This is a genomic window from Vibrio sp. ABG19 (assembly GCF_029962385.1).
In the GTDB taxonomy this organism is placed as follows: Bacteria; Pseudomonadota; Gammaproteobacteria; order Enterobacterales; family Vibrionaceae; genus Vibrio; species Vibrio ostreae.
Genome location: NZ_CP071708.1, coordinates 632,745 through 748,087, shown reverse-complemented (window position 1 = coordinate 748,087; position 115,343 = coordinate 632,745). Strand labels below are relative to the sequence as shown.

General features: G+C 51.3%; 99 protein-coding genes and 2 tRNA genes (2 of these 101 cut by a window edge). 65 read left to right on the top strand and 36 right to left on the bottom strand.

Features of this window, described 5'->3' with window-relative positions:
- The 4 genes from cpdA to parC all read left to right on the top strand — a co-directional run.
- Window positions 1-296, top strand: partial view of a 3',5'-cyclic-AMP phosphodiesterase gene (gene cpdA, locus J0X00_RS09585; RefSeq protein WP_282477976.1) — the 3' end only. It extends 526 nt beyond the left edge of the window; the window shows 296 of its 822 coding nt (coding positions 527-822); its start codon lies beyond the left edge, outside the window; the stop codon is at window positions 294-296.
- A 1-nt stretch (window position 297) separates the two neighbouring features.
- Window positions 298-885, top strand: coding sequence for an esterase YqiA (gene yqiA, locus J0X00_RS09580; protein ID WP_218562702.1), 588 nt, complete (start codon window positions 298-300; stop codon window positions 883-885).
- A gap of 212 nt (window positions 886-1,097) precedes the next feature.
- Complete coding sequence (gene parE, locus J0X00_RS09575) at window positions 1,098-2,984, top strand: DNA topoisomerase IV subunit B (RefSeq protein ID WP_136486077.1); 1,887 nt, start codon at window positions 1,098-1,100, stop codon at window positions 2,982-2,984.
- Window positions 2,985-2,986: 2 nt separating this feature from the next.
- Window positions 2,987-5,260, top strand: a complete 2,274-nt coding sequence (gene parC / locus J0X00_RS09570) for a DNA topoisomerase IV subunit A (protein ID WP_136486079.1) — start codon at window positions 2,987-2,989, stop codon at window positions 5,258-5,260.
- Window positions 5,261-5,388: 128 nt separating this feature from the next.
- Here parC and yacG read toward each other — a convergent pair whose 3' ends face one another.
- The 8 genes from yacG to nadC all read right to left on the bottom strand — a co-directional run bounded on the left by yacG (window position 5,389) and on the right by nadC (window position 12,433).
- A complete protein-coding gene (gene yacG / locus J0X00_RS09565) occupies window positions 5,389-5,586 on the bottom strand; it encodes a DNA gyrase inhibitor YacG (protein WP_136486081.1) in 198 nt (65 codons plus the stop codon).
- A gap of 36 nt (window positions 5,587-5,622) precedes the next feature.
- Window positions 5,623-6,363 carry a cell division protein ZapD gene (zapD, locus tag J0X00_RS09560; RefSeq protein WP_136486084.1) on the bottom strand — a complete coding sequence of 247 codons (741 nt, stop codon included), beginning with the start codon at window positions 6,361-6,363 and terminating at the stop codon, window positions 5,623-5,625.
- 31 nt (window positions 6,364-6,394) lie between these two features.
- Entirely contained in the window at window positions 6,395-7,003 is a 609-nt protein-coding gene (coaE, locus tag J0X00_RS09555) for a dephospho-CoA kinase (protein ID WP_218562704.1), read from the bottom strand.
- Window positions 7,004-7,005: 2 nt separating this feature from the next.
- Window positions 7,006-7,875, bottom strand: a complete 870-nt coding sequence (locus J0X00_RS09550) for an A24 family peptidase (RefSeq protein WP_218562705.1) — start codon at window positions 7,873-7,875, stop codon at window positions 7,006-7,008.
- Window positions 7,876-7,925: 50 nt separating this feature from the next.
- A complete protein-coding gene (locus tag J0X00_RS09545) occupies window positions 7,926-9,143 on the bottom strand; it encodes a type II secretion system F family protein (RefSeq protein ID WP_282477975.1) in 1,218 nt (405 codons plus the stop codon).
- A 10-nt stretch (window positions 9,144-9,153) separates the two neighbouring features.
- Window positions 9,154-10,962, bottom strand: a complete 1,809-nt coding sequence (locus J0X00_RS09540; protein ID WP_282477974.1) for an ATPase, T2SS/T4P/T4SS family — start codon at window positions 10,960-10,962, stop codon at window positions 9,154-9,156.
- On the bottom strand, window positions 10,962-11,372 hold the full coding sequence (locus tag J0X00_RS09535; RefSeq protein ID WP_218562707.1) for a prepilin-type N-terminal cleavage/methylation domain-containing protein: 411 nt from the start codon (window positions 11,370-11,372) through the stop codon (window positions 10,962-10,964). The genes J0X00_RS09540 and J0X00_RS09535 overlap by 1 nt, the downstream gene beginning before the upstream one ends.
- A 173-nt stretch (window positions 11,373-11,545) precedes the next feature.
- A complete protein-coding gene (gene nadC, locus J0X00_RS09530; RefSeq protein WP_282477973.1) occupies window positions 11,546-12,433 on the bottom strand; it encodes a carboxylating nicotinate-nucleotide diphosphorylase in 888 nt (295 codons plus the stop codon).
- Window positions 12,434-12,575: 142 nt separating this feature from the next.
- Between nadC and ampD the strand changes: the two genes are divergently transcribed.
- Window positions 12,576-13,124, top strand: coding sequence for a 1,6-anhydro-N-acetylmuramyl-L-alanine amidase AmpD (gene ampD / locus J0X00_RS09525; RefSeq protein ID WP_282477972.1), 549 nt, complete (start codon window positions 12,576-12,578; stop codon window positions 13,122-13,124).
- A gap of 29 nt (window positions 13,125-13,153) precedes the next feature.
- Here the strand turns inward: ampD and fldB are convergent, their stop codons facing one another.
- A complete protein-coding gene (gene fldB, locus J0X00_RS09520; protein ID WP_282477971.1) occupies window positions 13,154-13,675 on the bottom strand; it encodes a flavodoxin FldB in 522 nt (173 codons plus the stop codon).
- A 137-nt stretch (window positions 13,676-13,812) separates the two neighbouring features.
- Between fldB and xerD the strand changes: the two genes are divergently transcribed.
- From xerD to lpdA, 7 genes are all read left to right on the top strand, one after another.
- Window positions 13,813-14,721 carry a site-specific tyrosine recombinase XerD gene (gene xerD, locus J0X00_RS09515; RefSeq protein ID WP_136486103.1) on the top strand — a complete coding sequence of 303 codons (909 nt, stop codon included), beginning with the start codon at window positions 13,813-13,815 and terminating at the stop codon, window positions 14,719-14,721.
- 15 nt (window positions 14,722-14,736) lie between these two features.
- Window positions 14,737-15,498 carry a bifunctional protein-disulfide isomerase/oxidoreductase DsbC gene (gene dsbC, locus J0X00_RS09510; protein WP_136486105.1) on the top strand — a complete coding sequence of 254 codons (762 nt, stop codon included), beginning with the start codon at window positions 14,737-14,739 and terminating at the stop codon, window positions 15,496-15,498.
- Between the two features lie 47 nt (window positions 15,499-15,545).
- A complete protein-coding gene (recJ, locus tag J0X00_RS09505; protein ID WP_282477970.1) occupies window positions 15,546-17,285 on the top strand; it encodes a single-stranded-DNA-specific exonuclease RecJ in 1,740 nt (579 codons plus the stop codon).
- Between the two features lie 370 nt (window positions 17,286-17,655).
- A complete protein-coding gene (pdhR, locus tag J0X00_RS09500) occupies window positions 17,656-18,426 on the top strand; it encodes a pyruvate dehydrogenase complex transcriptional repressor PdhR (protein ID WP_136486111.1) in 771 nt (256 codons plus the stop codon).
- A 56-nt stretch (window positions 18,427-18,482) separates the two neighbouring features.
- Window positions 18,483-21,143, top strand: a complete 2,661-nt coding sequence (aceE, locus tag J0X00_RS09495) for a pyruvate dehydrogenase (acetyl-transferring), homodimeric type (RefSeq protein WP_136486112.1) — start codon at window positions 18,483-18,485, stop codon at window positions 21,141-21,143.
- Window positions 21,144-21,160: 17 nt separating this feature from the next.
- Window positions 21,161-23,056 carry a pyruvate dehydrogenase complex dihydrolipoyllysine-residue acetyltransferase gene (aceF, locus tag J0X00_RS09490; protein ID WP_282477969.1) on the top strand — a complete coding sequence of 632 codons (1,896 nt, stop codon included), beginning with the start codon at window positions 21,161-21,163 and terminating at the stop codon, window positions 23,054-23,056.
- A 257-nt stretch (window positions 23,057-23,313) separates the two neighbouring features.
- A complete protein-coding gene (gene lpdA / locus J0X00_RS09485; protein WP_136486114.1) occupies window positions 23,314-24,741 on the top strand; it encodes a dihydrolipoyl dehydrogenase in 1,428 nt (475 codons plus the stop codon).
- 173 nt (window positions 24,742-24,914) lie between these two features.
- On the opposite strand, the gene J0X00_RS09480 is transcribed toward lpdA, so the two are convergent.
- Window positions 24,915-25,529 carry a LuxR/HapR/OpaR family quorum-sensing transcriptional regulator gene (locus J0X00_RS09480; protein WP_136486116.1) on the bottom strand — a complete coding sequence of 205 codons (615 nt, stop codon included), beginning with the start codon at window positions 25,527-25,529 and terminating at the stop codon, window positions 24,915-24,917.
- 434 nt (window positions 25,530-25,963) lie between these two features.
- Between J0X00_RS09480 and hpt the strand changes: the two genes are divergently transcribed.
- Window positions 25,964-26,497 (top strand): hypoxanthine phosphoribosyltransferase, encoded by a 534-nt coding sequence (gene hpt, locus J0X00_RS09475; RefSeq protein ID WP_136486118.1) that lies wholly within the window; start codon window positions 25,964-25,966, stop codon window positions 26,495-26,497.
- A gap of 61 nt (window positions 26,498-26,558) precedes the next feature.
- Here the strand turns inward: hpt and can are convergent, their stop codons facing one another.
- On the bottom strand, window positions 26,559-27,227 hold the full coding sequence (gene can / locus J0X00_RS09470) for a carbonate dehydratase (protein WP_136486120.1): 669 nt from the start codon (window positions 27,225-27,227) through the stop codon (window positions 26,559-26,561).
- A gap of 329 nt (window positions 27,228-27,556) precedes the next feature.
- Here can and J0X00_RS09465 point away from each other — a divergent pair, with 329 nt between their 5' ends.
- Complete coding sequence (locus tag J0X00_RS09465) at window positions 27,557-28,474, top strand: ABC transporter ATP-binding protein (RefSeq protein WP_136486122.1); 918 nt, start codon at window positions 27,557-27,559, stop codon at window positions 28,472-28,474.
- Between the two features lie 7 nt (window positions 28,475-28,481).
- On the top strand, window positions 28,482-29,252 hold the full coding sequence (locus J0X00_RS09460; RefSeq protein ID WP_136486124.1) for an ABC transporter permease: 771 nt from the start codon (window positions 28,482-28,484) through the stop codon (window positions 29,250-29,252).
- A gap of 68 nt (window positions 29,253-29,320) precedes the next feature.
- Here J0X00_RS09460 and panC read toward each other — a convergent pair whose 3' ends face one another.
- The 7 genes from panC to sfsA form a co-directional block, all read right to left on the bottom strand.
- Complete coding sequence (panC, locus tag J0X00_RS09455; protein ID WP_136486126.1) at window positions 29,321-30,199, bottom strand: pantoate--beta-alanine ligase; 879 nt, start codon at window positions 30,197-30,199, stop codon at window positions 29,321-29,323.
- Between the two features lie 11 nt (window positions 30,200-30,210).
- Window positions 30,211-31,005 carry a 3-methyl-2-oxobutanoate hydroxymethyltransferase gene (panB, locus tag J0X00_RS09450; protein WP_136486128.1) on the bottom strand — a complete coding sequence of 265 codons (795 nt, stop codon included), beginning with the start codon at window positions 31,003-31,005 and terminating at the stop codon, window positions 30,211-30,213.
- Window positions 31,002-31,511, bottom strand: coding sequence for a 2-amino-4-hydroxy-6-hydroxymethyldihydropteridine diphosphokinase (gene folK / locus J0X00_RS09445; RefSeq protein WP_136486130.1), 510 nt, complete (start codon window positions 31,509-31,511; stop codon window positions 31,002-31,004). The genes panB and folK overlap by 4 nt, the downstream gene beginning before the upstream one ends.
- Window positions 31,508-32,872: a polynucleotide adenylyltransferase PcnB gene (gene pcnB, locus J0X00_RS09440; protein ID WP_136486132.1), complete on the bottom strand. Its 1,365-nt coding sequence runs from the start codon at window positions 32,870-32,872 to the stop codon at window positions 31,508-31,510. Before pcnB ends, folK begins: the two co-directional genes overlap by 4 nt.
- 89 nt (window positions 32,873-32,961) lie before the next feature.
- Window positions 32,962-33,852 carry a tRNA glutamyl-Q(34) synthetase GluQRS gene (gluQRS, locus tag J0X00_RS09435; RefSeq protein WP_136486134.1) on the bottom strand — a complete coding sequence of 297 codons (891 nt, stop codon included), beginning with the start codon at window positions 33,850-33,852 and terminating at the stop codon, window positions 32,962-32,964.
- A gap of 134 nt (window positions 33,853-33,986) precedes the next feature.
- Window positions 33,987-34,433, bottom strand: a complete 447-nt coding sequence (gene dksA / locus J0X00_RS09430) for an RNA polymerase-binding protein DksA (protein ID WP_136486136.1) — start codon at window positions 34,431-34,433, stop codon at window positions 33,987-33,989.
- 125 nt (window positions 34,434-34,558) lie between these two features.
- Window positions 34,559-35,314 carry a DNA/RNA nuclease SfsA gene (sfsA, locus tag J0X00_RS09425; protein WP_136486138.1) on the bottom strand — a complete coding sequence of 252 codons (756 nt, stop codon included), beginning with the start codon at window positions 35,312-35,314 and terminating at the stop codon, window positions 34,559-34,561.
- Window positions 35,315-35,386: 72 nt separating this feature from the next.
- Between sfsA and hrpB the strand changes: the two genes are divergently transcribed.
- From hrpB to J0X00_RS09375, 10 genes are all read left to right on the top strand, one after another.
- On the top strand, window positions 35,387-37,849 hold the full coding sequence (hrpB, locus tag J0X00_RS09420; RefSeq protein ID WP_282477968.1) for an ATP-dependent helicase HrpB: 2,463 nt from the start codon (window positions 35,387-35,389) through the stop codon (window positions 37,847-37,849).
- Entirely contained in the window at window positions 37,846-40,269 is a 2,424-nt protein-coding gene (gene mrcB / locus J0X00_RS09415; protein WP_282477967.1) for a penicillin-binding protein 1B, read from the top strand. The genes hrpB and mrcB overlap by 4 nt, the downstream gene beginning before the upstream one ends.
- A gap of 114 nt (window positions 40,270-40,383) precedes the next feature.
- The gene (locus J0X00_RS09410; RefSeq protein ID WP_282478282.1) at window positions 40,384-42,630 is read left to right on the top strand and encodes a patatin-like phospholipase family protein; all 2,247 of its coding nucleotides are present in this window, start codon (window positions 40,384-40,386) and stop codon (window positions 42,628-42,630) included.
- Window positions 42,631-42,938: 308 nt separating this feature from the next.
- Complete coding sequence (acnB, locus tag J0X00_RS09405) at window positions 42,939-45,536, top strand: bifunctional aconitate hydratase 2/2-methylisocitrate dehydratase (RefSeq protein ID WP_136486146.1); 2,598 nt, start codon at window positions 42,939-42,941, stop codon at window positions 45,534-45,536.
- A gap of 230 nt (window positions 45,537-45,766) precedes the next feature.
- Window positions 45,767-46,138 (top strand): YacL family protein, encoded by a 372-nt coding sequence (locus J0X00_RS09400; protein WP_136486148.1) that lies wholly within the window; start codon window positions 45,767-45,769, stop codon window positions 46,136-46,138.
- A gap of 206 nt (window positions 46,139-46,344) precedes the next feature.
- Entirely contained in the window at window positions 46,345-46,683 is a 339-nt protein-coding gene (gene glnK / locus J0X00_RS09395) for a P-II family nitrogen regulator (protein WP_136486150.1), read from the top strand.
- A gap of 26 nt (window positions 46,684-46,709) precedes the next feature.
- Window positions 46,710-47,939, top strand: coding sequence for an ammonium transporter (locus J0X00_RS09390; RefSeq protein WP_282477966.1), 1,230 nt, complete (start codon window positions 46,710-46,712; stop codon window positions 47,937-47,939).
- A 140-nt stretch (window positions 47,940-48,079) separates the two neighbouring features.
- The gene (locus J0X00_RS09385) at window positions 48,080-49,093 is read left to right on the top strand and encodes a Fe(3+) ABC transporter substrate-binding protein (RefSeq protein ID WP_218562715.1); all 1,014 of its coding nucleotides are present in this window, start codon (window positions 48,080-48,082) and stop codon (window positions 49,091-49,093) included.
- Window positions 49,094-49,193: 100 nt separating this feature from the next.
- Window positions 49,194-50,819, top strand: a complete 1,626-nt coding sequence (locus J0X00_RS09380; protein WP_282477965.1) for an iron ABC transporter permease — start codon at window positions 49,194-49,196, stop codon at window positions 50,817-50,819.
- Complete coding sequence (locus J0X00_RS09375; RefSeq protein WP_136486158.1) at window positions 50,819-51,847, top strand: ABC transporter ATP-binding protein; 1,029 nt, start codon at window positions 50,819-50,821, stop codon at window positions 51,845-51,847. The genes J0X00_RS09380 and J0X00_RS09375 overlap by 1 nt, the downstream gene beginning before the upstream one ends.
- Before the next feature lie 101 nt (window positions 51,848-51,948).
- Here J0X00_RS09375 and rsmC read toward each other — a convergent pair whose 3' ends face one another.
- The 3 genes from rsmC to hemL form a co-directional block, all read right to left on the bottom strand.
- Window positions 51,949-52,980, bottom strand: a complete 1,032-nt coding sequence (rsmC, locus tag J0X00_RS09370) for a 16S rRNA (guanine(1207)-N(2))-methyltransferase RsmC (protein WP_136486160.1) — start codon at window positions 52,978-52,980, stop codon at window positions 51,949-51,951.
- A gap of 82 nt (window positions 52,981-53,062) precedes the next feature.
- On the bottom strand, window positions 53,063-54,148 hold the full coding sequence (locus J0X00_RS09365; protein ID WP_136486162.1) for an AI-2E family transporter: 1,086 nt from the start codon (window positions 54,146-54,148) through the stop codon (window positions 53,063-53,065).
- 309 nt (window positions 54,149-54,457) lie between these two features.
- The gene (hemL, locus tag J0X00_RS09360) at window positions 54,458-55,750 is read right to left on the bottom strand and encodes a glutamate-1-semialdehyde 2,1-aminomutase (RefSeq protein WP_136486164.1); all 1,293 of its coding nucleotides are present in this window, start codon (window positions 55,748-55,750) and stop codon (window positions 54,458-54,460) included.
- 269 nt (window positions 55,751-56,019) lie between these two features.
- On the opposite strand from hemL, the gene erpA reads away from it, so the two are divergent.
- On the top strand, window positions 56,020-56,361 hold the full coding sequence (erpA, locus tag J0X00_RS09355) for an iron-sulfur cluster insertion protein ErpA (protein WP_136486166.1): 342 nt from the start codon (window positions 56,020-56,022) through the stop codon (window positions 56,359-56,361).
- 168 nt (window positions 56,362-56,529) lie between these two features.
- On the opposite strand, the gene J0X00_RS09350 is transcribed toward erpA, so the two are convergent.
- Complete coding sequence (locus tag J0X00_RS09350; protein WP_136486168.1) at window positions 56,530-57,828, bottom strand: peptidoglycan DD-metalloendopeptidase family protein; 1,299 nt, start codon at window positions 57,826-57,828, stop codon at window positions 56,530-56,532.
- A 130-nt stretch (window positions 57,829-57,958) separates the two neighbouring features.
- Between J0X00_RS09350 and tyrS the strand changes: the two genes are divergently transcribed.
- A complete protein-coding gene (gene tyrS, locus J0X00_RS09345) occupies window positions 57,959-59,146 on the top strand; it encodes a tyrosine--tRNA ligase (protein WP_136486170.1) in 1,188 nt (395 codons plus the stop codon).
- 184 nt (window positions 59,147-59,330) lie between these two features.
- On the opposite strand, the gene J0X00_RS09340 is transcribed toward tyrS, so the two are convergent.
- The 3 genes from J0X00_RS09340 to J0X00_RS09330 form a co-directional block, all read right to left on the bottom strand.
- Entirely contained in the window at window positions 59,331-59,762 is a 432-nt protein-coding gene (locus tag J0X00_RS09340; RefSeq protein ID WP_282477964.1) for a YbaN family protein, read from the bottom strand.
- A gap of 174 nt (window positions 59,763-59,936) precedes the next feature.
- Window positions 59,937-61,379, bottom strand: a complete 1,443-nt coding sequence (gene dacB / locus J0X00_RS09335; protein ID WP_282477963.1) for a serine-type D-Ala-D-Ala carboxypeptidase — start codon at window positions 61,377-61,379, stop codon at window positions 59,937-59,939.
- A 99-nt stretch (window positions 61,380-61,478) separates the two neighbouring features.
- Complete coding sequence (locus tag J0X00_RS09330; protein WP_282477962.1) at window positions 61,479-62,501, bottom strand: porin; 1,023 nt, start codon at window positions 62,499-62,501, stop codon at window positions 61,479-61,481.
- A gap of 667 nt (window positions 62,502-63,168) precedes the next feature.
- On the opposite strand from J0X00_RS09330, the gene greA reads away from it, so the two are divergent.
- Window positions 63,169-63,642 carry a transcription elongation factor GreA gene (gene greA, locus J0X00_RS09325; RefSeq protein WP_136486178.1) on the top strand — a complete coding sequence of 158 codons (474 nt, stop codon included), beginning with the start codon at window positions 63,169-63,171 and terminating at the stop codon, window positions 63,640-63,642.
- A gap of 74 nt (window positions 63,643-63,716) precedes the next feature.
- Here greA and yhbY read toward each other — a convergent pair whose 3' ends face one another.
- Window positions 63,717-64,013, bottom strand: coding sequence for a ribosome assembly RNA-binding protein YhbY (gene yhbY / locus J0X00_RS09320; RefSeq protein WP_004728967.1), 297 nt, complete (start codon window positions 64,011-64,013; stop codon window positions 63,717-63,719).
- Window positions 64,014-64,132: 119 nt separating this feature from the next.
- Between yhbY and rlmE the strand changes: the two genes are divergently transcribed.
- From rlmE to J0X00_RS09235, 17 genes are all read left to right on the top strand, one after another.
- Complete coding sequence (gene rlmE, locus J0X00_RS09315) at window positions 64,133-64,762, top strand: 23S rRNA (uridine(2552)-2'-O)-methyltransferase RlmE (protein WP_136486180.1); 630 nt, start codon at window positions 64,133-64,135, stop codon at window positions 64,760-64,762.
- A gap of 99 nt (window positions 64,763-64,861) precedes the next feature.
- A complete protein-coding gene (gene ftsH, locus J0X00_RS09310) occupies window positions 64,862-66,814 on the top strand; it encodes an ATP-dependent zinc metalloprotease FtsH (RefSeq protein ID WP_218562721.1) in 1,953 nt (650 codons plus the stop codon).
- Window positions 66,815-67,020: 206 nt separating this feature from the next.
- Window positions 67,021-67,854: a dihydropteroate synthase gene (folP, locus tag J0X00_RS09305; RefSeq protein WP_282477961.1), complete on the top strand. Its 834-nt coding sequence runs from the start codon at window positions 67,021-67,023 to the stop codon at window positions 67,852-67,854.
- 22 nt (window positions 67,855-67,876) lie between these two features.
- On the top strand, window positions 67,877-69,217 hold the full coding sequence (gene glmM, locus J0X00_RS09300) for a phosphoglucosamine mutase (protein ID WP_282477960.1): 1,341 nt from the start codon (window positions 67,877-67,879) through the stop codon (window positions 69,215-69,217).
- Window positions 69,218-69,464: 247 nt separating this feature from the next.
- The gene (gene secG, locus J0X00_RS09295) at window positions 69,465-69,806 is read left to right on the top strand and encodes a preprotein translocase subunit SecG (protein ID WP_136486189.1); all 342 of its coding nucleotides are present in this window, start codon (window positions 69,465-69,467) and stop codon (window positions 69,804-69,806) included.
- A 30-nt stretch (window positions 69,807-69,836) separates the two neighbouring features.
- Window positions 69,837-69,920 (top strand) — tRNA-Leu (locus J0X00_RS09290).
- Between the two features lie 53 nt (window positions 69,921-69,973).
- Window positions 69,974-70,050, top strand: a tRNA-Met gene (locus J0X00_RS09285).
- 224 nt (window positions 70,051-70,274) lie between these two features.
- A complete protein-coding gene (gene rimP / locus J0X00_RS09280; RefSeq protein ID WP_136486191.1) occupies window positions 70,275-70,730 on the top strand; it encodes a ribosome maturation factor RimP in 456 nt (151 codons plus the stop codon).
- A gap of 35 nt (window positions 70,731-70,765) precedes the next feature.
- A complete protein-coding gene (gene nusA / locus J0X00_RS09275) occupies window positions 70,766-72,253 on the top strand; it encodes a transcription termination factor NusA (RefSeq protein ID WP_136486193.1) in 1,488 nt (495 codons plus the stop codon).
- 24 nt (window positions 72,254-72,277) lie between these two features.
- Window positions 72,278-74,977, top strand: a complete 2,700-nt coding sequence (gene infB, locus J0X00_RS09270; RefSeq protein ID WP_136486195.1) for a translation initiation factor IF-2 — start codon at window positions 72,278-72,280, stop codon at window positions 74,975-74,977.
- Window positions 74,978-75,074: 97 nt separating this feature from the next.
- On the top strand, window positions 75,075-75,470 hold the full coding sequence (gene rbfA / locus J0X00_RS09265; RefSeq protein ID WP_136486198.1) for a 30S ribosome-binding factor RbfA: 396 nt from the start codon (window positions 75,075-75,077) through the stop codon (window positions 75,468-75,470).
- A complete protein-coding gene (gene truB / locus J0X00_RS09260; protein ID WP_218562723.1) occupies window positions 75,470-76,420 on the top strand; it encodes a tRNA pseudouridine(55) synthase TruB in 951 nt (316 codons plus the stop codon). Before rbfA ends, truB begins: the two co-directional genes overlap by 1 nt.
- 114 nt (window positions 76,421-76,534) lie before the next feature.
- On the top strand, window positions 76,535-76,804 hold the full coding sequence (rpsO, locus tag J0X00_RS09255) for a 30S ribosomal protein S15 (protein ID WP_068714911.1): 270 nt from the start codon (window positions 76,535-76,537) through the stop codon (window positions 76,802-76,804).
- 284 nt (window positions 76,805-77,088) lie between these two features.
- Window positions 77,089-79,215: a polyribonucleotide nucleotidyltransferase gene (gene pnp, locus J0X00_RS09250; RefSeq protein ID WP_282477959.1), complete on the top strand. Its 2,127-nt coding sequence runs from the start codon at window positions 77,089-77,091 to the stop codon at window positions 79,213-79,215.
- 137 nt (window positions 79,216-79,352) lie between these two features.
- Entirely contained in the window at window positions 79,353-80,258 is a 906-nt protein-coding gene (nlpI, locus tag J0X00_RS09245; protein WP_256612483.1) for a lipoprotein NlpI, read from the top strand.
- Between the two features lie 117 nt (window positions 80,259-80,375).
- Window positions 80,376-80,786, top strand: coding sequence for a MarR family transcriptional regulator (locus J0X00_RS09240; protein WP_282477958.1), 411 nt, complete (start codon window positions 80,376-80,378; stop codon window positions 80,784-80,786).
- A 52-nt stretch (window positions 80,787-80,838) separates the two neighbouring features.
- Window positions 80,839-82,155, top strand: coding sequence for an MATE family efflux transporter (locus tag J0X00_RS09235; RefSeq protein WP_282477957.1), 1,317 nt, complete (start codon window positions 80,839-80,841; stop codon window positions 82,153-82,155).
- 37 nt (window positions 82,156-82,192) lie between these two features.
- Here the strand turns inward: J0X00_RS09235 and J0X00_RS09230 are convergent, their stop codons facing one another.
- The 3 genes from J0X00_RS09230 to J0X00_RS09220 all read right to left on the bottom strand — a co-directional run bounded on the left by J0X00_RS09230 (window position 82,193) and on the right by J0X00_RS09220 (window position 86,378).
- Complete coding sequence (locus tag J0X00_RS09230; protein WP_136486212.1) at window positions 82,193-83,071, bottom strand: U32 family peptidase; 879 nt, start codon at window positions 83,069-83,071, stop codon at window positions 82,193-82,195.
- A gap of 15 nt (window positions 83,072-83,086) precedes the next feature.
- A complete protein-coding gene (locus J0X00_RS09225) occupies window positions 83,087-84,100 on the bottom strand; it encodes a peptidase U32 family protein (RefSeq protein WP_282477956.1) in 1,014 nt (337 codons plus the stop codon).
- 229 nt (window positions 84,101-84,329) lie between these two features.
- A complete protein-coding gene (locus J0X00_RS09220) occupies window positions 84,330-86,378 on the bottom strand; it encodes a bifunctional diguanylate cyclase/phosphodiesterase (RefSeq protein WP_282477955.1) in 2,049 nt (682 codons plus the stop codon).
- A gap of 209 nt (window positions 86,379-86,587) precedes the next feature.
- On the opposite strand from J0X00_RS09220, the gene J0X00_RS09215 reads away from it, so the two are divergent.
- The 4 genes from J0X00_RS09215 to rimI all read left to right on the top strand — a co-directional run bounded on the left by J0X00_RS09215 (window position 86,588) and on the right by rimI (window position 88,597).
- The gene (locus J0X00_RS09215; protein ID WP_282477954.1) at window positions 86,588-87,115 is read left to right on the top strand and encodes an SCP2 domain-containing protein; all 528 of its coding nucleotides are present in this window, start codon (window positions 86,588-86,590) and stop codon (window positions 87,113-87,115) included.
- Window positions 87,099-87,605: an N-acetyltransferase gene (locus J0X00_RS09210; RefSeq protein ID WP_218562727.1), complete on the top strand. Its 507-nt coding sequence runs from the start codon at window positions 87,099-87,101 to the stop codon at window positions 87,603-87,605. Before J0X00_RS09215 ends, J0X00_RS09210 begins: the two co-directional genes overlap by 17 nt.
- Window positions 87,606-87,746: 141 nt before the next feature.
- On the top strand, window positions 87,747-88,154 hold the full coding sequence (locus tag J0X00_RS09205) for a DNA polymerase III subunit psi (RefSeq protein ID WP_282477953.1): 408 nt from the start codon (window positions 87,747-87,749) through the stop codon (window positions 88,152-88,154).
- Window positions 88,151-88,597 carry a ribosomal protein S18-alanine N-acetyltransferase gene (rimI, locus tag J0X00_RS09200; protein WP_136486224.1) on the top strand — a complete coding sequence of 149 codons (447 nt, stop codon included), beginning with the start codon at window positions 88,151-88,153 and terminating at the stop codon, window positions 88,595-88,597. Before J0X00_RS09205 ends, rimI begins: the two co-directional genes overlap by 4 nt.
- Here rimI and J0X00_RS09195 read toward each other — a convergent pair.
- A complete protein-coding gene (locus J0X00_RS09195; protein WP_282477952.1) occupies window positions 88,575-90,656 on the bottom strand; it encodes an EAL domain-containing protein in 2,082 nt (693 codons plus the stop codon). The two genes, rimI and J0X00_RS09195, sit on opposite strands and share 23 nt — an antisense overlap.
- A gap of 262 nt (window positions 90,657-90,918) precedes the next feature.
- On the opposite strand from J0X00_RS09195, the gene prfC reads away from it, so the two are divergent.
- Entirely contained in the window at window positions 90,919-92,508 is a 1,590-nt protein-coding gene (prfC, locus tag J0X00_RS09190) for a peptide chain release factor 3 (protein WP_136486228.1), read from the top strand.
- Between the two features lie 130 nt (window positions 92,509-92,638).
- Here prfC and srmB read toward each other — a convergent pair whose 3' ends face one another.
- On the bottom strand, window positions 92,639-93,886 hold the full coding sequence (srmB, locus tag J0X00_RS09185; RefSeq protein WP_282477951.1) for an ATP-dependent RNA helicase SrmB: 1,248 nt from the start codon (window positions 93,884-93,886) through the stop codon (window positions 92,639-92,641).
- Window positions 93,887-93,976: 90 nt separating this feature from the next.
- The gene (locus J0X00_RS09180) at window positions 93,977-94,696 is read right to left on the bottom strand and encodes a methyltransferase (RefSeq protein WP_282477950.1); all 720 of its coding nucleotides are present in this window, start codon (window positions 94,694-94,696) and stop codon (window positions 93,977-93,979) included.
- A gap of 306 nt (window positions 94,697-95,002) precedes the next feature.
- Here J0X00_RS09180 and brnQ point away from each other — a divergent pair, with 306 nt between their 5' ends.
- The 6 genes from brnQ to J0X00_RS09150 all read left to right on the top strand — a co-directional run bounded on the left by brnQ (window position 95,003) and on the right by J0X00_RS09150 (window position 102,794).
- Complete coding sequence (gene brnQ / locus J0X00_RS09175) at window positions 95,003-96,316, top strand: branched-chain amino acid transport system II carrier protein (RefSeq protein WP_136486234.1); 1,314 nt, start codon at window positions 95,003-95,005, stop codon at window positions 96,314-96,316.
- Window positions 96,317-96,487: 171 nt separating this feature from the next.
- Window positions 96,488-97,586, top strand: a protein-coding gene (prfB, locus tag J0X00_RS09170) for a peptide chain release factor 2 (RefSeq protein ID WP_136486236.1) whose coding sequence is annotated in 2 segments (ribosomal slippage) — window positions 96,488-96,562 and window positions 96,564-97,586 — 1,098 coding nt in all. Because the reading frame shifts where the segments join, the coding sequence is not laid out codon by codon here.
- Window positions 97,587-97,618: 32 nt separating this feature from the next.
- On the top strand, window positions 97,619-99,151 hold the full coding sequence (gene lysS / locus J0X00_RS09165; protein WP_136486238.1) for a lysine--tRNA ligase: 1,533 nt from the start codon (window positions 97,619-97,621) through the stop codon (window positions 99,149-99,151).
- Between the two features lie 264 nt (window positions 99,152-99,415).
- The gene (vpsR, locus tag J0X00_RS09160) at window positions 99,416-100,750 is read left to right on the top strand and encodes a cyclic-di-GMP-binding transcriptional regulator VpsR (RefSeq protein WP_136486240.1); all 1,335 of its coding nucleotides are present in this window, start codon (window positions 99,416-99,418) and stop codon (window positions 100,748-100,750) included.
- A 129-nt stretch (window positions 100,751-100,879) separates the two neighbouring features.
- Window positions 100,880-102,073, top strand: coding sequence for an ISL3 family transposase (locus J0X00_RS09155; protein ID WP_282476786.1), 1,194 nt, complete (start codon window positions 100,880-100,882; stop codon window positions 102,071-102,073).
- 469 nt (window positions 102,074-102,542) lie between these two features.
- On the top strand, window positions 102,543-102,794 hold the full coding sequence (locus J0X00_RS09150) for a DUF1127 domain-containing protein (protein WP_136486242.1): 252 nt from the start codon (window positions 102,543-102,545) through the stop codon (window positions 102,792-102,794).
- A gap of 50 nt (window positions 102,795-102,844) precedes the next feature.
- On the opposite strand, the gene J0X00_RS09145 is transcribed toward J0X00_RS09150, so the two are convergent.
- A complete protein-coding gene (locus J0X00_RS09145) occupies window positions 102,845-103,879 on the bottom strand; it encodes an NADP(H)-dependent aldo-keto reductase (protein ID WP_282477949.1) in 1,035 nt (344 codons plus the stop codon).
- A gap of 260 nt (window positions 103,880-104,139) precedes the next feature.
- Here J0X00_RS09145 and J0X00_RS09140 point away from each other — a divergent pair, with 260 nt between their 5' ends.
- Complete coding sequence (locus J0X00_RS09140) at window positions 104,140-104,451, top strand: DUF6482 family protein (RefSeq protein WP_282477948.1); 312 nt, start codon at window positions 104,140-104,142, stop codon at window positions 104,449-104,451.
- A gap of 86 nt (window positions 104,452-104,537) precedes the next feature.
- Here the strand turns inward: J0X00_RS09140 and mutH are convergent, their stop codons facing one another.
- Entirely contained in the window at window positions 104,538-105,203 is a 666-nt protein-coding gene (mutH, locus tag J0X00_RS09135; protein WP_136486248.1) for a DNA mismatch repair endonuclease MutH, read from the bottom strand.
- A 620-nt stretch (window positions 105,204-105,823) separates the two neighbouring features.
- On the opposite strand from mutH, the gene rppH reads away from it, so the two are divergent.
- The 5 genes from rppH to J0X00_RS09110 are packed head-to-tail and all read left to right on the top strand — an operon-like array spanning window position 105,824 to window position 111,106.
- Entirely contained in the window at window positions 105,824-106,342 is a 519-nt protein-coding gene (gene rppH, locus J0X00_RS09130; RefSeq protein WP_168797031.1) for an RNA pyrophosphohydrolase, read from the top strand.
- A 2-nt stretch (window positions 106,343-106,344) separates the two neighbouring features.
- Complete coding sequence (gene ptsP / locus J0X00_RS09125; protein ID WP_136486252.1) at window positions 106,345-108,591, top strand: phosphoenolpyruvate--protein phosphotransferase; 2,247 nt, start codon at window positions 106,345-106,347, stop codon at window positions 108,589-108,591.
- A gap of 9 nt (window positions 108,592-108,600) precedes the next feature.
- Window positions 108,601-109,395, top strand: a complete 795-nt coding sequence (locus tag J0X00_RS09120) for a sulfite exporter TauE/SafE family protein (RefSeq protein WP_282477947.1) — start codon at window positions 108,601-108,603, stop codon at window positions 109,393-109,395.
- 34 nt (window positions 109,396-109,429) lie between these two features.
- Complete coding sequence (lgt, locus tag J0X00_RS09115; protein WP_282477946.1) at window positions 109,430-110,230, top strand: prolipoprotein diacylglyceryl transferase; 801 nt, start codon at window positions 109,430-109,432, stop codon at window positions 110,228-110,230.
- Between the two features lie 24 nt (window positions 110,231-110,254).
- Entirely contained in the window at window positions 110,255-111,106 is an 852-nt protein-coding gene (locus J0X00_RS09110; RefSeq protein WP_218562732.1) for a thymidylate synthase, read from the top strand.
- Window positions 111,107-111,292: 186 nt separating this feature from the next.
- Here J0X00_RS09110 and J0X00_RS09105 read toward each other — a convergent pair whose 3' ends face one another.
- Complete coding sequence (locus J0X00_RS09105; protein WP_282477945.1) at window positions 111,293-112,441, bottom strand: Na/Pi symporter; 1,149 nt, start codon at window positions 112,439-112,441, stop codon at window positions 111,293-111,295.
- 415 nt (window positions 112,442-112,856) lie between these two features.
- On the opposite strand from J0X00_RS09105, the gene nhaR reads away from it, so the two are divergent.
- Both nhaR and J0X00_RS09095 read left to right on the top strand, forming a co-directional pair.
- A complete protein-coding gene (nhaR, locus tag J0X00_RS09100) occupies window positions 112,857-113,747 on the top strand; it encodes a transcriptional activator NhaR (RefSeq protein WP_282477944.1) in 891 nt (296 codons plus the stop codon).
- 252 nt (window positions 113,748-113,999) lie between these two features.
- Window positions 114,000-114,296 carry a metalloregulator ArsR/SmtB family transcription factor gene (locus J0X00_RS09095; protein ID WP_136486264.1) on the top strand — a complete coding sequence of 99 codons (297 nt, stop codon included), beginning with the start codon at window positions 114,000-114,002 and terminating at the stop codon, window positions 114,294-114,296.
- Between the two features lie 196 nt (window positions 114,297-114,492).
- Here J0X00_RS09095 and rpsT read toward each other — a convergent pair whose 3' ends face one another.
- Window positions 114,493-114,753 carry a 30S ribosomal protein S20 gene (rpsT, locus tag J0X00_RS09090; protein ID WP_136486266.1) on the bottom strand — a complete coding sequence of 87 codons (261 nt, stop codon included), beginning with the start codon at window positions 114,751-114,753 and terminating at the stop codon, window positions 114,493-114,495.
- Window positions 114,754-115,011: 258 nt separating this feature from the next.
- Between rpsT and murJ the strand changes: the two genes are divergently transcribed.
- Window positions 115,012-115,343: the 5' portion of a murein biosynthesis integral membrane protein MurJ gene (gene murJ / locus J0X00_RS09085; RefSeq protein ID WP_348984823.1), read on the top strand. 1,231 nt of this gene lie beyond the right edge of the window; only the first 332 of its 1,563 coding nucleotides appear in the window; the start codon lies at window positions 115,012-115,014; the stop codon falls past the right edge of the window.

Here is a 115,343-nt window from a genome sequence, read left to right as displayed (position 1 = left end):
ATACCCTGAAAGACAGCCACCTGTTCTGGCAGGTGGTTGAGCGCCACCGCAATGTGAAAGCGGTGTTGTGCGGACATGTCCATCAGGATATGGATCGCCAGCATCTGGGCGTGCGGGTGATGGCGACACCGTCTACTTGTGTGCAGTTCAAACCGAACTCGGATGATTTTGCCGTTGATCAGCGCCCGCCGGGCTGGCGTGAGCTGGAGCTGCATGGCAACGGTGAAGTGACGACTCAGGTGAAACGACTGGCGCAGGGCGTATTTTTGCCGGACTTCACTTCAGGTGGTTACTGATATGAGCCAACGTCCATCATTGCTGATGTACATCCACGGTTTTAACAGCTCACCGCTGTCGCATAAAGCGCAGGTAATGGTACAGTATTGTGCGACGCAGCGGCCTGACATCAAAGTGGTGGTGCCTGAGCTGCCATGCTTTCCGCATCAGGCGGCGCAGCATCTGCTGCAAGTGGTGGAGCAGTATCGTCACGACTATCAGATTGGCCTGGTCGGCAGCTCTCTGGGCGGCTATTTTTCTACCTGGCTCAATCAGCAGTTCGGGTTTCGTGCCGTGCTGGTTAATCCGGCGGTACGGCCGTATGAGCTGCTGGTGGATTTTCTTGGTGAGCAGGAGAATATGTACACCAAGCAGCGCTACGTGCTGACCGAAGCCCACATTGATGAACTGAAAGCTCTGGACGTAGCGACACTGGGTCAGCCGCAGGATTTCTGGCTGCTGCAGCAAACCGAAGATGAAGTGCTGGATTATCGCCAGGCCGTGGAAAAATTCCAGGCCGCCAAACAGACCGTGGAGCCGGGCGGCAACCACAGTTTTGTTGATTTTGAGCGTTATCCGGCGCAAATCCTCCAATTCTTAAATCTCTGATCTTTTCATTGAGGGAAGAGTCATAATTTTACTTGATACTTACTGATGTCGCTTGACATCAGTGAGCCTCTTCCAGACTATGTTTCCTTTGGACTTTTCTTATTTATAACGCTGGAAAATGCGGCAAATAGCCGGTCATTTCATCAAAAATCCAGCGTTCACAAATGAGTTGTAAAGTTACGAATCATTTATCGATAAAAGCATTCCGTATTATGACTGAACAATATAATGCTGGAGCCATTGAGGTTCTTAATGGCTTAGAACCAGTACGTCGCAGACCTGGGATGTATACGGAGACCACGCGCCCGAACCACCTTGGGCAGGAAGTCATTGACAACAGTGTTGATGAAGCGTTGGCCGGATATGCCTCTAAGGTACAAGTGATCCTGCATGCCGATCAATCGCTGGAAGTGATTGATGACGGTCGTGGTATGCCGGTGGATATTCACCCGGAAGAGAAAGTGTCCGGGGTTGAGCTCATCATGAGCAAACTTCACGCCGGTGGTAAGTTTTCCAACAAAAGCTATCAGTTCTCCGGTGGTCTACACGGGGTGGGGATCTCGGTCGTAAACGCCCTGTCCAAACGGGTGGAAGTCACCGTGCGCCGTGACGGCCAGGTGTATGAAATTGCCTTTGAACATGGTGATAAAGTCTCTGATCTGACGGTCACCGGCACCTGTGGCCGCCGCAACCGTGGTACCAGTGTCCACTTCTGGCCGGATGCCAAGTATTTTGACTCGGCCAATTTTTCCGTCACCCGCCTGATTAATAATTTGCGCGCTAAAGCGGTACTGTGTCCCGGGCTGGAGATTACCTTCAGCGATAAGGTTAACAACAATGAACACCGCTGGTTTTATGAAGATGGCCTGAAGGATTATCTGGCGGATGCGGTGAAAGGTTATCCGCTGATGCCGGAGCAGCCGTTTACCGGCGAATTCAAAGCGGAAACCGAAGCGGCGACCTGGGCGGTGATCTGGCTGCCGGAAGGTGGCGAACTGACCACGGAAAGTTACGTTAACCTGATCCCGACCGCACAGGGTGGTACGCATGTGAACGGCCTGCGTCAGGGCCTGCTGGATGCGATGCGCGAATTCTGTGAATTCCGCAATCTGCTGCCGCGCGGTGTTAAGCTGACTGGTGAGGATGTGTTTGATCGCTGTGCTTATGTATTGTCGATCAAAATGCAGGATCCGCAGTTTGCCGGCCAGACCAAAGAGCGTCTTTCATCGCGCCAAAGTGCTTCGTTTGTCTCCGGGGTCGTGAAAGATGCGTTCAGCCTGTGGCTGAACGAGAAGCCGCAACTGGCAGAGCAGTTGGCGGAAGTGTGTATTGCTAATGCTCACCGCCGCATGCGTGCCAGCAAGAAAGTGGTGCGTAAGAAAGTCGCCTCAGGCCCGGCCTTGCCAGGTAAACTGACCGACTGCTCACAGCAGGATCTCAGCCGTACCGAACTGTTCCTGGTGGAAGGTGACTCGGCAGGCGGCAGTGCCAAACAGGCACGTGACCGTGAGTTCCAGGCCATCATGCCATTGCGCGGTAAGATCCTTAATACTTGGGAAGTGTCTGCCGATCAGGTGCTGGCCTCGCAGGAAGTACACGATATTTCAGTGGCGCTGGGGATTGATCCGGACAACGACAATCTGGAAGCGCTGCGTTACGGTAAAGTGTGTATCCTGGCCGATGCGGACTCGGACGGTCTGCATATCGCGACCCTGCTGTGCGCGCTGTTTACCCGTCATTTCCCTGCGCTGGTGCGTGCCGGCCATGTCTATGTGGCGATGCCGCCGCTGTACCGGATTGACTGTGGTAAAGAGGTGTTTTACGCCCTGGATGATGATGAGAAAAACGCCATTCTCGAGCGGCTTAAAAACAAAAAAGCCAAGATCAACGTGCAGCGCTTTAAAGGTCTGGGTGAGATGAACCCGCTGCAGCTGCGTGAAACCACCATGGATCCGAACACACGCCGTCTGGTGCAACTGACCATAGACGATGACAAAGCGACAGAAGAGATGATGGACATGTTACTGGGCAAGAAGCGCGCGGATGACCGCCGTAACTGGCTGCAGAACTATGGCGATCAGGCTGAGGTCGAGGTTTAACCATGTCGAACGAAATTACTTACGATGGCGTTGAGCAGCTGCCGCTGCGCAAATTTACTGAAGACGCATATCTGAACTACTCCATGTACGTAATCATGGACCGGGCGTTGCCGTACATCGGTGACGGCCTCAAGCCGGTGCAGCGCCGTATTATTTATGCGATGTCTGAGCTGGGCTTATCCGCTGCGGCGAAATACAAGAAATCGGCGCGTACCGTCGGTGACGTGCTGGGTAAATATCACCCGCACGGTGACTCAGCCTGTTATGAAGCCATGGTACTGATGGCGCAGCCGTTCTCTTACCGTTACCCGCTGGTTGACGGTCAGGGCAACTGGGGTGCGCCGGATGATCCTAAGTCGTTCGCGGCGATGCGTTATACCGAAGCGAAGTTATCAAAGTTTGCCGAAGTTCTGCTCAGTGAACTGGGGCAGGGCACGGTCGAGTGGCAGCCGAACTTTGACGGCACCATGAAAGAACCGAAAATGCTGCCGGCGCGCCTGCCGCATATTCTGCTCAATGGCGTGACTGGTATCGCGGTCGGTATGGCAACCGATATCCCGCCGCACAACGTACGTGAGGTGGCGGATGCCACCATTCATCTGATTGATAATCCGAAAGCCTCGCTGCCGGATCTGATGCAGTATGTCAAAGGGCCGGATTATCCGACCGAAGCGGAGATCATCTCGCCGCAGGCGGATCTGGAAAAAGTGTACCGCACTGGTCGTGGCAGTATCAAAATGCGTGCGGTGTGGCACAAAGAGAGCTCGGATATTGTGATTACCGCGCTGCCGCACCAGGTTTCCGGCGCTAAGCTGCTTGAGCAGATTGCCAACCAGATGCGCGCTAAGAAACTGCCGATGGTGGAAGATCTGCGTGACGAGTCGGATCATGAAAACCCGACCCGGATCGTGATCGTGCCGCGCTCTAACCGGGTCGACTGCGATACGCTGATGAACCACCTGTTTGCGTCGACCGATCTGGAAAGAAGCTACCGGGTTAACCTGAACATGATTGGCCTCGACAGCCGTCCACAGGTCAAGGGGCTGGTGACAATTCTGAATGAATGGATTCAGTTTCGTCGCGAAACGGTGCGTGCCCGTCTGCAACACCGTCTTGATAAAGTACTGGCCCGTCTGCACATCCTGGAAGGTTTGCTGGTGGCTTACCTCAATCTGGATGAAGTGATTGAAATCATTCGCAATGAGGATGATCCGAAAGCCGTGCTAATGGCGCGTTTTGGCATTACCGAGATTCAGGCTGATGCGATTCTTGATACCAAACTGCGTCATCTGGCCAAGCTGGAAGAGATGAAAATCCGCGGCGAACAGGATGAGCTGGAAAAAGAGCGTAACAAGCTCGAAGAGCTGCTCGGTTCCGAGCGTCGTCTCAACACTTTGCTCAAGAAAGAACTCAAAGCCGATGCGGAGAAATACGGTGATGACCGTCGCTCGCCGCTGGTGGAACGTGAAGAAGCCAAAGCGCTGACTGAACGTGACCTGATGCCAAGTGAAGCCATCACGGTCATCTTGTCAGAAAAAGGCTGGATTCGCCACGCCAAAGGGCATGATGTTGCTGGCGAAAGCCTCAACTATAAAGCGGGCGACAACTACCTGGCGCAAGCCAGTGGTAAGAGTAACCAGCCGGCGGTCTTCCTTGGCAGTGACGGGCGCAGCTATTCGCTTGAGTCGCATACCTTGCCATCAGCACGCGGCCAGGGCGAACCGATCACCGGCCGCCTGAATGTGGCACCAGGCACCACGATCCGACAGGTGATCATGAGTGAAGAAGATCAGCTGTGGCTGGTCGGTTCCGATGCCGGTTACGGTTTCGTGTGTAAAGGGACCGATCTGTTGTCAAAGAACCGCAGTGGTAAAGCACTGGTTAATCTACCGGAGAACTCGGAGATCATGGCACCGCAGGTGGTCAACGATCTCGATAATGATGAGATCCTGGCGATCACCAATCAGGGCCGGATGTTGCTGTTCCCGATTAAAGATCTGCCGCAACTGAGCAAAGGTAAGGGCAACAAGATCATCAATATTCCGGCCGCGAAAGCTAAGGCTCGGGAAGAGGTGGTCTCACATCTGATGGCCTTGCCGAAAGATGTCACTATTACCCTGTATGCCGGTAAGCGTAAGCTGGGACTCAAGCCTGCTGATCTGGAAAATTACCGCGGTGAACGTGGTCGTCGTGGTGGTCTGTTGCCACGCGGTTTGCAGCGCGTGACCCGGATCGACCTGGACTCCGGCACGGCAGACAGCTCGGAAGAAGAGTAATCTTAACCCGGCCGTTCGTTCAGCCCTTGTGGCTGAAGGCCGGGTGAGTTTGACAAAGAGTTGCTGATAAAAAACAAGCCCCGCATCGCGGGGCTTGTTTTTTATACTGTATTAACCATGGCTCTGGTTTAGTACTGGTCTTCGGACCAGCCGTCACTGTCGGACATGTCCGGTGCGCCGGGAATGGATTTTTCCTCATCTGCCCATTCACCAAAATCAATCATCTGGCATTTCTTGCTGCAGAACGGACGGTGCGGGCTTTGCTCTCCCCACTCAACACTTTCGCCACATTGCGGGCACTTTACCACGGTGGGTTTCTTTGACATCTTGTATCCTGTTTACTGCTTGGGTCGCAGGGCAGATTAACTGCACACCGCGAGATCAAATTCGATATTCTGGGTACTGGCCTGTCCGGAGCTGAATTCAATAAACTTGATCGCAAAGCGATTTTTATGTCCCGAAATCATCGGGTACACGCCGTATTCAAGCGGAATAGACAGACGCAGAATATTGGCTTCTTCCGCATCACTTTGGTAGAAACCGGCTTTGGCTTCACGATTGCGGAAGCTACCGGTTTCGCGGGTCAGTTTTAACCACAGTTTCAGCGCATCGGCCAGGGGTTGTAACGGTTTGATCCATTGTCTGGCATCCTGGATTTTCTGCTCGAGTGGCAGATGCAGCCAATAATGCAGCGCCGGAAGATCAAAACAGCATGAGCCGCCAGGCAGGTTAAAACGCTGACGAATCGCACTCAGGAAGCGGTCTTCCTTAAGTGACTGGCCGAAACGTTCTGCGCCCATCAGGCTGCGATGCGCATGGTCGACTTCACTGAGCAGACTCTGCAGCATCTCCTGATCGACCCCTTCGACATTAAGCCAGTTGCGGTAGACCTGACGCTGTTTTTCAACGTCTTTGGCCAGTTCACTTTTGAGCTGAATCTGCTCAAAAATTTCCAGTAGATCAAACAAAGAGCGGAAGAATAGCTGATGTTGAATATCGTCACCGAATTGCGACGCCTGCTCCATCTGACTCAGCAGGGCCTCGACACGCAGATAAATGCGCGTTTTTTCGTTGAGTGGATGTTCAAACTTATGTGTGGTCATCAAACTAGCCTTGGATTATTTGGACTTATTCTCACAGATTTGTACGGCTTATGGCTAGATACTTTTGGTGCAATTCTGTGATTTGAGGCAAAAGTTTCTGGTTTTTTGCGTCATTTTTAATCACATCATCGGCGCAGGCTAAACGTTGTTCACGGCTGGCCTGTGACGCCAGGATAGCGCGCACCTGCTGCTCGGAAACCTCGTCGCGTGCCATGGTGCGCTGGATTTGTGTCGCTTGGTCGACATCCACCACCAATATTCGGTCTGCCATAGACTGTAGCTGGTTTTCCACTAACAGTGGAACCACAAGTAAGGCATAAGGAGAGTGCACTTGTCGTAAATCCTGTGTCATTTTTTCACGGATCAGCGGGTGGAGCAGGTTATTTAGCCACATCTTCTCATTTTCGTTACTGAAAATGCGCTCGCGCAGGGCGGCACGGTTGAGGGTTGCGTCCGGATTTAGCACTGCCGCGCCGAAATGGTCGCGAATCGCAGCCAGGCCAGGGGTGCCTTTTTCCACCACCTGACGCGCCACGATATCGGCATCAACGATATCAATACCAAACTGCTCGGCAAACAGATTGGCAACGGTGCTTTTTCCACTGGCGATACCACCAGTTAAACCGATGACTAACGGCATAGTTACCATCCTAATACTGAGTGTAAATACCAAGCGATAATCGACTGGCCATAGATCATGCATAACCAGCCGGAGAGGGCCAGATAAGGGCCAAACGGAAATGCCTTATCGATACCGCGTTTTTGCAGGCGCAGTTGAATCAGGCCAAAAATCAGGCCGATGACGGATGAGAGCAGAATGATGACCGGCAGCTGTTGCCAACCGAGCCAGGCACCGAGCGCCGCCAGCAGCTTAAAATCGCCGTAGCCCATGCCTTCTTTACCGGTCAATAGTTTAAACAGCCAGTACACCGACCACAGACACAGATAGCCGGCGATGGCGCCGATTACCGCACTTTGCAAGCTGACAGGGCTAACGCCAAACAGCGCCAGGCTAATCCCGGCCCACATCAGTGGCAGGGTCAGCTGATCCGGCAGCAGCATGGTATCGGAATCGATAAAGGTGGCAGCAATCAGGACGTAGGTAAAGCCAAGCAGAGCTATGCTATAGACGCTGAAACCAAGCTGCAGGGCTATAAAGCCACTGCTCAGGGCGGTGAGCAGCTCAATCAGCGGATAACGGGCACTGATCGACTGGCGACAGTGAGCACATTTGCCGCGCAGCAACAGCCAGCTCAGCAGCGGGACATTATCACGGATCCGAATCGGGGTCTGGCAATGCGGGCAGGTCGAGCGCGGGGTACTGAGCGTCAGGGTTCCCTGTGGGGGATCAATCCCATATTCCGGAAAAGACTCTGCGCACTCCTGGCGCCATTCACGTTCCATGATTTGCGGCAGTCGATAGATCACGACATTGAGAAAGCTGCCGATGATCAGCCCCAACAGTGTGGCCAGGGCCGGAAACAGCCAGGGGTAATAGTTAAAAATATCCATTGGGGATGCGGTAAGCCTTTGTGACGGTGAGTCAATAATGTAGAACCATACTACCCTAATACACTCATCAAGTTAAAGATTGGCAGATACATTGCGACCACCAGGCTGCCAATCACCCCACCGAGCAGTAAAATCAGCAGCGGTTCGAGGATTTTCCCCAGATTATCAACGCTGTTGTCGACCTCATTTTCATAACTCAACGCAATTCTGGCCAGCATCTCATCCAGAGTGCCGGACTCTTCACCGATCATCACCAGTTGTAGCATCAGCGCAGGAAAAATGCGGCAGTGACGCATCGTCAGATGCAAGGCCATCCCCGAGGCCGTATCACGTGCGATCTGGTCAAGAGCATGGGACAGGTGGGCATTCCCACAGGTTTTAGCTGCAGAGTGCAGGCTGGTCAGTAGCGGCAGCCCCGAACTGAGGCTGGTCGACAGAGTACGGCTGAAACGGGCCAGAGCGGCTTTATACAGCAGTGGCCCGAGCACCGGCAGACGAGTACTATGGCGGCTGAGCCAGAGCCGCAGCCCGGGGTAAGCCTGGCGCGCTTTACAGACGCCAGCGGCGCCCAGTGCCGCGGCGGTGACCATCCAGGGCCCCAATGTCTGCAGTGAGTGAGAGGCCGCGACGACCTGGCGGGTAAACCAGGGCAACTCGCTGCCCAAATTGGCGAACAGGCGTTCAAACTCCGGAATCACTAAGGTCAGCATCAGATAAGTGACCGCGAAGGCGACGTTGATCACTATGGTTGGGTAGAGCAGCGCCTTGATAACCCTGGCGCGCAGTTGTTCGCTGGTTTCACGATATTGTGCCAGGCGTTCCAGAATTTGTGCCAGGTTTCCGGATAATTCGCCGCTGCGCAGCAGATCGATATACAGGCGATCAAAGTTGTGACCGCTGGCCTGCATCGCAGCTGAGAGCGGCATGCCGCTCTCCAGACTGCGTAGCATAGAGCGCAGCAAGGCTGATACCGCTGCTTTGTTATGGTTGGTCGCAATCAGCTGCAGCGCCGGTAAGAGCGCCACGCCACTGGCGAGCATAGTGGCCAACTGGCGGGTTAATAACGTGATATCACGTGAGTTCAGACGTTGGCGATAGCGGCTGAGCAGTGAAACGGGACGCGGGGTAATCGAGCGAATTCGGATCGACTGACGTTGCAAGCTGTCACGGACTTCGTGTTCGCTTAGAGCCAGCATGCTGCCGCGCCGTATCCGACCCTGATTGTCTCTGCCGTGCCAACGATAGTGTTGTAATCTGCTGTTCGACATCGGCTGCCGCTCACCAGGTCGCCAGACCCAGTACCCGCTGCAGCTCCGCCAGGCTGGTCTGCCCGGCGAGCAGTTTTTCACAGCCGGCTTGCTGCAAAGTCTGCATGCCCTGCTGACAAGCCAGCGACTCCAGCTGCTTCAGAGGTGCGCGCTGTAGCAGTGCATCGGCAATGACAGGTTCAACATTCAGCATTTCATAGATACCGGTGCGTCCGGCGTAACCACGATTACAGTGGGGACAGCCGTTCGGGTTGGCGGTAAAGATCACCGTGTCTGTTACCGACTTGCGCTGCTCAGTTGTCTGTTGCTGCTGCTCTTGTGCTGAATGAGCCGGCGCGCTTGCGGCAGGAGAGTGGGTTAGAGGACGGCTTTCTATATGAAGGCTTTCTATATGAAGTAAGTCGGCCTGCGCCCGGGTCAGTTGGGTGGCGATTTTACACTGCGGGCATAAGCGGCGTACCAGACGCTGAGCCACGATAAGATTCAGCGACGATGCCAGATTAAAAGGTTCAATGCCCATATTCAGTAACCGAATCAAAGTCTCTGCGGCTGAATTGGTATGCAGAGTGGATAGGACCAGATGCCCGGTCTGAGCGGCTTTGAGTGCAACGTCTGCGGTCTCGCGATCGCGGATCTCACCCACCATGAGTACATCCGGATCCTGACGCAGAAATGTACGCAGAGCCTGGGCAAAGCCAAATCCGATCGCCGGCTGGACTTGGACCTGGTTAATCCCGTTGAGGTTGATCTCGACCGGATCTTCTGCGGTAGCGATATTGAGGTGTTCACGATTGAGCTGCTGCAGCCCGCAGTATAACGAAATGGTCTTACCGCTGCCGGTTGGTCCGGTGATCAGGATCATGCCCTGTGGTTTGTGTAGAGCCTGCAGGTAGCACTGTTTTTGCTGCTTGCTGTAACCAAGCTGGTCCAGTTCAAGCGGCAGAGCCTGATTATCGAGCAGGCGCAGGACGATCTTTTCGCCCCATAAGGTCGGCAGAGTGGATACACGCAGGTCAATCGCGCTGTCATTATTGAGGCGCAGTTTGATCCGACCATCTTGCGGCAGACGGCGCTGGGCGATATCCAGCCGGGCAAGAATTTTCAGACGCGCTGCCAGGCGGCGACTGAGGTGCGGAGCCGGTTGCTGGGTCTGAATCAAGATGCCGTCACAGCGAATGCGGATGCGATAACTCGACTCGTAAGGTTCAAAATGGATATCCGAGGCCCGTTTGCGTACCGCGTCGAGTAACACCTGATGAATGAATCGGCTGACCGGTGCTTCGTCCTGGCTGACATCCAACTGATAATTGGCTTCATCTTCGGCAACCTGTACCGCATCGGCGAGCTGTTCCTGGCTGATCTCTTCGCGGCGCTCGGCATGATAGCTGGGGAGTGTCTCGCCATACAGACGTCGTATCGCCGCTTGCAGGCTGGGCTGATCAGTCAGCACCGGTTTAACCATCAGACCGGTGGCAAAACAGAACTCTTCTTCCGCTTGGGGCCAGCCAGGATCCGATACGGCCAGGGTTAACTCCCGACTGTCACGCTGCAGGGGCAGCGCCTGATAACGAATGATCAGCTCGCTCAGGCCCAGTTGCTGACACAAAGCCGGGTAGTCAAAGTCGTCGAGTTCAATCAGCGGCAGGCTGAACAGACGACTCAGTTGCTGGCTGAGTTCGGCCGGAGTCAGCACGCCTTGTTCAAGGATCGCTTGTGGTGCACTGATATGGCGGCTCAGCGTCTGGCGCTGCAGCGCTGTTTCCTGCTCGCCATCAAGGACGCCGGCCTGACGCAACTGGCGGAGTAATTGGGTGCTCATTATTGGTTGTCCGCACAGCTTTGCGGAGTCTCAAAATTCAGGTCTGAGGCAAGGTTGACGGTGCATCGCCAGCCACTATCCTGGCGGGTATACAAGATAGAAGAGCCGTTGAGTGAACCTTGCTCAAAGGTAAACTGCAGGGTATTGGTTTGTGGGGCAGTCACTTTTCCGAGCGGGGAGTTGTCCTGGTATTGAGTGAAGTCGGCCAGCGAGCCATTTTCCTGCCAGTAAAGCTCGGCCGGAGTGAGCAGAGATTTAAGGGTCGCCAGACCGGTGGCCAGTTCACTTTTGGCGACATAATTCTGATAGGCCGGAACACCGATGGCAGAAAGGACGCCGATAATAGCCACCACGATCATCAGTTCGATCAGGGTAAAGCCGGAAGGTTTAACGCTCAATTTACGCTGCATAACACTCTCTGGGTATGAATGGATGAGTGCTGAGTGTAGATGGGGCGAAGTGGCTAGCCGAGCAGGATAGAGACAGGTTACGAGCCGGACGGCAAAGGGACATACCCGCTCAACAAACGGTGTGCATCCGGTTTGCGAGCGGGGTTAAGTTTTACAACCTGGATTCTTGATGTCTAGTTAAAACGCATTGAAAGATCCATCGCACGCACATGCTTGGTCAGGGCGCCGACCGAAATGTAATCCACACCAGTTTCGGCGTATTCGCGCAGGGTTTGCATGGTCACATTGCCTGAGTTTTCCAGCGCCGCACGGCCTGCATTAATCGCCACAGCTTCACGCATCATCGGCACGGTGAAGTTGTCGAGCATGATGATGTCAGCACCGGCCTCAATGGCCAGGCGCAGTTCATCGAGGTTTTCTGTTTCCACTTCGACCGGTTTGCCCGGGTTAAGCTGCTTGGCGGTGGTGATGGCCTGAGTGATACCGCCACAGGCGATAATGTGGTTCTCTTTAATCAGGTAAGCGTCAAACACGCCGATACGATGGTTGAAACCACCGCCGCAGGCGACGGCATATTTCAGTGCGCTGCGCAGACCCGGTACCGTTTTACGGGTGTCGAGCAGACGGCAGTCGGTACCCTGCAGAGCCTTAACATACTCGGCAGTAATGGTGGCACAACCGGACAAGGTTTGGATAAAGTTCATCGCACTGCGCTCACCGGTCAGCAGAATGCGCGCCGGGCCGCTCAGTGAGCAGAGTTTCTGGTTCGGTTCAACTTTATCACCATCCTGGACGTGCCAGTCGATCTTGACTTCACCACCAAGCTGGCGAAAGACTTCATCAGCCCAGGCCTGGCCACAAAAGACACCATGCTCGCGGGTAATAATGGTGGCGCTGCCCTGAGCGTCGGCCGGAATCAGGCTGGCAGTAATGTCGGCATTCGGATCCAGTGTGCCACCCAGATCTTCTTTCAGGGTATCGCTAACCGAACGGGTAACTTCCAGTGGCAGGTGCTGTTTGAGGTAATCAAGGCGTTGTTGGCTGTTATGAGTATCTTTCATCGCAAATCATTCGGGTGAGTTGAACCGGGATGGGGATGATACGATGTGTGCGGCTGAAATTCAGCCCTTAATCTCGCATTTTGTCGTGACAGGGTTAAGATAGATGGCAGCAACCCGGCTTTTTCAGACAAAAGGTAGAATCATGATTGATGACCAGGGCTGGTACGCCGATGCGCGTCATGTCCCGTCGCCGTTTTTTGATCAGCGTAGTGATGCGCAGGATATTTCGCTGCTGGTGGTGCATAACATCAGTTTGCCGCCCGGCCAGTTTGGCGGACCTTATATTGAGCAGTTTTTTACCGGCTGCCTCGATCCGCAGGCGCATCCGTTCTTTGCCGTGATCCATAACATGGGGGTGTCCGCACACTGCCTGATCCGACGTGACGGTGAAGTGGTGCAGTTTGTGCCATTCAGCGCGCGTGCTTGGCATGCCGGGCAATCGAGCTTTGCCGGACGGACGCGTTGCAATGATTATTCGATCGGGATTGAACTGGAAGGGTGCGACTATGTCGCATACAGTGAGGCGCAGTATCAGGCACTGACCCGTATAACTCAGGCGCTGATGCAGACTTATCCGGCCATCACGCTGCCACGCATTACCGGCCATCAGTATATTGCCCCGGCACGCAAAACCGATCCGGGGCTGGTGTTTGACTGGCAAAAGTTTCGCCGTCTGCTGAACGGCCAATAACCGACGTTAAAGCGGCAGGTGCCCAGTGATTACAGTGCCTGCTGATACTCAACCAGGATTTGCTCGATCCAGGTTGCGATGCGTTCGTCACTCAGTTCATATTGTGAATCTTCGTCCAGCGCCAGGCCGACAAACTGACTGCCGTCTGCCGTGAGTGCTTTTGAGGCGTCAAACTGATAGCTGTCATCATTCGGCCAGTAGCCGATCAGGTTCGCCCCGGTCTTCTTGATCTCGTCGTGCAGCATGCCCATCGCATCGAGATACCATTCGCCATAGCCTTCTTGATCGCCTAAGCCGAACAAGGCGACGTACTTGCCGGTTAGCGAAACGCCAGCGATGTGATCCCATATTTCACTCCAGTCTTCCTGGATTTCGCCGAAATCCCATGTGGAGATGCCCAGTATTAACACATCATAGTCGCTCATGAAGCTGAGCGGGGTCTCTTTCACATTGTGAATGTCGAGCAGATCTTCACCTAAAATAGCGCGCATTTTTTCCGCCGCCATTTCGGTGTAACAGGTGGTGGAGCCGTAGAACAGACCGATCTTCATAATTACACGTTCATTTTTACTCTGGAATAGGGAATTCTAACCATAAAATAACCAAGAGTGCAGCGAATATCCTGCTATCGCCGGACATTTATGGTATTAAGCTTAGGTTTAGACAAAGAAAAAAGATGAGAAGGACAATGTCAGAGCCTTTTTCTCCCGATCAGGGGCTGGTGGAACAATTCCTTGATGCAATGTGGATGGAGCGCGGTTTATCTGAGAATACTCTCGCCTCATACCGCAATGATTTAACCAAACTGCTGCAGTGGATGGAAGCGCACAATTATCGCCTCGATTTCATCAGTATATCCGGGCTGCAGGAGTATCAGGGCTGGCTGGCGGATAAAGATTATAAACAGACCTCGCGCGCGCGCATGCTGTCGGCGATCCGGCGCCTGTTCCAGTATCTGCATCGTGAAAAAATCCGCAGCGATGATCCCAGCGCTTTGCTGGTCAGTCCTAAGTTGCCCAAACGGCTGCCCAAAGATCTGAGCGAAGAGCAGGTGGAGGCGCTGCTCAGTGCGCCTAATCCGGAGGATCCGATTGAGCTGCGTGACAAAGCAATGCTCGAGCTGCTGTATGCCACCGGGCTGCGTGTGACTGAACTGGTGTCGCTGACGATGGAAAACATCAGCTTACGTCAGGGCGTCGTGCGGGTGATTGGTAAAGGCGGCAAAGAGCGTCTGGTGCCGATGGGTGAGAATGCCATTGAGTGGATCGAAACTTTTATCTCACAGGGGCGGTCTTATCTGTTGGGCGAGCAGACTTCAGATGTGGTGTTTCCCAGTAAGCGTGCGCAGCAGATGACGCGGCAGACGTTCTGGCACCGGATTAAACATTACGCCATCATTGCCGGTATCGACGTAGAACTGTTATCTCCGCACGTATTGCGTCACGCTTTTGCGACCCATTTGCTCAACTACGGTGCCGACTTGCGTGTGGTACAGATGTTACTCGGTCATAGTGACTTATCGACCACGCAAATTTATACTCATGTGGCGACCGAACGATTGAAACAACTACATAGCGAGCACCACCCAAGGGCTTGATAGAAAGGATTTTTTATGAATTTACTACACCGGTTTTCACTGCTGCTGATGTCCCTGCTGGCAGTGTTTAGTCTGACAGGTCAGGCGTTGGCGGCGGACAGCCAGAGCTCAATTGATAAAAGCTTGTTTGAACAGCGTTTTGCTAAGCTGGGGCTGCAAGTGATGGACGTAGTGCCGTCCGATGTCGCTGGTCTGGTTGAAGTGCAGACCGGCAACGGTGTGCTGTTTGCCTCGCCGGATGCGAAACATTTTATTGCCGGCACCTTATATGCGCTGGATGATAACGGCGGTTACCGCGATGTACTGGCCGAGCGTCAGGCGCCAATCAATGCCAAGAAGATCGCCCGGTTTGAAGACAGCATGATTGAGTTTAAGGCTGATAATGAAAAGTATGTGGTGACCGTATTTACCGACATCACCTGTGGCTACTGTGTGCGTCTGCACAGCCAGTTGAAAGAGTATAATGATGCTGGCATTACCATTCGTTATCTGGCGTTTCCGCGTCAGGGGGCTGATGGTCAGGTGGCTGAGCAGATGGCTGCGATCTGGTGCAGCGACGATCCGAAACAGGCGATCCACAACGCGAAACTCAAACGTGAAATGCTGGATGTGTCCGGCAAGGATCTCGCTCAGTGTAAGCAGACCATCAAGCAACATTACAATCTGGGCCGCGAGCTCGGTATCAGCGGGACACCGGCTATTTTCCTGCCGAACGGTGAAATGGTGGGTGGCTATCTGCCGGCTGACCAGCTGCTGCAACGTCTGCAACAAATCTAATCAGAACAACCAAGGATACAGGCCTGATTTATCAGGCCTGACTGCATATGATCGAAATTCAACCAAGACCAGAACCGGACCTGTCGCTGCTGCCTGACACGATTCCGGCACTGCTGCGCCGTATCTATCTTAACCGCGGCATCAGCGATGTCGCTCAGCTGGAAAAAGCGGCAAAGGCGTTGCACTCTTATCAGCACTTGCACGGAATTGATAAAGCCGTTGAGCTGCTGTTTAACGCCATCCGTGAGCAGAAGCGTATCATTATCGTCGGTGATTTCGATGCCGATGGCGCAACCAGCTCGGCACTGTCTGTGCTGGCACTGCGTATGCTGGGCAGCCACAATGTCGATTATCTGGTGCCGAACCGGTTTGAGGATGGGTACGGACTCAGCCCGGAAGTGGTCGAGCAGGCGCTGGCCATGAACGCCGAAATGATCATGACGGTGGATAATGGTGTCTCCTCGATTGAAGGGGTGCGTTTTGCCAAGCAGCATGGCCTGCAGGTGTTGGTAACAGATCACCATTTACCGGGCCAGACCTTGCCAGAGGCCGATGCCATGGTGAACCCGAACCTGCAAAGCTGCGCCTTTCCGTCCAAGGCATTAGCCGGGGTGGGCGTGGCGTTTTATCTGATGATGGCGCTGTGTGTGCAGATGCGTAAAAGCGGCTGGTTTGCCCAGCAGGGGATGGCAGAGCCTAAACTGATGGAGCTGATTGACCTGGTGGCACTTGGCACTGTGGCTGACGTGGTGCCGCTTGATGACAATAACCGCATTCTGGTCCATCAGGGACTGCAGCGCATCCGTGCCGGAAAAGCCCGGCCCGGTATTCAGGCTCTGATTGAAGTCGCCAAGCGCGATGCCCGTAAACTGGTTGCTGCAGACTTCGGCTTTGCCCTTGGGCCGCGCATAAACGCCGCCGGTCGTCTGGATGATATGTCGTTCGGGGTTGAACTGCTGCTGAGTAACAACATTCATGCCGCGCGCCGCATGGCGAGTGAGCTGGACGGGCTCAATCAGACCCGTAAAGAGATCGAAGAGGGCATGAAGCAGGAGGCGATGGCGTTCTGTGAGCGGCTCCAGTTCAGTAAAGACAGTGAACTGCCGCATGGTCTGGTCATGTTTCAGCGTGACTGGCACCAGGGCGTGATAGGCATTCTGGCATCGCGGATTAAAGAGCAGTTCCATCGTCCGGTGATCGCGTTTGCCGATGGCGGCGATGGGTTGATCAAAGGTTCGTGTCGTTCGATTCCCGGCCTGCATATGCGCGACGCGCTGGATAAAATTGATACCCAGAATCCGGGCGTTATTCTTAAATTTGGTGGCCATGCGATGGCGGCGGGCCTGACCATTGAAGAGAAGAATTTTGAGCGTTTCAGTCGCCTGTTTGACCAGGTCGTGCGTCAGGATCTCGATGAAGCATTGCTGAAAGGGGTGATCCTGACTGACGGCGAACTGACGCCGGAAGAGTTCTCGATGCACACGGCTGAGATGTTGCGAGCTGGCGGGCCATGGGGTCAGGCATTTCCGGAGCCGGTATTTGAAGGTGAGTTTAAAGTCCTGCACCAGAAACTGGTGGGTGACAAGCACCTTAAGCTGATGCTAGAGCCGCTCTATAAAGGCCATCCGACCAACATCATGATCGATGGTATTGCGTTTAACGTCGATCTGCGCCGCTGGCCGGATGCCTCAGTCAAGACAGTACGCCTGGCCTACAAGCTGGATATCAATGAATTTCGCGGTAACCAGTCGTTACAACTGATGGTGGACCACCTCGAAGCCAGATAGAGCGAAAAGGGTGATTTACCGGGTAATAACTGGTTAAGAAACAAACAAAAGAGCGGCCAAATTGTGTGTCGCTCTTTTTTTATCCATTTTTTGTGAACTAAACCGGATTTTTGCTGAAAATATCGACTTTGTGAATGGTTGTAACTTACGGTTAATTTCTGCGCTGTATGTTTTTTGTAATTGGTATGACCAATGTTATTGCGGTTATAGCGCGCCCTTGTTAGCAAAGTGTTGGCGGGCGATGGCTTCTATGACTTAGGTCAATTTTTGACTGGACAGTCACGTTTTAATTATGTTAATTTCTGCCCCAACTTGAAATTGGTATTACCAATTGCCAGCAAGAATATAAAGAGTAGAAGAACAATAAATTATGGCTTATCAAAGGATTCGTCAGCCGAAGCTATCTGATGTGATAGAGCAAGAGTTAGAACGGCTGATCGTGGAAGGAACATTGGCCCCCGGGCAACAACTGCCTCCGGAGCGTGAACTGGCTAAACAGTTTGATGTTTCCCGCCCCTCAGTCAGAGAAGCCATTCAGCGCCTGGAAGCAAAACGTCTGCTTACCCGTCGTCAGGGTGGCGGCACTTTTGTCAGCGAAAACATCTGGAAGAGCTTTTCTGATCCTCTGCTAAATTTATTGTCTGTCCATTCGGAAACCCAACTGGACCTGCTGGAAGCGCGTCACGCGCTGGAAGGCATTTCTGCCTATTTTGCGGCATTGCGTGGTACGGAAGAAGATTTTGCCCGAATTCAGGCCTGTGTGGCACGAATCGGTGAACTTCAGGACGCCAAGGACGTTGAACAGGAATCGGCCACGGTGATGGAGTTTCTGATAGCAATTACAGAAGCTGCCCATAACGTGGTGTTGCTCCATATCGTTCGCAGCCTGGCTCCCCTGCTCGAGCAAAATATTCTGCAGAATTTTAAATTATTACGCCGCCGCCCCGAGGCGGTGGAAAAAGTAAGTAAACACCGAGCTAATATCGTGGATGCGATCGTGTGCGGTCAGCCGGAAAAGGCGCGTGAAATGTCTCATTCCCATTTAGCTTATATTGAAGAAACATTGTTGGATCTGACCCGGGAAGAGTCTCGTCGTGAGCGTTCCCTGCGCCGTATCCAGCAGGGTAATGATTCGCAGTAAAGCTGCGGTTCATTGCGATTCAAAATAAAATCCAACCAACAGAAGGATAGATCGCCATGTCTGACATGAAGCATGACGTAGATGCACTGGAAACTCAGGAGTGGTTAGCCGCGCTTGAGTCAGTTGTACGTGAAGAAGGCGTAGAACGTGCCCAGTTCCTACTTGAAGAAGTTCTGGAAAAAGCACGTTTAGATGGCGTTGATATGCCAACTGGTATCACTACCAACTACATCAACACCATCCCTGCAGCACAAGAGCCTGCTTACCCGGGTGACACAACACTGGAGCGTCGTATCCGCTCTATCATCCGCTGGAACGCGATCATGATCGTGCTTCGTGCATCGAAGAAAGACCTTGAACTGGGTGGCCACATGGCATCATTCCAGTCATCAGCTGCTTTCTACGAAACATGTTTTAACCACTTCTTCCGCGCGCCGAACGAAACTGACGGTGGCGACCTGGTTTACTACCAAGGTCACATCTCACCGGGTATCTATGCACGTGCATTCGTTGAAGGTCGTCTGACTGCAGAACAGCTGGACAACTTCCGTCAGGAAGTGGATGGCAAAGGTATTCCTTCATACCCACACCCTAAACTCATGCCTGAATTCTGGCAGTTCCCGACCGTATCTATGGGTCTGGGTCCAATCGCTTCTATCTACCAAGCTCGCTTCCTGAAATACCTGGAAGGCCGTGGCATGAAAGATACTTCAGCTCAGCGCGTGTACGCATTCCTGGGCGACGGTGAGATGGATGAGCCGGAATCACGTGGTGCAATTTCTTTCGCTGCGCGTGAGAAACTGGACAACCTGTGCTTCCTGATCAACTGTAACCTGCAGCGTCTGGACGGCCCGGTAATGGGTAACGGCAAGATCATCCAGGAACTGGAAGGTCTGTTCAAAGGTGCTGGCTGGAACGTAGTTAAAGTTATCTGGGGCAACAACTGGGATTCACTGCTGGCGAAAGATACCACAGGTAAACTGCTGCAGCTGATGAACGAAACCATCGATGGCGACTACCAGACATTCAAGTCTAAAGACGGCGCTTACGTACGTGAGCACTTCTTCGGTAAATACCCAGAAACAGCCGCTCTGGTTGCAGACATGACTGACGACGAGATCTTCGCGCTGAAACGCGGTGGTCACGAGTCTTCTAAACTGTACGCAGCGTTCAAGAACGCGCAAGACACCAAAGGCAAACCAACCGTAATCCTGGCTAAGACTGTTAAAGGTTACGGCATGGGTGATGCGGCGGAAGGTAAGAACATTGCGCACCAGGTTAAGAAGATGGATATGACGCACGTTGTTGCGATGCGTAACCGTCTGGGTCTGCAAGATCTGATTTCTGATGAAGAAGTGAACAACCTGCCTTACCTGCAACTGGAAGAAGGTTCGAAAGAATTCGAATACCTGCACGCTCGTCGTAAAGCGCTGCACGGTTACACACCTCAGCGTCTGCCTAACTTCACTCAAGAGTTCATCGCTCCTGAGCTGGAAGAGTTCAAACCACTGCTGGAAGAGCAGAAGCGTGAAATCTCTTCAACTATGGCTTACGTTCGTGCACTGAACATCCTGCTGAAGAACAAGAACATTGGTAAGAACATCGTTCCTATCATTGCTGACGAAGCGCGTACTTTCGGTATGGAAGGTCTGTTCCGTCAAATCGGTATCTACAACCCACACGGTCAGACTTACACCCCTGAAGACCGCGGCGTTGTGTCTTACTACAAAGAAGACACGGCGGGTCAGGTACTGCAGGAAGGTATCAACGAACTGGGTGCAATGTCATCTTGGGTTGCGGCTGCGACGTCTTACAGCACCAACAACCTGCCAATGATCCCGTTCTACATCTACTACTCTATGTTCGGTTTCCAACGTGTTGGCGACATGGCGTGGATGGCGGGCGACCAACAAGCACGTGGTTTCCTACTGGGTGCAACGGCAGGTCGTACAACTCTGAACGGTGAAGGTCTGCAGCACGAAGATGGCCACTCACACATTCAGGCTAACACGATTCCAAACTGTATCTCTTACGACCCGACTTTCGCATACGAAGTTGCGGTAATCATGCAAGACGGTATCCGTCGCATGTACGGTGAACAGCAGAACGTGTTCTACTACCTGACTCTGATGAACGAAAACTACGCGCATCCGGCAATGCCTGAAGGCGCGGAAGAAGGTATCCGTAAGGGTATCTACAAGCTGGAAACTCTGGCTGGTTCGAAAGGTAAAGTTCAGCTGCTAAGCTCTGGTACTATCATGAACGAAGTACGTAAAGCGGCAGTCATCCTGAGCGAAGAGTACGGCATCGCTTCTGATGTTTACTCAGTCACCTCTTTCAACGAACTGACTCGTGATGGTCAGGACGCAGAGCGTTACAACATGCTGCACCCTGAAGCAGAAGCGAAAGTACCATACATTGCAAGCGTAATGGGTACTGAGCCTGCTATCGCAGCCACAGACTACATGAAGAACTACGCAGATCAGGTTCGTGCCTTCGTACCTGCTGAATCTTACAAAGTTCTGGGTACTGACGGCTTTGGCCGTTCAGACAGCCGCGAAAACCTACGTCGTCACTTCGAAGTGAACGCAGGTTACGTAGTTGTTGCAGCGCTGAGCGAACTGGCTAAACGTGGCGATGTTGAGAAATCTGTCGTAGCGGAAGCTATCAAGAAGTTCGACATCGACACTGAAAAAACAAACCCACTATACGCTTAATTAAGGTAGGAAAAGCAATGGCAATCGAAATTAATGTACCAGACATCGGTGCGGATGAGGTTGAAGTTACCGAGATTCTGGTAAGCGTTGGTGACAAGGTAGAAGAAGAACAGTCTTTGATCACGGTAGAAGGCGATAAGGCTTCTATGGAAGTACCTGCGTCTCAAGCGGGTATCGTAAAAGAGATCAAAGTAGTGGCTGGCGACAAAGTTTCTACTGGCTCTCTAATCATGCTTTTCGAAGCAGAAGGTGCAGCAGCTGCTGCTCCTGCGGCAGAGGCAGCTCCGGCAGCAGCGGCCCCTTCTGCTGCAAGTGAGTTGAAAGAAGTTCACGTACCTGATATCGGTGGTGACGAAGTTGAAGTCACTGAAATCATGGTTGCAGTTGGCGACAGCATCACTGAAGAACAGTCTCTGATCACTGTTGAAGGCGACAAAGCTTCAATGGAAGTACCAGCACCATTTGCCGGTACTCTGAAAGAGCTGAAAGTGGCTGCTGGCGATAAAGTATCGACTGGCTCACTGATCATGGTATTCGAAGTCGCGGGTTCTGGCGCTCCGGCAGCGGCTCCGGCTGCAGCGGCGGCACCAGTTGCAGCAGCACCAGCCGCTTCAGCAGCAAAAGAAGTGAATGTTCCGGATATCGGCGGTGACGAAGTTGAAGTGACCGAAATCATGGTTGCAGTTGGCGACACAGTGACAGAAGAGCAATCTCTGATCACCGTAGAAGGCGACAAAGCTTCAATGGAAGTACCAGCACCATTCGCAGGTACCGTTAAAGAAATCAAGATCGCAGCGGGTGACAAAGTGTCAACCGGCTCACTGATCATGGTGTTTGAAGTGGCCGGCACTCCGGTGGCAGGTACAGCTCCGGCGGCAGCGCCAGCACAGGCCGCGGCTCCGGCAGCAGCGGCACCAAAAGCTGAAGCGCCAAAAGCAGCAGCTCCGGCAGCAACTGGCGATTTCCAGGAAAACAACGAGTACTCACACGCGTCTCCTGTTGTGCGTCGCCTGGCTCGTGAGTTCGGCGTTAACCTGGCGAAGGTTAAAGGTACTGGTCGTAAGAGCCGTATCCTGAAAGAAGACGTACAGAGCTACGTGAAAGAAGCGCTGAAACGTCTGGAATCTGGCGCAGGTGCAGCAGCATCTGGCAAAGGTGACGGTGCAGCTCTTGGCCTGCTTCCTTGGCCAAAAGTGGACTTCAGCAAGTTCGGCGAAACAGAACTGCAACCACTGTCTCGTATTAAGAAGATTTCTGGTGCTAACCTACACCGTAACTGGGTAATGATCCCGCACGTTACTCAGTGGGATAACGCAGATATCACTGAACTGGAAGCTTTCCGTAAAGAGCAGAACGCAATCGAAGCGAAGAAAGACACTGGCATGAAGATCACGCCACTGGTGTTCATCATGAAAGCGGCTGCTAAAGCACTGGAAGCGTTCCCGGCGTTCAACTCTTCTCTGTCTGAAGACGGTGAGAGCCTGATCCTGAAGAAATACGTGAACATCGGTATCGCGGTAGATACACCAAACGGTCTGGTTGTTCCTGTATTCAAAGACGTGAACAAGAAAGGCATCTACGAGCTGTCTGAAGAGCTGGCTCAAGTGTCTAAGAAAGCACGTTCAGGTAAACTGACTGCGGCAGATATGCAAGGCGGCTGTTTCACCATCTCAAGTCTGGGTGGTATCGGCGGTACTGCGTTTACGCCAATCGTAAACGCGCCAGAAGTGGGTATTCTGGGTGTGTCTAAGTCAGAAATGAAGCCAGTATGGAACGGCAAAGAGTTCGCGCCACGTCTGCAACTGCCACTGTCTCTGTCTTACGATCACCGCGTGATCGATGGTGCAGAAGGTGCACGCTTCATCACTTACTTGAACGGTTGCCTGAGCGACATTCGTCGTCTGGTTCTGTAATCGCGTTCAAATAAAATAAGGCGGCTGTTATAGCCGCCTTGGTTTAAGCATTGTCTTGCAATTTAATGATGGAAAAATTTTTTCCCGTTGAATTGTCGTCTAGCTCACAGGCTACATGGATTTACTTTTCACACCTTTAACATCTCTGTAAACTGTTGCGGTCTGAAAAATAGTCGTTTAAGTCATTCGTTTAACAAACAAAACAAATAGATAAAACACCCATAGCCTGTTAGGGATATTGACTACAAGAGGTCGAAATGAGCAAAGAAATTAAAGCCCAGGTTGTAGTGCTAGGTGCCGGTCCTGCTGGTTACTCCGCTGCATTCCGTTGTGCAGACTTAGGTCTGGATACTGTACTTATCGAACGTTACAACACTCTGGGTGGTGTCTGTCTAAACGTGGGTTGTATCCCGTCGAAAGCGTTGCTGCACGTAGCGAAAGTTATCGAAGAAGCGAAAGCGCTGGCTGAGCACGGTATCGTGTTTGGTGAACCACAAACGGACATCGACAAGATCCGTCTGTGGAAAGAAAAAGTAATCAACCAGCTGACTGGCGGTCTTGGCGGTATGGCTAAGATGCGTAAAGTTAACGTAGTGAACGGCCTGGGTAAATTTACTGGTCCTAACTCTATCGAAGTGACCGGCGAAGACGGTACTACCGTTGTTAACTTCGACAACGCTATCGTAGCTGCAGGTTCTCGTCCTATCGAACTGCCTTTCATTCCACATGAAGACCCACGTATCTGGGACTCAACTGACGCACTGGAACTGAAAGAAGTACCACAAAAACTGCTGATCATGGGTGGCGGTATCATCGGCCTGGAAATGGGTACGGTTTACCACGCACTGGGTTCTCAAATCGACGTGGTTGAAATGTTCGACCAGGTTATCCCGGCGGCAGATAAAGACATCGTTAAAGTCTTCACTAAGCGTATCGCGAAGAAATTTAACCTGATGCTGGAAACTAAAGTTACTGCAGTTGAAGCGAAAGAAGACGGTATCTACGTTTCAATGGAAGGCAAGAAAGCGCCGGCTGAAGCTGAGCGTTACGACGCAGTACTTGTGGCAATCGGTCGTGTGCCAAACGGCAAACTACTGGAAGCTGAGAAAGCAGGTCTGGAAGTGGATGAGCGTGGTTTCATCAACGTTGATAAGCAAATGCGCACCAACGTACCACACATCTTCGCTATCGGTGATATCGTAGGTCAGCCAATGCTGGCGCACAAAGGTGTGCACGAAGGTCACGTAGCAGCAGAAGTGATTGCTGGTAAGAAACACTACTTCGATCCTAAAGTTATTCCTTCAATTGCTTACACTGAGCCAGAAGTGGCTTGGGTTGGTAAGACTGAGAAAGAAGCGAAAGCAGAAGGTCTGAACTACGAAGTAGCGACTTTCCCATGGGCTGCATCTGGCCGTGCTATCGCATCTGACTGCTCAGACGGTATGACCAAACTGATCTTCGATAAAGAGACTCACCGCGTTATCGGTGGTGCTATCGTAGGTACTAACGGTGGTGAACTGCTGGGTGAAATCGGTCTGGCGATCGAGATGGGTTGTGATGCTGAAGACATCGCTCTGACTATCCACGCTCACCCGACTCTGCATGAGTCTGTGGGTCTGGCATCAGAAGTGTTTGAAGGTACCATCACTGACCTGCCAAACGCAAAAGCGAAAAAGAAAAAGTAATTCTTTTGGCTTCGGCTGACGATATCTCGTCACGCAGATAGACAAAGCCGCTGATTCTGTCAGCGGCTTTTTTGTGTCTGTCGCACTGCCTGGAGGTGAGCGGGTCAGCCGGAAAAACAGACAAAAAAATAGCGCCTGCAGGCGCTATTTTTTATCCGCTTATCGGCACAAGGTTACTGCTCTTTGTAGATACACAGCATGTCGAGATAGCTTTGCACCAGCTTAAGCACCTGACCTTCATCACGCACACGATTTGCCTGTACGAACAGTGAGTAGCAAACACCATGAAACAGGGTGGCCAGATCTTCAGAGTCATGCTGGTCACACACTTCACCACGCTCAATCGCCTTGGCAAACATGTTTTTCAGCAGCAGCTGGTTGGTGCGGTTGCTGGAGACAAACAGCGGCCACACTTCATCACGGGTCGAAGCACTCCACTCAAACCACACTTTCAGCCAGTGGCAATCATCGATTGCCAGTTTGACCATCTGCTCGGTGATGTTGCCAAGATTTTCTTTAGCGTGAGCATCGAGATCGATGTTGTCAGTGAGGAAGTTGGAAAACTGGCGTACTACATAAGTGAGCACGTCATCGACCAAATCTTCGCGAGTCGGGAAGTAGTTAAACACAGTAGCGACAGAAACCTGAGCGATTTCTGCGATATCGGCGTGACCGCCTCGACCAATCCCACGATTAGCAAAAACCTCCAGCGCAATTTCCATTAATTGCAGTTTACGTTTTTGCGGGGAAAGCCTGGTTCTGGGGCGTTTCTCGATAGATGCGTCCATAATTTTATTTCCTTGCCAATGGTTGTTAGCTGCGTTTTTTAGTAAACGCTAATGATTATATTGTTAATTGCTTGGTTAGCTCTATGAGTGTAATGGTGCATATGATTTAGGTCAACGTTTTGTGACTAAAAAATGTTCAGATCTATGAAATCTTTTTAAATTCAAGACGTTTAAATGGATTAAATTCTCACTAAAATGCAACTAATTGTATATTTGTGAGTCAGGTTGTGCGCTTTATACACGCTAAGTGAGCGGGCTGTGAGTGGCTACGACCACGAACGGCTATCGCGCATAGGGTGGGGAAGTCGATACGGGTTGGCGCTGAGCAGAGGTTAACACCCACTGTCTGCGGTGTTACTATACGCAGCGAATGATTCAGCGACGCGGCAAATTGCCTTTCCAGATTGGGGTCGCATCAACAAAACGAGATTGGTATGAAACACACAGTTGAAGTAATGATTTCTGAACAAGAAGTTCAGGAACGTGTTCGCACGCTTGGTCAGCAGATCACTGAGCACTATCAGGGCAGCGAAGACCTGGTTCTGGTCGGCCTGCTACGTGGTTCTTTCGTATTTATGGCGGATCTGGCCCGTGCGATCAACTTGACCCATCAGGTCGACTTTATGACAGCGTCGAGCTATGGCAATACCATGGAAAGTTCACGCGATGTGCGTATCCTGAAAGATCTGGATGACGACATCAAAGGCAAGGATGTCCTGCTGGTCGAAGACATTATCGACACCGGTAATACGTTAAATAAAGTGAAAGAGATTCTGTCACTGCGCGCGCCGAAATCAATTCAGATCTGTACGCTGCTCGATAAGCCGTCACGCCGTGAGGTGAATGTTGATGTGAAGTGGATTGGTTTTGAGATCCCGGACGAGTTCGTGGTTGGTGTTGGTATCGACTACGCGCAGAAATATCGTCATCTGCCATTTATTGGCAAGGTCATTCCGCAGGAAGGCTGAATAAAGCGAACAATGCCCACTTTCAGTGGGCATTGTTGTCTCTGTGGTAGAAAGAACCCGTTCAGCGACACAGCAGCTTGTGCTGCGGATTCAAAATTTTCGCCATCGACTGATTGTAGCTGTCATCAATGCCTTCGCGACTGTGACAGCGCACGCCTAAGTATTCCAGCCGGCCATCGCCGATCCCGTATACCACGCCGTGCAGCTCGACATCCTGGCCACGTTGCCAGGCATTCTGTAAGATGGTCGAGTTACCCAGGTTATACACCTGTTCCGCGACGTTAATTTCAGCCAGTTTGTCTGAACGGTCTTCGGCAGGCATCTGGTCGAGGTAAGTGCGGTGCTTGAAATACAGATCGCGAATATGCAGTAGCCAGTTGTTGATAAGCCCCAGTTGCGGGTTGTCAATCGAAGCCGTTACGCCACCACAGCCGTAATGGCCACAGATGATGATGTGTTTGACTTTAAGTACGTCAACCGCATACTGAACCACTGACAGGCAGTTGAGGTCGGTATGAATGACCTGGTTGGCCACATTGCGGTGGACAAACAGTTCGCCGGAATACAGGCCGGTGAGTCGTTCAGCAGGGACGCGGCTGTCAGAGCAACCAATCCATAGAAAGTCGGGGTTTTGTCCTTCGGCTAACTGTCTGAAGTATTCAGGTCTTTCGGCTTTGATCGACTCTGACCACTTAGAGTTGTTGTCGAATAGTTGTTTAATCTCTGGCATTTTACTTCCCTTTATGAATTGCCCTGTTATCTCAGCACACCTGTTTTATTATAGGCACAACAACGCGTTCTGATATCAGATTGCAGGCTGGCCAACTATACACAAAGTCGCACAGGCAAGCTCTGACAAATTTCCCTCCAGAGTACTCATCTGAGCAGTGAAAGGAAGCGCAAATTTTGCAACGAATGATTGGTAAAACAGAAGATTACGTGGGATGTACTGCCAGTTTGCAGTGTAATGCCCGTAATCTATTTCCCGGGCAGGGTTGAAAATCATCCTGCTCAACAGCACATCTAGGATGTTCAAACACAAAGAGTTTTTAGTCTGCTATGTACGCATTAGAGATAGAAGAGCTGCGCAAAACCTATGCCGGTGGTTTTGAAGCACTCAAGGGCGTCAGTCTGAAAGTCAGTAAAGGTGACTTTTACGCCCTGCTCGGCCCAAACGGGGCGGGTAAATCGACCACTATCGGTATCATTTCCTCTCTGGTTAACAAGACCTCCGGTGGTGTGAAGGTGTTTGGTCACAATATTGATACCCATCTGGAGCAGGCCAAGCAGCATCTTGGTCTGGTACCGCAAGAATTTAACTTTAATCCGTTTGAAACGGTGGAGCAGATCGTGATGCAACAAGCCGGTTATTACGGCGTGTCACGCACTCTGGCCAAAGAGCGGGCGGAAAAGTACCTGACTCAGCTCGACCTGTGGGAAAAACGTAAAGAGCGGGCGCGTAATCTGTCGGGCGGGATGAAACGCCGTCTGATGATTGCCCGTGCGCTGATGCATGAGCCGCAACTGCTGATCCTTGATGAACCGACTGCCGGGGTGGATATTGAACTGCGCCGCTCAATGTGGGAGTTTCTCAAGAAAATCAACCAGCAGGGCATTACCATTATTCTGACCACTCACTACCTCGAAGAAGCGGAAATGCTGTGTCGCCACATCGGTATCATTAACCGCGGTGAACTGATTGAAAATACCACTATGAAAGCGTTACTGGGTAAGTTACAGGTTGAAACCTTCATTCTTGATATCGACGATGAAAGCAAACTGCAAACTCTGCAGGATGTGGTGTCGCAACGTGTGGTTGAAGGTTCACTGGAGATTGAGTTGGCGAAAACCCAGGGCATGAATCACGTGTTTGCCCAGTTGTCGCAGATGGGCATCAATGTGATGTCGATGCGTAACAAGGCCAACCGTCTTGAAGAGCTGTTTGTCAGCATCGTACGCCAGCAGAGTGAGGGGTAAGCATAGTATGTATCAGATTTACTGGACGGCGTTTCGCAGCCTGCTGCGCAAAGAGATCAAGCGTTTTACCCGTATCTGGGTGCAGACCCTGGTACCGCCGGCGATTACCATGAGCCTGTATTTCATCATTTTTGGCAATCTGATCGGCTCACGTATCGGTGAGATGAACGGCTTCACTTACATGGAATACATCGTGCCCGGTCTGATTATGATGTCGGTGATCACCAACTCGTATTCCAATGTTGCCTCGTCGTTTTTCAGCGCTAAGTTCCAGAAGAACATTGAAGAGTTGCTGGTTGCGCCGGTGCCTAACTACGTCATCATTGGTGGCTATGTGATGGGTGGAGTGGCGCGTGGCCTGCTGGTCGGTGCTATGGTGACCTTTGTATCGCTGTTTTTCGTTGATCTTAGTGTCGATCACTGGGGCATCATCACAGCGACCGTGTTCCTGACCTCTGTGGTGTTTGCTTTGGGCGGTCTGATCAATGCTGTGTTTGCCCGCTCGTTTGATGATATCTCCATCATTCCGACCTTTGTACTGACACCGCTGACCTATCTCGGTGGGGTGTTTTACTCCATCAGTCTGTTGCCTGATGTGTGGCAGGTGGTGTCGAAGATCAACCCGATTGTCTATATGGTCAACGCGTTCCGTTACGGCTTTTTGGGCGTCTCCGATGTGGATATTACCACCTCGTTCAGTGTGTTGGGCGTGTTTGTGGTACTGCTGTATGCGGTGGCCCATTACCTGGTCAGCAAAGGGCGCGGGTTACGCAGTTAAAGCGCACGTGTTTTGAGCAATAAAAAAGGTCAACCGAGGTTGACCTTTTTTATATCCGGCGCAGCGTGTTACTCTTCTTCAGAGGAGGCTTTGGCTTCACTGAGATCCACCATCTGATTATCGATCAGACGTACTTTACCGAGGAAAGCCGACATCAGGATCACCGCCTGTTTGCTGTCGGCTGAGATTGGCAGCAGGGTACGGGCGTCGCGGATGAAAATTTCATCCGGCTCCAGATCCGCTGCGCGCAGCTGATCGATCGCATCTTCCACAATCGAGCTGTAATCAACCCGGCCGCCGCGAATCGCGCTGCTGATCCAGCGCATGGTGCGCGCCAGAACCGGTGCGCGCTGGCGCTCATCCAGAGTCAGCAGGTTATTGCGCGAACTCATTGCCAGGCCATCCATCTCACGTACGGTGGGTACACCAACGATCTCGAGATTGAGGCACAGATCGTCCACCATCTGGCGAATCACCGCCAACTGCTGATAATCTTTTTCGCCGAAGCAGGCCACATTCGGCTGCACGATGTTGAACAGCTTAGTGACGATCGTCGCCACGCCACGGAAGTGACCCGGACGCGAAGCGCCTTCCAGCATGTGCGATAAACCAGGTACTTCAACAAACGTCTGTTTATCCAGGCCGTACGGATACATGATGTCCGGCGTCGGGGTAAACACCAGATCGACTCCGGCAGCATTGAGTTTGCTCAGGTCGTCGTCCAGGGTACGAGGATAGTTGTTGAGATCATCGGCCCGTTCAAACTGCATCGGGTTGACAAAAATACTCACCACAACCACATCGGCCAGTTCACGTGCTTTGCGCACCAGCGTCAGGTGGCCTTCGTGCAAATTGCCCATCGTCGGAACAAATGCGATCCGGCGATCATCACGCTTATACTGTTTGATCTGCTCGCGCAGAGCGGAAATGTCAGCAAAAGTCTGCATGATTAACTCCTTTAGGCGATAGTATGTGCATCGTCAGGGAAAGCACCGCGCGTCACATCATCCATGTATTTCGCTACAGCCTTTCGCATATCCCCTGTTTCTGCGAGAAAGTTTTTCGAGAATTTCGGCATGTAGTTAGCCGAGATACCAAACATATCGTGCATGACCAGAATCTGGCCATCGGTAACATTACCTGCACCAATACCGATCACCGGCACATCAAGTAACTGGGTAATGCGTTGTGCCAGCGACGCCGGAACACATTCCAGCAGAATGATCTGGGCACCGGCTTCTTGCAGCGCCAGCGCATCTTTGACCATGCGATCGGCTTTATCCTGTTCACGGCCCTGAACCTTGTAGCCGCCAAAAATGTTCACCGATTGCGGAGTCAGGCCCAGATGGGCACAGACTGGAATCGCGCGCTCGGTCAACATTTTCACCGTGTCGACCAGCCAGTCACCACCTTCAATCTTCACCATGTTGGCCCCGGCACGAACGATTTTCGCCGCGTTTTCACACGCCTGCTCCGGCGTGGCGTAGCTCATAAAGGGCATGTCGGCCATCAGCAGGCAGTTCGGGCTGCCGGCTCGCACACAGCGGGTGTGATACACGATATCTTCTACTGTGACCGGCAAGGTGTCGCTTTGGCCTTGTAACACCATACCCAGAGAGTCACCGACCAACAGAACCGGCATCTCCTGGCTTTCAAACAGCTGGGCGAAACTGGCGTCGTAAGCGGTCGAGGTCGGGAATTTACGCCCTTCCTGTTTCCATTGCATCAGGTCATTAATGGTAATTTTTTTCATTTGTTGTCCTTACCAGGAGTTGGCGCATGCCAAATACTGAGCCCGTTACGCGGCACTGTGATTAACAGTTCGCTCAGCCCAGTCCCATCAGGGAGTTGTAAATTGGGTGCGATTTCTGCGAGCGGGTAAAGTACAAATTCACGCACTTTCATACCGTAATGAGGCACGATAAGTCGCTCGGACTCAATCACCTCATTGCCGTACAGCACGATATCCAGGTCGAGGGTACGTGGCCCCCAACGTTCGGCTTTACGAACTCGCCCGTGTTCCTGTTCGATTGCCTGGGTGCAATCTAACAGCTCCAGCGGGGTTAAGTCAGTTTCGATGGCGACGACCGCATTAATGTAATCCGGTTGGTCCTGTGGCCCCATCGGGGTGCTGCTATACAGCGACGAAGTCGCGATAAAACGCGACTTCGGGACAGATTTCAGTGCTTCAATGGCTTGTTTGGCCTGGGCCACCGGGTCACTTAGGTTACTGCCTACGGCGATATACGCTGTGATCATGACGAGGTTTTACTCTTTTTCTTACGTGGAGAGCGACGACGACGCGAACTCGGTTTGCCTGTGGCTGTTGTGCCATCGAGATCCGTCACCATCGCCTGGCGCATATTGCGCCCTGCTGTCTGGAAGGTTTCCCACCAGTCAGCCAGTTGTTTGGTTTCACCGCCTTCCACTTCGCCGCGCATCTCAAGAAAATCGAAGCCGGCGCGGAATTTATTCAGCTCCATCAGACGGAACGCGCGCTTACCGGTGCGGCGTGGCAGACGCAGTTGCAATTGCCAGATTTCACGGATTGTTGCCGTGTGGCGACGCGGAATCGCGATGCGTTTTACCACTTCATCTAGGATGCGGTTGCTGGCTTCCATCACCGCATCGTAATCGTTGAAGTTGTGGCTGTGCATCAGCTCTTTGGCCTGCTCCATCATCGGATACCACAGCATGGCGGCAAACATGAAGGCCGGATTGATCCGTTTGCCTTCTTCAATGCGCTGATCAGTGGAATCCAGCGCCAGATCCAGCATCAGCTCGGTCTGGGAGTCGTACTCTTCGCTAAAATACTGCGCTATGGTCGGAAACAGCTGCTGGAACAGGTCATATTCACGCATCAGGTGATACGTTTCCAGGCCGTATCCGGATTGCAGCATTTTCAGTGACTCTTCATACAGACGCGCAGCCGGAATATCGCGCAGCAGCGGAGCCAGATGTTCAATTGGCGCCGCGGTCTCTTCTTCGATGTCGAAATCGAGTTTGACGGCAAAGCGGATGGCACGCAGCATCCGCACCGGATCCTCGCGATAGCGGGTCTCCGGATCGCCAATCAGGCGCACCAGCTTGTCTTCCATGTCTTCCCGGCCACCCGCATAATCGTGAATGCTGTAATCGGCGATGTTGTAGTACATGGCATTGATGGTGAAATCTCGGCGCTCGGCATCTTCATCGATGGTGCCGTAGACGTTGTCACGCAGCAACATGCCGGCTTCAGACTGCGAAGCGAGCTGCTTGTTGTTTTCCTGGTGATGGCCACGGAAGGTCGCCACTTCAATGATGTCACGCCCGAACATAATGTGGGCGAGACGGAAGCGACGGCCAATCAGCCGGCAGTTGCGAAACAGCTGACGAATTTGCTCCGGCGTCGCATTGGTGGCGACATCGAAATCTTTGGGCTTACCGCCCAGCAGTAAGTCACGTACGCCGCCACCGACCAGATACGCCTCAAAGCCTGCACCATGAAGACGGTACAACACTTTTAGCGCATTCTCGCTGATCTGCTCACGCGAGACATTGTGATCCTGGCGCGTAATAATATTCAGAGCGAGCTCTGGGTATACGCGTTGTTTGCTTGGTTCTAAATCGTTGTTATTCATGTGCATCTGACATTGATTGGTGTTGCCTATTCAAGCGTTTTCTGCACCTGCGCTGGCTTAAACGGGCCGAATTTGCGGCTAATAATAGCTTACACAGCGCCATTTGAGAATCGCGCTGTGATCTGGGTCGCTGTGGGCAGTTGTGCAACCTGCCAGTGCTGACATCCCCAAAGGATGATCGCCTCGACACTGCTATCCATGAAATCTTCTGGAATATCAAAGCCTAAAAAACGCATTGCCGCCAAAAGTGCCGGTTTGGGTGCGGCCGGATCTATGGCGGGTGCGTGATTCTGCTTGGAGAGTTTATTCCCGTTGTCATCGAGTGCCAAAGGCAAATGTAAGTAACTGACCGGGTTTTGTTTTAAAGTGTGATACAAGCTGATTTGCCGTCCGGTCGGTTCAATCAGATCGGCACCGCGTACCACTTCGGTCACGCCTTGATCGATATCATCCAGTACCACGGCCAGATTGTAGGCGAACAGGCCGTCACGACGTTTGATGATGAAATCTTCCTGCGCCAATTCGGCTTGAATCGCAATCTCGCCGTGTTTGATATCATGAAATGCGAACACCGGACTATCCATACGTAGCCGGATGGCACACTCCGCGTTGATTGACAACGCTTTGTTACGACAGGTCCCGGGATAAAAACCGCCCGCCGCTTTGATTTGCTTACGGGTACACTGACAGGCATAGGCCTGGCCGCTAGTCAGCCAAGCGTCGATTTGCGCCTGATATAAGTCATGGCGCTGGCTTTGATAGACCACTTCGCCGTCCCAGTGCAGACCGTAGGCATCAAGTGCGTGCAGGATCCAGTCAGCGGCTCCCGGCATCTCACGTGGCGGGTCCAAATCCTCTATCCGTACCAGCCACTGTCCGTTGCGGGATTTGGCCTGGAAATAGCTCCCCAGCGCGGCAATCAGTGAGCCGAAGTGCAGGGGGCCTGAGGGGGAAGGGGCAAAGCGACCGATATAACTCATAGTGTTGAATATCTTGGTAATAAAACCGGGTTAGTGTAACCCAAAGTGCAAGCGTAGCACCATTATGCGCACCGGGTGGGGTGCGTACAAATAAAAAGGGAGCAATCTGCTCCCTTTTTATCATTCGATGGGGATTAACCCAGCATCTGCTTTTCTTTGATTTCTGCAAGTGTCTTACAGTCAATACACAGGTCAGCGGTCGGGCGAGCTTCCAGGCGACGTACGCCGATTTCTACCCCACAAGATTCACAAAAGCCAAAATCTTCTTCTTTGATCTTGTCTAAGGTCTTCTCGATTTTCTTAATCAAACGACGCTCACGGTCACGGTTGCGCAGTTCAAGGCTGAATTCTTCTTCCTGAGAAGCGCGGTCAACCGGATCCGGGAAGTTGGCTGCTTCATCCTGCATATGGTGTACAGTACGATCAACTTCTGCCCGCAGCTGGTTACGCCAGGCTTCTAAAATTTTTGTAAAATGAGCGATCTGCTCAGGTGACATGTACTCTTCACCTGGTTTTTCCTGATACGGCTCAACACCTGCAATGGCTAGGATGCCTAGCGTTTTCTTTTTGGACTCTTGCATACAGCATCTCCTACTAACACCTAGTCAACTGCGAGAGCAGTCAATTTAAGGCGGGTATCTATAGCAAAAAGAAGTGAGCGAGGCAAACACTCAATTATAAACTTATCTTCAATATCTAGCCCGCATCAATATTTTGTTGAATCCTGGGCAAAATCTATCGAAGAAACCAGTTGAATGTGGTGCTGGCAAAGTTCCGCTTTGTAGCACAGTACTTCGACACCCGCTTCTTGCGCCATTTGTAACAATCGTGAATAGTTCGCGTCTATATGGTGAGCGGGAGCGACTTTTTCAATACCTGAATGTAAAACAGTGAACAAAAGTACCGCTCTGCTCCCATTTCTGGCCATTTCTGTTAGCTCTCGCAGATGTTTCTGGCCTCGTGTGGTAACAGCATCCGGGAAGTAGCCCTGACCCGCGACAGGGGACTCTCCGTCCGGGTTTAAGTCGCCTTGCTGCAGCAGCGTGACACTTTTCACCTCTATATAACAGTGTGGACCGGATTCTGAGTTGAGCAAGATATCGATGCGGCTATTTTCATTGCCATATTTGACTTCGGTGCGTAACTGATCATAACCCTGCAGCTCTTTGATCGTACCATTTTGAATGGCTTCCACGGCCAGTTGGTTGGCGCGTGCGGTGTTGACGCAGATGCGGTGTCCGGCTGGCGTGTCGACCAGCTCCCAGCTGTGCGGATATTTGCGTTTCGGATTATCCGATGTCGAATACCATACCGTACTGCCGGGAATGGCGCAGCCGGTCATGGCACCGGTATTGGCGCAATGTATGGTCATGGTGTGATCATCGCCGGTGGTGACATCGGCCAGAAATCGTTTGTAGCGCTGGATCAAAGTCGCAGGCTGAAGAGGCGGGGAAAACTGCATAACTGACTCGTTTCGCTTCCATTACTGTTTTTATGTACAATATCGGCGCCATTAAAACACAAGGATATCCTCTTGTCACAATTGCCCATCGAAGCTGTGATTCCCGAATTACTCGCCGGAGTTCAGCGCTCACCGCAGGTGATCCTCAAAGCGGCCCCCGGAGCCGGTAAGTCGACCCATTTCCCGCTCGCACTGCTTAAAGCAGGTATAGTGGCCGGCAAGATAGTCATGCTGGAGCCACGCCGTCTGGCGGCGCGTAATATTGCCCGCTATCTGGCGCAGCAACTGGGTGAAAATGTCGGAGAGACCGTGGGTTACCGGGTACGCGGTGACAGCAAAGTCGGACGTCATACCCGGCTGGAAATTGTCACTGAAGGCATTATGACCCGGATGATTCAACATGATCCCGAACTCGATGGTATCGATGCGCTGATTTTTGACGAGTTTCATGAGCGCAGTCTGCATGCCGATACTGCGCTGGCATTCAGCCTGGAAGTGCAGGCGGCGCTGCGTGACGATCTGAAAATCATCGTCATGTCGGCCACGCTGGATCAGCACGCATTGCAAAATCTGTTGCCGCAAGCCAGTTATGTGGAATCGCAAGGGCGCAGTTATCCGGTGCAGATACGTTATCAGCCGGGCACAGTTAATCAACCCTTAGTGGCGGCAATGGAGAAGCAGATCCGCACGTTAATGGCACAGGAAACGGGCTCACTGCTGGCGTTCTTGCCGGGCGCGGGCGCGATTGTACAACTGGCAAATAACCTGCGCGATCTGGCCGCCGATATTGATGTCTGTCCGCTGTATGGTCAGCTCAATTTTAGTGAGCAGCAGCAGGCAATAGCACCGGCAGTTGCCGGACGACGTAAAGTCGTGCTGGCCACCAATATTGCCGAAACCTCGCTCACCATCGAAGGCATTCGTCTGGTGCTCGACAGTGGCCTGGAGCGGCGCGCGCGTTTTGATCTCAAAACCGGTATTACCCGTCTGGAGCAGGTGCGTATCGCCCAGTCTTCAGCCGAGCAGCGCGCTGGTCGTGCCGGTCGTCTCGAAGAGGGGATCTGCGTGCGCCTCTACAGTGAAGCGCAACTGAAGCAACAGCCGCAGGTACCGGTTGCGGAAATTATGCAAAGCGATCTGGCCCCTTTGGCGCTGGAGCTGGCTCAGTGGGGCGCGCAGGATGTCAGCGAATTGCAGTGGCTGGATATTCCGCCCGCCGTGGCGCTGAGCCAGGCACGCAGCCTGCTGGCGGCACTCGATCTGATGGACAGCCGCCAGCAACTGACCGCATCGGGGAAAGAGGCGCATGCCTTGGGTGTGGAGCCTCGAATCGCGGCCATGTTGCTGGCTGCCCGCCAGCATGGTGAAGCCTGTCTGTACAGCGCATTAGCACTGGCGGCGCTGCTCGAAGAACCTGAGCGTCAGGTGTTCGATGTCAGTCACAGTCTGCAGCGCTGGCAGCAGGGGCGCCATCCGCACAGCAAAGTGCTGCATCAGCGCGCGACAGCCCTGGCGCACAAACTCGATAGCGGCTTTGCACTGCGTGCGGTTAAGCCGTCTCAGCTGGCGCAAGTGGCGTGCCTGGCGTTTCCGGATCGAATCGCCCAGCAACGTGGTCAGCACGGTCAGTTCCTGCTCGCCAACGGCCACGGCGCGGTAATTGCAGACGATCAGCCTCTGGCGGGCAGTGACTATGTCATCGCTCTGGATGTGATGCGCAGCCAGCAGCAGTCAAGCCAGGTTTTCAGTGCCCTGGAGCTCGATATGACTGCGCTGCAGCAAACATTTGGCCTGCTGTTCAGCACTCAGGAGCGGGTCGACTGGGATGACAAAGCCGGACGTCTGGTGGCAGAGAAACAGCTCCGCATCGGGCAACTGGTGATTGAACGCGAGGCTTTGCCTGCCCCGGCACCGGAAAAAATGACACAAGCTTTGCTTAATTATGTCGAACGTAAAGGGCTGGCAGTATTACAGTGGGGCGAAACGACGACCGAATGGCTGACCCGGGTTCGTTGTGGCTGTGAATGGTTACCGGAAGAGGCGTGGCCGGATATGAGCGAGCAGGCGTTACTGCGTGACCTTAATCAGTGGTTAGAGCCTTATCTGAGCGGGATTCGCTCGGTTAAAGAGCTAAATAAAGTGCCAGTGCTGGACGCCTTAAAAGCTCGTTTAGGCTGGCCCTTGCACCAGCAGCTGGATGAATGGCTGCCGGTCGAGCACCGCTTGCCCACCGGTTCGAGCAAAAAGATCCGCTATCAGGTCGGGATGGACCCGGTCTTGTCGGTGCGCATGCAGGAAGTGTTTGGCGAGCAGAGTACGCCACTGGTCGCCAAAGGCCGCAAGGCCATCGTGATGGAACTGCTGTCTCCGGCTCAGCGCCCGCTGCAGGTCACCCGTGATTTGGCAGGCTTCTGGCGTGGGGCATATAAAGAAGTGCAGAAAGAGATGAAAGGGCGTTATCCCAAACATGTGTGGCCTGATGACCCGGCTAATCACACCGCGACGACCAAAACCAAGCGACAACTGAATTCATGAGTAGAAAAAGCGATACCTCAAAAGGCGAAAGCCGCACAAATCAGGCGGCGAAAAGTGATGCTTCTAAAAGCAATGCATCTAAAAGTCGTGCGCCGAAAAAGCGTGCGGCGCGTAAACCCAGCGCAGGCAAAGCGTCTAATGGTGGCAAAAAACCGGGCAAGCCTTCGTGGAAGCGGCGTTTGTGGAGTCTGAGCTGGAAAGCGGGACTGGCTCTGGCCGCCGTTTTGCTGTTCACCGGGATCTATCTCGACAGCATGATCAAACAGCGTTTTGAAGGCCAGTTGTTCGAACTGCCGACCGTGGTGTACGCGCGCATTCTGACCCTGGAGCCGGGCAGTGAAATCAGCATTGCCGAAATGCGCAATGAACTGGACGTGCTGAATTATCGCAAAGTGAGTCAGCCGCGTTATCCGGGCGAGTATTCTGCGTCATCGACCCGGATCGAAATGATCCGCCGTCCGTTTGAATTTGCTGACGGTCCTGAGCCGGACCGGCATGTAATGCTGTTTTTTGACGGTAACCAACTGACCCGGATTCAGTCGCTGGAGAAAAGAGGCGATCTGGGTTACCTGCGGATTGAACCGAAAATGCTCGGCATGCTGGAAAAGAACACCGCAGAGCAGCGCTTGTTCCTGCGTCGCGAGCAGTTTCCTGAGGTAATGATTGATGCTCTGCTGACCACAGAAGATCGCAACTTTTATCAGCATGATGGGGTGTCGCCGATGGCGATTGCCCGCGCTATGCTGGCTAACCTTAAAGCTGGCCGCACTGTCCAGGGCGGCAGTACCCTGACCCAGCAGCTGGCCAAAAACATCTTCCTGTCGAGCGATCGTACGCTGTGGCGCAAGCTGCGCGAAGCCTATATGGCGCTGATCATTGATTATCGTTACAGCAAAGACCGAATCCTCGAAGCTTACCTCAATGAAGTGTATCTCGGCCAGAACGGCAACGAAGCGGTGCATGGCTTTGGTCTGGCATCGCGCCTGTACTTTGGTCAGCCGCTGCAAGAGCTGCGGCTTGACCAACTGGCGCTGCTGGTGGGCATGGTGAAAGGCCCGTCGTACTACAATCCGATGCGTTACCCTGAGCGGGCCAAAGAGCGCCGCGATCTGGTGCTTAAGCTCTTAATGGATCAGGACTTGCTCAACGCCAAGCAGTACGAGCAGGCAGTGAGTCGGCCGCTGGATGTGCAAAAGCATGCCCGTATTGCCAGCCGTCAGCCGGCTTATTTCCAACAGTTGTCGATTGAGCTGAAAGACAAACTGGGTGATGTGTTTAAGTCGGATACCGGTTTACGGGTATTTACCTCACTGGATCCTGTGTCGCAGGATAAGCTCGAAGCGGCGGTGGAAAATCAGGTGCCGATTCTCGCCAAGCGCGCAGGGAAAGAGCTGGAAGCCGCCGCAATTGCTGTTGATCGTCACAGTGGTGAAATCCGCGCCATGGTTGGCGGAAGACGCACCGGTTATGACGGTTTTAATCGCGCGCTGAACGCCAGCCGCCCGATTGGTTCGCTGGTTAAGCCGGCGGTGTACATGACGGCCCTCGAACAACCGGAAAAATATTCTCTTGCGACCACTTTGCTCGATAAACCGATTACTTTGCAGGGCAGTGAAGGTACCACCTGGTCGCCGCGCAATTTCGATCGTCAGTATCGCGGTGAAGTGCCGCTCTATCTGGCGCTGGCCAAGTCACTCAATGTGCCGACAGTCAGGCTGGGTATGCAACTGGGTATCGACAACGTGTCGCAGACCCTGACCAAGCTGGGCGTGAACCGCGATGAAATTCGTCCGGTGCCATCGATGTTGCTCGGATCATTTTCCCTGACACCGTTCCAGGTCGCGCAGATGTACCAGACCGTGACCAACTCAGGTAAAAAAGCCAGGCTGTCGGCACTGCGTTCCGTGCTCGATCTACAGGGTAATGTGCTGTACCAGTCGATTCCGTCGGTGTCACAAGCGGTGGATCAGCAGGCGGCGTGGCTGACAACCTATGCGATGAAGCGCGGTGTGCTGGAAGGGACCGGACGTTATCTCAACAGCCAGTTTGGCTGGGCGGCACTGGCCGGTAAAACTGGCACCAGCAGTGACAGCCGCGATAGCTGGTTTGTCGGCGTAGACGGGCGTGAAGTGACCACTATCTGGCTGGGACGTGATGACAACAAACCAACCCAGCTGACCGGCGCGAGCGGGGCGCTGCGGGTGTATGCCGATTACCTGCGTTACCGTATTCCGCAGCAGTTGATACTGCCTTGGCCACAACAGATTGAGACCGTTGGTTTTGCCGCCAACGGTGACGGCGGTTTGCAGCTTGATTGTGATAACGACAATAAGCTGCCGGTTTGGGATGTGGCAGGGGAATGGAAGAAGCAGTGTGAAAACCGCCCGACCCAATGGCTGAAAAAACTCTTTCAGTGGTGATGTCACGCCGCTATAGTGTTTCGATTATCGGCACTTAGGACTTAAGGACACTGCGTGATTCGTTGCCTGCTCAGTATTGTTGTTATTACTCATCTGCTCTGGCCCGGCACGAGTCTGGCACAAGCGCAAGACTCAAAAGCCATCGTTGAGCTGGGACATCCCCGGCCCAAGGTCGCTCTGGTGCTGGCCGGAGGCGGTGCCAAAGGTGCTGCTCATATGGGGGTGCTGAAAGCGCTGGAGGAGCTGAAGGTTCCGGTAGATATTGTGCTTGGCACCAGCATGGGGGCTTATGTCGCTGGCCTTTATTCGACCGGTATGAGTGCCGATGAAGTCGAAAGTGTGATTTACAATGTCGACTGGAGCCAGGGCTACCGTGATCGGGTTAGCCGTAGTCAGCGCCGGGTGCGTGATAAAGAGTATGAAGACCGTTATCAGTTGACCACAGATCTCGGGGTCGGCGCCGATGGGGTGCGAGCGCCGCGTGGCGTGGTGCAGGGCCAGAATATGCTGCGCATTCTACGTGAAACTTCAGGTAACCTGCCGCCGTTTGACTCATTTGACGATCTGCCAGTACCGTTTCGGGCTGTCGCCACCGATATCATTAAACTGGATCAGGTAGTGCTGGATAAAGGTTATCTGGTCGATGCCATGATGGCCAGTATGTCGGTACCGGGCGCATTGCCGCCATACCAGATTGACGGCCGTCTGCTGGTCGATGGTGGCGTGACCAACAATATGCCGGTCGATGTGGCGCGTGCCATGGGGGCGGATGTGGTGATCGCGGTCGATATCAGCACCGATTACAAAAATGAAGAAGCTTTTACTACTTTCCTGACTGTGGCCGATCAGCTGTCTAACTATCTGGTCCGCCGCAGTACCGAACTTCAGGCGGAGACGCTCAGTGGTGACGATGTGCTGCTGCGCCCCCAGGTTGGTCTGATGGAAACGACCGACTTTGATAAAATGCCGCAGGCGTTTGCTAAAGGTTATCAGGCTGCAATGGAAAGCCGCGCACTGCTGGAAAAACTCGCGCTGTCGAGTGCCGATTACCAGCATTATATCGACCATAAAGAAGAGCGGCGTCGCGGTCTGACGTATGGTGATGAAATTAAAGTCGATAACATCATTATTAATAACTTCTCCCATTACTCGGACCAGATGCTGAAAAAACGGCTTGATTTGCCTCCTGGTGAGGTGCTGTCGAGCGAGCAGATTGAAGCCGGGGTACAAAACCTCTACGCACTGGATCGCTTTAAACTGATCCGTTACCAGTACGAAGAGCAGAACGGGGCTAATAATCTGGTCATTGATGTCAATGAGAAGCCCTGGGGGCCGAATTATCTTAATTTCCGTTTCTTTCTCGAAGATGATTTTAATACCGAGAGCCAGTACTCCGTTGGTGCTTCACTCAACTTCACCGATATCAGTGCCAACGGCGCTGAACTGGCGCTGAACTTTGATATCGGTACCGATAAGCTGGTCGAGGCTGAACTTTACTCGCCGTTATGGTCTGATCAGAAAGTGTTTGCGACCGCCAAAGTCCGTCTCACCGATGAACGGCGCAGTATGCCGGTGACCGGCTTTGACGACACCACACTGTCGGCAAGTCGTAACTTTCTGCCGGTCGATTATGAAGCCGTGATGGGTGAGCTGGGTATCGGCTATCAGGATACCTTGTGGCGCGGATTTAAAATCGGCGGGCGCTATACCGAAGGGTCAGCGAACTATTCTACCTTGCCGGATTATGCCGATATGGATTTTACCCGTCAGGGGGTGTTTTTTAACTATCGAGTTGATTCACTGGATGATTTCAGTCTGCCACGCGACGGTTTTTACATTAATCTGGAATATCTGATTTCCCATGATGATCTGAGTGCCAACGACATCGGCGTGGTTACCGATTCCTCGGATACCGTGTATGAGCTGAGCGCCAAAATGATCGCGGCGCACAGTTTTGATCGTCATACTTTGGTCGGCAACATAGATTATGGCGAAGTGCGCAGTAAAAAATCCTCAACTCCGATTGAACCGAAAAGCATTGGTGGCTTTCTCAATTTGTCCGGGATCGGGCGTAATAGTCTGATTGGTCAGAATAAAGCTTATGCCAATCTGGTTTATCGCTATCGTTGGTTCGACAACGATTTTGGCCTGTTTACCTCGCCGGTTTATCTTGGCGCTTCAATTGAATACGGTGGTGTCTGGTCGGATCCGGACATCGACATCGGAAATGCCCCTTTATATGCGGCAAGTTCACTATTTGCTGGAGTTGATTCTCCTATCGGCCCGATAATGTTCGGTTATGGGCGAACAGAGCAGAATTTTGATTCACTGTACCTGATTCTGGGTACTACATTTAAGTAACAATCGGTGGTGCGGGTGTGTGACTTCTACCCGCTGTGCTGTATTATTGCTAACCGGGCGCAGGGATTGCGGCAATGAACGTCAGCGTTTTGGCTAGGACTTTAGTCGTAAGTTGCTATGTTGGTCAAAATGATGAGATTTTAATTTATCGTTAATTTTGCTATCCTATCGCCCACAGTTTGGCCTCCTAGGGCGCTGTTTCTCAGTCAAATTTGAATGAAAACATGGGCAACGGAGAGCCAAGTTTCCAAGGATGTTCACTCACCTTTCAATAATAATTGGGTGAACCGCAATGAGAGGAAAAAGTCGTGCTTGAAGCCTACCGTAAACACGTCGAAGAGCGTGCTGCTGAAGGAGTTGTACCTAAACCCCTAGACGCTGAGCAAGTCGCTGGACTTGTTGAACTGCTAAAAAATCCGCCGCAGGGAGAAGAAGAGTTCATTCTTGATCTGCTGGAAAACCGAATTCCTCCAGGCGTTGATGAAGCAGCTTATGTCAAAGCGGGTTTCCTGACAGCAATCACTAAAGGCGAAGTATCATCTCCACTGGTTAGTCGTGAAAAAGCCGCTACCCTGCTGGGCACTATGCAAGGTGGTTACAACATCGAACCTCTGGTGTCTCTGCTTGATGACGCCGAGTTGGCACCTATCTCTGCAAAAGCGCTGTCTCAAACTCTGCTGATGTTCGACGCATTCTACGATGTCGAAGAAAAAGCCAAAGCAGGTAATGCTTATGCCAAACAGGTGATGGAATCCTGGGCGGAAGCCGAATGGTTCCTGAAAAAACCTAAGCTGGCAGAAAAAATCACTCTGACTGTATTCAAAGTCACCGGTGAAACCAACACTGATGACCTGTCTCCGGCACCGGATGCCTGGTCTCGTCCTGATATCCCGGTCCACGCTCTGGCGATGCTGAAAAACGAACGCGATGGCATCCAGCCTGATGAGCCGGGCAAAGTGGGTCCGATTAAACAGATTGAAGCGCTGAAAGAGAAAGGCCATCAACTGGTTTATGTGGGCGACGTTGTCGGTACCGGTTCTTCCCGTAAGTCCGCTACTAACTCTGTGCTGTGGTTCATGGGGGATGATATCCCGAATGTACCAAACAAACGCGCGGGTGGTTTTGTGCTGGGCGGTAAGATCGCGCCAATCTTCTACAACACGATGGAAGATGCCGGTGCGCTGCCGATTGAACTGGACGTCGCAAAACTGAACATGGGCGATGTCATCGATGTTTACCCATATGAAGGTAAAGTGTGTGCACACGGCAGCGATGAAGTCCTGTCGACCTTCAAACTGAAAACTGACGTGCTGCTGGACGAAGTTCGTGCCGGCGGTCGTATTCCGCTGATCATCGGCCGTGGCCTGACTGACAAAGCTCGTCAGTCGCTGGGTCTTGAATCAAGCGATGTATTCTCGAAACCAGTACCGGTTGCCGATTCAGGTAAAGGCTTTACGCTGGCACAGAAAATGGTCGGTAAAGCGTGTGGCGTGGAAGGCATCCGCCCTGGCACTTACTGTGAACCTAAGATGACTACTGTCGGTTCTCAGGATACCACCGGTCCGATGACGCGTGACGAACTGAAAGATCTGGCGTGTCTGGGCTTCTCCGCAGATTTGGTGATGCAGTCTTTCTGCCACACCTCTGCGTATCCGAAACCGGTTGACGTTCAGACGCACCACACTCTGCCAGATTTCATCATGAACCGTGGCGGTGTATCACTGCGCCCTGGCGACGGTATCATCCACTCATGGCTGAACCGCATGCTGCTGCCTGATACTGTGGGTACCGGTGGTGACTCGCACACCCGTTTCCCTCTGGGTATCTCTTTCCCGGCAGGTTCTGGCCTGGTCGCTTTCGCGGCGGCAACCGGTGTGATGCCACTGGACATGCCAGAGTCAGTCCTGGTGCGTTTTAAAGGTAAGATGAAACCAGGTATCACACTGCGTGATCTGGTTCATGCTATCCCTTACTACGGTATCAAACAGGGTCTGCTGACAGTAGAAAAAGCCGGTAAGATCAACGAATTCTCTGGTCGTGTTCTGGAGATCGAAGGTCTTGAGCACCTGACGGTTGAACAGGCATTCGAACTGTCGGATGCATCGGCAGAACGTTCTGCTGCGGGTTGTACTGTGAAGCTGTCGCCAGAGTCTATCTCTGAGTACCTGCAATCCAACATCACCATGCTGAAATGGATGATATCGGAAGGCTATGGCAATCGCCGTACCATCGAGCGCCGCATTAAGTCGATGCAAGAGTGGCTGGAGAAGCCTGAACTAATGGAAGCAGATAAAGATGCTGACTACGCACACGTGATCGAAATCGACTTGGCGGAAATCGATCAGCCGATCCTTTGTGCGCCAAACGATCCGGATGATGCACGCCTGCTGTCTGATGTTCAGGGTACGGCAATCGATGAAGTGTTCATCGGTTCTTGTATGACCAACATCGGTCACTTCCGTGCTGCAGGTAAACTGCTGGATAAATACAACGGTCAGCTTGAAACCCGTCTGTGGGTGGCTCCGCCAACCAAGATGGATAAAGATCAACTGATTGAAGAAGGTTACTATGGTATCTTCGGCCGCGCTGGGGTACGCATCGAAACTCCGGGATGTTCACTGTGTATGGGTAACCAGGCTCGCGTGGCAGATAAATCGACCGTCATGTCAACGTCTACCCGTAACTTCCCGAACCGTCTTGGTAACGGCGCGAATGTATTCCTGGCCTCGGCTGAACTGTCAGCGGTCGGTGCAATTCTGGGCCGCATTCCGACGAAGGAAGAGTACCTGCAGTATGCTGAGCAGATTGATGCGACGGCTGCCGATACTTACCGTTACCTGAACTTCCACCTGATGAGTGATTACACCCAGAAGGCGGATACGGTGATTTTCCAGGAACCGGCATAATGCTTCAGGCGTGACCTGATGGCATGACGAAAGCCGCTGCTCTGCAGCGGCTTTTTGTTATTTGCTTAAAAACATAAGCGGCTTCAAACACAAGCTGTTCGCGCTACCGGCTGAGAGGAAAGCTATATGCCCCCGATCACTTACCAGGCGATTTTGGTGCGATATTGTGACTCGTCACTGCCGGGAACAGACGTTATACTGCCGCCATTGATTGCCAGGCATGAATCACGATGGAATTCGAATTTACTAAAAACACTATGTTAGGTGAGTATTACGTCACCTGCAGTATGGAGCATCAAATTGTGGCCCGTTGGCTGCAGGAAGAGATTAGTCAGGATCGCACAAAAATCGAGCAAGTGTTGCATTTGGTGAAGCAGGCGCACCAATTTCCAGCACAGGAGTGGCAATGGGCGGGTAAAGAGATCTCACTGAGCCTGCTTGGTGCTGAAGTGACGGTACAGGATAATGCCTTGTCCTATGGGCATGATATTGAGTTAGAAAGTGAATTCGAATTGTATGAAAGCGAGAGTGTCGCTCAGTGTGGTCTGGAAGATTTTGAGTCTCTGCTGATGCAATGGCAGGCATTTTTAGGCGGATATTAAGTTTACCGCCTTAACAGAGTGCACTTTGTTGGTGAATGGCGAACATTTCGCCTTATTTTTGGGAAAGGGTTGCACCTAAATAGTGCGACCCTTTGTTGTTTTTGAAGCGAAATCTCACTATGTCATTGTAATTAAAGGTATTAAAAAGTTGGCACGTACCTTGGATTGTAGATATGTAAATGGACAACAGCTTCAGAGAGGACGCGATGAAACTCATTAACGCAATCATCAAACCATTTAAACTTGACGATGTACGTGAAGCCCTGGCTGATGTGGGCATCGAAGGGATGACCGTATCAGAAGTCAAAGGTTTTGGTCGCCAGAAAGGCCATACCGAGCTTTACCGTGGTGCGGAATACCAGGTAGATTTCCTGCCTAAGGTAAAAATCGAAATTGCTACACAAGCGGATAACGTTGATCGTGTTCTGGAAGCGATTATCAAAGCGGCACATACCGGTAAAATCGGTGACGGCAAAATTTTTGTTTATGACTTAAGCCACGCAGTTCGTATTCGTACCGGCGAAGCGGACGCGGAAGCACTTTAAGATTCAAAGGACTGGAGACGACTACTATGGAACTGTCGCTTACTGTAACGGAATTACGTTACGCACTGGATACATTCTTTTTCTTAATCTCGGGCGCACTGGTTATGTGGATGGCAGCGGGCTTTGCCATGCTGGAAGCTGGCCTGGTACGTTCGAAAAATACCACTGAAATTCTGACTAAAAACTTTGTTCTGTACGCAATTGCGTGCACCATGTACCTGATTGTCGGCTACAACATTATGTACGTTGATAATGCTGAAGCCGGTTGGCTGCCATCGTTCGGCGCTCTGATCGGCACTCAGGGTGAAGGTGCAGACCACTCTCTAGAGTCAGACTTCTTCTTTCAGGTAGTATTCGTTGCAACAGCGATGTCTGTCGTGTCGGGTGCGGTGGCTGAGCGTATGAAACTGTGGTCATTCCTGATTTTCTCTGTCATTCTGACGGCGTTCATCTACCCGATGGAAGGTTACTGGACTTGGGGCGGTGGCTTCCTGTCTGCAGCAGGTTTCAGCGACTTCGCAGGCTCTGGTATCGTACACATGGCCGGTGCATCAGCCGCTTTGGCCGGTGTTATTCTGCTGGGTGCCCGTAAAGGTAAATACGGTAAAAACGGTGAAATTTACCCGATTCCGGGTTCAAACATGCCGCTGGCAACCCTGGGCACCTTCATCTTGTGGTTCGGCTGGTTTGGTTTCAACGGCGGTTCTCAGCTGATGGTGTCTGATTTTGAAAACGCAACCGCGGTAGGTCAAATCTTCCTGAACACCAATGCAGCCGCCGCTGCAGGTGCAATTGCCGCACTGCTGGTATGTAAAACCACCTGGGGTAAAGCTGACCTGACTATGGTTCTGAACGGTGCGCTGGCTGGTCTGGTGGCTATCACGGCTGACCCGCTGTCACCATCTCCGCTGTACGCAGTGGCTATCGGTGTGGTTGCCGGTGCGCTGGTTGTGTTCAGCATCATTGCTCTGGATAAGCTGAAGATCGATGATCCAGTGGGTGCGATTTCGGTACACGGCGTATGTGGCTTCTTTGGTCTGATGGTTGTGCCACTGAGCAACGGTGATGCTACATTCGGCGCACAGCTGATGGGTGCAGCAGTTATCTTTGCCTGGGTATTTGCAGCTAGCCTGATTGTCTGGGGTATCCTGAAAGCGACCATTGGTATCCGTGTCTCTGAAGAAGAAGAGATGGAAGGTATGGACATGCACGACTGTGGCGTAGAATCTTACCCAGAATTCGTGACGGTTAAGTAATCACTCGTTACAAAAGCCTTTTATAAAACCTGCCACATGTGGCAGGTTTTTTATTTTTCATGATTGTTTTATTAATAGTCGTCAATATAATGATTGCAATTGATAAGTCTTATCATTAGCACTCTTAAAGGATTTAACACATGAAAAAACTGCTAACGCTTTCAGCGCTTGCAAGCAGCATGCTGGCACCAGCGGCCATAGCTGCAGAGGAAGTGAATGTTTACTCTTACCGTCAGCCTTTTCTGATTGACCCGATGTTTAAAGAGTTCACTGATGAGACTGGCATCAAGGTGAACGTCAAATTTGCCAAAGAAGGCATTGCCGAGAAACTGGCGCAGGAAGGCGAATACAGCCCGGCCGATTTGGTGCTCACCTCTGAGTTTAGCCGCCTGTTTGAACTGGCAGATAAAGGTCTGACCCAGCCGGTAGACAGTGCCGTGATTGACAGCAATATTCCGGCTCAGTACCGCGATAGTAAGGATGAATGGTTTGCGCTGACTATCCGTACACGCAGTGTTTACTCTTCGCGTGATCGTGTGGGTAAACTGAGTGATGATTTCGATTACCTTGATCTGGCTAAGCCAGAGTACAAAGGTAAAATCTGTACCCGTAGCGGTAAGCACCCCTACAACATTGCTCTGGTTGCCGCCATGATTGCCAACCACGGCGAAGCTGAAACCAAAACCTGGCTGCAGGGCGTAAAAGCTAACCTGGCACGTAAGCCGCAAGGTAACGACCGTGATCAGGTTCGTGCTATCAAAGAAGGTTTATGTGATCTGTCGCTGGGTAACAGCTACTATCTGGGAAAAATGCTGACGGATAAAGAGCAGAAGAGCTGGGCGGAATCAGTTTACATTAACTTCCCGGGTCAGAAGGTGCAGGGCACCCATGTGAACGTCAGTGGTATGGCGATGGCGAAATACGCGCCAAATCGTGATAATGCTTTGAAGTTGATGGAGTTTCTCACCGGCGACAAAGCACAGCACATGTATGCCGATGTAAACTTCGAATATCCGGTTAAACCTGGGGTTGCACGCTCTGAACTGGTGGCATCCTGGGGTGAGTTTAAGTCAGATTCGCTACCATTGGAAAAAATTGCCGACAATCATGAAGCGGCCATCAAGCTGATTGACGAAGTCAAATTTGACCTTTAATCAAATCCAAGGGTATAACTATACCCTTGATTTATGAAAGGGATATGAGATGTATTTGCCATCGCATCTATGCCTCAGCCTGCCTTATAGCTGTTAGGCAATGAAAGAAAAACACCTCATATGGAAAACCAGCAGCGTGGTTCTGGCCACGCTGCTGGTTTTGCCGATCTTAGCGATTTTTTATACCGCCGTTGGTGATACCGACGATGTGTTCCGTCATCTGCTCACCACAGTGATGCCAACCTATGTGTACAACACGGTTGTGCTGGCTGTGAGCGTGATGGCACTGACTCTGGTGTTTGGTGTGCCCAGCGCCTGGCTGATGGCGATGTGCCGGCTGCCGGGAGAAAAAGTTCTGCAGTGGGCCTTGGTTCTGCCACTGGCGATTCCTGGTTATATCGTCGGTTATATCTTTACCGGCTGGTTTGACTACGCCGGCCCGATTCAGGTCTGGCTGCGAGCGCAGACCGGCTGGCTGCCCGGCGAATACTGGTTTCCGGATATTCGCAGTCTGACCGGGGCCAGTCTGGTACTGGCGCTGGTGCTCTACCCTTATGTTTACCTGCTGTGCCGCACCGCATTTATGGAGCAGAATGTCTCCTTGTTGCAGTCGGCACGCTTGCTGAAATGCTCGGCATGGGAGAGTTTTTGCCGTATTTCACTGCCCTTGGTACGTCCCTCGGTGGCGGTCGCCTTATCGCTGGTGGCGATGGAAACCGTCGGCGATTTTGGTACCGTCAGTTACTTTGCCGTTAATACCCTGACTACCGCGGTGTACGATACCTGGCTCAACTATTCCAGCCTGACCGCGGCAGCTAAGATTTCAGCCATTATGCTGATGATCGTAGTGCTGTTACTCAGCGCTGAGCGCTACAGCCGGCGCAAACAAAAGCTGTTCCAGAATCAGTTCAACAGTCATGAAGATTTTCGCTATCCGCTCAGCGGCTGGAAAAAATGGGCGGCGCTGCTGTGGTGCTGGGGGCTGGTGTGTGTGGCGTTTATTTTCCCGCTGCTGCAACTGCTCAGCTACGCTTACACCTATTTTGCCGTCAGCTGGAGTGAGCAGTTCCGAGAATATGCCCTTAATAGCCTCCAGGTTTCACTCAGTGCTGCCGTGCTCGGTGTCCTGGTAGCGATGACGGTCTGCTTTTATATGCGTCTCAAACAGAATCGTTTCAGCGTGGCGCTAATGCGTCTCTCGTCTCTGGGCTATGCCGTCCCCGGTACGGTGCTGGCAATAGGCATTATGGTACCGGTGCTGACCATGGATCACGTCGTCAATGATGTAGCGAAAGCACTGCAGTGGGGCAGGCCGGGGCTGGTTTTCTCCGGCACCATGTTTGCGATTATTTTTGCTCTGGTGGTACGCTTTTCTGCCGTCGCTATCGGCAGTATCGAAAGTAGCCTGAATAAGATTTCCCCGTCCCTGGATATGGCCGCGCGTACCATGGGGTGTCAGCCCAACTGTATGCTGTGGCGCATCCATGTCCCGCTGGTGCGGCGTGGCGCGCTGATTGCCGCTTTGCTGGTGTTTATCGAATCAATGAAAGAACTCAACGCTGCTTTACTGCTGCGTCCGTTCAACTTCGAAACTCTGGCGACCTATGTGTATAATTATGCGTCTGATGAGCACCTTGAACTAGCCGCATTACCGGCGGTATTGCTGGTTATGGTCGGTCTTGTTCCCCTTGTTGTTGTTAACCGTTCCCTGGAGCAAAGTCACTGATGAGCTGCGCATTATCGATTCAGAATCTGACCTGTCAGTATGAGACACAGACCGTACTGGAATCACTCTCGCTTGAGGTGGAACACGGTGAAATCGTCTGCCTGCTTGGAGCCAGCGGATGTGGTAAAACGACCTTGCTCAAGGCCATCGCCGGTTTATTGCCACTCGCTTCCGGAGTGATGAGCCTCAATGGCCTGACCATTGATGACGGGCAGCTATGGTTGCCGCCGGAGCAGCGTAATATTGGTATGATCTTTCAGGATTACGCCCTGTTTCCCCATCTGACTGTGGCGGAAAACGTGGCGTTCGGATTACGTGATTTATCGCTCGCGCAGCGCCAGAGCAAGGTAACTGAAATGCTGGATCTGGTTCATCTCAGCGGCTTGAGCGATCGTTATCCGCATCAGTTATCGGGTGGTCAGCAGCAGCGGGTGGCGATTGCCCGCTCGCTCGCTTATAAGCCGGATCTGCTGCTACTTGATGAGCCGTTTTCGAATATCGATACTCAGGTGCGCCACGATCTGATTGCCGAGATCCGTAAGATCTTTAAAAAGCAGGGGGTGACCGCGATTTTTGTCACTCACTCACGGGAAGAGGCTTTTGCCTTTGCCGATAAAATGGCGGTGATGCAACACGGAGTGATCGAGCAGTACGGTACCGCATCGCAACTTTATTTTCATCCATCGAGCAAATTCGTGGCCGATTTTCTCGGCGGCGGCAGTTATCTGCCAGCGACACGTGTCAGTGACAGCCAGTATCAGACCGAATTCGGCGTGCTGGAAGCGACAGCGCAACAGATGATTAACCATGGCGGGCAATGTGAATTGTTGCTGCGCCCGCAGCAAATCCGTATTCACAGCGATGCGGGGAGTCAGGTGACGGTACTGGAGCAGCAGTTTATGGGCGATCACTGCCGCTATGTGATTGAAACCCAGGGCGCTAAATTATTGGCGACGTCATCGCAGGCAATTCAGATCGGCGAGAAAGTCGCGGTCAGTATTGATACCCAAGGGGTACTGGCGTTCTGAGTGACTTATGTCAATTTTTGAATCGTTGCGAATAAAAACGGCAAACCTTGGTTTGCCGTTTTTATTGCTGTGAGAGGGATGGCTGAACAGCCATATTCACCTCAGGCGCGAGATTTTTTTGCTTGGTAAATTGTGAACTTATTGGTTTTATTCACGGTTTCACACTGACCGAATGCCTGTTCGATGATGGGCGGGTATTTGAGGAAGCTATTGGCCACCACCAACAGTTCACCGCGGTTTTTCAGATGGGCGGGCGCTTTAGCCAGCAGCGTTTCGGTCGCACTGTAACTGGTATCCAGCCCGGAGTGGAAGGGCGGATTGGTGACGATAAAATCGTAGTCGCGCGCGCTGTCTGAATAAACGTCAGAAGCGAATACCCGGCCAGACAGATGATTGGCGGCCAGGGTTGCCTGGCTGGAACGAATCGCCAAAGCGCTGATGTCACACATTTCCAGTTCAATCCCCGGATTGAGGGTCGCCATCACGCTGCCCAGGACCCCGGCGCCGCAACCAAAATCGAGCACTTTGCCACGCAGTGGCGGCAGGCTGTCGAGCAGCAGACGGCTGCCGATATCAAACTCACCGTGACTGAATACGCCAGGCAGGCTGCGAATGGTCAGGCTGTGCTGCTGATATTCAACCTGATAGGATTTAAACCACTGCTCAAGCGTAAATGGTGCCGGTTGCTCAGTGCACTGGCCCCAGTAAAACGAGCAGCGCCGCGCCGAATCATACTTATTGATCGGGCCATAAGCGGCGAACATTTTCTCTATGCTTTTGACCCCGGAACGGTTTTCACCCACCACGACAATTTCGGTCCCGGTGCCAAATTTCGCCATCAGCATCGCCAGCAGATATTCTGCTTCCTGTTTGGCTTTTGGCCAATAGAGCAGGATCATATCCGCCACCAGGTTGTCAGTCAGTTCGGCACCAAAGTAGCTGGTTACGCCCTGATGCTGTTGCAGTTGACGGTGAAACCCATAATGGGTGGTGAATACCGCCACTGACTCACAATGTTTGGCCAGTTGGAGCGGAAACAGATCTTCGGCTTCTCCGGCCACCAGCACCTTTTTACCGGCAAAATAGGCCAGTTGGCGTTCGGCTATCTGACTGGGAGCGGTGTAATTGGACATAACAGACTCGATACAAATTAGGGGGGCAGATTTTCGCATAATCCGCCCCGGGCTTGAAGTGCTTTATCCGCGCCAGGCGGTGTCAGCTGTTGTCCTGCTTGTTGAGAAAACTCTGGAACTCTTCTTCGTACATATTAAAAAACACGATGGTAATGGCAAAGATCAGCGGGCCGTAAATCAGGCCAATCAGACCAAATAGCTGGATGCCGCCTAGCAGGGAGAAGAAAATCAGCAGGGTGTTCATCCCGGCACTGCCTTGCATCAGCAGCGGCCGCAGCAGGTTATCAATTGAGCCGACCAGCGCCACGCTCCAGATACCCAGGAAGACAGCCCAGCCGGTATCGCCGGTGACAAACAGGTAGATGGTGGCGGGTATCCACACCAGTGCGGTACCGACCACCGGGATGAATGAGGCAAAACCCATCATGGTGCCCCAGAACAAACCAGGGAAACCGGCCAGCCACATGCCGATACCGCCGGCAAAGCCTTGCGCTATCGCGGTCAGAAATGAGCCCATCACCGCAGACTTGGACACCTGTTCTATCTGTTGCAACAGGCGGTCCTCCTGACTGCGTGACAGCGGAATAATGTGGCGCAGCGAGGCGATGATCTTGTCGTGGTCGCGCAGTAAAAAGAACAGCACAAACAGCATCAATAGAAAATCCATGATGAAAGAGGTGGCATCACCGAGAATTTTGGCGCTGATGCCAACCAGGTTGCTGCCGAACGTGGTGGCAAACTGGCCAACTTTCTGCGCGATTTGCTGCGGACTGATTTCATCAAACGGCAGATACTGATTGGTGATGGCCAATACTTTCACCACCAGTGGATGGTTGAATACGGTCTGAATGCCGCCGTGAGTGACCCATTGGTAAACATTCTGGGAAAATTTTGAGCCTTGCTGCACGATGGCGCCAAACACAAACAGCAGTGGAATGACTATGATGAAAGTGAGAATGACGCAGGACAGCAGTGAAGCCAGATTAGGATAAGATGGTAACTTAGATTCCATTTTCTCATGGATCGGAAACATGAGCAGCGAGATGATAAAGGCCATCATAATCGAGTTAACATAAGGCCTTATCAGCAGATAGCAGGCAAATGCGGTGGCCAGCAGGGCAACAATTAATACCCAGTGGCTGGAGGAGATCTTCAGTTTATCAGGCACAGTCGTGGTCCAGTTTGCTTCTTAATTAGGGTTATAATGGCTGTATTTCATACTCTTAGCAATGAGGAGTGCAGTATGGGGTGTTGCGATAATGAAACCGGGTGTAAATCTAAGCGTGCGCGTCGTTCGTTTCCCTGGCTGGGCGTGGTGGCGATAGTCCTTATCGTGCTGGTGGTGATGAACTGGCATTAAGGTTTGGGTATGACGGCCGGCTCGCAAGATGTCATCTCGGCAAGACAATAAAAAAGGCTGCCCAAGCAGCCTTTCAATTTAGGATCGGATGGCGATAGCACCATCACGTGAAGCGAATCAGCCTTGCTGGGCTAGTTCAGCAAAGCTGCGGTCAGCCGCTTCCAGCGTCGCTTCGATTTCTTTCGAACCGTGCGCCAGAGAGGTAAAGCTGGCCTCGAACGCTGAAGGTGCCAGATAAACACCGTGTTGCAGCATCAGGTGGAAGAATTTACGGAAACGTTCCACATCGCACTTGGCCACGTCTTCGTAGCAGGTCACCTGCTCCTGATCGGTAAAGAAGAAACCGAACATCCCGCCGACCTGGTGCACCAGCAGCGGGATACCGTGCTGCTGAGCCAGCTCTTTAAAGCCGTCTGCCAGTTGTTTGGTTTTGGCCGCCAGGCGCTTCTCGTTGCCTTCTTCTTTCAGCAGAGACAGACAGGCATAGCCGGCTGCCATGGCAATTGGGTTACCGGATAAAGTACCTGCCTGGTACACCGGACCGGTTGGTGCGACGTACTGCATCACCTCTTTACGACCACCAAATGCGCCCACCGGCATACCGCCGCCGATCACTTTACCCAGCGTCGTCAGGTCAGGTTTGATATTGTAGTGTGCCTGAGCTCCGCCCAGAGCAACACGGAAGCCGGTCATCACTTCGTCGAAAATCAGCAGCGCGCCTTCGTTGTCACAGATTTCGCGCAGGCCTTCATGGAAGCCTTCGACCGGCGGAATACAGTTCATGTTGCCCGCGACCGGTTCTACGATGATACAAGCGATTTCGCCCGGGTTGGCAGCAAACAGTTCACGCACTGAGTCCAGATCGTTGAAACGTGCTGTCAGGGTATATTTAGCAAAGTCTGCCGGAACACCCGGTGAGCTGGGCTGACCCAGTGTCAGAGCGCCTGAACCGGCTTTGACCAGCAGGCTGTCTGCGTGGCCGTGGTAGCAGCCTTCAAACTTAATGATCTTATCGCGCCCGGTGTAACCACGAGCAAGGCGAATTGCACTCATGGTCGCTTCCGTCCCCGAGTTCACCATACGCAGTTGTTCCATCGACGGGACCAGTTCAGAAACCAGTTCAGCCATGGCAATTTCCATCTCAGTCGGCGCGCCGAAGCTGAGTCCGCGGTGGGCGGCATTGACCACTGCATCACGAATCACAGCGTGGTTGTGACCAAGAATCATCGGACCCCATGAACCGACATAATCAATGTACGCTTTACCGTCAGCATCAAAGATAAACGCGCCATCTGCACGGTCGATAAACAGTGGTGAACCACCCACACCATTAAATGCGCGTACCGGCGAGTTGACGCCACCAGGAATTTTGCTTTGTGCCTTCTGATAAAGATCTTCTGATTTGGTCATGGATAGTTCCTCTTGATGATTGCTCGGACCAATTTGGTCTGCATTGTACGCCGATGAGACGCGAGACGAAATCTTTTCGCTTAATTTCTCTGGCACCGGCTTAGCTGAGCTGGGCCGTTTGTGTACCTGAGTGGGGCGAAATGGCGGCTAATACTTGAACGGATAAGTCAGGTATTAGATAATCATCGCTATAGCTAAATTACACTGACCTGTCGCCAGGGGATTTTTTCCTGAGCGAACGGGCACTGACACGACTGAGAGAGGTCATCGTGAGCGAAGTAAATGTACCATTATCCTTTTCGGATGCGGCAGCAACACGAGTAAAAGCTCTGATTGCGGAAGAAGAAAACCCGGCGCTGAAACTGCGTGTCTACATCACTGGTGGCGGCTGCAGTGGTTTCCAGTACGGTTTTACCTTTGATGAAAACGTCAATGACGGTGATACCGAGATCGTTAACAGCGGTGTGACCCTGGTGGTAGATCCGATGAGCCTGCAATACCTGATTGGCGGCATCGTTGATTACACCGAAGGTCTGGAAGGCTCGCGTTTCTTTGTCAACAACCCGAATGCGACCACAACTTGTGGTTGTGGAGCCTCTTTCAGCGTCTGATCCTGACCGCACGTGTCTTACTGACCACAGCGTTTTCCGGAACGCATGGTGCTGGTGCGAATTGGTGCTTGGTGCGAATTTGGCGACAACCGATAATAAAAATCAGCCGCGGCTGATTTTTTTATTTGCACTGCACGCTGTTCTGCCCCGCATGAGCGTACAGCGTGGTTAGTTTTTGGCGTACAGCAACTCACTATAGCGGTTTAAATTTTTGAGGCGAATTTTGGCGTTAGCGATAAAGGTCTCTTTGGCTTTACCATTCAGCGATTTGGATTGTGGCAAATCAACGGTACGCGGATTCTTATGCACGCCATTGACCAGGAACTCATAGTGTAAGTGAGGACCGGTAACCCGGCCGGTGCCACCCAGAGTTCCGATGACCTGACCCTGTTTGACTCGCTGACCGGTTTTGACGGTACGTCGTGTCAGGTGCAGATACTTGGTGATATAGGTGTTGCTGTGACGGATAAACACATAGTTACCGTTGAACTGGTTGTAGCTCGACTTCTCAACAATACCATCACCGGCGGCCCAAATCGGTGTGCCGACCGGAGCGGCGTAGTCAGTGCCGCGGTGTGGACGAACCTGACCGGTCACCGGATGCAGGCGACGTGGGTTGAAGTTGGAAGAAACGCGGCGAAAATCAAGTGGTGAGCGCAGGAAGGCTTTCTTCATCGCCCGTCCGGTCTCATCGTAGTAGTTACCGGTATTGTCATCGAGAATAGCGGTGAAAGTGGTGCCCTGGTTAGTGAACATGGCGGCAATAATGTTGCCCCGTCCAATCACTTCGCCTTCGACCACTTTTTCCTGAAACAGCAGCTTAAAGGTATCGCCGGCACGGATATCGAGGGCAAAGTCGATGTCCCAGCCAAAAATTCCGGCCAGTTCCATGATCTGGTTTGCCGTCAGGCCCGCTCCGACTGCCGCATTCCAGAAGTTGGAGCTGATCTCGGCCTGAGAATAGTTGTACTGATAAACAATCTCTTTTTTATCAAAGCTCGAGGTGTAATCAGTACCGGATTCCGTTTTGGTGACCACGAAAGTTTCTTCAGCACTGATGCGTCGCTTGAGCTGAATCAGTTCATTATTTTCATCAAAGCCAAATTGTAAGCGGTCGCCCGGACGCAGGCGAGACAACTGACTATTGATTTCATCGTTGCTGGAGGTCAGGGCATACAGTTGACGTGAAGACAGCCCCAGGCGCTGGAACAGCACGGCGGCGCTTTCGCCCGGATTGACCACATGGGTTTCCCAACGCAGTAAAGTGGTCGGCAGAATAGTCGCGCCAGGCGACAAGGCTTCGCTGTCGATCGCCAATGGGTAATGGCGGCCGACTTGCAGCCGTTCTGAATCGTCTCTCAGATCTTCCGGATTTGGCAAAAAAAACAGTGCAGTGACGATCAAGGCACTGAACAGGGCGATGAGTGCCCGGTGCATCCATGGAAGTCGAGCAAAAATAGCAAGCATACTCGGGTTCGTTCAATGATTAATTAACAAAAACGCTAGTTCGTTAGTCTAACTGGTTTCAAAATGCATCGCTATTCAAGTAATATGTCAAACTATTAAATTTTTGCCAAATCTGTGGGAGTGAACAAGAATGGCGAGTATTGAAGCCGCTTTAGCTGAGATTAAGCGTGGTGTTGAAGAGCTGATTCCGGAAGAAGAGCTGATTGCCAAATTGAAAGAAGGCCGTCCTCTGCGTATCAAACTGGGCGCGGATCCAACAGCGCCGGACATTCACCTTGGTCACACGGTGATCCTCAACAAACTGCGTGCATTCCAGGATCTGGGCCATCAGGTGACGTTCCTGATCGGTGACTTTACCGGTATGGTCGGTGACCCGACTGGTAAGAACACCACTCGTCCGCCTCTGACCCGTGAAGATGTACTGCGTAACGCAGAGACTTACAAGCAGCAGGTATTTAAGATCCTCGATCCACAAAAGACCACGATTCAGTTTAACTCTGAATGGCTGTCTGAACTGGGCGCAGAAGGCATGATTCGCCTGGCGGCCAACCAGACTGTTGCGCGTATGCTTGAGCGTGATGATTTCAAAAAGCGTTACAACAATGGTCAGCCTATCGCGATTCATGAATTCATGTATCCACTCCTGCAGGGTTATGATTCAGTGGCGATGGAAACTGACGTAGAGCTGGGTGGTACCGACCAGAAATTCAACCTGCTGATGGGACGTGAGCTGCAAAAAGCCAACGGTCAGAAGCCTCAGGTGGTGTTGATGATGCCGCTGCTGGTTGGTCTGGACGGTGAGAAGAAGATGTCTAAGTCAGCCAACAACTATATTGGTGTGGCTGATGCGCCAAGCGAGATGTTTGGTAAGATCATGTCGATCTCTGATGATCTGATGTGGAGCTACTACGAGCTGCTGTCATTCCGTCCACTGGAAGAGCTGGCGCAGTTTAAAGCTGATGTAGCGAATGGTAAAAACCCACGTGATGTGAAAATCCTGCTGGCGAAAGAGATCATTGCCCGTTTCCATACCGAAGCGGACGCAGATGCGGCAGAACAAGAGTTCATCAACCGCTTCCAAAAAGGTGCGATGCCGGATGAGATGCCAGAGTTTGAATTTGACGCAGGTATCGCGATTGCCAACCTGCTGAAAGAAGCGGGCCTGGTCGGTTCGACGTCGGATGCTCTGCGTATGATCAAGCAGGGTGCTGCGAAACAGGACGGCGAGAAAATCGAAGACGCCAAACTGATTCCGGCTGCTGGCACGGCAGTGTACCAGGTTGGTAAACGTAAGTTTGCCCGAGTCACCGTCAAGTAACCGCGTACACCACCGGTTAGCCGAGAGACCGGCAATCTTTGCTGCTTTCGCTGCCGTTTCGTGACATGTGAAGCAAAAAGCTACCAGTAGCACAAAAGCAACAAGCGCCGCTCAGGCGCTTTTTTTATGCGCAGGTTATATGCACGCCGCATCTTTTTTGCGTTGAAAGGGGATAATCACCGGGTTATAACGGATTATCTGGTTCCGCAGAGGCGGAATCGGGATCCGGCTGGTAAGTTTTAAGACGCAGAATAAACCAGGTTTCAAACACCAGCAGCGCGATGATGGCATATTGCCAGTGAGTGCCCTGAGCCACGAAGTACCATACCGAACCCATTGAAAGCCAGATTAACAGCAGAGACTGCACTTTCTCGGTGCGGGTAAAGCCGCGACCATAATAGAGACGTGTCGCCAGCGGCCCCAGCTGTTTGTGCTGTAATAGCCAGCTCTGGAATTTGGGTGACGACACACCAAAACAGTACAGCGCCAAGAGCAGGAAAGGTACTGTCGGCAACAGCGGCACTGTTGCTCCAATAAGACCGAGAATGACACAGGTCATACCGACGCAATGATAGCCTTTGCGCTTGATGCGACTCATGGGGCGCGGCTGATGCATAATCCCTCCTGCTAACCTGCATGATGCGGGTTGTTCGTCCTGATTGGGGCTTTCATTCTCATCAGTATCGGAGTCGGTCAGCGTGTTGTCGAGTCTGAAGTGCATATCCGCACAGGTTTTAGTCTGCTCATTTTCTGGTTACTGCATATGTTCGGGTGACGGAATGTTTTCTGATTACGGCGCATTGGAGGTTTTGTGCTCGCTATTAATTAGCGCGCGGTAAAACTCATTTTCAAAGCGGGTGATCGGCGCCTCTTCAGCGCTGTCACTGTCACGCTGGTTGGGAAAGTAATCAGTGACGTACTGGATAAACAGTGTATCAGGCTGACCTTTATCATTCAGAGCGAAGCCCATCATATTATAGGTTCCGTACAGTGAGCCGCTTTTGGCACGAATGTGGCCGCGAATGTTATCGCTGCGCATACTGCGGCGGTATTTAAGCGTCCCGCTTTCTCCGGCAACCGGCAGCATGGCCAGCACGCCCAGTTTGGCGTCATTCTGCCACAGATAGTGCAGGATCTGGCGCATGGTGTCGAGCCGGATGCGGTTGTTACGTGATAATCCCGAGCCGTCAACGAGCTGGGCATCCTGCAGAGAAATACCGGTGCGGCTGAAGATAATCTGCTTAATCGCCTCGGTACCGTTACTGAAACTGCCGGGCTGCAGGAAAAAACGTCGTCCGAGCGTTTTGGTCACAGTATCGGCAATCAGGTTATCCGATTTTTTCAGCATCTTGTCCAGCAGCTCCGCCAGTGGTGCCGAGCGATGGATGGCCACCTGCTGGCTCGGCGCATCTTGTGGCAGACTACCGATACGAATTTCACCATGCAGAGTGATGCCGAGCTGATTGAGCAGGGCGTAAACACGACGTTTAAGGTAGAGCTCAGTGTTCTGCACGGCAAACTTGAGTGGCATAGGCTGCTTACGCTGCGCCAGACAGCCGGACAGATGGTAGGCATTATCCATCCCGGCATTCAGTTCCAGATCGCAATGCTCACTTTTCTGCTGCACCTTGCTGACGCTGCGAGCATTGGTCGTGACCTGTACCGGATAGTGTTTGGGGACGACCACCCGGGTTGCGCCGTCCGCCTGAGTATAGATAGAAGCCTGAATGCAGTTTCCATCCAGGTTCATGGCACTGGCCGGCGCGCTGTAGCAGACCCCGGTAATATCCCAGGGCCAGCCGACTGCGCGTTCGTAACCGTTAAAGGCGCTGTTATCCAGCCATAGATCGCCATCGATGTCTTTGCCCTGTTTATCACGTAACTGGGTCAGCAGTTGCGTTAAGTCTTCGCTGCTCAGGGTCGGGTCGCCGGAGAAGATCACTGCCGTGCCCGCGCGGCTGCTGCGCAGTTCGGTCTCAAAGCGAAAATCAGGCCCCAGCTCAAGTAGCGCCGCCAGTGCGGTGACCACTTTCAGAGTGCTGGCCGGCGGGAAATAGTCGCCGGTCTGCTGGACTAAACGCGGCTGCGACGCCGATAAAGGTTGGATCAGTAACCCGGTTCGGGCTCCCGAAGGAAGCAGGTCAGTGGCTGCAGGAGTGGCCATTACGGCCGGCATCAGCAGAGAGGCACACAGCAGGCTGACTAACCGTCTGGCGCAATGAGAAAAATACATGGTACTTGATGGCTGAGCAAGTGATGGGGTGAGTATAGCGGGATAAAAAAACGCCTGCTAGTCAGCAGGCGTTGGTAGATTGACCGGTTATTGTCAAAATTAGAAGTCGTAACGCAGACCCAGGCCAACTTCGTCTTCTGAATCAGCTTTTGATGCAGTGGTGCCAGGTGCAGTCGTGTCGCCTTCGTCGATCATGTTGAAGTTGTAAGAAACCCAAGCGCGGAAGTTTGGCTTGAAGAAGTACGCGGTTTCAAACGCCAGGTTATCAACGGCAGTATCGTTTTCGTTTTCTGCGTTGTTGTACGCTGCAGTGAACACGGTCTGACCCAGAGTGTACGCGGCTGCCAGCTCGTAGCCTGTGTAGTCTTGAGTCGAGTTGTCGGTAGCGCTTGCTTGTTTCTCACCATCAGTGAATACACCCGCAAAGTAGAAATCAGCGATGGTGTAAGAGGCTGCCAGCATGTACTCGTTCGCTTCATCTTGCTCTGCGTAACCAGCACCGGCAGTGAAGCCAGTATCACCGAATGCATAGATAGCAGACAGTGAGTAGCCGTCTTGGTCATTATCGTTGTAATCACCAGAAGCACCATTATCGCGGTCAGCGAAGCGGTAAGAACCACGCAGTGCCAGATCATCAAACTGGCCTTTGTATGCCAGCATGTTGTCAGTGCGGTCAGCAACTTTCAGTTTGTCTGCCGCTGTGTTACCTGCGATACCTGAGAAGATATCGGTAAAGTCTGTGATTACACCCAGTGAACCTTCGGTTTTACCGTAAGAAACCAGACCGAAGTTACCACCCAGACCGGCGTACGCCAGACGAGTTGTGATGTCTGTACCTTCGCTTTCGCCGTCGTCGCCGTAGAAACCGCCGTCATCGTTAGTTTTCAGCTCAGCTTCGTAGAAACCCAGGCCGTACAGACTGTCATTGATCGCCGTTTTACCCGCGATGTGTACACGTACGCGTGACGCATCGTCGCCTTTGCCGTCTTTCAGTGACAGACGACCTTCGATACGGCCACCGATGTCCAGAGAAGTACCATCCTGGTTGTAAAGTTCAGCTGCTTGAGCGCCTGAAGCGATAGCTACAGTTGACACTGCAAGTGCAATCAGAGTCTTTTTCATTTTATTAAGTCCTAATTTACTGTCCATAAATCATTATTAGTGTCGCATCACGATGCTGCCCGTGTGCGTTTAATCCCTAGCATTACTGATTCCGAATCTGAGCGTTGTCCGGGTAATTCAATACGTTAGAAATCGTGAGGTTAGTTTTACCCTCAAAGTTCCTTAATGAGTTAGTAAAATGATATAAATCCCGCTTATGAACAGTGTTTTATTTAAATTGGTAAAAAATCAAGTCTATGATTTTAAATGATTTTTGTCTATTTTTATACTTAATTGCACATCATGGTAAGACGGGCATCTTTATAAGTTTTTAGCTGTTTTAGGCGATTTTCTAAACCGGAGAAGTGTGCAGGGGATCACGCCATGCAACAGGTTTGGTGCCTAATCGCAATTTCTCTAACCGACACTTGAATTTGGATGATTTCGCCCGCATGTTTGTTTACACTAAATGCAACGAATTCATCGAGTACTACCTAATCCAGTGATACGGGTTGGGTAGTTTTGTATTGTCCAAAGAATGCCCTTCTTATTTGAAGTTACAGGACAGGCCTTTTGATTGAATAATACTATCCTTAATCAGGGCACAGCTATGCACGGATTGAGGCGTAAAGGCTGTCTGGCAGTGACAATGATGTCTTTGGGCATATCTATGGCATAGAGGTATAAAATGGAAAAAGTTCCAATGACTGTACGTGGCGCTCAGCTGCTGCGTGATGAACTGGATAGATTGCTGAAACTGCGTCCGAAGATTTCTGAAGCAATTGCAGAAGCTCGTGAACTGGGCGATCTGAAAGAAAATGCTGAATATCATGCCGCTCGTGAAGAGCAGGGCATCTGTGAAGCGCAGATCCGTGATATCGAGTTTAAGTTGTCTGTTGCTCAGGTGATTGATGTCACTAAAATGGATAACAGCGGTAAAATCATTTTTGGTTCGACCGTGACTCTGATTGATGTCGATACGGATGCAGAGAAAACCTACCAGATCGTTGGTGAAGACGAAGCGGATATTAAAGCTGGCCGTATCTCGGTGAGCTCTCCGATTGCGCGTGGCCTGATCGGTAAGATGGAAGGTGATGAAGTTACCATCGTGACCCCGGGTGGCGAGAAAGTATTTGAAATCGATCGCGTAGATTACGTGTAAGCGATTCAAATTACTGAGTTTAAAAAGCAAAAAGGTCGCATCATGCGACCTTTTTGTAATCTTAAGTAACGAAATTACTTACGTGGTAGTTCGATTTTACGTTGCTCAGAAGGACGGAAAAGAACCAGTACTTTACCAATAACCTGTACTTTTTCTGCTCCGGTTTCACGAACAATAGCATCCACAATCAGATGTTTTGTCTCGCGATCTTCCGATACCACTTTCACTTTGATCAGTTCGTGGTGATCAAGCGCAATTTCGATTTCCGCCAAAACAGCTTCAGTCAGTCCGTTACCACCCATCAGCACAACCGGCTTAAGGTTGTGTGCTAAGGCTTTGAGATGCTGTTTTTGTTTGTTGCTTAGGTTCATTACGCGCCCAATTTTCTTTAATATTAGGGTTGAAAAACGACATTTTAACGCCATCTATCATGGAAGACTATATTTTCTACCATACTTTCTCAGATAGAGGCTGCTTAGTTAGGAATCGAATGAGTAAACAGAAGCATTCGGCGAGCTCAGGCCGCTGGTTGAAAGAACATTTTGACGATAAATACGTTAATGAAGCCAAGAAGAAAGGTTACCGTTCTCGTGCTATCTTCAAAATTGAAGAGATTCAGAATAAAGACAAACTGTTACAGTCTGGGATGACCGTGGTTGACCTCGGCGCGGCTCCGGGAGGCTGGTCACAGTATGCCGCTGGTATCGTTGGCGAGGAAGGGCAGGTGATCGCCTGTGACATTCTGCCGATGGACTCGATTGCCGGTGTGGCCTTTTTGCAGGGCGACTTCCGGGAAGAGTCGGTACTGGATGCACTACTGGAGCGGATCCAACCGGACATGGTTGACGTAGTAATGTCTGACATGGCGCCTAACATGGCCGGAAACCAGTCCGTTGACCAGCCACGCGCTATGTATCTGGTCGAATTAGCATTAGATATGTGTCGACAAGTTCTTGCACCTAATGGTAGTTTTGTGGTCAAAGTGTTTCAGGGCGAAGGTTTTGACCAGTATGTTAAAGATGTACGCAGTCTGTTCAAAGCGGTCAAAATCCGTAAACCTGATTCTTCAAGGGCACGTTCCCGCGAAGTGTATATCGTCGCTACCGGTTACAAAGGTTAACGATTTAACCCAGGCTGGCGAAAGTTAACACTATGGCTACAGCCAGAAAACTGTAGTACCCTACCTTTAATTACAACTAGTTATCGCGAGGCTTACACCTTGAGTGATATGGCAAAAAATTTAATTCTGTGGCTTGTGATTGCTGTCGTATTAATGTCTGTTTTCCAGAGCTTTGGCCCGGGCGACAGTAACGGCAGATCAGTCGATTACACCACATTTGTACAGGAAGTTGGCCAAGGTCAGATTCAGGAAGCGCAGTTTAAGGACAGCGAAATTACCTTTACCCGTCGTGGTGGTAGTACACGTTATGTCACTTACATGCCAGTGTATGACCAGAAGCTGCTTGATGACCTGATTAACCAGAACGTAAAAGTTCAGGGTACGCCTCCGGAAGAGCAAAGCCTGCTTGGCACTATCTTCATCTCCTGGTTCCCAATGATTCTGCTAATCGGTGTGTGGATTTTCTTCATGCGTCAGATGCAGGGCGGCGGCGGCAAAGGCGCTATGTCCTTTGGTAAGAGTAAAGCCCGCATGATGAGCGAAGAGCAGATCAAAACCACCTTCGGTGATGTGGCTGGCTGTGATGAAGCGAAAGAAGATGTTAAAGAGCTGGTGGATTATCTGCGTGATCCGAGCCGCTTCCAGAAGTTGGGTGGTAAAATTCCGACCGGCGTACTGATGGTGGGTCCTCCGGGTACCGGTAAAACCTTGCTGGCTAAAGCGATTGCTGGTGAAGCGAAAGTTCCGTTCTTTACGATTTCCGGCTCTGATTTTGTGGAAATGTTCGTTGGTGTAGGGGCATCCCGTGTCCGTGACATGTTCGAGCAAGCCAAAAAAGCGGCGCCATGTATCATCTTTATTGATGAAATCGATGCTGTCGGTCGCCAGCGTGGTGCTGGTGTGGGTGGTGGTCACGATGAACGTGAGCAAACTCTGAACCAGATGCTGGTGGAAATGGATGGTTTTGAAGGTAACGAAGGGATCATCGTTATCGCCGCAACCAACCGTCCGGATGTACTCGACCCTGCGCTGCTGCGTCCTGGTCGTTTTGACCGCCAGGTTGTGGTGGGGCTGCCGGATGTGCGCGGCCGTGAACAAATTCTGAAAGTACACATGCGTAAAGTTCCTCTGGCCGGTGATGTTGAGCCATCCCTGATTGCACGCGGTACGCCGGGTTTCTCAGGTGCAGATCTGGCTAACCTGGTCAACGAGGCTGCTCTGTTTGCTGCCCGTGGTAACAAACGCAATGTGTCTATGGTTGAGTTTGAACTGGCGAAAGACAAAATCATGATGGGTGCCGAGCGCCGCTCCATGGTGATGTCGGAAGAGGTCAAGGAATCAACCGCGTATCACGAAGCGGGTCACGCTATTGTTGGGCGCATGGTACCTGAGCACGATCCGGTTTATAAAGTGTCGATTATTCCGCGTGGCCGTGCATTGGGTGTGACCATGTATCTGCCGGAGCAAGATCGCATCAGTATGTCGAAGCAACATCTTGAATCGATGATCTCCAGTCTGTACGGTGGTCGTCTGGCTGAAGAGCTGATTTACGGTGTCGATAAAGTATCGACCGGCGCCTCGAATGATATCGAGCGTGCCACCGACATCGCCCGTAAGATGGTAACTCAGTGGGGCTTCTCGGAAAAACTGGGTCCTATGCTGTATGCAGAAGACGAAGGTGAAGTGTTCCTGGGGCGTAGTGTTACGCAGACCAAGCATATGTCTGATGACACCGCCAAGCTTATCGATGATGAAGTGCGCAAGCTGATCGATCGTAACTACGAACGCGCGCGTAAAATTCTGGTTGAAAATATGGACATCATGCATGCAATGAAAGATGCACTGATGAAATATGAAACCATTGATGCAGGCCAGATTGATGATCTGATGGCACGTAAGAGTGACATTCGTGAACCAGCTGGTTGGGGTGACCGCAGTCAGCCTGCGCAGGAAGAAGCGCCGGCGAAAGCCGAACCTGTTGCGCAAGAGTCTCAGCCAGGCACTGAAGAGCAAGGCTCAGATCAGTCTGCAGATAAAAAAGACGCAGAATAACTCCTCTATTAAAACAAAACCCCGACTTGCTCGGGGTTTTCTGTTTCCTAAATCGACGTTTTTTATGCTACAAAGCGTGACAACCAACGCCTTCCGTGTCGCAGCGCTTTTGGCTGCAGATGCCGTGTGCTTAATCAGGCGGTACGGGCAGCGCCTAGTGCAACGTCTGATTTTGTGTTTGATGTAAGATTAGTTGATAGTGATTTATGAAAATACAAACCGCAACCAAACAACTGGAACTTGATCGCCCGCATGTGATGGGCATTCTTAATACCACGCCGGACTCTTTTTCCGACGGGGGCAGCTATACCACGCTGGAGACGGCGATGGAACGCGCTGAGAAAATGATTGCGGCGGGCGTCACTATCATTGACATCGGTGGCGAATCCACCCGTCCGGGAGCACCGGAAGTGACCCTGGAAGATGAACTGCAACGTGTTATTCCTATCGTCGCGGCAATCCGCGCGAAATTCCCGCAAGTGTGGATTTCAGTCGATACCAGTAAGGCCGAGGTAATGCGCCAATCGGTCGCGGCTGGTGCTGATTTGATCAATGATGTCCGTTCCCTGACGGAGCCGGGCGCTTTACAAGTCGCGGCTGAGGCGAATGTGCCGGTATGTATCATGCACATGAAAGGCCAGCCGAAGACCATGCAGCAGGACCCGCAATACGATGATCTGATGCAGGAAGTCGAACAGTTCCTGGCTGAACGTATGGCGGCGTGTGAAGCGGCCGGTATTCAGCGCGACAACATCATCCTCGACCCCGGATTTGGCTTTGGCAAATCGGTTGAACACAATTATCATCTGCTGGCGCATTTGGAACAGTTCCACCGTTTCGGGCTGCCTATCCTGGCGGGGATGTCACGCAAATCTATGATTTTTAAATTGCTTGATAAAAAGCCTGCCCAATGTGTGGTTGGCAGTGTCACTTGTGCTTCGATAGCCGCCCTGAAAGGGGCGCACATCATCCGTGTCCATGACGTGGAGGAAACGCTGGAAGCCATGACCATTATCAACGCAATGAATAGCAACCGCTAATTATAAAAACAAAGGAATAAACATGTCTGATACAAGGCGTTATTTTGGTACGGATGGCGTACGTGGCAAGGTTGGCCAATACCCGATTACCCCGGATTTTGTGTTAAAACTGGGCTGGGCTGCTGGCCGTGTATTGGCACAACAAGGCACTAAGAAAGTTATTATCGGTAAAGATACCCGTATTTCTGGTTACATGCTGGAGTCGGCGCTCGAAGCCGGCCTGGCAGCGGCAGGCTTAAAGGCAATCTTCACCGGTCCGATGCCGACCCCGGCGGTGGCCTATCTGACTCAGACTTTCCGTGCTGAGGCCGGCATTGTGATTTCTGCCTCGCATAACCCGTATTATGATAACGGCATCAAGTTCTTCTCATCCCAAGGCACTAAGCTGCCGGATGAGGTTGAGCTGGCGATTGAAGCTGAGCTCGACAAGCAGATTGAGTGTGTCGAATCGGCTGAACTGGGTAAGGCGTCACGTTTGGTGGATGCTGCCGGCCGTTATATCGAGTTCTGTAAGAGTACTTTCCCGACCAAACTGAGCCTGGCGGGATTAAAAATTGTCGTCGACTGTGCCCACGGTGCAACCTATCACATCGCACCAAGCGTATTCCGTGAGCTGGGTGCTGACGTCATCGCCATGGGGGTTGAACCGGATGGTCTTAACATCAACGACCAAGTGGGAGCGACTGATGTACGTGCGTTGCAGCAGCGTGTGCTGGACGAAAAAGCTCATCTGGGGCTGGCGTTCGATGGTGACGGTGATCGCCTGATCATGGTGGATGAACTGGGCAACAAGGTCGATGGTGACCAGATTGCTTACATCATTGCCCGTGATGCACTGCGCCGTGGTGAACTAAAAGGTGGTGTGGTCGGTACCCTGATGACGAATCTGGGGATGGAAAACGGCCTCAAACAGCTCGGTATCCCATTTGTGCGTGCGGCGGTCGGTGACCGTTACGTGATGGAGAAACTGCTTGAAAAAGGTTGGTTGATTGGCGCTGAAAACTCGGGTCATATCATTTTGCTGGATAAAGTGACCACAGGTGATGCTATTGTTGCTGCACTGCAGGTACTGGCTTCGGTGGTCGGCAGTGACATGAGCCTGAATGAGCTGGCGCAGGGCATGACATTGTACCCGCAAGTCCTGGAAAACGTGCGCTTCAGTGGTGACACTAACCCGCTTGAAGCAGAAGCTGTGCTGGCTTCGGTCAAGCAGGTGGAGGCGGAACTGGGTGATAAAGGCCGGGTGTTACTGCGTAAATCAGGTACAGAGCCTTTGATTCGGGTCATGGTTGAAGGTGAAGACGCCGCTCTGGTGAAAGCTTCGGCTCTGCGTATTGCCGAGGCGGTGAAAGTGAATTGCTGATCGGCTTGAGCCCGGATGACTAGTGCATTGAAAATGGACAGGAATTCAGGCCAATTTGGTGGAATTTGTGCTTTGGCCCTTTTTTGACCGTTTGATTCATAAAGTGCGCTTTTTTCGCAAATTCCACTTGTCAGCCTAACTTGCATTGGTTAGTATGGCGTCCGCCTCTGATGAGGAGGTCGCTAGCCTTGTTCAAGCGAATGATTGAACGGCGCTGGCTCAACAATTTGGAACATAGGTGGAAGTAATGTTTACAGTTCTACTTGTGATTTACCTGTTGGCAGCGGTTGGTATCATTGGCCTGGTGTTGATTCAACAAGGTAAAGGCGCAGATATGGGAGCCTCTTTCGGTGCTGGTGCATCAAACACTGTGTTTGGCGCGAGCGGCTCAGGTAACTTCCTAACCCGAATGACTGCAATTTTTGCAACCGTATTTTTTATTATCAGCCTAGTGCTGGGCAATATGTCTACGCACAAAGTCGAATCACAATGGGTTGACCCGTCGCAAGGTCAGGTGATTCAGCAGCAGCCAGCTGATAATACAGTGAGTGAAACTCCGGCCGAAGGCGGCGACGAGATTCCTCACTAAGCTTATCAACGAAGATAAGCCTCAGGTTATGCCGAGATGGTGAAATTGGTAGACACACTAGCATGAGGTGCTAGCGCCCTAGGTGTGAGGGTTCGAGTCCCTCTCTCGGCACCATATTTACAAACTTGTAAATCACTATGTAGCGCGTATAATTGCTACAAGTCGGACGCGGGGTGGAGCAGCTTGGTAGCTCGTCGGGCTCATAACCCGAAGGTCGTCGGTTCAAATCCGGCCCCCGCAACCATTTTCCTGCTCAGTTTGTTTGGAACGACAGGTTAATGCAGCAAGTTTGGCAGTGCGAACCTCACTGCAGTTGAGAAGCAATTCTCAATTTATCAGGGTCCAGCAACAAAAAACCCCGACTTTCGGGGTTTTTTGTTATCTGAATTTCTCCAAGATGAAATTCAGATACTTGCTTGGAATTTAAATTGGGCTCTATGCCCTTTTTTTGTTTCTGGAGTGGTTTAAATGACTGGTTTAGAAAGACAACTTACTGAAATGCTTGAAGCTCCAGTTGTTGCATCAGGTTATGAGTTAGTTGGATTAGAATTTGTTCGTGCAGGACAGCACTCAACGTTACGTATCTATATTGATCACGAGAACGGTATTACCGTTGATGACTGCGCAGAAGTGAGTCGTCAAGTGAGTGCCGTGCTGGATGTGGAAGATCCGATTTCAGTGGTTTACAACCTTGAAGTTTCTTCACCAGGTTTAGAAAGACCACTCTTTACCGCAGCACATTACGAGCAATTTAAAGGCCACGAGGTCAGCATCGTATTGAAAATGGCAGTGGGTAACCGTCGTAAGTGGAAAGGAGAAATCCTGGGCGCCGATGGTGAGACCATTAATGTCAAAGTTGACGGGCAAGAAGAACACTTTGCGCTGAGCAACATTGCGAAAGCTAACCTGATCCCTAAATTTTAGTTCTCCTAGAGAAAAAGGCTTAAGAGGCTATAACAATGAGTAAAGAAATTTTAGCGGTTGTTGAAGCGGTTTCTAACGAGAAAGCGGTACCTCGTGAGCGTATTTTTGAAGCGCTTGAAATTGCTCTTGCGACGTCAACAAAGAAAAAATACGAAATCGAGATTGACGTGCGCGTTGCCATCGACCGTAAAACCGGTGAATTCGAAACTTTCCGTCGCTGGTTAGTGGTTGACGAAGTCGAAACTCCAACCAAAGAGATTTCTCTGGAAGCGGCGCAATACGACGACGAATCTGTCGAGCTGGGTGATTTCATTGAAGATCAGATTGAGTCTGTGACCTTTGACCGTATCACCACTCAAACTGCCAAACAGGTTATCGTACAGAAAGTACGTGAAGCTGAACGTGCACAAATTGTAGAACAGTTCATCGACAACGAAGGTGAGCTGATTACAGGCGTGGTTAAGAAAGTCAACCGCGACACTGTTATTATGGATCTGGGTAACAACGCGGAAGCGGTCATTCTGCGTGAAGACCAACTGCCACGTGAAAACTTCCGCCCAGGCGACCGCGTGCGTGGTCTGCTGTACAAAGTGGCACCAGAAGCGCGTGGCTTCCAGCTGTTTATTACCCGTTCTAAGCCAGAAATGCTGGCTGAGCTGTTCCGTGTTGAAGTACCAGAAATCGGCGAAGAGCTGATTGAACTGAAAGGTGCAGCACGCGATCCGGGTTCACGTGCCAAGATTGCCGTGAAAACCAATGACAAGCGTATCGACCCTGTGGGTGCGTGTGTGGGTATGCGTGGTGCACGTGTTCAGGCTGTTTCTGGTGAATTGGGCGGCGAGCGTATCGATATCGTGCTTTGGGATGATAACCCGGCGCAATTCGTGATCAACGCTATGGCGCCTGCTGATGTGGCTTCTATCATCGTTGATGAAGATGCGCACTCAATGGATATCGCCGTTGAAGCAGACAACCTGGCACAGGCTATCGGCCGTAACGGTCAGAACGTACGTCTGGCTTCTCAGCTGACTGGCTGGGAACTGAACGTAATGACAGTGGCTGACCTGCAGAAGAAACACCAGGAAGAGTCCATGGCTTCTATCGAGAACTTCATGAAGTATCTGGATATTGAGCAGGACTTTGCCGAAATGCTGGTTGAAGAAGGTTTCTCTACACTAGAAGAAATCGCTTACGTACCGGTTAATGAGCTGCTGGAAATCGACGGCCTGGATGAAGATCTGGTTGAAGAGCTGCGCAGCCGTGCGAAAGAGTCACTGACGACTATCGCACTGACACAAGAAGAGTCGTACGACGGTCTTGAGCCGGCAGAAGATCTGCTGGCACTGGAAGGTCTGGAACGTGAATTAGCGTTCAAACTGGCAGCTAAAGGTGTGGTAACACTGGAAGATCTGGCCGATCAGGGTATTGATGACCTTGAAGGTATTGACGGCCTGACCGAAGAACGTGCGGGCGAATTAATTATGGCGGCTCGCAACATTTGTTGGTTTGGCGAAGACGCATAATTTTCAGCAAGGGGAGGTAGCGGCATGACACAAGTTACAGTTAAAGCACTGAGTGAAGAAATTGGTACTCCAGTTGACCGCTTATTAGAACAACTTGCTGACGCTGGCATGAAAAAATCAGGTTCAGACAGCGTAACTGAGGACGAGAAGCAGAAGCTTCTCTCCCATCTGCGCAAGGAGCATGGCGACAGTTCTGAATCAGAACCAACCCGTTTAACACTCCAGCGCAAGACCCGCAGCACACTAAGCGTAAATGCCGGTGGCGGTAAAAGTAAGAATGTTCAGGTTGAAGTGCGCAAAAAACGTACGTATGTTAAGCGCAGTACAATTGATGATGCGTCACGTGAAGCTGAAGAAGCAGCACAACGTGAAGCAGAAGAACAAGTGAAACGCGAAGCTGAAGAAGCGCTGAAACGTGAGGCGGAACAAAAAGCCAAACTGGAAGCGGAAGAAAAGGCTAAGCGCGAAGCGGAAGAAAAAGCGAAACGCGCCGCTGAGGAAAAAGCACAGCGTGAAGCACAAGCAGCAAAACGCGAACGTTCTGCAGAAGATAAATCCAAGCAAGAAGCAGCGCTAAAAGAGGCCGAAGCACTGAAACGTCGCCAGGAAGAAGAAGCGAAACGTAAGGCTGAAGAGGAAAGTAGCCGTCAGCTTGAAAAAGCACGCGAATTGGCCGAAATCAATAAAGAGCGTTGGTCTGCTGAAGAAGAGAAAAAGGGTGATATGCAAGAAGAAACAGATTACCACGTAACGACTTCAACCTACGCTCGTGAAGCCGAGGATGAAGCAGACCGTCGTGAAGAAGGGTCAACTCGTCGTTCGACTAAAGCGAACAAGCGTAAAATGTCGTCTCGTGATGACAAGCAAGAACGCAACTCGCGTCCACGTGGTGGAAAAGCAGGCCGTAAAGGTCGCATCAGCAAACCGTCATCAATGCAACACGGCTTCGACAAGAGCGCTGTGGTAGCTAAATCTGATGTGGTTATCGGTGAGACTATCGTCCTGTCTGAACTGGCTCAAAAGATGTCAGTGAAGTCGAGTGAAGTGATCAAAGCGATGATGAAGATGGGTGCGATGGCAACCATCAACCAGGTTATCGATCAGGAAACCGCACAGCTGGTTGCTGAAGAGATGGGGCACAAGGTTATCCTGCGTAAAGAGAATGAGCTTGAAGAAGCCATTATGTCTGATCGCGATGATGCGTTTGAAGCAGTGCCACGTGCACCGGTTGTGACCATCATGGGTCACGTTGACCACGGTAAAACGTCAACGCTGGACTACATTCGTCGTACCCACGTGGCATCAGGTGAAGCGGGTGGTATTACCCAGCACATCGGTGCTTACCACGTAGAAACTGAAAACGGTATGATTACCTTCCTGGATACTCCTGGACACGCAGCGTTTACCGCAATGCGTGCTCGTGGTGCTCAGGCAACGGATATCGTGGTACTGGTTGTGGCAGCGGACGATGGTGTAATGCCACAGACTGTAGAAGCGATTCAGCACGCGAAAGCCGCGGGTGTACCGCTGATTATCGCGGTCAACAAGATCGATAAAGAAGCGGCTAACCCGGACAACGTGAAAAACGAACTGGCTGCGTATGATGTTATTCCTGAGGAATGGGGCGGCGAGAATATCTTCGTTCACATTTCAGCAAAACAGGGCACTAACATTGATGCACTGCTGGAGTCTATCCTGCTGCAAGCGGAAGTTCTTGAACTGACTGCAGTCAAAGAAGGTATGGCATCAGGCGTTGTGGTTGAATCCTTCCTGGATAAAGGCCGCGGTCCGGTCGCGACTGTTCTGGTTCAGTCTGGTACTCTGAACAAAGGCGACATCGTACTTTGTGGTCAGGAATACGGTCGTGTTCGTGCAATGCGCGACGAAGTCGGTAACGAAGTTGAGCATGCGGGTCCGTCTATTCCGGTAGAAATTCTGGGTCTGTCTGGCGTTCCGTCAGCGGGTGACGAAGCGACTGTCGTTCGTGACGAGCGTAAAGCACGTGAAGTAGCGAACTACCGTCAGGGTAAATTCCGTGAAGTGAAACTGGCTCGTCAGCAGAAATCTAAACTGGAAAACATGTTCTCGAACATGACTGCCGGTGATGTGGCTGAGCTGAACATCGTACTGAAAGCAGACGTACAAGGTTCTGTGGAAGCGATCGCTGACTCACTGGTGAAACTGTCAACTGACGAAGTGAAAGTCAACATCGTGGGTTCTGGTGTCGGTGGTATTACCGAAACTGACGCCGTACTGGCAGCGGCTTCTAATGCTATCGTCGTCGGCTTTAACGTACGTGCCGATGCATCAGCACGCCGTGCGATTGATGCTGAAAACATTGACCTGCGTTACTACTCAATCATCTACCAGTTGATTGACGAAGTGAAGCAAGCGATGAGCGGTATGCTGGCGCCGGAATTCAAGCAGGAAATCATTGGTCTTGCTGAAGTTCGTGACGTGTTCAAGTCTCCGAAACTGGGTGCAATCGCAGGTTGTATGGTGACGGAAGGTGTGATCAAACGTCACAACCCAATCCGCGTTCTGCGTGATAACGTGGTTATCTACGAAGGTGAGCTGGAATCACTGCGTCGCTTTAAAGATGACGTGGCTGAAGTTAAGAACGGTTACGAGTGTGGTATCGGCGTTAAGAACTACAACGACGTTCGCGTCGGCGACCAGATCGAAGTGTTCGAAATCGTTGAAATTCAGCGTACCATCGACTAATCAACTAAAATTGCATTATCGGCAAGTTTAGGTTGTTGAATACACCATGGGGGGCTGGGAAAACCATCCCCCCATTCTTTCATTAGTGAGAAACAATATGCCAAAAGAATTCAGCCGTACTCAACGTGTGGCACAGCAATTACAAAAAGAATTAGCGATGATTCTGCAACGCGAAGTGCGTGACTCCCGCCTGGGCATGGTCACCATTTCTGACGTTGAAGTTTCCCGTGATCTGGCGTATGCCAAAGTGTTTGTGACCTTCTTGTGTGTGGGTGAGCAAACGCCTGAGTCGTGCCTGAATGCTCTGCGTGAGCATGAAGTGCACATTCGCATGATGCTGGGTAAACGCATTCGTCTGCGTCTGACTCCGGAAATCCGCTTTCACTATGACAATACCTTAGTTGAAGGTATGCGCATGTCGAATCTGGTCACTGAAGTGGTCAATAACGACAAAAGCAAACAGAAAGATGCGGGTCGCGAGGACGAAGAGTAATGGCGCGTCGTCGTAAAGGCCGAGCGATAAACGGTGTCCTGTTACTGGATAAAGCAACGGGCATGTCATCGAACGACATTTTACAAAAAGTGAAGCGTTTGTTTTTCGCCGAGAAGGCCGGTCATACCGGAGCTCTGGACCCGTTAGCAACGGGTATGTTGCCGATTTGTCTTGGGGAAGCGACTAAGTTTTCCCAGTTCCTGCTCGACTCCGATAAGCGTTATCGCGTGATTGCCAAACTGGGCCAGCGTACTGATACGTCTGACTCGGATGGTGAAGTGGTGCAAACCCGCGCGGTGAATGTCGACCATGATACGCTGCTGGCTAAGATTGAATCTTTCCGTGGTGAAACCGATCAGGTACCGTCGATGTTTTCGGCGCTCAAATATCAGGGCCGCCCGTTGTACGAGTATGCCCGTAAAGGGATTGATGTACCGCGCGAAGCGCGCAAAATCACCGTTTACGATATCGTTCTGCACCGTTTTGAAGGCGATGAAGTGGAAATGGAAGTGCACTGTTCTAAGGGGACTTACATCCGCACCATCGTCGATGACCTGGGTGAGATGCTCGGCTGTGGCGCCCATGTGACCATGCTGCGTCGTACCGGTGTGGCTCACTATCCTTACCAGAATATGGTGACTCTGGAAGAGCTTAATGCGCTGGTTGAGCAGGCGCATCGCGAAGAGCGCTCTCCGTACGAGGCTCTGGATGCGTTATTGCTGCCGATGGATACCGCGGTGGAAGACCTGCCGGAAGTGAATCTGATCCCCGAACTGATGCACATGGTGCAGCATGGTCAGGCGGTGCAGATTTTCGGCGCGCCGGAACAGGGTTACGTGCGTTTGACCGGCGGGGACGAGAAGTTGTTTCTCGGCGTCGGTGAGATGAACGATGATGGGAAGATCGCACCAAAACGCTTAGTGGTATACCGCGAGGATTCCGCGCAGTAAGCGTGTTTTGATCTTGTGCAGGCGCGAATTATTCCCTATAATTCGCGCTCCTCGTGTCGGCTGAATCAGAGATTGGCGACACAACTATAAACCTTAACTCTTTAGGAGAGAATTATGTCTCTGAATGCAGAAACTAAAGCAGCAATCGTTGCTGACTACGCACGTGGCGAAGGCGACACTGGTTCACCAGAAGTACAAGTAGCTCTACTGACTGCTTCTATCAACCACCTGCAAGGTCACTTCAAAGCGCACAAAGGCGATCACCACAGCCGTCGTGGTCTGCTACGCATGGTTTCTCGTCGTCGTAAACTACTGGATTACCTGAAAGGTAAAGATCTGGGACGTTACCAAGACCTAATCAAACGTCTAGGCCTACGTCGTTAATCGACGGCTGCATAGTACAGTTTGTTCAAAAAAGGGGCGTTTCGCCCCTTTTTTGTTATCGAAATTTGGCATAACCCTCCGGATCTAGTTTATACTAGCCGCCGTCTGCTCCGTTTAGAGTGGATTGCTTAAAACTCATTGCATTACAGTCACCGTAAGTCGGCCAACAGGTCGCGGCTATTAAAAATGGATTGGCCTTGCGCAGTCTGTTTTCACTAGTCGCGATTGGTGATGCTTTGAGTCTTCATTTATTTATCCAGGCTTAACCTGGAAAAGGAAAACTCATGTTCGAAAAACCAGTAGTAAAAACGTTCCAGTACGGTAACCACACCGTGACGCTGGAAACCGGTGTAATGGCGCGTCAGGCGACTGCTGCAGTAATGGTTACTATGGATGACACAGCGGTATTCGTTAGTGTTGTTGGTAAAAAAGAAGCGGTAGAAGGTCAGGATTTCTTCCCTCTGACTGTGAACTACCAAGAGCGTACATACGCTGCGGGTAAAATCCCTGGTGGTTTCTTCAAGCGTGAAGGTCGTCCTTCTGAAGGCGAAACGCTGACTGCACGTCTGATTGACCGTCCTATCCGTCCGCTGTTCCCGGATTCATTCAAAAACGAAGTTCAGGTTATTGCCACTGTGGTTTCTGTAAACCCGGATGTGCAGCCAGACATCGTGACCATGATTGGTACTTCTGCGGCACTGGCTATCTCAGGTATTCCGTTTAACGGTCCTATCGGTGCAGCGCGTGTTGGTCACATTGATGGTCAACTGGTACTGAACCCAAGCCAGACTGAACTGCAGTCATCTCGCCTTGACCTGGTTGTTGCTGGTACGGAATCAGCAGTACTGATGGTTGAATCTGAAGCAGACAACCTGACTGAAGAAGAAATGCTGTCTGCTGTGGTTTACGGCCACGATCAACAGCAAGCTGTGATTAGCGCGATCAACGAATTCGCTGCTGAAGTAGCGACTCCGGCATGGGATTGGGTAGCACCAGCTGAAAATACTGAGCTGAAAGCGAAAATTGCCGAGCTGGCTGAAAGCCAACTGGTTGAAGCTTACCAAATCACTGAGAAAATGGCGCGTTATGACCGTATCCATGCCATCAGTGCTGACGTAAACGCGAAGCTTCTGGCTGAAGACGAAACTCTGAATCCAAAAGAAATTCACACTATTTTCCACGACCTGGAAAAAACCGTAGTACGTCGCAGCATCATCGCGGGCAACCCACGTATCGATGGCCGTGAAAAAGACATGGTTCGTGCTCTGGATGTACGTACCGGCGTTCTGCCACGTACTCACGGTAGCGCACTGTTCACCCGTGGTGAAACTCAGGCGCTGGTTACTGCGACTCTGGGTACTCAGCGTGATGCACAGATCATCGATGAGCTGACTGGTGAGCGTAAAGATCACTTCCTGCTGCACTACAACTTCCCTCCATACTGTGTGGGCGAAACTGGTTTTGTGGGTTCACCTAAGCGTCGTGAAATCGGCCACGGTAAACTGGCGAAACGTGGTATTGCTGCAGTGATGCCTTCCATCGATGAATTCCCGTACACTGTACGTGTGGTTTCTGAAATCACTGAATCAAACGGTTCATCTTCAATGGCATCGGTATGTGGTACTTCTCTGGCTCTGATGGATGCTGGTGTGCCAATTAAAGCGTCTGTTGCGGGTATCGCAATGGGTCTGGTGAAAGAAGGCGATGACTTCGTGGTTCTGTCTGACATTCTGGGTGATGAAGACCACCTGGGTGACATGGACTTTAAAGTAGCAGGGACTAACTCTGGTGTCACTGCACTGCAGATGGACATCAAGATCGAAGGTATCACGAAAGAAATCATGCAGATCGCTCTGAACCAGGCACAAGGTGCGCGTAAGCACATCCTGTCTGTGATGGATCAGGCTATTTCTGGTGCTCGCGATGATATCTCTGAGTTCGCTCCTCGTATTCACACCATGAAGATCAGCGCGGAGAAGATCAAAGACGTGATCGGTAAAGGTGGTGCGGTAATTCGTCAGCTGACTGAAGAAACCGGTACAACGATTGAAATCGAAGATGACGGTACTATCAAGATCGCAGCCACTGAAGGTGCAGCCGCGAAAGAAGCCATTCGTCGTATCGAAGAGATCACGGCTGAAGTTGAAGTGGGCCGTATCTACACCGGTAAAGTTGCGCGTCTGGCGGACTTCGGTGCATTCGTGACAGTTCTGCCTGGTAAAGATGGTCTGGTTCACATCTCTCAAATCGCTGACAAGCGTGTTGAGAAAGTATCTGACTACCTGTCGGAAGGTCAGGAAGTACAAGTTAAGGTACTGGAAATCGACCGTCAGGGCCGCGTACGTCTGAGCATGAAAGAAGCGGTAGAAGCATCAGTTGAACAAGCGCCAGCAGCACCTGAAGCTGAATAAGCTTCACAGTCTGCGGTAAAGGCGAGTCGTTTTCGCTTTTTAGCGTAAAAGCATGGTATAAAGGGAGCGTCATTCGCTCCCTTTTTTTATCTGTTTCTTTTTGAACCAGAATGCGGGATCAACAGGAGTATCGATTTGTGAAATGGTTTCGAACCGCAACGATCAGTGCCGCACTGCTGCTCTTGGCAGGCTGTGCTTCTCAGTCTTCGTCACAGACCACGCAATGGGTGTATCCGCCGATGGCGATTCCTTTGCAGCCGAGTGTCCAGCAGGAAGTGCAGATTGCCCGTTTAACTCAACTGCTGCAGCGACCGGATCTCAGTGATGAGGTGCGGGCTAAAATGTTGTTTGAGCGTGGTAATTATTATGACAGTGTTGGTCTGAGAGATTTAGCGCGTCTCGACTTTACTCAGTCTCTGTCACTCAACCCTGCTCAGCCGGATATCTTTAACCTGCTGGGCGTGTATTACACCGAAGCGGGCGAGTTTGATGCGGCGTACGAGTCGTTTGATTCTACTCTGGAGCTGGATCCCGGCAATTATTACGCCGAGCGTAATCGTGCGATTGCGCTCTACTACGGTGATCGTCCTGAGTTAGCACTGGAAGAAATTGCCAAGCACTATCAGCAGGATCCCAATGATCCGTTTCGTGCCTTATGGATGTACATCATCGAGAGTGATCTCGATCCTGAGCATGCTTATGATGAGCTGATGACCCGTTATCAGCAGCACGATGAACAGTGGGGTTGGGTACTGGCCGGTCTGATGCTGGGTGATGTGTCAGAAGAGCGGGCGTTTAAAGCTGTGCTGAGTGCTACTCGTGACAACACCCTGCTGGCACAGCATCTGACTGAAGCTTATTTTTACCTCGGCAAGCGTTACCAGATGCAAGGGGAACTGGCTCAGGCGATTTCACTGTATAAGCTGGCGATTTCATTCAATGTCTATGAGTACGTTGAACATCGTTATGCTTTCATCGAGCTGGGGCGCATCTATCAGCAATTACGTGAAGCTCGTCAGGAGCAGGCACAGCCGCAATCCTAGTGCACAACGTTAGAGTGTCACCTTGTTAAAGCTGCTTAGATAAGCAGCTTTTTTATTGCCACTTTACAGCAATATTGGCACAATAATAGTTAGTCAAGCTAACTAAATGGGCAATGTATGAGTTTAGATGTCAATCTGGAGAAGCTGGAACGTTTTTCCGCCAAGGTATGGCGGCAGTACAGCAAAGAAGATCCGATAGCTCAGCTGAGCTTTAATGAGTACGACTATTTAAAAGTATTGCAGGGCGGAAGCGAGCCGATGCGACTGACCGACCTGGCAACCCAGATGGAAGTGACTAAGCCTTCGGCTTCGGCCATGATAAAGCGCCTGGAGCGCAAAGGTCTGGTTTGTCGCCAGCGCTGCAGTGAAGATGCCCGCGTGCACCGTTTTAGCCTGACTGATGCTGCGTTGCTGTCCTTGCAATCGGAAGCCAAGGTGTATCAGCGTCTGGCAACTCAGATCTCCCGTCACCTCAGTGATGAAGAAGCGGTGTTTTTGGACGTTTTACTGAGCAAGGCGCTACGGTAAGCTTTATTTATTGGTTAGCTTGACTAACTAAAATGGCAGCAGGAGAGGGGCGATGTCTGTATTGCGTCAGTTTTTACGTTTTACCGTGCCGACAGTCGCGGCAATGCTGGTCAACGGCCTTTATCAGGTGGTGGATGGGATTTTTATCGGTCACTACATCGGTGCTGCTGGCCTGGCAGCAATCAATGTCGCCTGGCCGGTGATTGGTACCACACTCGGCATTGGTATGATGGTGGGCGTCGGATGCGGCGCTCTGGCTTCGATCCGGCAGGGGGAAGGGGATATCGAGCAGGCCAGGCGCATTCTGGCCACCGGCCTGATGAGCTTGATTGTTCTGGCACCTTGTGTCGCGGCGGTTTTGTGGTGGCTGGCTGAAGACTTCTTGCGCTGGCAGGGTATCGAGGGGCAGGTACTGCAGCTTGGCTTACAGTACTTGCAGGTGCTGATGTTAAGTTGTGTGTTCAGCCTGGGCTCAATTGCGATGCCGTTTTTACTGCGTAATGACGACAGCCCGAATCTGGCCACCTTACTGATGATGCTAGGGGCGCTGATCAATATCGTGCTCGATTATGTGCTGATTGCCGTGGCTGGCTGGGAGCTGACCGGCGCGGCGATAGCCACAGCTGTCGCTCAGATGGTGGTCAGTGTGCTCGGCATGAGCTACTTTTTCAGCCGCAGAGCCAATATGCGTCTGACCCGTGCCAGCCTGCGATTTGACTGGCAATATGTACCCAAGATGCTGCACATCGGCGCGTCGAGCCTGTTTATGTATGCTTATGGCGCTATCATGGTGGCGATTCATAACAGTGTGATTATGCACTACGGAGATGCGGTACTGGTCGGGGCTTATGCCATGCTCGGCTATATCATAGTGGTGTATTACTTCACGGCCGAAGGCATTGCCAGCGGCATGCAGCCTCTGGCCAGTTTTTATTATGGGGCCGGACAAAATGACAATCTGCGCCGGCTGTTAAAACTGGCGATGAGTGTCGCGGTGCTAGGTGGCATGGTGTTTGTTTTACTGCTCAATCTGTTTAGCGAACAGGTCATCAGTATCTTTAACTCTGATGACGCCCGCTTGCTGCAGGGGGCCTCTTTCGCGCTGACGCTGCATCTGTCCGCTCTGTACCTGGATGGCTTTCTGGTGGTGTGCGCGGCGTTTTACCAGGCCACGAATCAGGGTAACCGAGCCATGTTTGTCACCATAGGCAATATCGTGCTGCAACTGCCGTTTCTGTTTGTGTTGCCTAAATTATGGGGCATGACCGGTGTCTGGCTGGCCTTTCCGCTCTCCAATCTGGCGCTCAGCCTGGTGGTTGCCGTGATGCTGTGGCGTAGCCTGCGGCGCATGAATCTGCTGCCGGTGTAAGAGAGTCAGGCTGAACCAATGTCAGATGGAATAAGTATTACGCTATTTCGACCGCCAATCCGGGCAGTTGGTGCCAGTAGCCGTTACACTGATAATGCTCGAGTGGTTGCGGATTCTGGCCCTGCTCATTGGCACAAAAGCGGCTTAAGTGACGAAAGGTTTCCTCCCCGAGCGGACTGAGGCGGACGACATCGACCAGGCCCTGCATGTGTGGCAGATCATTAATCAGGTTGTAACAGTAGCCGGACTGGGTCTGAATGCCATTAAGGTTGAACACGGCCTGGCCTTCTTGACTGGCGACCTGAATGCCGGTCGGATAGCGGATGCAACAGGTCTGGCACTCATCTTTGGCGCGGTTTTCGGCCCGGGCGGTAAAGCAGCGCGCAGAATAAGCCAGCGGCAGGTAACCATGGCTGAACACTTCCACTTCAAACTGACCGCGGATACCCAGCGTTTCACACTGCTGCAAAGTATTGCTCAGCCATTGGCGCGATAACTCAACCGGCATGCACCAGCGCATCATGCCTTGTTTGAGAAACAGTTTGAGCGCGTGGGCGTTATAGGTATTGATCGCCGGTCCGACCACAAAAGGCATTCTTTTCTCACTGGCGAGCGAAATACCCGCCATGTCATTGGCTTCAATAATAAAGTCACCATTATCGACATAGCTTTGCATGACTTTAATTTCACTCGGTGCTTCCAGCAGTGCCATGGTCGACAGTACGACTTGCTTGCCGGCCCGATTCAGTTGGGTGGCTATCTCCAACCAGTGCTGCGGCTTGAGTTCACGCCGTTTGGAACAGACGGTTTCCCCCAGGTAGATAATATCCGCTTCACTGCTACTGGCCTGCAGGTAAAACTGCTCGACGTCTTGTTTGGGCCAGAAGTAAAGCAGCGGGCCTAATGCGTATTTCATGCTTTCTCCTTGTAATTACTGCCATTGACGGTGGTAAGCACCGAGTGTGGTTTGAGAGCCTTCCGAGACATTGGCTAATGTTTTCTCCCACTGGCTGTCGACCTGATAGCGCTCAGGGGCAGCCAGATAGCGATCAATGGCGGCGCGCCAGGTGCGGGTGACCTGCTCGACATAAGCCGGGCTGCGCTGACGACCTTCAATTTTGACCGAAGCGACATTAGCGGCAAACAGCTGGGGCAGCATGGCCAGGGTATTGAGGCTGGTGGGCTCTTCCAGCGCGTGATAGCGTTTGGTCTGGCCGTCAATGTCGGCATGAAAACGGCCTTTGCACAAGGTCGGATATCCTGCATTTTCCCCATCGGCATAACGGTCAATCAGGATCTCGTTGAGGCGCGATTCAAGACCGCTATCGGTCTGTTGCCAGCGCACATATTTGGCCGGCGAGCAGGCCCCGACCGTATTGGGTGACTCACCGGTCAGGTAAGATGAAAGATAACAACGCCCTTCTGACATGATGCACAGACTGCCAAAGGCGAATACTTCCAGTTCGACCCCTTGAGGTACGGTGCGCGACAGTTGCTTCACCTGATGAATCGACAAGACCCGTGGCAGCACCACGCGTTTGACGTTGAAATGATGATGGTAATATTCAATCGCTTTGACGTTAGTGGCTGAAGCCTGTACTGACAGGTGCAGTTCAATCCCCGGATAGTGCTCTGCGGCGTAATCGAGCAGTGCAACATCGGCGATAATCAGCGCATCGACGCCGAGAGAGGCCGCCTGATCCACCGCCTGGGTCCAGCGTTCGAACCCTTGCGGATGGGCAAATGTGTTCAGAGCGATGTGCATTTTTTTACCGTGGTCATGCACATACTGGCTGGCTTTTTCCAGTTTTTTACCACTGAAGTTGAGGCCGGCAAAGTGGCGGGCGTTGGTATCGTCTTTGAAGCCGAGATATACCGCGTCGGCACCGCAGTCAATGGCCGTTTTTAAGGCTGGCAGGTTGCCTGCCGGACAGAGAAGTTCCATTGCTCAGGTCTGTTTGCTAAGGAAAAGAACCGGCATTTTAGGCGCAAACAGCGCCGACGGATTTGATGTAGGGCAGGTTTGCGGCGATTCGGGGTAAATATCTGTACCGCTATCAGTCACTTGTCCGCTGAGGTATGCTTCTGCTGCGGTACGGTCGCTGCGGTGTAGCGTGCGCAGGTATAGAGTGCAGCCTGCTGCAGACCTCAACCGCCGGCCTGGGCGCGAGGGCTTATTTGGTCAGCGGCCGGTGGCGACGATTTTGCGAGAACAGTTCTTCCACTTCATGGCGAGGCTGCGGGCGGTAGAAATGAAAGCCCTGAATTGAATGGCAATTGAGATTCGACAGCAGGGTGGCCTGTGGTTGGGTTTCCACCCCCTCCGCCACTACGGTCAGATTCAGTGATTTACCCAGATTGATGATGTTTTCAATCACTGTGACCTGCTTTGGCAGAGTGTCAATATCGGCGATGAAGGCACGGTCAATTTTGAGCTCATCGATTGGAAAACGAGCCAGGTAGGCTAAAGAAGAATAGCCGGTACCAAAGTCATCAATCGACAGGGCAAAGCCGAGTTTTTTTATCGCATTGAGCATTTGCAGGGTATGTTCGCTGTCACTCATTACCGCACTTTCTGTCAGCTCGAACGTAATACAGTTTGGGTCTAGTTGGGTAGTGCGCAGTAATTTTTCCAGGTAATCAATCAGCTGTGGGTTACCAAACTGCTCAGGGGAGATATTAATTGCCACCCGGCCAGGGAGGATGCCCTGTTGTTTCCAGCGTTTCACTGTGGCGAATACCTCACGCATCACCACCCGGCCTAAATGCTCAATCAGGCCGGCTTTTTCAGCCACGGGAATAAAGGCGCCCGGGCTGATGTAGCCTTCAACCGGGTGTTTCCAGCGTACCAGTGCTTCTGCGCCATTAATGCTGAAATCACGCGCGTTAACCTTAGGTTGATACCACACTTCCAGACCATTTTGCTGCAACGCTTTTTGCAGTTCGATTTCCAGCCATAAACGCATCCGCGCTTCTTTGTTCATCTGATCGTTAAACTTGATCAAACGGTTACGGCCGCGGTCTTTGGCTTCATACATCGCCGTATCGGCGTTTTGCAGCAGGACACGCGCATCGTTGCCATCGCCGGGATAGTGCACGCTGCCGATAGAGCAGGCCAGGCGCTTACTGAAATGGTGCAGGTCAAACGGTTGGTTGATAAGCGCAATGATACGTTCTGCCAGCAGGTCGGCGGAGCGATTATTCTCTGGCTGCGGCAGGATCAGACCGAATTCGTCTCCACCCAGATGGCCGAGGACCGCATGGGGCGGAACCAGACGTTTCAGGCGGGAGGAGACTTCTTTGATCACCTTGTCACCAATGTGGTGGCCGAGCGAATCATTGATGTTTTTAAAGTTATCAATGTCGAGATAGAGCATCACCAGCGGGGTATCATTGTGAATAAGCTGCTCAAGGCGCTTGGTGAAGCCGAGACGGTTAGACAGCCCGGTCAGAGTGTCGATATGCAGGTCTGTCTGCGTGGTAGCAGACAACTGTTTACTGACCTGATCGCCATCCTGAATCAGGATCAGCTGCGAATGGCTGCCCAGTAATCGGGTCGGACTGGCATTGAGCTGCACCTTACGTTCAAAGCCGCAGCGCGGCCCGGTCAGGCAACTGAGCGGCGCTTCTGACAGCAACAGTCCGAGTGGTGTATTAAAGACGGCTTTGGTTTTCTCATCGACAAACAGGCGCGACAGTTCTTCGCCGAGTAATTCGGTGGCGGTGTCAAAACCGAGTAAACGAGCTGAAGCCGGATTGGCGGAAATGATGCAATCCTCTTCCACCAACAGTAAGCCATCCGGCAGCAGGGCGGTGAGGGTAGAGAATTTATTTTCCGACTCTTCCAGAGAGCGGATCAGGATCTGCTTTTCTGAGGTATCGATGGCGTGGAAAACAATGTATTCAATCTGATTGTCATTGCTGATCGGCGACAGGGAAAAGTGCAGACTGGTTTCCAGATCCAGCTCATGCAGCGTCACTTCCGCTTCGAGGTTTTCGCCATTAAACGCACGTTCATAGTAGGGTTTGAGATGTTGATAGAACTGCTCGCCTAATACTTGAACGTCATCCATCCCTACCAGTTCTGCAGACGGTAGTCCGGCGATGTCACAATAGCGCTCGTTGACCAGCACATACTTATGTTGATGGTCGAGCAAAGCAAAAAAGAACGGACTATTCGACGTCATTTTTGCAAACCAGTGCTGTATATTTTGCGAAGGCATGTGCGAAAGCATCAAGATACTACCAACTGTCCATAGCGCGTACTATTCATTGAATGTGTTACTTTGACAAGAAACCTTAACTATAACTTTGATTCCTGTTACTGGAAAGCTCCCCGGGCGGTGGGTTTTTTTGATGTATAACAGGAATTGCTGCAATTATATCCATTATGATTGCGCCATTCTTGCATAAAAAGTAACGGATATTTCGCGTGATTAACAAGATTCGCACCCAACTGGTTCAAAATGCTGCTTCAATTTTGCGATCTCCGATCGATTTATTACCTCACTCAGTACAAAAAAACGCCTTATTACAGGTGTTGCAACGGGTTTTCCATGAAGCTCTGCAGGACGGCGAGTTTGAGTTTCTGCAAGGAAAGTGGCTCAAAATTGAGATTTGTGATCTGGATCTACGTTGGTTTATCAGTTTTGAGAATGAACGTCTGATTGTTGCAGATAACGTCAAACATGAAGATGTCAGCTTCAGTGGCGACCTGAATGAGTTGATTTTAATCGCGGGACGCAAAGAAGATCCGGACACTTTATTCTTTCAGCGCCGTCTGCTGATTGAAGGCGATACTGAACTCGGACTGGAAGTCAAAAATTTGATGGATAGTGTGGATTTGCAACAATTACCTAAAGCGGGACAAATTTTACTTCAACATTTGGCCGATTTTGTGCATAAAGGCATGCAAACGCCCAATACACAAAATGAGGTAGTGAATGCTTATTCGAACTGAGGCTCCAGCAGATATTCTGGCGGTCGACCGCCTGTTAAAGTCTGTGTTTGACACAGAAGCTGAAGCCAATTTGGTGATGGCGTTACGGGAAAATGGTCATCGCACTCTGTCACTGGTCGCGTGTGATGATAACGGTGAAGTGATAGGCCATGCGATGTTCAGCCCGGTCACGCTCAACGGAGAAGATCTCAATTGGCAGGGGCTGGCGCCTCTTGCCGTCAAAGCGTCCTGTCGCCGTCAGGGAATTGGTGCCGAGATGGTGCGTGAAGGCCTGGCATCGTTGGGCGAACTGGGCTATCCGGCGTGTGTGGTGCTGGGGGATCCGGCCTACTACGGGCGATTGGGCTTTGATTCTGCGGCCCCATTGGGTTTTCACTGTCAATGGCCGGCGCATGAGCAATATTTCCAGATAGTCTCTCTGTGGGAAAACGAACTCCAGGGCCGCGAAGGACTGATTGAATACTGTGCAGAGTTCGCGGAATTGGATTAAAGCGAAAGTCCGCACTTGCACGACAACAGATAACGGGAGCCGCTGGCTCCCGTTTTTTAACTTCATTTCATGCATTCCTGCTTGAGCGGCCTGAGCCAAGTTTGTTAGCATGGCGAGCATTCATTTGACGGGCACACATTCATGTTTGAGCAACAGCATTATCTTCAGGCGATGGGCATTCAGACCTGGGAACTGGTTCATCCCGAGCGACTGGCCGGCTTTCAGCCATCGTTACAGCCGCTGTACGCCGGTTGCCGTTTATTGCTGGTGTGTGAAACCTTTCCGGATGCGCAAGACTGCGCGCTGTTTGCGCGGGTACTGAAAAGCTTTCATGTCAGTCTGGATCAGGCCAGACATGTTTATCCCCATCAGCTGGCCCAGTTGGATTTATCCGCATTGGAATGGATCTGGTTTGCCGGTTGTGATGCCACACCTGAGATTGCCGCCAAACGTCTGGTCTCGCCGTTACTGCGTGCTATCGCCGGTAACAACCAGCATCGCCGCGATCTGTGGCAGCAGATTTGTGCTTACGGAGCACCGACATCGTGACTATTGAGTTTGTCCCTTTAACTGCCGAACATGTGCAGTATGTGTATCGTATTGAACAGGCCGCGCATAGCCACCCATGGTCGCAAACCATGATCGGTGATGTGGCAAGCCGCGGTGCTTGTCATCAGGTGATGCTGGTTGAGCAACAAGTGGTGGGTTATTTTTATGCCCAGAATATTGTCGGAGAAGTGACGTTGCTTAATGTTGCGGTTGCGCCTGAGCAGCAAGGCAAAGGTTATGGTCGTCAGCTGATGGAGCATTTTCTCGAGATGTGCGAGCAAGCGGGAGCGGAAAGTGCCTGGCTGGAGGTTCGCGACAGCAACCAGCGCGCCTATCAGCTTTATTGTCAGCTTGGCTTTAATGATATCGATCGGCGGGTAAACTACTATCCGACCGCGAAAGGGCGTGAAGACGCGATCATCATGAGTTACCCGTTTGTTTGAACACGTCGCTCTGAGCGGCTTCCAGAGCATGCTCTAACAATGACTGATAATGGTTGTCGGCAAAACGCTGGGTGATCACACTGGCCGGTAACGGCTGATCGAACAGAAAACCCTGGAACTGCTGGCAACCAAGCTGCTTAAGAGCATTGAGCTCAAACACATCCTCCACCCCTTCCGCGATCACCTCCAGACCGAGACGATGAGCGATCATGATGATGGTATCCACGATCGCCTGATCGTTATCATCCAGGTGAAGCTGGGTCACAAATGAGCGGTCAATTTTCAGCACATCGACCGCCAGATGTTTCAGATAACGCAGTGACGAATACCCGGTGCCAAAGTCATCAATCGAGATCTTGATTTGGCTCTCTTTGAGGCGGTGCATTTTTTCCACCGCACCAGCAACATTTTCCAGCAGCAGGTTTTCGGTGATTTCCAGCTCAATATGCTCTCCGCTGATCCCGGCTTGCTGCAGTGCCTCACTAATGTGCTCGACAAAAGATTCCTGAGCAAACTGCAGTGGGCTGATATTGATCGCCAGACGACGAAATTCGGCGGGCAGAACGCCGGCTTTTTTCCACTGTGCATACTGATAAAAGGCCTGCTCGATGATCCAGTTCCCTATCGGCAGGATTTGCCCTGTCTCTTCGGCGACCGGCATAAACAGGCCTGGCGCCTGGAGGCCTTTTTGCGGATGATGCCAGCGTATCAGCGCTTCGACCCCGATGATCTGATGCTGCGTATTGAGCTGGGGCTGATAGTAGAGCTCGAACTGATGGTGATTCAGTGCCTCGTGCAGCCCTTTTTCGGTTTGCAGGAAGGATTCGACCTGGGCCCGCATTTCTGGTTCATAGAATACGTACTTGCCGCGACCACTGACTTTAGCCCGATACAGAGCCGTATCGGCCTGGCGCAGTACATCGATATTGTTATGGCCGGAAGAGGCAAAGGTTGCAATCCCGATACTTACCGAGCAATACAGCTGATGATTATCGACATTATAGGGATTAGAAATCAACGCCAGCAACTGGCGCGCAACCGCTTCAACCTGCTGTGATTCCAGCGCTGGTATCAGTACGACGAATTCATCTCCGCCGACGCGGGCACAGATGTAATCCTGTTTGGCCCAGGCGCGCAGCCGGGTGGCAATGGCTGTGATCATACGATCGCCTATGGTATGGCCGAGCGAGTCATTGATGGTTTTGAAGCGATCCAGATCGAGGTAAAACAGCACACCATTGTGTTGGTGCTGTTCAGCCTGTTCGATCGCTTTAGTCAGCATCTGCAGCAGCAGACTGCGGTTGGCAAGACCAGTCAGATTGTCATAGTAGGCCAACTGATTCAGTTTCGTTTCAGCCTGCTCGCGTTCACGCCATAACGAATGAAACGAAGAGGCCAGTTCGCTGATCTCGTTTTCCTGCTCGAAGGCGGGCAGCGACAGGTTGGTATGAGAACGGTTGGGCAGGTTACGAACCCACTCGATCAACTGGGTCAGCGGCCGGGAGAGCTTGCGGTAGAAAAACACCAGTAGAATGGATGTCAGCAGTATATTGCGCAGCAGATCAAACAGCAGTACACGGCGGATTTTGGCAATAAAGTCCCGAGCGATGGAGGTGCCGTCGACCTCAAAGGTCAGTGTGCCGACCAGAACCTCGGTACCCGGCTGGTATAACTGGCGGCTGAACAGAGGCGGATCCGGGGTGAAGTAGGGGGCCAGCCATCTCACCAGGGGCTCAGCCACGGCGCTGCGTTGTTCCATGCGGGTCAGGTCGTCACCAAAGTCATCCACCAGTTGCACCCGGACGACAGCATTATCAGCCATCAGGCTGGTGGCGACCTGTTCTGCCAACAGATGATTAAGATGATAGGCGGCCTGACTGGCATTATCATAGTGTTGTTGCAGCTTAACCTGGTAGTGTTGCTTAATGCGCTGCTGCTCCTGATGAAACTCGATTCCCGCTTGGTAAAGACTGAAACACAAGCCAAGCAAAACCGAAACCATAAATACGGTCTTGGCCTGACGGAAGGCAAGCGAGTGAATTTGTCTGAATCGGGTCATAGAGTTTGGATTTTCCTGTTTGTTTTATCAGTTATAGCCCATTCTGGCGCAGATATTAATGTTAAAGTGAAAACTCAGCTTTTATTCGAGACCCGGCGACAAAAATGCCTTGTGTTCATCAGTCCTGATCACTCCGGCATCGTTGTCGGTGTCTTAAAGTTGCTCCGTGCGCTAAGATCAGGGACAATACCGCCAAAATGTTAACCGCAAGGCTAAGGGCCGGCATCGTTCTGCGCTTTAGCATCAACAGAAGATCCTTTTCATGTCTACATCACCTTTTATGGGCGAAGTATCGAAACGCCGTACTTTCGCTATTATCTCGCACCCGGATGCGGGTAAAACAACCATCACTGAAAAAGTGCTGTTATTCGGACACGCTATTCAAACCGCAGGTTCGGTTAAAGGACGTGGTTCTTCCCAACATGCCAAATCCGACTGGATGGAGATGGAAAAAGAGCGTGGTATCTCAGTTACCACCTCCGTGATGCAGTTCCCGTATCGTGATGCGCTGGTTAACCTGCTCGATACTCCGGGGCACGAAGACTTCTCGGAAGATACCTACCGTACCCTGACCGCGGTGGACTCTTGTCTGATGGTGATCGACGCAGCGAAAGGTGTTGAGGATCGGACCCGTAAACTGATGGAAGTGACCCGTCTGCGTGATACGCCGATCGTCACTTTCATGAACAAGCTTGACCGTGACATCCGTGATCCGATGGAATTGCTGGATGAAGTGGAAAACGAGCTGAAAATCCTGTGTGCGCCGATTACCTGGCCGATTGGTTGTGGTAAAGAGTTCAAAGGTGTGTACCACATTCACCGTGATGAGACGATTCTGTACTCGACCGGTCAGGGGCACACGATTCAGGAAGAGCGCATTGTTAAAGGCCTGGATAACCCTGAGCTGGATGAGCAGGTAGGTGCCGATCTGGCCGCGCAGCTGCGTGACGAGCTGGAGCTGGTGCTGGGGGCATCGAATGAGTTTGACCAGGAGATGTTCCTCAGCGGCGAACTGACCCCGGTTTACTTTGGGACTGCTCTGGGTAACTTTGGTGTTGACCACATGCTGGATGGTCTGACTGAGTGGGCACCATCGCCATTACCACGTCAGGCTAATGAGCGAGAAGTGGAAGCGACAGAAGAGAAGTTCAGCGGCTTTGTGTTTAAGATCCAGGCCAATATGGATCCAAAGCACCGTGACCGTATTGCCTTTATGCGTATCGTATCAGGTACTTATAAACAGGGCATGAAAATGAACCATGTCCGTATCGGTAAGCAGGTCAGCATTTCGGATGCGGTGACGTTCATGGCCGGTGACCGTGCGCGTGCTGAAGAGGCGTTTGCCGGTGATATTATCGGTCTGCACAACCACGGTACCATCCAGATTGGTGATACCTTTACTCAGGGTGAAGCGCTGAAGTTCTCCGGTATTCCCAATTTTGCACCGGAACTGTTTCGTCGTATCCGCCTTAAAGATCCACTTAAGCAGAAGCAACTGCTGAAAGGTCTGGTTCAACTGTCGGAAGAAGGTGCGGTACAGGTATTCCGTCCACTGCAGAACAACGATTTGATCGTGGGTGCGGTGGGTGTGCTGCAGTTTGATGTCGTGGTTGCACGTCTGAAATCTGAGTACAACGTGGAAGCGATTTACGAAGGTGTCAACGTTGCAACAGCGCGCTGGGTAGAGTGCGATGATGTGAAGAAGTTTGAAGAATTCAAACGTAAAAACCAGAGTAACCTGGCCCTCGACGGCGGTGACAACCTGGCTTACATCGCGCCGACCATGGTGAACCTTAACCTGGCCCATGAACGTTTCCCTGAAGTTACGTTCCGCGCGACACGCGAGCACTAATCGCTTGAGCCCTGCCCGGGTGATGGCCCGGGCATCTGGTTGATGAGGAACGAGCAATAAAAAGCCGATGCATGCATCGGCTTTTTTATTGTTTAACAAGATCGTTTAACAAGACCATTTAGCGGCGTTGTTATTTTTTCTTCTTCGCTTTAGGGCTTTTCTTTTTATCGCCGCTTTTTTTCACTGCTGCTTTTTTCTTGTCGTCTTTTTTCTTTTTCTTAAACACCGGCTTTTTATGTGTCGGGCGCAGGCCGTCAACGTAGCGCTCTTTGATGTCTTCTTTGATGTAGCGAGCGACGCGATTCATCATTGGTTGGTCATGAGCTTCCACCAGTGAAATGGCGATGCCTTTTTTACCGGCACGAGCGGTACGGCCGATACGGTGCAGGTATACGTCAGCACTGCGTGGCAGATCGAAGTTGATCACGTGGCTGACATCCGGCACATCGATACCACGGGCTGCGACGTCGGTGGCAAGCAGGATGTTGACGCTGCCGTCACGGAAGCGGCTGATAGCATTGTTACGGCGCTCCTGCGGCATTTCACCCTGAATCCACGAGCAGTCAATTTGCGCACTTTCCAGCAAGGCACGAATTTCTGCCAGACGTTCACGTGTTTTGAAAAACACAATCGCGCGTTCAGACTGCTCCGTCAGGATCACTTTCAGCATCGCCACTTTATGCGCCATGTCGTCAGCGCGATGATACCACTGTGCGATCTTCTTGCGTTCACGGCGTGGCGGCTCGGCCTTCACTTCTGCCGGGTTCTTGAGCAGGTCGGCAGTAAAGCCTTCCACTCCGCGTCCTTCCAGCGTGGCTGAGAACAGCAGCGTCTGTTTACGCCAGCGGCATTCGGCTGACAGACGATCAACGGCAGGGCCAAAGCCCATATCCAGCATCCGGTCGGCTTCATCGAGTACCAGCCATTCAATCGCGCGGCAGTCAAAGCGTTCAGCTTCAATGTATTCCAGCAGACGGCCAGGAGTTGCGACGACGATATCCTGAGTGGTGGCCAGAATGTCGGCGTGCTCCTGATACTGCACACCACCGGTAATGGTGAAAATATTCAGCTTGGTGTACTTGGCCAGTTCACGCGCCTGATCGGCGACCTGCATGGCCAGTTCACGGGTTGGGGTCAGAATCAGAACCCGGGCCGGGCCGGCTTTCTTACGCGGGAAGTCCTGCAGATATTGCAGCGCCGGGATCACGAAAGAGGCAGTTTTACCGGTACCGGTTGGCGCAGAAGCCAGTACGTCTTTGCCGTCCAGGGCCAGTGGAATGGCTTCAGCCTGGACCTGTGTTGGGCGTTCAAAGCCCATTTCTTCAATGGCTTCAAGAAGATTTGGATCCAGTTCTAGGTCAGCAAAGGTTTTAATCACTGTGGTTTCTCCGCAAGCGCTGGGTTTATCAGTCTATTTTAAAGGGCGCACATTATAGATGGATCGTCAGTCAGATCACATCTTTAATTTTCACATCTTCAGATAAAACGCCCGGGTAAGGGCAATAAAGTCGGCACTGTAACCATCAGATTCCTGGATGGTTAATGTACTGAACTGGCCGTCACACTGTGTCTTTTGTAGCTCAAACAGTAAGCGGTGTACAGGTTTGCGTGGTGATGGGCGAACCTCACAGCGTCGGGCCACAAACCAGCCGCGTTGCTGGGCCAACTGAATAAATTGTTCGCCTTCAACCAGCGGTAGTATCAAAGCCGCGCGGCCATTGGCGCTGAGCAGGCGCGACAATGCCTCAATCAGCGCGCTGTGGCTCAGGCTGTCGGTGTGTCTGGCGGTGGCACGCTGGCTGTGCTGTGCGGTTTGACCATTGTTGAAGTAGGGGGGATTGCAGATGATGCCGTCAAAGAGATCCTCAAGATCCGTCTGCAGGATATCCTGCTGAACAACACGGATACGTGCAGCCCAGGGGGAATTGGTAACATTATGACTGGCGGCTGCAAACGCGTGTGTGTCGATATCCACGGCTGTTATTTGTGCCTGCTCAAAGCGTTGCGCACACATCAGCGCAAGCAGACCGGTACCGGTACCGATATCCAGAATGCGCTGCGGCGTATCGCGCAATGCCCAGGCGCCGAGTAACACGCCATCGGTGCTGACCGGCATGCCACTTTGCCCGCCCTGAATGTCAAATTGCTTAAATCTGAAGCCTTTAGTTTGTAATGTGCTGCTTTTCATTAATGTATCGAATGCGTCATTGGTTGAAGTAATTATAACTAGTGTTACTTAAATGTTTGGTGTTTTATTCTGCCTGGTGAGTCGGGTTTTCTGTCTGTTATTAAAATATTGTTCTGCTTAATTTTTGTATAAAGGTGTTAATGGCTGCTTTTTGATTTTAGGTTTGAATTAATCTCTCGTTTTGGTCGTTATACTTGCCAAAAACGACCTGTTTCGTCATTATTCGCCCCCTGCTGGTGGTTAGAATGGTGATATTCTAACCAGTGCATACACAACGTTCATTACATTAATAATTAAGGGTTATCTGTGAAGCAGACGTTAAAACTAACAGATATTGCCGCTTTAGGCTTTATGCTTTTCGCGTTCTTTTTGGGCGCTGGTAACATCATTTTTCCGCCGTTGGCGGGCCAGTTAGCGGGTGAGCATTTGCTGCCTGCCATGGGTGGATTCCTGTTAACGGCAGTGGGCCTGCCACTGCTGGCGATCATTGCTGTCGCCATTGCCGGCGGTAGTTGGCAGCATCTGGCCAAAGATCTGCCGAGCAAGGTTGCTGCTCTGATTGCGGTGCTGATTTTTATCATCATTGGTCCTGCTTTTGCGGCGCCGCGTACCGGTCTGGTGGCTTATGAAATGGCGGTCAGTCCGCTGTTTGCTGAAGCAACCCAACTGCACCTGACTATTTTCTCGATTGTCTTCTTCCTGATCGCGATGTTCTTCTCCTGGTCCCAGGGCCGCCTGATTGATCTGATTGGTAAGTTGCTGACTCCGGCACTTTTCATTGGTCTGATTGTGCTGGCTGTTGCGGTGTTTATTGATCCGCAGGGTGAGTGGATGCCGGCTTCAGGTCCTTATGCGACCCAGCCGTTTACCAAAGGCTTTTTGGAAGGCTACAACACCATGGACACCCTGGCGGCACTGATGTTCGGCATGCTGATTGTCGATGCGCTGCGTAATAAAGGCATTACTGAGGCGCGTGCAACCACCAAGTATCTGATTAGCTCTGCCTTTATTGCCGCGTTTGGTCTGGCCGCTGTCTATACTTCGCTGTTCTACCTTGGATCGACCAGTGCTACCGTGGCCGCTGGTGCCGATAACGGCGGTTATATTCTCAGCCAGTACGTGCAGGCCCTGTTTGGCCCGTATGGCCAGATTGTGTTGTCCGCGATTGTGCTGCTGGCCTGTCTGACCACCGCAATTGGTCTAATCTCGGCCTGTTCGGAATACTTCAGTTCACTGACGTCACTCTCTTACCGCAGTTGGGTGATCATTGTCGGTGTCGCGTGTGCGATTGTGGCCAATGTTGGTCTGTCGCAACTGATTTCGCTGTCGATTCCGGTGCTGGTGGCACTGTATCCGGTCGCGATTGCGCTGGTTCTGCTGACCTTTGTGCGTAGTAAACTGGCTAATCCGATGATGGGGTTTCGTGTGGTGACTCTGGTTGCTTTCCTGTTCGCGCTGATTGATGCGGCGAAAGTGGTGGGTCTGGATGTCTCTTTCTTCGAAGGTTTGCCACTGTTTGGAGTCGGCCTGGGCTGGATCCTGCCAACCTTTATCGCGCTAGTCGTGATGTGTTTTGTTAGTGGTTCATCGGCACAAAAGCTGGCGCGTGATAATGCGTAAGCTCAAATAGAAACGAAAAAGCGGATGAGCAATCATCCGCTTTTTTTGTGCCCGGATTTTGCTGCGCCCACAGCGTTCCCGCGCGAGAATGTGACGAATTTTTCCTGTATCTTCGTCACATTTTTCAGTAGAATTCTGCGGTTAAATTCTATTCATTAAGCAAAAGCAATCATGTTTGAAATCAATCCAATTAAAAACCGTATTCAGGATGTGTCACAGCGCACAAATGTCCTGAGGGGGTATCTTTGACTATGACGCCAAGAAAGAGCGTCTAGAAGAAGTCAATGCAGAATTAGAACAACCGGACGTATGGAACGAACCTGAGCGTGCTCAAGCGCTGGGTAAGGAACGTGCCTCTCTGGAAGCTGTGGTCGATACTATCGATCAGCTTGACCAGGGCCTCGAAGATGTCGAAGGCCTGCTGGAACTGGCGATTGAAGCAGAAGATCAGGAAACGTTCGATGAGATCGGCCCTGAACTGGACGAGTTGGAAACCAAGCTGGAACAGCTGGAATTCCGTCGCATGTTCGCCGGCGACCACGACAGCTCTGATTGTTACCTCGATTTGCAGGCGGGCTCCGGTGGTACAGAAGCACAAGACTGGACATCAATGATGCTGCGCATGTATTTGCGCTGGGCAGATGCCAAAGGCTTCAAGACTGAAGTTATCGAAGTGTCAGAAGGTGAAGTTGCCGGTCTGAAATCGGTTACGGTACGGATTTCCGGCGATTACGCTTACGGCTGGCTGCGCACCGAAACCGGTGTTCACCGTCTGGTGCGTAAGTCTCCGTTTGACTCCGGCGGCCGTCGTCACACCTCGTTTGCTTCTGCATTCATTTACCCAGAGATTGATGACAACATCGCAATTGATATTAACCCTGCTGACCTGCGTATCGACGTATACCGCGCGTCTGGTGCGGGTGGTCAGCACGTGAACACCACGGAATCTGCGGTACGTATTACCCACGTTCCGACCAACACTGTGGTGCAGTGTCAGAATGACCGTTCTCAGCACAAAAACAAAGATCAGGCGATGAAACAGCTGCGCGCAAAACTGTTTGAGCTTGAACTGCAAAAGCAAAATGCTGAGAAGCAAGCCAACGAAGACGCGAAGTCGGACATTGGCTGGGGCAGCCAGATCCGTTCTTACGTACTGGATGACTCGCGAATCAAAGATTTACGCACCGGCGTTGAAAACCGTAACACGCAAGCGGTTCTTGACGGTGACCTAGACAAATTTATCGAAGCTAGCCTGAAATCAGGTCTTTAAGCTTTTTACCGACAAAACAGGGTACATGCAAAATGACTGATGCTGTTCAAAATGAAACGAATCAAGCACAAATCACGCAGGAAGAAAACAAACTGATTGCAGAGCGTCGCAGTAAGTTAGAGCATATCCGTCAAGGTTGTAAGGCGAACGGTCATCCGAATGATTTCCGTCGTGACAGCCTGGCGGGCGATCTGCAAGCCGAGTTCGGTGAAAAGAGCAAAGAAGAGCTGGAAGCGCTGAATCACGTCGTGGCGATTGCAGGTCGTGTGATGGCAAAACGTGGTCCTTTCCTGGTGATCCAGGAAACGTCTGGCCGCATTCAGGCTTACGCATCGAAAGACGTACAAAAAGCACTGAAAGAGCAGTACCACGGTCTGGATATCGGCGATATCGTTGGTGTTAAAGGCGCGCTGCACAAGTCCGGCAAAGGTGATCTGTACGTCAACATGGAACAGTACGAACTGCTGACCAAAGCACTGCGTCCTCTGCCGGAAAAATTCCACGGCCTGACTGACCAGGAAATGCGTTACCGTCAGCGTTACGTCGATCTGATCGTCAATGAAGATTCACGTCACGCGTTTATTATCCGTTCTAAGCTGGTCGCGGCTATCCGTAACTTTATGAGCTCAAAAGGTTACCTGGAAGTAGAAACGCCGATGATGCACGTGATCCCGGGTGGTGCCACTGCCCGTCCGTTCGTGACTCACCACAACGCGCTGGACATCGATATGTACCTGCGTGTCGCACCTGAACTGTACCTCAAGCGTCTGGTTGTGGGTGGTTTTGATCGTGTATTCGAAATCAACCGTAACTTCCGTAACGAAGGTCTGTCACCACGCCACAACCCTGAATTCACCATGATGGAATTCTACCAGGCGTACGCAGATTACAAAGATCTGATGGATCTGACGGAAGAGATGCTGAGCACAGTTGCTCTGAATGTACTGGGTTCAACGTCAATGCCTTACGGTGATGAGACGGTTGAGTTTGGTGGTACTTACGCCCGCATGAGTATGCTGGAAGCGATTAAGCACTACAACCCGGATCACGCTGAGATTCAGGCGCTGGATTACGATAAAGTTCAGGATCGTGCGCACATGGTCGCCATCGCGAAATCTGTGCATGTTGAGGTAGAACCGTTCTGGACCTGTGGTCAGCTGCTGGAAGAGATCTTTGGTGAAACTGCTGAGCCAAAACTGATTCAGCCAACCTTCATCACCGGTTACCCGGCAGACATTTCACCGCTGGCACGTCGTAACGACGAGTTCCCGTTCATCACTGACCGCTTCGAGTTCTTCATCGGTGGCCGTGAAGTCGCCAATGGCTTCTCGGAGTTGAATGATGCTGAAGATCAGGATGCGCGTTTTAAAGCTCAGGTTGAAGCAAAAGATGCGGGTGATGATGAAGCGATGTTCTACGATGCGGACTACATTACTGCTCTGGAACATGGCCTGCCACCAACAGCAGGGCAAGGTATCGGTATCGACCGTCTGGCGATGCTGTTCACCAACACGCACACTATTCGTGATGTGATCTTGTTCCCAGCAATGCGTCCTCAGGCGTAACTGCTCACAATATCAATAAAGGCCGCCAGTTATGGCGGCCTTTTTATTTGTGGTGATTTTCGGTTTTTGCCGGATGAATTTCATCGCTATTTCTTGAAGCAAGATGGCGCTTTTGCGTTATTGAGCGCTAGAAAGTTTTCAATTTTCTTTATAGTCTTATGTTTGAGACAGACTCCACTCACAAGTGCCGTTAATGTAGCGTCAGTGGTGAAAGTGCCAAAAGTCGCACTGGATAAAAATGGTATAACAATAAGGAATCAGTTGATGGGTACTCAATTCCGCATGGATTCCGTGCCGGGTTCATTGATCGTAGTCGGTGGAACCTACGAGCCCTGGTTATCGGTTTTAGAACAAGTAGGATGGCGTTGCACGCAGTGTGCGGATCTGCGTAAAGCCGATCTGCTGTTTTCTGAAACAGGGCCATGTATTGGTATTGTGGATCTCAGCCACGATGAATTCAGCCTTAATGGTATTGCCAATCTGGTCAGCAGCCATAAACAAGTGCGCTGGCTGGCGTTTATTCGCGAGTCTCAGCTCAGTTCAGATACGATTTGCCAGTTTATCGTCAACTTTTGTATCGACTTCTTTACTGCCCCGATCCCGGATGCCCAGTTGCTGAGTACTATCGGCCACCAGCTCGGTATGCTCAAGCTGGAGAGAAAGGTCTGGCCGCATTTTGGTGCGAACGGTGATATGGGTCTGATGGGCGATTCGATCCCGGTTAAGCGTCTGCGCGATCAAATCAAGCGTATCGGCCCGACTGATGTCAGCATCCTTATCTATGGTGAGAACGGCTCCGGAAAGGGGAGTGTGGCGAAAGCGATTCACAAAACCTCAGCCCGGGCGCAGAAACCGTTTGTCTCGGTTAACTGTCGTGCGATGTCAGAAAGCCGCCTCGAATGCGAATTGTTTGGTATCGGCTGTGATGATAAAGGGTCGACGCCGTTGCTTTATCAGGCCGATGGCGGCACCTTGCTGCTCAACGATATTCTTACCATGCCAAAAAGCCAGCAGCTTAACCTGTTGCGTTTTCTGCAGGAAGGGACGGTGGAAACGGCGCAGGGAATGAAAGCGGTGGATGTGCGTATTCTGGCCGCGAATGCCTCGGATATTGAGAAAGCCCTGATCGACGGTGATTTTAACGAAGAGCTGTACCATTACATCAATGTGCTGCGCATTAACGTCCCCAGTCTCAAAGAGCGCGCCAGTGACATTGCTATACTGGCGAAGCATTTTCTGGTGGAGTATTCCAAAGAGTACAATGCCCAGGCGCGTAGTTTTTCTGAGGATGCGATGCGTGTGCTGACCCGCTATCACTGGCCGGGTAATGTGCGTGAGTTGATGAATCAGATTAAGCGCGTCGTGCTGATGTCGGATTCAGTGATGCTGGAAGAGTCGGATCTCGATCTGCCTAAGCGCGGTGACGGCAAGCGCAGCCTGAAAAGCATTCGCGAGCGTAGCGAGCGTGATGCCCTGTTGCTGGTGCTGGAATCCCATTCCGGCCAGGTTTCGACTGCGGCGAAGGAGCTCGGTGTGTCGCGTGCCACCATGTACCGATTGCTCAATAAACACAATCTGATTTCGGACGGGTCATTTTAATTGACCGTAAAAAGCCACTTCGGTGGCTTTTTTTAGGTTCATCGCGGATTAGCGGGAACTTAAAACAAAAACGGTAGTAAGTGATAAGGTTACATCGCCAAACACAACCTTACACAAACTACCGTTTTCATGCCGAATCATACTTTCCTATCATCGTTCTGGGAAGGCTTTCATGTCGTAAAGTCTGTACAAACGTCTTCTCTCATCACGATTACTCTCCAACCCAGCACAACTGCTCGATGTTCATGTGGGCAACATGTTCAAGCCATACATGATTATCAGTGGCGCACGATTAAGGAAGCGATGATTCTCGGCGTACCCGTCGAGCTATCCCTACAAACAAGGCGTATCAAGTGCCCTGACTGCGGTATCAAAACCGAATCTATTTCTTGGCTTGAACCTTTTGCTCGCCTGACTAACCGCTTAAGAAGTTACATTGAGCAGTTGTTGCCTCTTCTTCCTATCAAACATATTGCCCAGATGACGGGGGTTCATTGGCATACGATTAAGGCGATAGATAAGCGTCGGCTGCAACATGTGGTGCCAGAGGTTAACTGGGCAGAGCTGAGACAACTGGTCATGGATGAGTTTGCTCTCTTCAAGGGACATCGTTATGCCACTGTTATCGCGGATGCTAAGACGCATCAAGTGCTTTGGATAGGCGTCGGACGCAGCCGAAAAGATATCCGTCCCTTCTTTGAATTACTCGGTGAGCATAGCCAGAACATAGAAGCGGTTGCAATGGATATGAATACGGCTTTCGACTTTGAAGTGCAGCAACATTGTCCTAACGCCCGCATTGTGTACGACTTATTCCACGTGGTCGCCAAATTTGGCCGGGAAGTGATGGATAGAGTCAGAGTTGACCAAGCTAATCAACTCAAACAGGACAAGAAAACGCGCCAATGGGTGAAACGTTCACGCTGGGTTCTCCTCAAAAACAGAGCTAATTTAGACGGTAAGCAGGAGAGCTATCTGAGTGAGATACTGAGCATGAACAAGGACTTAATGGTGACGTATTTACTTGGCTCTCAGCTTAAAGAGTTATGGAGGTGTCAGTCGGAAAGAGAAGCGGAAGACTTATGGGACGTATGGTGGGAGCAAGTTCAAGAAAGCGGGATCAAGCCGCTTATGGACTTCGCGAGAAAGCTCAAACCGTATCTTCATGGCATCGTTGCTTCTGCAAGCTACCCACTCAATACCTGTACGCTCGAAGGGATAAACAACAAGATAAAGTTAATCAAACGAATGGGCTACGGTTACCGAGATATCGATTACTTTTTTTTAAAGATAAAAGCGGCTTTCCCCGGAAAGCCGCGATGAACCTTTTTTTATCGCTGATAAAACACTCAGGCAGTGAAAAGTATTGCATATCCAGAATCAATGGATTGATTTTCATTATATACAACTGGTGATGGCCTTGATTCTGGCTGGATGCATTGTTTTAGCCACTAAACAAGATTAAGGGTTGAACAATATTCTCAGTTGATTATTATTTAACCGTAAGCCTAGCTTACTGAAAATACACTTCTTTTTGGATTAATGACTTTGCTGGGAGGCGCAACATGACAACGTTCAATTCTGTTCATCTGCATCGCGCTTGCCATCATGCTATCAAATCTGTGACCGCTGTTGTGGTGGTTCGAGGTCATGATTGCCTGATTTCAGCATCGTCGTAAATTAATCCGTACCCTGTCAGGCTGCGGAAAACAGCCGCGCACAGGGATTACCACGTTTTATACCCATCGTCAGGTCTGTTTTCCCAGTCAGAATTAATAACTGGAGAAACATCATGCGTCATTCAATTTATCTGCAGCTGGCTACCCTGTTACTGCGAGCCGACCTCCACCGTGAAGAGCGTGCCTGGAAACGTAAAGTGCGTCGCAGTGCTTATGACTTGCCCTGGCATAATACCCATTTGCTCAAAGATATCGGTTTGCAACCGGACGGTCGTCCGATTGGTCATAGCGAGCCGGATGAAGTCAAAGTAGAACGCCGTGTGCGTCATCTGCGCCGGATACTCAGTGCGCGAATACCGACGTAACGGTCCGGGGCTGGTGATAAGCCAGTCCCGGATTACTGCCATGATTGCAATTATGGGCAGGGATTGGAGTACTGGATGCCAATCTCTTCAATTTTAGCCATCAGCTCATCGCTGAGCACCACATCCAGGCTGTCGATGTTTGATTTCAACTGATCAAGATTGGTGGCACCAATAATATTCGAGGCAACAAACGGACGTTGATTGACGAATGCCAGCGCCATCTGGGCCGGATCCAGACCGAATTCGCGGGCCAGATCCACGTACGCTTCCGTTGCCTTGAGACCCTGCGGGGTAAAGTAACGTTTGAAGCGCTCGTACAGGCTACAGCGTGCGCCTTGCGGCCGTGCACCATTGAGATACTTACCGCTCAGCACGCCGAATGCCATTGGTGAATAAGCCAGCAGCTTAACCCCTTCGTGATGGCTGATTTCTGACAAGCCGACTTCAAAACTGCGATTGAGCAGGTTGTACGGGTTCTGGATCGAGACCATACGCGGCAGATCATGCTTTTCGGCCAGACGCAGATAGGTCATCAGACCCCACGGTGTTTCATTCGATACGCCGATATAACGAACCTTGCCCATTCGCACCAGATCGTTAAGTGCTTCGAGGGTTTCTATCAGGGTAATTTCCGACTGTTGTTCTGAATGCGGATAGTTCAGCTGACCAAAGGTATTGGTGATACGTTGTGGCCAGTGCAACTGGTATAAATCGATATAGTCGGTTTTGAGGCGGCTCAGACTGTCATCAATCGCCTGATGAATGTTGCGGTGATCGAGTGCCATATTATCGCGAATGTGCGGTACGTTACGCGGGCCGGCCACTTTAGTCGCCAGCAGCACTTTTTCACGCTTACCGGATTTCTCCAGCCAGTTACCGATAAATTGTTCCGTTTTGCCCTGCGTTTCTGCTGTCGGGGGCACCGGATACATTTCTGCAGTATCAATAAAATTGATCCCGCGCTCCAGGGCGTAGTCGAGCTGACTGAAGGCTTCTGCCTGTGTATTTTGCTCTCCGAATGTCATGGTTCCGAGGCACAGTTTACTGACTTCAAGGCTTGAGTGAGGCAGTTTAGTGTATTGCATAATCCTTCCTTGTCTGAGTGCAAACAGAGGGCTGATCCTTATCGTCCATGAGCCGTATCAGACTTAACTCTGATCAGAGGCGTACAGGCTGAATGGATAGCATCTTGAAACACATCGGCTTTTAATTTCAATCCCACTATAAGCCATCCGTCAGGGCAAAAGGAAATGAAATTTGTTCGCACACTGAGTGCGGCGCTCGGCATGGTAAAAGATTGAGCCTGGTCATCAGTCGGCTACACTGGATAGAAAGGAGGTGACGTATGCACAAACAACAACTGGATAAATGGTTGCATGGTATGCATAAGCCGGGGGCACCCCTGCCCAAGGTATATGTCATAGGATGTGCTGATGCCACGCACTACACGCTTGGGGTCGAAGTCAGGCACCGGATTGAACCTTTGATGAAAGGAGATGAGCCGATGCATTTTTCCTCGTTGGATGCCGCTAAACAGGAATTAGCCCAGCTTGGATTTGCTCAGGCTTACCTGCGTATGAGCTGCGCTTACGAAGAGTGTGGTTTAGAGGGAGGGCAGAGATACAGTGAGATCCCTCTGCTGTTAACCCGGCACTAGACTGATTTATTGCAGGCAGGCCTTTGGGGCCTGCCTGCATCTCTGATTACTGTCGTTCAACTGCCTGATCCGGTCAACGCTCCGTCTCAGGCGTAATACGAAGCCAGGATTCGGGCGGTAAACTGAGTACGCAGGTAAAACCCGCGCGGCAGAGTGCGAATTGGTTTGCCATTGCTGCCGTAGGCTTCGGTTTTGACCTTACCGTTGGCCGCTTTGGGCCTCAGTTGCAGGACTTCACCATGGCGGGCGGTGATCTGGCCGACTTTACCCAGCACGATAAACTCCATTAATTCTTCCCAGTCCGCCTTTAGCATCGCCTCTTCTTGCGCTGACGGACTCCAGAGCAGCGGCGATCCGACCCGGCGCTGGGCCAGTGGAATCTCCCGTTCACCTTCCACCGGCATCCACAGCACACGCGATAACTTATGGCGCACATGACTCTGTTCCCAGGTCAGTCCGTGTATTCCGGTCAGCGGTGCTACACAAACAAACGTGGTTTCCAGCGGTTTAGCACTGTAGCTGATCGGGATACTTTTCAGCTCGATGCCCAGTTTGGCAAAATCCTGCTCCGGTTTACTGCCGGCACTGGCGCCTAAATGCCATTCCAGTAATTGTCCGACCCAGCCTTTGTCCCGGGAGAGATCGTTGGGCACTGGTATCGCGGCTTCCGCGGCCAGATCGGCAAAGCTGACACCGGCAATCTGCCAGGCCCGATCGAGTAATTCTTGTTCGCTCTGGGGTTCAGGTTTCATAAAGCGTACTGCGGTCGTAAAAAGCCTATAGTAACAAAAAATGACGGGCAGAGGATCATGCAGATAAATTGATCAAAGTGGATAAAAGATCATCATTACCATAGTTATCCACAGTTCCTGGTGTTTATAGGGCGAAATTTATGGAGTATGTATGCATGAACAGGGGTTTGCCACAGGGATTTGTTGTTTTTCAGGCAGATTAAAAGTGTAGCTTTCCGGAACTGTGTGGATAACAGCTGGGTTGGTGGATCTTTGAGCACTGTTGGTTTTTGAATGATCTTTCGACACCTGCCCTGATGCGATAAGAAATTAAATTTACATTATTTATTGATATTTAAGGTTTTATTGATGTTTTTGTGATTTTTGTCCAATCCGGTGATGTGACTCTTCGTAGGTGTTTTTGCACAGTTCACACTCTTCTTCACATGGTTATTCACAGAAAACGTGAATAAATGTGGTCTATATCTCACTCTTTTGTTGATAACTTAAAATTTGAGCAAAAGTTATTCAATTATGCACTTGTCAGCGATAAATATTAGGTGAATCACATTAGTTAGTTTGCTCCTGTTGGGGATATGTGGAAAAATCAAAGCAATTAAGATTTTAATAGAGGTTTGCCAGTGATAGATGGCGATGGTTACCGGCTTAACGTCGGTATTGTGATTTGTAACAACCATGGTCAGGTATTCTGGGCGAAACGATACGGACAACACTCATGGCAATTTCCCCAGGGCGGAATCGATGAGGGTGAATCTCCTGAACAGGCAATGTACCGGGAGCTTTACGAAGAGGTTGGTTTAACAAAAAAAGATGTCAAAATCATTGCAACCAGTCGTCATTGGCTCCGTTACAAACTGCCAAAACGTCTGGTTCGGTGGGACTCTCAGCCGGTCTGTATTGGACAAAAACAGAAATGGTTCTTACTGCGTTTGGATTGCGATGAAGCTAAAATTAACATGCAACGTGGAAGCACCCCTGAATTTGATGGTTGGCGCTGGGTGAGTTACTGGTATCCAGTCAGACAAGTGGTCTCTTTTAAGCGTGATGTTTATCGTCGTGCCATGAAAGAGTTTGCGTCATTAGCGATGCCGTTTAGAGAACGAAAAGTGAAAGGTAAGCGCAAAAATCGAAGAGGATAGCGATGCTCTCTCAGCTACGGGATATAGTTGAACAAGTTTCAAAGGTAGAAGATGTCTATCAGGCGTTGGATATTTTTGTAAAGCAGACATGCAGTGCGATGAGCACTGAATGTTGTACTGTCTATCTCGCCAATGAGGAGATGCATCGTCTCGAACTGATGGCAACCCAGGGCCTGAAGTTCAAAGGGGATAAAATCCTGATCGACTTTGATGAAGGCCTGGTTGGCCTGGTCAAACGTTCTGCTGAGCCGATTAACCTGGCGGAAGCGTCTAAACACCCCAATTTCAAATATTTCAAGCAGCTTGGTGAAGAGGTGTACCAGTCGTTTCTTGGTACACCGATCATTTACCGTAAACAGGTGCTGGGCGTGCTGGTTGTGCAGCAAAAATCGCCACGTCTGTTTAGCGAAATGGAAGTCTCTTTCCTGGTCACTCTGGCGGCTCAGCTGGCCGTGATTATTGCCCATGCCCAGACCCAGGGCCACTGGCTGCTGAGTAAAAAGCAGCAGGCCATCAGTGGTATTCCGGCTTCCTCCGGGGTGGCAATTGGCGAGCTGTGGTGGGATGACTCACAGCCACAGCTGTACGATGTTGCCCCTGCCTCTACCCTTGATATGGATCGTGAACAGGAGTGGCTGGCGCGTGCAATTGAAAGTGCACTGGGCGATTTTCGTAAAATGCGTAAAAAGCTCGACAGTGAAATCAATAAAGAAGCCCTGGCGATCTTCGACCTGTTTACCCATTTACTCAACGATCCGATGTTGCGTAAGGATCTTAAAGCGCAGATCCTCAAAGGTGATCGCGCGGACTGGGCGCTGCGTCAGGTGGTGGAATCTTATTCCAACCGTTTTGCCCGCATGTCTGATAACTATTTGCGTGAGCGGGCCCAGGATGTGCGTGAACTAGGTCAGCGCCTGCTCTTTTTCCTCTACAACACCGAACATGAACAGCAGCAGATCGACAAGCCGATTATCCTGGTGGTGCGCGAACTGACAGCGTCGGTTCTGGCTGCTATGCCAAAAGATAAGTTACTGGCTGTGGTCTCGATGGAAGGGGCGGCTAACTCTCACGCGGCGATTTTATCGCGTGCGCTGGGGATCCCGGCCATAATGGGGGTATCGCTTAATCTTAAGCAGATTAACGGCAAAACCGGGATTGTCGATGGCTACAGCGGTAAGCTGTTTATCTCTCCGGCCAGACAGATTCTGGCTGAATACCGCTCTCTGGCTAATGAAGAGCGTGAATTGTCGCAAATGGTCAATGAGGCCATGGCGGAGCCGGCGTTTACCGAAGATGGTCAGCGTATCGAATTGCTGCTCAATGCGGGCCTGAGTGCCGACACCAATATAGCCGTCAATCAGGGCGTCGATGGGGTCGGGCTATACCGTACCGAAATTTCGTTCCTGCTCCAGCACCGTTTCCCGTCCGAAGAGGAGCAGATTCAGCAATACCGTACTGTGCTCTCGGCCTACCCTGACAAGCGGGTGGTGATGCGTACACTCGATATCGGTGGTGATAAACCGTTGCCATACTTGCCGATTGAAGAGGATAACCCGTTCCTGGGCTGGCGCGGGATTCGCTTTACTCTCGATCACCCGGACATCTTTCTCATTCAACTGCGGGCCATGTTGCGCGCCAGTTGTGAGCATCATAATCTGAGCATTCTGCTGCCGATGATCTCTGGTACCAAGGAACTCGATGATGCGATCAAACTTATCCATCAGGCCTATGAAGAGAGCGTTAAACTCGACGCCCGGGTTCGTATGCCGGAAATCGGCATCATGGTTGAAGTGCCTTCTATGTTGTACCTGTTACCGTTGATCGCCGATAAAATCGACTTTGTTTCGGTGGGAACGAATGATCTGACCCAGTATATGTTGGCCGTCGATCGGAACAATTCCCGGGTTGCTGATGTCTATGAATCGATGCATCCTGCGGTGGTGATGGCACTTAAGCAGATCCAGCAGATCTGTGAGCGTCACAACATTCCGGTTTGTGTGTGTGGTGAGTTGGCGGGTGACCCGATTGGCTCGCTACTGTTGATTGGCCTGGGCTATCAGGCCCTGAGTATGAACACTTCTAACGTGGCTCGGGTTAAATATCTGATTCGTCATTCCGAGCTGACCGAGCTGAGCGCGCTTGCTGACAAAGCGCTGATGCAACCTTACGGAAAAGAAATTTATAATATGATGCTGGCTTATTTCGAGGACAAAGGCTTTGCCGGCTTCGTACGTGCGGGAAAAAAATAGGAACAGAATGTGAATATAGAATTAATGGCCCTGTTGCTGTTATTGGGGTCAGTGGTCGGTGTGCTGGCGGGTTTGCTGGGCATCGGCGGCGGGCTGGTGGTAGTACCGGCTCTGCTGTTTCTGTTGCCTTATGCCGGAATTACACCGGACATTATCATGCAATTGGCTTTAGCGACCTCGCTCGCCACCATCATAGTGACCTCTGGCTCATCTGCAATCAATCATCTTAAACTGGGTAACGTCGACATGTTTGTCGTCAAATGGCTACTACCCGGCGTGCTGGTTGGTGGTTTTCTTGGCTCGGTGATCGCAGAATGGATCCCAAGTGAGTATCTGCCGAAAGTGTTTGGTGTCATTGTTGTGCTACTGGCGCTGCAGATGTTCCGCTCAATCAAATCAACCCGAACGCGACCGATGCCGGGGGCGGCGCTGACTAGTTTGTACGGCAGCGGCATCGGTATTGTCTCCAGCCTGGCCGGGATTGGCGGCGGTTCTTTGTCCGTACCTTTCCTCAATCACCACGGCGTCGAGATGCGAAAAGCGGTCGGTTCTTCTTCTGTGTGTGGCTGTATGATTGCGATTGCCGGTATGCTCGGTTTTGTGTTGCATGGCTTTCATGCCCAAGGGCTGCCTAAGTACAGTGTGGGTTATGTTTATCTGCCTGCGCTGGTGGCCATTGCCTCAACCTCAATGCTGACTACCCGGATCGGCGCCCGGTTGGCTACCCGTTTACCTACCGCGGTTCTGAAGCGTTTCTTTGCCGTTTTTCTGATGTTCGTCGCTGTATCTATGTTGATGCAATAATCTGATTTATCCAAAAACAAGAGAATACTAATTTATGTCTCAGGGCTATTTTGAGTTTCCTAATATTGACCCCGTCATTTTTTCTATCGGGCCAGTTTCTGTGCGCTGGTACGGCATGATGTATCTGGTTGGTTTCCTGTTTGCTATGTGGCTGGCGAACCGCCGGGCCGATAAGCCGGGAAGTGGCTGGAATCGTGAGCAGGTGTCTGATCTGTTGTTTGCCGCTTTCCTTGGGGTAGTGATCGGCGGCCGGGTTGGCTATGTGCTGTTCTACAACTTCGAGATGTTCCTGGATGATCCGCTTTACCTGTTTAAAGTGTGGACCGGCGGCATGTCATTTCATGGCGGTCTGCTTGGCGTTATTACGGCCATGTTCTGGTATGCGCATAAAAATCAGCGCACCTTGTTTGGTGTGGCGGATTTTGTCGCACCGCTGGTGCCGTTCGGCCTGGGGATGGGGCGCTTAGGTAACTTTATGAATGGTGAGCTATGGGGACGAGCGACCGATCTGCCTTGGGGGGTTGTGTTCCCGGGGGCGGGGCCGCTGCCGCGTCACCCATCCCAGCTATACGAATTTGCTCTGGAAGGCGTGGTGCTGTTCTTTATTCTCAACTGGTTTATTAAGAAGCCTCGTCCTTTAGGCTCGGTATCAGGGCTATTTTTGGCCGGATATGGTACATTCCGCTTCCTGGTTGAATTTGTCCGTGAACCGGATGCCCAGTTAGGCTTGTTTGGCGGTATCATTTCAATGGGGCAAATTCTTTCCACACCAATGATTTTTGGCGGCGTACTCTTAATGGTATGGGCCTACAAACGCGGCCGGTTCCAGGATTAGGCTGCGGCGAAGTAAGGGTTAGTAGTGAAACAGTATTTAGATCTTTGTCAGCGCATCGTCGATGAAGGCGTATGGGTTGAGAATGAGCGCACCGGTAAACGTTGTCTGACGGTGATTAATGCCGATCTCACTTATGATGTGGCTAATAACCAGTTTCCACTGGTGACCACCCGGAAAAGCTTCTGGAAAGCGGCAGTGGCTGAGTTACTGGGCTATATCCGGGGTTATGACAGTGCGGAAGATTTTCGCAAACTGGGGACGAAAACCTGGGATGCGAATGCCAATCTCAATCAGGCATGGCTGAATAATCCGTATCGCAAAGGTGACGATGACATGGGTCGGGTATACGGTGTACAGGGCCGCGCCTGGGCCAAGCCGGATGGTGGTCATATCGACCAGTTAAAAAAGATTGTTGATGATCTGAGTCGCGGTGTTGATGATCGCGGCGAAATTCTTAATTTTTACAATCCGGGTGAGTTTCACATGGGCTGTTTGCGTCCGTGTATGTACAGTCATCATTTTTCTCTGCTGGGTGATACCTTGTACCTGAACAGTACGCAGCGTTCGTGTGATGTTCCGCTCGGGCTGAACTTTAACATGGTTCAGGTGTATGCGTTTTTGGCCATCATGGCGCAGATTACCGGTCATAAGCCGGGGCAGGCATTCCACAAGATTGTCAATGCGCATATCTATGAGGATCAGCTTGAACTGATGCGTGATGTTCAGCTCAAGCGCGAGCCGCTGACAGCGCCGCAGTTCCACATTAACCCGGATATCAAATCGTTGCACGATCTGGAAACCTGGGTGACGCTGGATGATTTTGAAGTCACGGGTTATGAATTCCATGACCCGATTCAGTATCCGTTCTCGGTCTGACCTTGCTGTCCGCTGCAATATAGAAAACGCCGCTTGTTAGCGGCGTTTTCTTGTCTGTAGCAACCTATTTTTGCCTGAGTCAACTTATCGGCCGGCGACAATCTATAGTAAGGCTGAGCCTTCCTGATTCAGTTAATAAAAAAGCGCTTCCAAGGGAGAGCGCTTTGATCAGAGTCAATGGGGCGCTTAAGAGCTCAGCGCCAGAATCACACCCGGAAGCAGGATAAACAGTGATAGCAGATACAGCGCCACTACAGCTTTGTTTTTGACGGCCATTTCTGACAGCGCATCTGCGCCTTTCAGTGGCAGTTCACGCAGGAAAGGCACGCCGTAAATCAGTACCGTTGCCAGGACATTAAAGGTCAGGTGTACCAGAGCTATTTGCAGGGCAAACACCGCGAACTCACCGGAGACCGCCGTTGCTGCCAGCAGTGCTGTGATACAGGTACCAATGTTTGCGCCCAGAGTGAATGGATACACTTCGCGAACTTTCAGCACGCCAGTACCCACCAGAGGAACCATCAGACTGGTTGTGGTTGATGACGACTGAACCAGAACGGTGACTACGGTGCCGGAAAAAATTCCGTGCAGCGGTCCGCGGCCGATGGCGTTTTTCAAAATGTCACGAGCGCGACCCACCATCAGGCTCTTCATCAGTTTGCCCATCACAGTGATAGCGACAAAGATGGTCGCAATACCCAGTACGATAAGGGCTACACCACCTAGCACGTCCCCGAATGAGGCAAACTGATCTTGCAGCGCGCTGATCACAGGTTTGGTGATTGGTTTAATGAAGTTGAGCCCTTTCATGCTCATGTCGCCCGTTGCCAGCAGAGGTGATACCAGCCAGTGGGAGATTTTTTCCAAAATGCCGAACATCATTTCCAGTGGCAGGAAGATGACGACTGCCAGCACGTTAAAGAAGTCATGAATCGTGGCGCTGGCAAAAGCGCGCTTGAACTCTTCTTTACAACGCATGTGGCCAAGACTGACTAGGGTGTTGGTGACTGTTGTGCCGATATTAGCACCCATCACCATCGGAATGGCGGTTTCAACTGGCAGGCCTCCGGCAACCAGACCAACAATAATAGAAGTTACGGTACTGGAAGACTGAATCAGTGCGGTTGCAATCAGGCCTATCATCAGGCCAGCAATCGGATGGGAGGCAAATTCAAACAGGACTTTAGCCTGATCACCTGTGGCCAATTTAAAGCCACTGCCCACCATAGCCACCGCTAATAGCAGCAGATACAGCATGAAACCCAAGTTTGCCCAGCGCAGCCAACGTGTGGTACTTGAAATTGGCGCAGCTGCGGAAGTTGCTTGGTTGATCATTGTTTTCTCCATTGACCCTTGGATATTGTGTGGTCGGTTGTTGAATCTGTGCGCGATAGTAGAGCGTGAATATTGCAGTAATATGACAGAACGCTTTCAAATCGAGTGGTTTGTCATTTAGCTCATTTTCTGTACTGACTGGCTTGGTTGATTGTTTTGTAATTAACTGTTTTTAAGTTGTTTTTTTTGATTGAACTCTGCCGCTGGGGAAAGAAAAAATTTTAACGCTCAGCTCCTTTTTAGCCATTTTGGCGATAAAATTTATGTCAGCACTGTCATATTGAAAGGGATTTGTTTCGTAATTACTGAGTTTTTTGTGTATTTGCTTCGAAAATATCGAGTTTGTTGCGAAGCGGTCAGGGCTTCTGTTATAAACAAACTCACTCACTAGGTTTATCAATGACTGGCAATTACTATGTCTCATCTTAATTACAACCATCTTTATTATTTCTGGATGGTGTGCAAACAAGGTTCCGTGACTAAAGCTGCGGATGCACTGTTTCTGACTCCGCAAACGGTTACCGGCCAGATCAAAGCGCTGGAAGAACGCATGGCGGGCAAGCTGACTAAGCGCAACGGACGCAGCCTTGAGCCAACGGAACTGGGTCAGTTAGTCTTTAAATATGCCGACCGCATGTTTGGCCTCAGTTACGAAATGTTGGATATTGTGAATTACAGTCAGCGCAATAATGTGTTGTTTGATGTTGGCGTAGCCGATGCCCTGTCGAAACGGCTGGTGAGTAAAATCCTGATGACCACAGTGCCGGCTGACAACAGCATCCATTTACGCTGTTTCGAATCGACCCACGAAATGCTGCTGGAGCAGTTATCACAACATAAACTGGATATGATCTTGTCGGATTGTCCGGTGGATTCCGGTCAAAGCCCGGGTTTATTCAGTAAAAAGCTCGGTGAGAGTCATATGGGCTTTTTTTCCAGCGGCAGTCTGGATACCAGTGATTATCCGGCGGTACTGGAACAGCGTAAATTATTGATCCCGGGCAGTCGTACAGCGATGGGGAGAAAAGTACGCCAGTGGTTTGATCATCAGGGAATCCAGCCCAATATTCTGGGCGAATTTGATGACGCAGCGTTAATGAAAGCATTTGCCCGCTATCATCCCGAGGTGATTTTTATGGCACCGCTGATGTATATGAATGAGATGGAGCAGGAATTGTCGCTGCAACTGGTCAGCCGGATTGAAGAAATTAAAGAGGAATACTACGTTATTTTTGCCGAACGAATGATTCAGCATCCGGCGGTAAAGAATGTTTATGATGCTGATTTCAGCAATTTATTTGAATGAATATTTTATTACTGTTTACAAATAGATTACTATCACGCCACTGATAATCTCTTTGTAACCGCTTTCTTGGGCAATGATGATGTCGGTAATTTGAGGCGAACTGATGGACAGTCCGGGTTTTTTGACCCAGATTGTGGGATATCCATCATGACGGAAGTACGTAAGTACTTGGCGGTCAAGGACGCAGGCCGTTTGTGAATAAAAATAAATGCCATGGTTTGGCTGAAACGGTTATGTCAAAGAGGCTTACTCATGAACCTACAAGAAATGGAACAAAACTCCGCTCAGGCAGTGGTGCTGTTAAAGGCGATGGCGAATGAGAGACGGCTGCAGATCCTATGCTTACTGCATAATCAGGAGCTATCCGTAGGGGAACTGTGTGGCAGACTGGAATTGAGTCAGTCTGCGTTGTCACAGCATTTGGCCTGGCTGAGAAGGGATGGTTTAGTTGAGACGCGTAAAGAAGCACAAACTGTGTATTACACGCTCAGCAGTGATGAAGTAAAGTTGATGATTGAGTTACTGCATCGGTTGTACTGCGAGCCTTAATTTGGCCGTAGTGTCAGCGTTTTTGCTGTTATCCGTAGACAAGCAGGCAGGTTACGGAGATAAGAGCGCTGGGGCTACGATGCTATCGAGATGAATCATTGAGCTGAAAATCAGTAATTCGGTCGATAAAAAATGACAGGCAATAAAAAAACCGGCAGAAGCCGGTTTTTTTTATCACTGGGTTATCAAGTTCTGATTACAGAGCTTTGATAGCAGCAGCGAAACGAGACTTATGACGAGCTGCTTTATTCTTGTGAATAAGGCCTTTAGTTGCCATACGGTCCAGGATTGGTGTAACAGCTGCGAATGCAGCAGTTGCGCCTTCTTTGTCGCCTGCAGCGATTGCAGCAACAGTTTTCTTCATGTAAGTGCGCATCATTGAACGACGGCTAGCGTTGTGCTGGCGACGTTTTTCAGATTGGATAGCGCGCTTCTTAGCAGATTTACAGTTTGCCAAGGGTCTAACTCCCAAAAACTTTAGTTCGGTGACAATTTAAGGGCCGGAAATATCCCCTATTTGCACTTAATTGTCAAATGATTTGTGCAAAAACCCATCTAAGCCAAACAAGTTTGGTATCGGAAGGTCTTCGCGGTTAAGATGGCGTGGATTCTAACAGTATTTTTTTGCCAATGCTAATACTTATCTGATCTCTCACTGACATTATTTAGTGGCAGGGAAAGATAATGTTGTTTTCGCGTATTTTTCGAGGTTACCGTGAGTAAACGCTTGCTCAAGTCAGGCATGATAGTCAGTGCCATGACGTTGATTTCGCGCGTCCTGGGCCTGGTTCGGGACATAGTGGTCGCGAACTTAATGGGCGCAGGAGCCAGTGCGGATGTCTTTTTCTTTGCCAACCGCATTCCTAATTTTTTACGTCGTCTGTTTGCTGAAGGTGCTTTCTCGCAGGCTTTTGTCCCGGTTTTGACCGAGTATCACGCCAGTGGTGACCTCAATAAAACCCGTGAACTTATCGCCCGGGCCTCTGGTACGTTGGGGGTGCTGGTGACTATCGTTACTTTAATCGGGGTTTTGTGCTCGGGTGCGGT

Bases quoted from the DNA above. Each gene is read 5' to 3' on its own strand.
- lpdA (WP_136486114.1), top strand. From the start codon at position 23,314: ATGAGCAAAGAAATTAAAGCCCAGGTTGTAGTGCTAGGTGCCGGTCCT.
- J0X00_RS09375 (WP_136486158.1), top strand. From the start codon at position 50,819: ATGAGCTGCGCATTATCGATTCAGAATCTGACCTGTCAGTATGAGACA.
- pnp (WP_282477959.1), top strand. From the start codon at position 77,089: ATGTTCGAAAAACCAGTAGTAAAAACGTTCCAGTACGGTAACCACACC.
- vpsR (WP_136486240.1), top strand. From the start codon at position 99,416: ATGGGTACTCAATTCCGCATGGATTCCGTGCCGGGTTCATTGATCGTA.
- glnK (WP_136486150.1), top strand. From the start codon at position 46,345: ATGAAACTCATTAACGCAATCATCAAACCATTTAAACTTGACGATGTA.
- J0X00_RS09340 (WP_282477964.1), bottom strand. From the start codon at position 59,762: ATGCATCAGCCGCGCCCCATGAGTCGCATCAAGCGCAAAGGCTATCAT.
- J0X00_RS09235 (WP_282477957.1), top strand. From the start codon at position 80,839: ATGTCTGTATTGCGTCAGTTTTTACGTTTTACCGTGCCGACAGTCGCG.
- mrcB (WP_282477967.1), top strand. From the start codon at position 37,846: ATGAGTAGAAAAAGCGATACCTCAAAAGGCGAAAGCCGCACAAATCAG.
- tyrS (WP_136486170.1), top strand. From the start codon at position 57,959: ATGGCGAGTATTGAAGCCGCTTTAGCTGAGATTAAGCGTGGTGTTGAA.
- aceF (WP_282477969.1), top strand. From the start codon at position 21,161: ATGGCAATCGAAATTAATGTACCAGACATCGGTGCGGATGAGGTTGAA.
- nusA (WP_136486193.1), top strand. From the start codon at position 70,766: ATGAGTAAAGAAATTTTAGCGGTTGTTGAAGCGGTTTCTAACGAGAAA.
- J0X00_RS09550 (WP_218562705.1), bottom strand. From the start codon at position 7,875: ATGGATATTTTTAACTATTACCCCTGGCTGTTTCCGGCCCTGGCCACA.
- nadC (WP_282477973.1), bottom strand. From the start codon at position 12,433: ATGAAAGATACTCATAACAGCCAACAACGCCTTGATTACCTCAAACAG.
- J0X00_RS09155 (WP_282476786.1), top strand. From the start codon at position 100,880: ATGCCGAATCATACTTTCCTATCATCGTTCTGGGAAGGCTTTCATGTC.
- J0X00_RS09330 (WP_282477962.1), bottom strand. From the start codon at position 62,501: ATGAAAAAGACTCTGATTGCACTTGCAGTGTCAACTGTAGCTATCGCT.
- sfsA (WP_136486138.1), bottom strand. From the start codon at position 35,314: ATGCAGTTTTCCCCGCCTCTTCAGCCTGCGACTTTGATCCAGCGCTAC.
- J0X00_RS09460 (WP_136486124.1), top strand. From the start codon at position 28,482: ATGTATCAGATTTACTGGACGGCGTTTCGCAGCCTGCTGCGCAAAGAG.
- panB (WP_136486128.1), bottom strand. From the start codon at position 31,005: ATGAAAAAAATTACCATTAATGACCTGATGCAATGGAAACAGGAAGGG.
- panC (WP_136486126.1), bottom strand. From the start codon at position 30,199: ATGCAGACTTTTGCTGACATTTCCGCTCTGCGCGAGCAGATCAAACAG.
- rsmC (WP_136486160.1), bottom strand. From the start codon at position 52,980: ATGTCCAATTACACCGCTCCCAGTCAGATAGCCGAACGCCAACTGGCC.
- parC (WP_136486079.1), top strand. From the start codon at position 2,987: ATGTCGAACGAAATTACTTACGATGGCGTTGAGCAGCTGCCGCTGCGC.
- hemL (WP_136486164.1), bottom strand. From the start codon at position 55,750: ATGACCAAATCAGAAGATCTTTATCAGAAGGCACAAAGCAAAATTCCT.
- yacG (WP_136486081.1), bottom strand. From the start codon at position 5,586: ATGTCAAAGAAACCCACCGTGGTAAAGTGCCCGCAATGTGGCGAAAGT.
- ampD (WP_282477972.1), top strand. From the start codon at position 12,576: ATGATTGATGACCAGGGCTGGTACGCCGATGCGCGTCATGTCCCGTCG.
- glmM (WP_282477960.1), top strand. From the start codon at position 67,877: ATGTCTGATACAAGGCGTTATTTTGGTACGGATGGCGTACGTGGCAAG.
- infB (WP_136486195.1), top strand. From the start codon at position 72,278: ATGACACAAGTTACAGTTAAAGCACTGAGTGAAGAAATTGGTACTCCA.
- secG (WP_136486189.1), top strand. From the start codon at position 69,465: ATGTTTACAGTTCTACTTGTGATTTACCTGTTGGCAGCGGTTGGTATC.
- aceE (WP_136486112.1), top strand. From the start codon at position 18,483: ATGTCTGACATGAAGCATGACGTAGATGCACTGGAAACTCAGGAGTGG.
- can (WP_136486120.1), bottom strand. From the start codon at position 27,227: ATGCCAGAGATTAAACAACTATTCGACAACAACTCTAAGTGGTCAGAG.
- lysS (WP_136486238.1), top strand. From the start codon at position 97,619: ATGACTGATGCTGTTCAAAATGAAACGAATCAAGCACAAATCACGCAG.
- ptsP (WP_136486252.1), top strand. From the start codon at position 106,345: ATGCTCTCTCAGCTACGGGATATAGTTGAACAAGTTTCAAAGGTAGAA.
- coaE (WP_218562704.1), bottom strand. From the start codon at position 7,003: ATGCCGTTAGTCATCGGTTTAACTGGTGGTATCGCCAGTGGAAAAAGC.
- J0X00_RS09095 (WP_136486264.1), top strand. From the start codon at position 114,000: ATGAACCTACAAGAAATGGAACAAAACTCCGCTCAGGCAGTGGTGCTG.
- greA (WP_136486178.1), top strand. From the start codon at position 63,169: ATGGAAAAAGTTCCAATGACTGTACGTGGCGCTCAGCTGCTGCGTGAT.
- J0X00_RS09545 (WP_282477975.1), bottom strand. From the start codon at position 9,143: ATGTCGAACAGCAGATTACAACACTATCGTTGGCACGGCAGAGACAAT.
- mutH (WP_136486248.1), bottom strand. From the start codon at position 105,203: ATGAAACCTGAACCCCAGAGCGAACAAGAATTACTCGATCGGGCCTGG.
- pdhR (WP_136486111.1), top strand. From the start codon at position 17,656: ATGGCTTATCAAAGGATTCGTCAGCCGAAGCTATCTGATGTGATAGAG.
- J0X00_RS09535 (WP_218562707.1), bottom strand. From the start codon at position 11,372: ATGCAGCGTAAATTGAGCGTTAAACCTTCCGGCTTTACCCTGATCGAA.
- xerD (WP_136486103.1), top strand. From the start codon at position 13,813: ATGTCAGAGCCTTTTTCTCCCGATCAGGGGCTGGTGGAACAATTCCTT.
- J0X00_RS09480 (WP_136486116.1), bottom strand. From the start codon at position 25,529: ATGGACGCATCTATCGAGAAACGCCCCAGAACCAGGCTTTCCCCGCAA.
- J0X00_RS09380 (WP_282477965.1), top strand. From the start codon at position 49,194: ATGAAAGAAAAACACCTCATATGGAAAACCAGCAGCGTGGTTCTGGCC.
- J0X00_RS09240 (WP_282477958.1), top strand. From the start codon at position 80,376: ATGAGTTTAGATGTCAATCTGGAGAAGCTGGAACGTTTTTCCGCCAAG.
- J0X00_RS09220 (WP_282477955.1), bottom strand. From the start codon at position 86,378: ATGCCTTCGCAAAATATACAGCACTGGTTTGCAAAAATGACGTCGAAT.
- J0X00_RS09400 (WP_136486148.1), top strand. From the start codon at position 45,767: ATGGAATTCGAATTTACTAAAAACACTATGTTAGGTGAGTATTACGTC.
- J0X00_RS09105 (WP_282477945.1), bottom strand. From the start codon at position 112,441: ATGATCAACCAAGCAACTTCCGCAGCTGCGCCAATTTCAAGTACCACA.
- rpsO (WP_068714911.1), top strand. From the start codon at position 76,535: ATGTCTCTGAATGCAGAAACTAAAGCAGCAATCGTTGCTGACTACGCA.
- dacB (WP_282477963.1), bottom strand. From the start codon at position 61,379: ATGTATTTTTCTCATTGCGCCAGACGGTTAGTCAGCCTGCTGTGTGCC.
- J0X00_RS09350 (WP_136486168.1), bottom strand. From the start codon at position 57,828: ATGCTTGCTATTTTTGCTCGACTTCCATGGATGCACCGGGCACTCATC.
- J0X00_RS09150 (WP_136486242.1), top strand. From the start codon at position 102,543: ATGCGTCATTCAATTTATCTGCAGCTGGCTACCCTGTTACTGCGAGCC.
- J0X00_RS09140 (WP_282477948.1), top strand. From the start codon at position 104,140: ATGCACAAACAACAACTGGATAAATGGTTGCATGGTATGCATAAGCCG.
- folK (WP_136486130.1), bottom strand. From the start codon at position 31,511: ATGATCACAGCGTATATCGCCGTAGGCAGTAACCTAAGTGACCCGGTG.
- nhaR (WP_282477944.1), top strand. From the start codon at position 112,857: ATGTCTCATCTTAATTACAACCATCTTTATTATTTCTGGATGGTGTGC.
- J0X00_RS09540 (WP_282477974.1), bottom strand. From the start codon at position 10,962: ATGAGCACCCAATTACTCCGCCAGTTGCGTCAGGCCGGCGTCCTTGAT.
- yhbY (WP_004728967.1), bottom strand. From the start codon at position 64,013: ATGAACCTAAGCAACAAACAAAAACAGCATCTCAAAGCCTTAGCACAC.
- gluQRS (WP_136486134.1), bottom strand. From the start codon at position 33,852: ATGAGTTATATCGGTCGCTTTGCCCCTTCCCCCTCAGGCCCCCTGCAC.
- J0X00_RS09465 (WP_136486122.1), top strand. From the start codon at position 27,557: ATGTACGCATTAGAGATAGAAGAGCTGCGCAAAACCTATGCCGGTGGT.
- recJ (WP_282477970.1), top strand. From the start codon at position 15,546: ATGATCGAAATTCAACCAAGACCAGAACCGGACCTGTCGCTGCTGCCT.
- pcnB (WP_136486132.1), bottom strand. From the start codon at position 32,872: ATGAATAACAACGATTTAGAACCAAGCAAACAACGCGTATACCCAGAG.
- folP (WP_282477961.1), top strand. From the start codon at position 67,021: ATGAAAATACAAACCGCAACCAAACAACTGGAACTTGATCGCCCGCAT.
- fldB (WP_282477971.1), bottom strand. From the start codon at position 13,675: ATGAAGATCGGTCTGTTCTACGGCTCCACCACCTGTTACACCGAAATG.
- J0X00_RS09225 (WP_282477956.1), bottom strand. From the start codon at position 84,100: ATGGAACTTCTCTGTCCGGCAGGCAACCTGCCAGCCTTAAAAACGGCC.
- yqiA (WP_218562702.1), top strand. From the start codon at position 298: ATGAGCCAACGTCCATCATTGCTGATGTACATCCACGGTTTTAACAGC.
- parE (WP_136486077.1), top strand. From the start codon at position 1,098: ATGACTGAACAATATAATGCTGGAGCCATTGAGGTTCTTAATGGCTTA.
- lgt (WP_282477946.1), top strand. From the start codon at position 109,430: ATGTCTCAGGGCTATTTTGAGTTTCCTAATATTGACCCCGTCATTTTT.
- J0X00_RS09180 (WP_282477950.1), bottom strand. From the start codon at position 94,696: ATGAAAAGCAGCACATTACAAACTAAAGGCTTCAGATTTAAGCAATTT.
- J0X00_RS09230 (WP_136486212.1), bottom strand. From the start codon at position 83,071: ATGAAATACGCATTAGGCCCGCTGCTTTACTTCTGGCCCAAACAAGAC.
- J0X00_RS09385 (WP_218562715.1), top strand. From the start codon at position 48,080: ATGAAAAAACTGCTAACGCTTTCAGCGCTTGCAAGCAGCATGCTGGCA.
- J0X00_RS09195 (WP_282477952.1), bottom strand. From the start codon at position 90,656: ATGACCCGATTCAGACAAATTCACTCGCTTGCCTTCCGTCAGGCCAAG.
- J0X00_RS09210 (WP_218562727.1), top strand. From the start codon at position 87,099: ATGCTTATTCGAACTGAGGCTCCAGCAGATATTCTGGCGGTCGACCGC.
- rbfA (WP_136486198.1), top strand. From the start codon at position 75,075: ATGCCAAAAGAATTCAGCCGTACTCAACGTGTGGCACAGCAATTACAA.
- truB (WP_218562723.1), top strand. From the start codon at position 75,470: ATGGCGCGTCGTCGTAAAGGCCGAGCGATAAACGGTGTCCTGTTACTG.
- zapD (WP_136486084.1), bottom strand. From the start codon at position 6,363: ATGACCACACATAAGTTTGAACATCCACTCAACGAAAAAACGCGCATT.
- dsbC (WP_136486105.1), top strand. From the start codon at position 14,737: ATGAATTTACTACACCGGTTTTCACTGCTGCTGATGTCCCTGCTGGCA.
- J0X00_RS09205 (WP_282477953.1), top strand. From the start codon at position 87,747: ATGTTTGAGCAACAGCATTATCTTCAGGCGATGGGCATTCAGACCTGG.
- J0X00_RS09145 (WP_282477949.1), bottom strand. From the start codon at position 103,879: ATGCAATACACTAAACTGCCTCACTCAAGCCTTGAAGTCAGTAAACTG.
- J0X00_RS09390 (WP_282477966.1), top strand. From the start codon at position 46,710: ATGGAACTGTCGCTTACTGTAACGGAATTACGTTACGCACTGGATACA.
- hpt (WP_136486118.1), top strand. From the start codon at position 25,964: ATGAAACACACAGTTGAAGTAATGATTTCTGAACAAGAAGTTCAGGAA.
- rlmE (WP_136486180.1), top strand. From the start codon at position 64,133: ATGAGTAAACAGAAGCATTCGGCGAGCTCAGGCCGCTGGTTGAAAGAA.
- dksA (WP_136486136.1), bottom strand. From the start codon at position 34,433: ATGCAAGAGTCCAAAAAGAAAACGCTAGGCATCCTAGCCATTGCAGGT.
- rimP (WP_136486191.1), top strand. From the start codon at position 70,275: ATGACTGGTTTAGAAAGACAACTTACTGAAATGCTTGAAGCTCCAGTT.
- prfC (WP_136486228.1), top strand. From the start codon at position 90,919: ATGTCTACATCACCTTTTATGGGCGAAGTATCGAAACGCCGTACTTTC.